The 115343-nt window shown below is 69.3% G+C and carries 91 protein-coding genes and 1 pseudogene (1 of these 92 only partly in view); 40 read left to right on the top strand and 52 right to left on the bottom strand.

Translation table 11 applies throughout. The features are described from left to right. From AC0IZJ_RS13160 to AC0IZJ_RS13080, 17 genes are all read right to left on the bottom strand, one after another. Positions 1 to 211, bottom strand: the 5' portion of a protein-coding gene (locus AC0IZJ_RS13160) for a collagen-like domain-containing protein (RefSeq protein WP_471850372.1). The gene continues 1676 nt to the left of window position 1, outside the view; 211 of the gene's 1887 nt are visible here — the first part of the coding sequence; its start codon is at positions 209 to 211; the stop codon falls past the left edge of the window. Further along, positions 208 to 1824, bottom strand: a complete 1617-nt coding sequence (locus tag AC0IZJ_RS13155; RefSeq protein WP_471850370.1) for a hypothetical protein — start codon at positions 1822 to 1824, stop codon at positions 208 to 210. Before AC0IZJ_RS13155 ends, AC0IZJ_RS13160 begins: the two co-directional genes overlap by 4 nt. 10 nt (positions 1825 to 1834) lie before the next feature. Continuing rightward, positions 1835 to 2335, bottom strand: a complete 501-nt coding sequence (locus AC0IZJ_RS13150; RefSeq protein WP_471850368.1) for a hypothetical protein — start codon at positions 2333 to 2335, stop codon at positions 1835 to 1837. 3 nt (positions 2336 to 2338) lie between these two features. Further along, positions 2339 to 3058 carry a PASTA domain-containing protein gene (locus AC0IZJ_RS13145; protein ID WP_471850366.1) on the bottom strand — a complete coding sequence of 240 codons (720 nt, stop codon included), beginning with the start codon at positions 3056 to 3058 and terminating at the stop codon, positions 2339 to 2341. Between the two features lie 26 nt (positions 3059 to 3084). Further along, a complete protein-coding gene (locus tag AC0IZJ_RS13140; RefSeq protein ID WP_471850364.1) occupies positions 3085 to 4620 on the bottom strand; it encodes a hypothetical protein in 1536 nt (511 codons plus the stop codon). Positions 4621 to 4693: 73 nt separating this feature from the next. After that, a complete protein-coding gene (locus tag AC0IZJ_RS13135; protein WP_471850362.1) occupies positions 4694 to 6517 on the bottom strand; it encodes a baseplate J/gp47 family protein in 1824 nt (607 codons plus the stop codon). Beyond that, on the bottom strand, positions 6514 to 6987 hold the full coding sequence (locus tag AC0IZJ_RS13130; protein WP_471850360.1) for a GPW/gp25 family protein: 474 nt from the start codon (positions 6985 to 6987) through the stop codon (positions 6514 to 6516). Before AC0IZJ_RS13130 ends, AC0IZJ_RS13135 begins: the two co-directional genes overlap by 4 nt. After that, positions 6984 to 7319 (bottom strand): hypothetical protein, encoded by a 336-nt coding sequence (locus AC0IZJ_RS13125; protein WP_471850359.1) that lies wholly within the window; start codon positions 7317 to 7319, stop codon positions 6984 to 6986. The genes AC0IZJ_RS13130 and AC0IZJ_RS13125 overlap by 4 nt, the downstream gene beginning before the upstream one ends. A 5-nt stretch (positions 7320 to 7324) precedes the next feature. Next, a complete protein-coding gene (locus tag AC0IZJ_RS13120; RefSeq protein ID WP_471850357.1) occupies positions 7325 to 7975 on the bottom strand; it encodes a hypothetical protein in 651 nt (216 codons plus the stop codon). Continuing rightward, a complete protein-coding gene (locus tag AC0IZJ_RS13115; RefSeq protein ID WP_471850355.1) occupies positions 7972 to 8928 on the bottom strand; it encodes a hypothetical protein in 957 nt (318 codons plus the stop codon). The genes AC0IZJ_RS13120 and AC0IZJ_RS13115 overlap by 4 nt, the downstream gene beginning before the upstream one ends. Then, complete coding sequence (locus AC0IZJ_RS13110) at positions 8925 to 9935, bottom strand: hypothetical protein (protein WP_471850354.1); 1011 nt, start codon at positions 9933 to 9935, stop codon at positions 8925 to 8927. Before AC0IZJ_RS13110 ends, AC0IZJ_RS13115 begins: the two co-directional genes overlap by 4 nt. A 1-nt stretch (position 9936) precedes the next feature. After that, complete coding sequence (locus tag AC0IZJ_RS13105; RefSeq protein WP_471850352.1) at positions 9937 to 10404, bottom strand: hypothetical protein; 468 nt, start codon at positions 10402 to 10404, stop codon at positions 9937 to 9939. Then, on the bottom strand, positions 10401 to 10904 hold the full coding sequence (locus tag AC0IZJ_RS13100; protein ID WP_471850351.1) for a phage tail tube protein: 504 nt from the start codon (positions 10902 to 10904) through the stop codon (positions 10401 to 10403). Before AC0IZJ_RS13100 ends, AC0IZJ_RS13105 begins: the two co-directional genes overlap by 4 nt. A 13-nt stretch (positions 10905 to 10917) precedes the next feature. Then, the gene (locus AC0IZJ_RS13095) at positions 10918 to 12318 is read right to left on the bottom strand and encodes a phage tail sheath C-terminal domain-containing protein (RefSeq protein WP_471850349.1); all 1401 of its coding nucleotides are present in this window, start codon (positions 12316 to 12318) and stop codon (positions 10918 to 10920) included. Beyond that, complete coding sequence (locus AC0IZJ_RS13090) at positions 12315 to 13166, bottom strand: hypothetical protein (RefSeq protein ID WP_471850347.1); 852 nt, start codon at positions 13164 to 13166, stop codon at positions 12315 to 12317. The genes AC0IZJ_RS13095 and AC0IZJ_RS13090 overlap by 4 nt, the downstream gene beginning before the upstream one ends. 24 nt (positions 13167 to 13190) lie before the next feature. Then, on the bottom strand, positions 13191 to 16421 hold the full coding sequence (locus tag AC0IZJ_RS13085) for a hypothetical protein (protein ID WP_471850345.1): 3231 nt from the start codon (positions 16419 to 16421) through the stop codon (positions 13191 to 13193). Positions 16422 to 16435: 14 nt separating this feature from the next. Beyond that, on the bottom strand, positions 16436 to 17044 hold the full coding sequence (locus AC0IZJ_RS13080) for a hypothetical protein (protein WP_471850343.1): 609 nt from the start codon (positions 17042 to 17044) through the stop codon (positions 16436 to 16438). Positions 17045 to 17258: 214 nt separating this feature from the next. Here AC0IZJ_RS13080 and AC0IZJ_RS13075 point away from each other — a divergent pair, with 214 nt between their 5' ends. Further along, positions 17259 to 17504 carry a hypothetical protein gene (locus AC0IZJ_RS13075; RefSeq protein ID WP_471850341.1) on the top strand — a complete coding sequence of 82 codons (246 nt, stop codon included), beginning with the start codon at positions 17259 to 17261 and terminating at the stop codon, positions 17502 to 17504. A gap of 56 nt (positions 17505 to 17560) precedes the next feature. Here the strand turns inward: AC0IZJ_RS13075 and AC0IZJ_RS13070 are convergent, their stop codons facing one another. After that, positions 17561 to 18433, bottom strand: a complete 873-nt coding sequence (locus AC0IZJ_RS13070) for a transglutaminase-like domain-containing protein (RefSeq protein WP_471850339.1) — start codon at positions 18431 to 18433, stop codon at positions 17561 to 17563. Beyond that, entirely contained in the window at positions 18430 to 19569 is a 1140-nt protein-coding gene (locus AC0IZJ_RS13065; protein WP_471850337.1) for a zinc-binding metallopeptidase family protein, read from the bottom strand. Before AC0IZJ_RS13065 ends, AC0IZJ_RS13070 begins: the two co-directional genes overlap by 4 nt. 322 nt (positions 19570 to 19891) lie before the next feature. Between AC0IZJ_RS13065 and AC0IZJ_RS13060 the strand changes: the two genes are divergently transcribed. The 13 genes from AC0IZJ_RS13060 (at position 19892) to AC0IZJ_RS13000 (ending at position 41841) form a co-directional block, all read left to right on the top strand. Continuing rightward, positions 19892 to 26494: a HAMP domain-containing protein gene (locus tag AC0IZJ_RS13060; protein WP_471850335.1), complete on the top strand. Its 6603-nt coding sequence runs from the start codon at positions 19892 to 19894 to the stop codon at positions 26492 to 26494. Further along, the gene (locus tag AC0IZJ_RS13055; RefSeq protein ID WP_471850333.1) at positions 26491 to 28944 is read left to right on the top strand and encodes a response regulator; all 2454 of its coding nucleotides are present in this window, start codon (positions 26491 to 26493) and stop codon (positions 28942 to 28944) included. Before AC0IZJ_RS13060 ends, AC0IZJ_RS13055 begins: the two co-directional genes overlap by 4 nt. 351 nt (positions 28945 to 29295) lie before the next feature. Continuing rightward, positions 29296 to 30444 (top strand): galactonate dehydratase, encoded by a 1149-nt coding sequence (dgoD, locus tag AC0IZJ_RS13050; protein ID WP_471850332.1) that lies wholly within the window; start codon positions 29296 to 29298, stop codon positions 30442 to 30444. Continuing rightward, positions 30444 to 31352, top strand: coding sequence for a 2-dehydro-3-deoxygalactonokinase (locus AC0IZJ_RS13045; protein WP_471850330.1), 909 nt, complete (start codon positions 30444 to 30446; stop codon positions 31350 to 31352). The genes dgoD and AC0IZJ_RS13045 overlap by 1 nt, the downstream gene beginning before the upstream one ends. A gap of 2 nt (positions 31353 to 31354) precedes the next feature. Beyond that, positions 31355 to 31972 carry a 2-dehydro-3-deoxy-6-phosphogalactonate aldolase gene (locus AC0IZJ_RS13040; RefSeq protein ID WP_471850328.1) on the top strand — a complete coding sequence of 206 codons (618 nt, stop codon included), beginning with the start codon at positions 31355 to 31357 and terminating at the stop codon, positions 31970 to 31972. Positions 31973 to 32001: 29 nt separating this feature from the next. Next, the gene (locus tag AC0IZJ_RS13035) at positions 32002 to 34404 is read left to right on the top strand and encodes a beta-galactosidase (RefSeq protein WP_471850326.1); all 2403 of its coding nucleotides are present in this window, start codon (positions 32002 to 32004) and stop codon (positions 34402 to 34404) included. A 77-nt stretch (positions 34405 to 34481) separates the two neighbouring features. Beyond that, entirely contained in the window at positions 34482 to 35378 is an 897-nt protein-coding gene (locus AC0IZJ_RS13030) for an SMP-30/gluconolactonase/LRE family protein (RefSeq protein ID WP_471850324.1), read from the top strand. Between the two features lie 15 nt (positions 35379 to 35393). After that, the gene (locus AC0IZJ_RS13025) at positions 35394 to 36380 is read left to right on the top strand and encodes an arabinose ABC transporter substrate-binding protein (RefSeq protein WP_471850322.1); all 987 of its coding nucleotides are present in this window, start codon (positions 35394 to 35396) and stop codon (positions 36378 to 36380) included. A gap of 76 nt (positions 36381 to 36456) precedes the next feature. Further along, on the top strand, positions 36457 to 37971 hold the full coding sequence (gene araG, locus AC0IZJ_RS13020; protein ID WP_471850607.1) for an L-arabinose ABC transporter ATP-binding protein AraG: 1515 nt from the start codon (positions 36457 to 36459) through the stop codon (positions 37969 to 37971). A gap of 2 nt (positions 37972 to 37973) precedes the next feature. Further along, entirely contained in the window at positions 37974 to 38966 is a 993-nt protein-coding gene (gene araH / locus AC0IZJ_RS13015) for an L-arabinose ABC transporter permease AraH (protein WP_471850320.1), read from the top strand. Then, positions 38959 to 40119, top strand: coding sequence for a glycoside hydrolase family 53 protein (locus tag AC0IZJ_RS13010; RefSeq protein WP_471850318.1), 1161 nt, complete (start codon positions 38959 to 38961; stop codon positions 40117 to 40119). The genes araH and AC0IZJ_RS13010 overlap by 8 nt, the downstream gene beginning before the upstream one ends. Beyond that, a complete protein-coding gene (locus tag AC0IZJ_RS13005) occupies positions 40116 to 40883 on the top strand; it encodes an SDR family oxidoreductase (protein WP_471850316.1) in 768 nt (255 codons plus the stop codon). Before AC0IZJ_RS13010 ends, AC0IZJ_RS13005 begins: the two co-directional genes overlap by 4 nt. Positions 40884 to 40896: 13 nt before the next feature. Further along, positions 40897 to 41841, top strand: coding sequence for a LysR family transcriptional regulator (locus AC0IZJ_RS13000; protein ID WP_471850314.1), 945 nt, complete (start codon positions 40897 to 40899; stop codon positions 41839 to 41841). Between the two features lie 214 nt (positions 41842 to 42055). Here the strand turns inward: AC0IZJ_RS13000 and AC0IZJ_RS12995 are convergent, their stop codons facing one another. From AC0IZJ_RS12995 to AC0IZJ_RS12960, 8 genes are all read right to left on the bottom strand, one after another. Further along, positions 42056 to 43999, bottom strand: a complete 1944-nt coding sequence (locus AC0IZJ_RS12995) for a sensor histidine kinase, YfiR-like protein-associated (RefSeq protein WP_471850312.1) — start codon at positions 43997 to 43999, stop codon at positions 42056 to 42058. 268 nt (positions 44000 to 44267) lie between these two features. After that, the gene (locus AC0IZJ_RS12990) at positions 44268 to 44831 is read right to left on the bottom strand and encodes a TOL_0243 family YfiR-like periplasmic protein (protein ID WP_471850310.1); all 564 of its coding nucleotides are present in this window, start codon (positions 44829 to 44831) and stop codon (positions 44268 to 44270) included. Continuing rightward, positions 44831 to 46768: a TOL_0244 family TonB-dependent receptor gene (locus tag AC0IZJ_RS12985; protein WP_471850307.1), complete on the bottom strand. Its 1938-nt coding sequence runs from the start codon at positions 46766 to 46768 to the stop codon at positions 44831 to 44833. The genes AC0IZJ_RS12990 and AC0IZJ_RS12985 overlap by 1 nt, the downstream gene beginning before the upstream one ends. A 75-nt stretch (positions 46769 to 46843) precedes the next feature. Continuing rightward, entirely contained in the window at positions 46844 to 47917 is a 1074-nt protein-coding gene (locus tag AC0IZJ_RS12980; RefSeq protein WP_471850305.1) for a MurR/RpiR family transcriptional regulator, read from the bottom strand. 78 nt (positions 47918 to 47995) lie between these two features. Further along, complete coding sequence (locus AC0IZJ_RS12975) at positions 47996 to 50035, bottom strand: glycoside hydrolase family 97 protein (protein ID WP_471850303.1); 2040 nt, start codon at positions 50033 to 50035, stop codon at positions 47996 to 47998. Then, entirely contained in the window at positions 50029 to 51543 is a 1515-nt protein-coding gene (locus AC0IZJ_RS12970; RefSeq protein WP_471850301.1) for a tryptophan halogenase family protein, read from the bottom strand. The genes AC0IZJ_RS12975 and AC0IZJ_RS12970 overlap by 7 nt, the downstream gene beginning before the upstream one ends. Positions 51544 to 51827: 284 nt before the next feature. Next, positions 51828 to 53195 carry an alpha-amylase family glycosyl hydrolase gene (locus AC0IZJ_RS12965; protein WP_471850299.1) on the bottom strand — a complete coding sequence of 456 codons (1368 nt, stop codon included), beginning with the start codon at positions 53193 to 53195 and terminating at the stop codon, positions 51828 to 51830. Between the two features lie 78 nt (positions 53196 to 53273). Then, positions 53274 to 56105: a TonB-dependent receptor gene (locus AC0IZJ_RS12960; RefSeq protein ID WP_471850297.1), complete on the bottom strand. Its 2832-nt coding sequence runs from the start codon at positions 56103 to 56105 to the stop codon at positions 53274 to 53276. Positions 56106 to 56408: 303 nt separating this feature from the next. Here AC0IZJ_RS12960 and AC0IZJ_RS12955 point away from each other — a divergent pair, with 303 nt between their 5' ends. Both AC0IZJ_RS12955 and AC0IZJ_RS12950 read left to right on the top strand, forming a co-directional pair. Continuing rightward, entirely contained in the window at positions 56409 to 57074 is a 666-nt protein-coding gene (locus AC0IZJ_RS12955) for a response regulator transcription factor (protein WP_471850295.1), read from the top strand. Next, entirely contained in the window at positions 57064 to 58425 is a 1362-nt protein-coding gene (locus AC0IZJ_RS12950; protein ID WP_471850293.1) for an ATP-binding protein, read from the top strand. Before AC0IZJ_RS12955 ends, AC0IZJ_RS12950 begins: the two co-directional genes overlap by 11 nt. Here the strand turns inward: AC0IZJ_RS12950 and AC0IZJ_RS12945 are convergent. Beyond that, positions 58406 to 59638 (bottom strand): MFS transporter, encoded by a 1233-nt coding sequence (locus AC0IZJ_RS12945; protein ID WP_471850292.1) that lies wholly within the window; start codon positions 59636 to 59638, stop codon positions 58406 to 58408. The two genes, AC0IZJ_RS12950 and AC0IZJ_RS12945, sit on opposite strands and share 20 nt — an antisense overlap. A gap of 158 nt (positions 59639 to 59796) precedes the next feature. Here AC0IZJ_RS12945 and AC0IZJ_RS12940 point away from each other — a divergent pair, with 158 nt between their 5' ends. Next, on the top strand, positions 59797 to 60261 hold the full coding sequence (locus AC0IZJ_RS12940) for a hypothetical protein (protein ID WP_471850290.1): 465 nt from the start codon (positions 59797 to 59799) through the stop codon (positions 60259 to 60261). A 57-nt stretch (positions 60262 to 60318) separates the two neighbouring features. Here AC0IZJ_RS12940 and AC0IZJ_RS12935 read toward each other — a convergent pair whose 3' ends face one another. Beyond that, a complete protein-coding gene (locus tag AC0IZJ_RS12935) occupies positions 60319 to 62262 on the bottom strand; it encodes an AsmA family protein (protein WP_471850288.1) in 1944 nt (647 codons plus the stop codon). Between the two features lie 205 nt (positions 62263 to 62467). Between AC0IZJ_RS12935 and AC0IZJ_RS12930 the strand changes: the two genes are divergently transcribed. The 5 genes from AC0IZJ_RS12930 to AC0IZJ_RS12910 all read left to right on the top strand — a co-directional run bounded on the left by AC0IZJ_RS12930 (position 62468) and on the right by AC0IZJ_RS12910 (position 66925). Then, on the top strand, positions 62468 to 62917 hold the full coding sequence (locus AC0IZJ_RS12930; RefSeq protein WP_471850286.1) for a BON domain-containing protein: 450 nt from the start codon (positions 62468 to 62470) through the stop codon (positions 62915 to 62917). A 132-nt stretch (positions 62918 to 63049) separates the two neighbouring features. After that, a complete protein-coding gene (locus AC0IZJ_RS12925) occupies positions 63050 to 64087 on the top strand; it encodes a branched-chain amino acid ABC transporter permease (RefSeq protein WP_471850284.1) in 1038 nt (345 codons plus the stop codon). Positions 64088 to 64089: 2 nt separating this feature from the next. Beyond that, entirely contained in the window at positions 64090 to 65865 is a 1776-nt protein-coding gene (locus AC0IZJ_RS12920; protein ID WP_471850282.1) for a branched-chain amino acid ABC transporter ATP-binding protein/permease, read from the top strand. Beyond that, complete coding sequence (locus tag AC0IZJ_RS12915) at positions 65862 to 66599, top strand: ABC transporter ATP-binding protein (RefSeq protein ID WP_471850280.1); 738 nt, start codon at positions 65862 to 65864, stop codon at positions 66597 to 66599. Before AC0IZJ_RS12920 ends, AC0IZJ_RS12915 begins: the two co-directional genes overlap by 4 nt. Further along, positions 66596 to 66925, top strand: a complete 330-nt coding sequence (locus AC0IZJ_RS12910) for a hypothetical protein (RefSeq protein WP_471850278.1) — start codon at positions 66596 to 66598, stop codon at positions 66923 to 66925. Before AC0IZJ_RS12915 ends, AC0IZJ_RS12910 begins: the two co-directional genes overlap by 4 nt. Positions 66926 to 66971: 46 nt before the next feature. On the opposite strand, the gene AC0IZJ_RS12905 is transcribed toward AC0IZJ_RS12910, so the two are convergent. After that, on the bottom strand, positions 66972 to 67724 hold the full coding sequence (locus tag AC0IZJ_RS12905; protein WP_471850276.1) for an SDR family NAD(P)-dependent oxidoreductase: 753 nt from the start codon (positions 67722 to 67724) through the stop codon (positions 66972 to 66974). Between the two features lie 120 nt (positions 67725 to 67844). Between AC0IZJ_RS12905 and AC0IZJ_RS12900 the strand changes: the two genes are divergently transcribed. Further along, complete coding sequence (locus AC0IZJ_RS12900; RefSeq protein ID WP_471850274.1) at positions 67845 to 68759, top strand: LysR family transcriptional regulator; 915 nt, start codon at positions 67845 to 67847, stop codon at positions 68757 to 68759. 24 nt (positions 68760 to 68783) lie between these two features. Here the strand turns inward: AC0IZJ_RS12900 and AC0IZJ_RS12895 are convergent, their stop codons facing one another. Further along, positions 68784 to 69386 (bottom strand): DUF938 domain-containing protein, encoded by a 603-nt coding sequence (locus AC0IZJ_RS12895; protein ID WP_471850272.1) that lies wholly within the window; start codon positions 69384 to 69386, stop codon positions 68784 to 68786. A 118-nt stretch (positions 69387 to 69504) separates the two neighbouring features. Here AC0IZJ_RS12895 and AC0IZJ_RS12890 point away from each other — a divergent pair, with 118 nt between their 5' ends. Together AC0IZJ_RS12890 and AC0IZJ_RS12885 are read left to right on the top strand one after the other, a co-directional pair. After that, positions 69505 to 70131 carry a glutathione S-transferase family protein gene (locus AC0IZJ_RS12890; RefSeq protein ID WP_471850270.1) on the top strand — a complete coding sequence of 209 codons (627 nt, stop codon included), beginning with the start codon at positions 69505 to 69507 and terminating at the stop codon, positions 70129 to 70131. Between the two features lie 11 nt (positions 70132 to 70142). Next, a complete protein-coding gene (locus tag AC0IZJ_RS12885) occupies positions 70143 to 71051 on the top strand; it encodes a pyridoxamine 5'-phosphate oxidase family protein (protein ID WP_471850268.1) in 909 nt (302 codons plus the stop codon). Here AC0IZJ_RS12885 and AC0IZJ_RS12880 read toward each other — a convergent pair. The 3 genes from AC0IZJ_RS12880 to AC0IZJ_RS12870 form a co-directional block, all read right to left on the bottom strand. After that, positions 71048 to 71950: a LysR family transcriptional regulator gene (locus AC0IZJ_RS12880; protein ID WP_471850266.1), complete on the bottom strand. Its 903-nt coding sequence runs from the start codon at positions 71948 to 71950 to the stop codon at positions 71048 to 71050. The genes AC0IZJ_RS12885 and AC0IZJ_RS12880 overlap by 4 nt on opposite strands. 68 nt (positions 71951 to 72018) lie before the next feature. Continuing rightward, positions 72019 to 72888, bottom strand: a complete 870-nt coding sequence (locus AC0IZJ_RS12875; RefSeq protein WP_471850264.1) for a pirin family protein — start codon at positions 72886 to 72888, stop codon at positions 72019 to 72021. 9 nt (positions 72889 to 72897) lie between these two features. After that, complete coding sequence (locus tag AC0IZJ_RS12870; protein ID WP_471850262.1) at positions 72898 to 73503, bottom strand: FMN-dependent NADH-azoreductase; 606 nt, start codon at positions 73501 to 73503, stop codon at positions 72898 to 72900. A gap of 111 nt (positions 73504 to 73614) precedes the next feature. Here AC0IZJ_RS12870 and AC0IZJ_RS12865 point away from each other — a divergent pair, with 111 nt between their 5' ends. Then, on the top strand, positions 73615 to 74532 hold the full coding sequence (locus AC0IZJ_RS12865) for a LysR family transcriptional regulator (RefSeq protein WP_471850260.1): 918 nt from the start codon (positions 73615 to 73617) through the stop codon (positions 74530 to 74532). 17 nt (positions 74533 to 74549) lie between these two features. Here the strand turns inward: AC0IZJ_RS12865 and AC0IZJ_RS12860 are convergent, their stop codons facing one another. Then, positions 74550 to 75263 (bottom strand): energy transducer TonB, encoded by a 714-nt coding sequence (locus AC0IZJ_RS12860; protein WP_471850258.1) that lies wholly within the window; start codon positions 75261 to 75263, stop codon positions 74550 to 74552. Positions 75264 to 75439: 176 nt separating this feature from the next. Further along, on the bottom strand, positions 75440 to 75844 hold the full coding sequence (locus AC0IZJ_RS12855) for a MerR family transcriptional regulator (RefSeq protein ID WP_471850256.1): 405 nt from the start codon (positions 75842 to 75844) through the stop codon (positions 75440 to 75442). Between the two features lie 40 nt (positions 75845 to 75884). Between AC0IZJ_RS12855 and AC0IZJ_RS12850 the strand changes: the two genes are divergently transcribed. Further along, complete coding sequence (locus AC0IZJ_RS12850) at positions 75885 to 76943, top strand: MBL fold metallo-hydrolase (RefSeq protein WP_471850254.1); 1059 nt, start codon at positions 75885 to 75887, stop codon at positions 76941 to 76943. A 473-nt stretch (positions 76944 to 77416) separates the two neighbouring features. On the opposite strand, the gene AC0IZJ_RS12845 is transcribed toward AC0IZJ_RS12850, so the two are convergent. The 7 genes from AC0IZJ_RS12845 to AC0IZJ_RS12815 are packed head-to-tail and all read right to left on the bottom strand — an operon-like array spanning position 77417 to position 85101. Then, positions 77417 to 78229, bottom strand: a complete 813-nt coding sequence (locus AC0IZJ_RS12845; protein WP_471850252.1) for a M48 family metallopeptidase — start codon at positions 78227 to 78229, stop codon at positions 77417 to 77419. Between the two features lie 5 nt (positions 78230 to 78234). Continuing rightward, positions 78235 to 79038: a lysophospholipid acyltransferase family protein gene (locus tag AC0IZJ_RS12840; protein WP_471850250.1), complete on the bottom strand. Its 804-nt coding sequence runs from the start codon at positions 79036 to 79038 to the stop codon at positions 78235 to 78237. Beyond that, complete coding sequence (gene gmhB, locus AC0IZJ_RS12835; protein ID WP_471850248.1) at positions 79038 to 79682, bottom strand: D-glycero-beta-D-manno-heptose 1,7-bisphosphate 7-phosphatase; 645 nt, start codon at positions 79680 to 79682, stop codon at positions 79038 to 79040. Before gmhB ends, AC0IZJ_RS12840 begins: the two co-directional genes overlap by 1 nt. A 4-nt stretch (positions 79683 to 79686) precedes the next feature. Further along, positions 79687 to 81819 (bottom strand): glycine--tRNA ligase subunit beta, encoded by a 2133-nt coding sequence (gene glyS, locus AC0IZJ_RS12830; protein WP_471850246.1) that lies wholly within the window; start codon positions 81817 to 81819, stop codon positions 79687 to 79689. Further along, a complete protein-coding gene (gene glyQ / locus AC0IZJ_RS12825) occupies positions 81819 to 82751 on the bottom strand; it encodes a glycine--tRNA ligase subunit alpha (RefSeq protein ID WP_471850244.1) in 933 nt (310 codons plus the stop codon). Before glyQ ends, glyS begins: the two co-directional genes overlap by 1 nt. Before the next feature lie 29 nt (positions 82752 to 82780). Then, positions 82781 to 84223, bottom strand: coding sequence for an apolipoprotein N-acyltransferase (lnt, locus tag AC0IZJ_RS12820; protein WP_471850242.1), 1443 nt, complete (start codon positions 84221 to 84223; stop codon positions 82781 to 82783). After that, positions 84220 to 85101: an HlyC/CorC family transporter gene (locus AC0IZJ_RS12815; RefSeq protein WP_471850240.1), complete on the bottom strand. Its 882-nt coding sequence runs from the start codon at positions 85099 to 85101 to the stop codon at positions 84220 to 84222. Before AC0IZJ_RS12815 ends, lnt begins: the two co-directional genes overlap by 4 nt. A gap of 115 nt (positions 85102 to 85216) precedes the next feature. Between AC0IZJ_RS12815 and AC0IZJ_RS12810 the strand changes: the two genes are divergently transcribed. The 5 genes from AC0IZJ_RS12810 to hslU all read left to right on the top strand — a co-directional run bounded on the left by AC0IZJ_RS12810 (position 85217) and on the right by hslU (position 90899). Continuing rightward, positions 85217 to 86272, top strand: a complete 1056-nt coding sequence (locus tag AC0IZJ_RS12810; RefSeq protein WP_471850238.1) for a CobW family GTP-binding protein — start codon at positions 85217 to 85219, stop codon at positions 86270 to 86272. Positions 86273 to 86428: 156 nt separating this feature from the next. Then, positions 86429 to 87067 (top strand): RNA polymerase-binding protein DksA, encoded by a 639-nt coding sequence (gene dksA / locus AC0IZJ_RS12805; RefSeq protein ID WP_471850236.1) that lies wholly within the window; start codon positions 86429 to 86431, stop codon positions 87065 to 87067. A 153-nt stretch (positions 87068 to 87220) separates the two neighbouring features. Next, positions 87221 to 88984, top strand: coding sequence for a hypothetical protein (locus tag AC0IZJ_RS12800; RefSeq protein WP_471850234.1), 1764 nt, complete (start codon positions 87221 to 87223; stop codon positions 88982 to 88984). A 38-nt stretch (positions 88985 to 89022) separates the two neighbouring features. Next, a complete protein-coding gene (gene hslV / locus AC0IZJ_RS12795) occupies positions 89023 to 89589 on the top strand; it encodes an ATP-dependent protease subunit HslV (protein ID WP_471850232.1) in 567 nt (188 codons plus the stop codon). Beyond that, on the top strand, positions 89586 to 90899 hold the full coding sequence (hslU, locus tag AC0IZJ_RS12790) for an ATP-dependent protease ATPase subunit HslU (protein WP_471850231.1): 1314 nt from the start codon (positions 89586 to 89588) through the stop codon (positions 90897 to 90899). The genes hslV and hslU overlap by 4 nt, the downstream gene beginning before the upstream one ends. A gap of 194 nt (positions 90900 to 91093) precedes the next feature. Here hslU and AC0IZJ_RS12785 read toward each other — a convergent pair whose 3' ends face one another. After that, positions 91094 to 91870: a type III pantothenate kinase gene (locus AC0IZJ_RS12785; protein ID WP_471850229.1), complete on the bottom strand. Its 777-nt coding sequence runs from the start codon at positions 91868 to 91870 to the stop codon at positions 91094 to 91096. A 119-nt stretch (positions 91871 to 91989) separates the two neighbouring features. On the opposite strand from AC0IZJ_RS12785, the gene AC0IZJ_RS12780 reads away from it, so the two are divergent. Beyond that, positions 91990 to 93540, top strand: a complete 1551-nt coding sequence (locus AC0IZJ_RS12780) for a methyl-accepting chemotaxis protein (RefSeq protein ID WP_471850228.1) — start codon at positions 91990 to 91992, stop codon at positions 93538 to 93540. Here the strand turns inward: AC0IZJ_RS12780 and cobA are convergent. The 5 genes and pseudogenes from cobA to AC0IZJ_RS12755 form a co-directional block, all read right to left on the bottom strand. Then, positions 93527 to 94273: a uroporphyrinogen-III C-methyltransferase gene (gene cobA, locus AC0IZJ_RS12775; protein ID WP_471850227.1), complete on the bottom strand. Its 747-nt coding sequence runs from the start codon at positions 94271 to 94273 to the stop codon at positions 93527 to 93529. The two genes, AC0IZJ_RS12780 and cobA, sit on opposite strands and share 14 nt — an antisense overlap. Then, complete coding sequence (locus tag AC0IZJ_RS12770; RefSeq protein WP_471850225.1) at positions 94270 to 97035, bottom strand: nitrate reductase; 2766 nt, start codon at positions 97033 to 97035, stop codon at positions 94270 to 94272. The genes cobA and AC0IZJ_RS12770 overlap by 4 nt, the downstream gene beginning before the upstream one ends. Positions 97036 to 97045: 10 nt before the next feature. Beyond that, positions 97046 to 97825 (bottom strand): type IV pili methyl-accepting chemotaxis transducer N-terminal domain-containing protein, encoded by a 780-nt coding sequence (locus AC0IZJ_RS12765; RefSeq protein WP_471850223.1) that lies wholly within the window; start codon positions 97823 to 97825, stop codon positions 97046 to 97048. A 25-nt stretch (positions 97826 to 97850) separates the two neighbouring features. Next, positions 97851 to 99116 (bottom strand): annotated as a pseudogene (locus tag AC0IZJ_RS12760) (NAD(P)/FAD-dependent oxidoreductase); the annotation flags it as partial. Then, positions 99113 to 99328: a hypothetical protein gene (locus tag AC0IZJ_RS12755; protein WP_471850221.1), complete on the bottom strand. Its 216-nt coding sequence runs from the start codon at positions 99326 to 99328 to the stop codon at positions 99113 to 99115. The gene AC0IZJ_RS12755 and the pseudogene AC0IZJ_RS12760, both read right to left, overlap by 4 nt. A gap of 202 nt (positions 99329 to 99530) precedes the next feature. Between AC0IZJ_RS12755 and AC0IZJ_RS12750 the strand changes: the two genes are divergently transcribed. Continuing rightward, positions 99531 to 101267 (top strand): bifunctional protein-serine/threonine kinase/phosphatase, encoded by a 1737-nt coding sequence (locus AC0IZJ_RS12750; protein ID WP_471850219.1) that lies wholly within the window; start codon positions 99531 to 99533, stop codon positions 101265 to 101267. 14 nt (positions 101268 to 101281) lie between these two features. On the opposite strand, the gene AC0IZJ_RS12745 is transcribed toward AC0IZJ_RS12750, so the two are convergent. Beyond that, entirely contained in the window at positions 101282 to 102535 is a 1254-nt protein-coding gene (locus tag AC0IZJ_RS12745) for an MFS transporter (protein WP_471850217.1), read from the bottom strand. A gap of 199 nt (positions 102536 to 102734) precedes the next feature. Here AC0IZJ_RS12745 and AC0IZJ_RS12740 point away from each other — a divergent pair, with 199 nt between their 5' ends. Then, complete coding sequence (locus AC0IZJ_RS12740) at positions 102735 to 103991, top strand: ANTAR domain-containing response regulator (protein ID WP_471850215.1); 1257 nt, start codon at positions 102735 to 102737, stop codon at positions 103989 to 103991. A gap of 12 nt (positions 103992 to 104003) precedes the next feature. On the opposite strand, the gene uvrA is transcribed toward AC0IZJ_RS12740, so the two are convergent. Next, positions 104004 to 109628: an excinuclease ABC subunit UvrA gene (gene uvrA / locus AC0IZJ_RS12735; protein ID WP_471850213.1), complete on the bottom strand. Its 5625-nt coding sequence runs from the start codon at positions 109626 to 109628 to the stop codon at positions 104004 to 104006. A gap of 229 nt (positions 109629 to 109857) precedes the next feature. Here uvrA and AC0IZJ_RS12730 point away from each other — a divergent pair, with 229 nt between their 5' ends. Next, a complete protein-coding gene (locus AC0IZJ_RS12730) occupies positions 109858 to 110367 on the top strand; it encodes a response regulator (RefSeq protein ID WP_471850211.1) in 510 nt (169 codons plus the stop codon). A 158-nt stretch (positions 110368 to 110525) separates the two neighbouring features. Here the strand turns inward: AC0IZJ_RS12730 and AC0IZJ_RS12725 are convergent, their stop codons facing one another. After that, positions 110526 to 111251, bottom strand: coding sequence for a response regulator (locus AC0IZJ_RS12725; protein WP_471850209.1), 726 nt, complete (start codon positions 111249 to 111251; stop codon positions 110526 to 110528). A gap of 131 nt (positions 111252 to 111382) precedes the next feature. Here AC0IZJ_RS12725 and AC0IZJ_RS12720 point away from each other — a divergent pair, with 131 nt between their 5' ends. From AC0IZJ_RS12720 to AC0IZJ_RS12705, 4 genes are all read left to right on the top strand, one after another. After that, entirely contained in the window at positions 111383 to 111592 is a 210-nt protein-coding gene (locus AC0IZJ_RS12720) for a hypothetical protein (RefSeq protein ID WP_471850207.1), read from the top strand. A gap of 93 nt (positions 111593 to 111685) precedes the next feature. Continuing rightward, complete coding sequence (locus tag AC0IZJ_RS12715; RefSeq protein WP_471850205.1) at positions 111686 to 112111, top strand: globin family protein; 426 nt, start codon at positions 111686 to 111688, stop codon at positions 112109 to 112111. A 211-nt stretch (positions 112112 to 112322) separates the two neighbouring features. Beyond that, a complete protein-coding gene (locus AC0IZJ_RS12710) occupies positions 112323 to 114326 on the top strand; it encodes a hybrid sensor histidine kinase/response regulator (protein WP_471850203.1) in 2004 nt (667 codons plus the stop codon). A 65-nt stretch (positions 114327 to 114391) separates the two neighbouring features. Further along, positions 114392 to 115342, top strand: a complete 951-nt coding sequence (locus AC0IZJ_RS12705; RefSeq protein ID WP_471850201.1) for a Bug family tripartite tricarboxylate transporter substrate binding protein — start codon at positions 114392 to 114394, stop codon at positions 115340 to 115342. Position 115343 lies beyond the last annotated feature (1 nt).

Below are 115343 nucleotides of genomic sequence, written 5' to 3'. Positions count from 1 at the left end.
GCCGAATGCCGGCAGCGGTGAAGGCGACGCCGGGCGACAGCGTGATGCCGCCATCGCCAGCGCTCAACTTCAGGCCCCAGGCGATGCGGCCCAGGCCCAGCGCCGTGCGCAGGTCCAGCACGGCCTGGGCGAGGCTTTGCTGAAGGTGTGTGAGGTGGGCCGGCACCACACGCATGCCGTCGCGGAACAAGGTGTGGGCATCGGTGGTCATGGCTTCTGGTAGTAGACGGTGGCAGCGTTGATGGTCACTTGCCCGGCGGTGTGCAGGCGCAGCCGCAGCTGCAGCGCGTTGCCGGCAATCTCGCCGCGCGCTGCGGTGGCGGCGAGGGTGGGCGTCAGCGTCACGGTGCCGGTGGAGGCCGACGGCGTGACGCCCGCCGCCACCTGGGGCGCGCCGCTGCCGGCCAGCAGCGGCACCACGGCCGGGCGCAGGTCGTCGCTGCGCGGCGTGCCCAGCAGGTGCAGCCGGCCGCAGGGCACCACGGCGTTGGCGCCACGGCGTGCCCGCACTGCCAGCGGCCGGAACGGCGGGCCGGGCAGGCTGCGGCGCAGGCGCACGCTGTCGGGGCCGGTGTCATCGATGGCCTGGGTCATGGGCCAGTCGCAGCTGCCGCGCGTGCAGGCCAACTCCACCCACCAGGTGGCCCCGGGCTTGGTCTTCACCGGCTTGGCGAGCGCGATCGCTACCCAGCGCAGGCCGCCGGCCGGGTCGGCCGCCACGTCGGCGGGCAGGAAACGCGCGCCCGGCACGGCTTGCGCGGGTTGTTCCAGGTCACCCTGGTAGAGCACGGCGGCGATCTCGGCGCCACCGAAGCCGGCCGGCAGCAGCAGCGGCAGCCGCACGCCGGTCACGTCGGCCAGCGGCGCGAGCCAGCCAGCAGGCAGGCGCGCGGCATAGCTGTGGCCGGGGTCCAGCACCAGGCGCGCATCGGTGTTCTCGGGGCCGTCGGGCACGGGCCAGGCGCGCCACGAGGGCAGCCGGCCGGACAACGTGAGGTCCACCTGGCGCACCAGCCAGGCGCCGGCATCGGCCGGCAGCGGCAACGCAGCGTCGAGTTCGGCTTCGGTGTCGGCGCCCAGTACCAGGCCCGAGGGCGGCAGGGCGACGACATGGGCGCGCACGAAGGCGATGGACAGCGCCAGCCCCATTTCGCACGGCGTCGCCGAGCGCAGCGTGACGACTGGATCGGGCCCCCGCGCCAGCGCGGCCTGCAACTCGGCCGCCAGCGGCACGCTGACGCTGTACTCGGCGGTGCCGCCGACGTCGGGTACGGTCAGGCGGGCGGGGCCGGGGCGCGACCAGACGGTGACGCCGTTCACCTCCAGCCGCAGGTCGGTCGGCAGGCCGGGCATCTCGATGGTCTTGTCGGCCAGGTCGGTGGCGTTGACATTGGCCGAGAAGGTCAGCTCCAGCCTTTCGGTCTGCACCTCGGCAAAGCTGACGAAGCCGGTGGTGCCGCCGGACGGGATGCCGTCGGCCATGTAGGTGAAGCCGTCGCCGGCCCATTTGCGCACGTCCAGCAGCGTCTTGCCCGGCGGCAGCCCCAGCGACGAAACGGTGCGCAGCGCGCCGAAGTCCAGCACCACGGTCTGGCCGCTCTGGCCCTGGCGCACCTGGGCCACGCGGCCGATCGTGATGCTGCTGGCTTCGCGAACGGTGATGGCCGCGCTGGCCGACGTGACCACCGCATCGGCCGGCAGCGTGGCCGTACGCTGGGTTTCCACGTCGCCCAGCTTGAACAGGGAGACGAGGACAAGCGGCACGGTCTCGTACACCACGCCGGTGCCCCAGCCCACCTCCATGCCGACGACGCCTGTGGCCATGGGGTCCGGCTCAGTCGGCTTCGGCGTTGAAGGTCTGAGCGGCGCCCAGCACGCTCATGACACCGTCGACGTCCTCGCCCACCTCAACGCCCTTGGCCGCCAGGCTGCGCGTGAACTGCGCCTGTTCCGCGTCGCTCAGCTTGCCGGCATCGGCGTACTTCTCCATCAGCGCGTTGACGGTGAGGTCGTCCTTGACGAGCTCGTCATAGATCGTGCCCAGCTGGCGGCCCTTGAACTGGGCCGTGGCGCCGACGACGACATCCGCCAGCAGGCTGCGGCCATTGCCGAAGACGACGTTGACGACCGCGCCGCGCACCGCCTGCGTGCCCGCCTTGGGGGTCTGCGACAGCACGCGTGGCGACTGGTAGATGGCCTCGATGGGACCGATCTTGGCCTCGTCGATCACCACCTCCTTGACGAGGGCGGACTTGCGCACCGCGAACGCGCTGGCCTTGCTGTCCCCGACGACCTTGACCGCCGAGAGGCCGAAGTTGGTATTGATGGTGGCCATGGTTCAGTTGTCCTTCTTGACGAGGGTGGTGCCGAGCTTGAGACCGACCTTGGCCAGCGCGGCGGCGGCTTCGGATTGCGTCAGGCCGGTGAGGTTGGGCACGGTGACGTTGGGCGTCTCCAGCTCCGCGCTGACGACCAGCCGCACCTGGGCGTTGCCGGCGGGCACGAGGGCGCCGGGCGGTGGCTGCTGCACCAGCACGACGGCGGTCTGGAAACGCGTCGGCGGGTTGGCCTTGGGCACCGTCTCTCCCGAGGTGTCGAGGATGTTGTCCAGCGTCAGCCCGGCCGCCGCCAGCGTGGACAGCGCCTGCAGCACGCTGCGCCCGAACAGGTCGGGCATGGTCTTCTGCGTGACCGTGAGCGCCACGCTGGCCGTGGTGGCTGCCGGCACGGAAACGTCGACGCTGACATCGGCGCAGCCGGCGGCGCTGATCTTCAGGCTCCAGGTGCCGTCGGTCAGGCCGGCGAGCTGGTGGGCGGTCTGGCCCGGGAAGGGCGCTATGGCCGCAATGGCGCGCCCGCCGCCTGCCGGCACTGCCACCACGCGCGCGTCGGGCCGTGGCTGGCCGGCGGCGGTGACGGTCACCGCCACGGCGTTGCCGCCGAGCGCGTTGACGGCGTCGTAGAGCGCATCGACGGCGACGATGATCGCGTTCCAGGCCTGCGCGGTGACCGGGCGACCGGGTTCGGCCTGAACGAGGGCCGGCTTGGGGATGCTCATGGTCGGTCCTGCCTTGTGTGGTGCATTCAGACGGTGACGGGCGCCGGCACCGCGACGCGGGTGCCGTGGATGATCAGACCCTCGGGCTCGGCGCTGGCGATGTCGCGCAGCACGCCTTCACCCAGGGTCCACAGGTCGTCGGCGTAATCCACGCCGAGGTAGATGCCGGCCGGCCGCAGGCGGTCCAGCGCCAGGCGTATGCGTTCGCGCAGCGGCGTCTCGCCGTCGACGTCCAGCACGGAGAAGCGGCGCGGCAGCCACAGCGTGCAGGTGTAGGGTTGGCGCTCGCGCCAGGCGAAGCCGACGTTGGCGGCGGGCTGGTCGGCGGCATCGGCGGCCAGAGAGCCGTCCCAGAAGCCGGCGGCGAACACGGGCTGCGTGTCCTGCCCTTCGCTGGCGAAGACGGCCTCGCGCACGAAGAAGCGCAGCCGCGTCGTGCCCACCCTCAGCGTGATCGGCGGCGTCAGGCCGCCGCCGTGCGGCAGCGGCGCGTCCAACGCCGTGGCCACGGGTTTGCAGACGCCGAAGCGGGCGGCGCGGTCGCCGAAGGCGTCTTCGGCCGCCGCGTCGGCGAAGACGAAATCGATGCCGGGCACGGAGGCCGCCTCATCCGCGAACACGCCGCCGTCGATGCTGAACGCCAGGTTGCTGACGTCCGTGCCGTCCAGCTCGACGATGCCCGATGAGCGCCAGCGCAACTCCTGCCCGTCGTCGATCCGGCCGGCGTAGACGACGGCGTGGCCCAGGCCCACGTCGACCACCATGGGCCAGATGCAGCGGTCCTCGCGCGCAACGACGATGGTGTCGCAGGGCACCGGCCCGAAGCCCAGCCGCTCCACCGTGAAGAGATCGCGGTGGCGACGCGGCACGGGCTCGATGTCGACGTCCTCCTCGGGGTTTTCTTCCAGCGCCAGCAGGTCGATGCGTGGCGTGGGCGCGCCGGCCGGGCGCAGGCGCTCGGTCGCGTCCAGCAGATGCCAGAAGTCGTCGCTGCTGCGGCGCAGCCGGCCCGGCTGCAGGCCCAGCAGCGCCGCCGCGCCGCGCAGCAGCGCGCCGCAGCTGCCGTTGCCTTCGCGATGCACGGCGATGAGGTCGATGACGACGCGGCGCTGCGCATCGACCAGCGCCGCGTTGAGGCCCAGCGCGGCTGTTGCCTCGGCCATGCGCGCGAGCACGGCGGCGTCGCTCTCGCCCGCCGCGGCCGGCCAGGCCTCGGGTGCCAGCGCCAGCAGGTCGGGCAGGCTGGCCAGCGCCGCGGCCTGGGTTGTCGTGTCGCCGCCCAGCGCGTCGGCCGCTGCCAGCGCCGCCGCCACGCGCAGGCGCACCGGCTCCAGCAGGTCGGCGCGCATGGCGTGCAGCGCGGCCAGCAGCAGCAGGTCGGTGCGCTCCTCGGCCTGCGGCAGGCGGTGCGCGCGGCGGATGCGGCCCAGGTCGGCCAGCATGCGGTCCAGGTGGCCGGCCAGGCCGTCCACGACATCGCCGAACAGCGTGCCGGGCGCGTCCAGCGCCAGGTGGCGTGGGAAGCGCGACAGGATGGTGGCGGCGCGCGTGGAGACGTTCATTGATGCACCCTTCGGCCTGCGGCCTGTCCCGCCCAGCGGGAGCGAGCTTGCTTGGGGCGGCCCGGCGCAGCGCTCATGCCGACACCGTCTGCTCGGTCACCGCCAGGCTGCGGATCCAGGGTTGCTGGCTGGCGTCCAGGTCCAGCGTCATGTCCTGGGCGATGGTTTTCAGCCCTTCGTCCATGAACTCGGCGCGGTAGGTGGCGGTGCCGACGTGGTAGTCCTCCTGGTCGGGCAGCATGCCCAGCAGCGCAGCGGGCGTGATGTCCACTGCGCTGGCCGCCAGCGCCGCGCCCAGGCGGGCCAGCAGGTCGCCGCGCACGCGGCCCAGTTCGGCGCCGGCGTCGCGCGCGGCGTACAGGCCGTGGCGCTCGACCTCCAGCGTGATGTCCAGCGCCACCAGCGCGCCGCGCATCGTCAGCTCGAAGCCCGCGACGGCCAAGCGCGCGCGGCGGGTGGCCGGCGTCATCAGATTGGTGCGGCCACGTCGGTCCCCGTCGGCCAGGCCGGTGGACCAGGGAAACAGCTCGAAGGAGATGTCCTGCACGCCGTCGACCGCCATCGCCGCTGCTACCAGGCGGTTGTAGACGACCACGCCGCCGATGCCCAGTTCGTCGATAGCCGCATCCAGCGCGGCCTGCACGGCCGCCGACAGCGCCTGCTTGGCAGCAGCGTCCAGGCTGGCCCCGGCCGGCGTGACGACCACCTTCATGCCGACGTCGAACCACACGTCTTCCGACACCGGCACCGGCGCGGGCGTGATCTCGGCCGGGTCCTGCCCCGCCCCCGGGCCTATGCCGATCTCGGCCTCCTCCGGCACGACGAGGTTGTGCACGACGCGAACGCCGGCAGGGCGCACGCGGTGGATGGCCTCCAGCGCCTCGCGGGCGTGGGCGGCGTCCAGGTCGGCGGCGATGGTGATGGTGATGGTGCCGGGCGCAGAGACGTGGTCCTCGGCCACCAGCACGTCCTGCGAGCGGATGCCGGCGATGGCCGTCAGCGCGCCGACGATGGCGCCGGGCGTGGCCGCGCCGCCGGTTTCCAGCGCGCGTGACATGCGGCGGCGCAGCGCCTCGTCGGTCTCGGCCGCGCCGGCAAAGCCCAGGTCCTGCGGGTTCACCGCCGCGGCGATGCCGAGGATGGGCCGGTGGATGACGGTCAGCGTGCCAGCGCGCGCCGCGCCGGTCGGGCCGTCAACCAGCGCCGTGACCGGCACCGAGACCGACAGCGCCCCGGCGCGCAGCGTGCGGTCGTCGCGCGTCTCGACCGTCACCGGCGGCACCTCGGCCGAGCTGATGCGTGTGCCGGCGGGGATGGCGATGTCTGCCGGCGCCGGCGTGCTGCGGCTGAACACCACGTCGCCGGTGGCGGCGCTGCGCATGCGCCGCGGCACGCCGACGAGGGCGCCGAGCTGGTCCAGGTCGCGCCCTTCGGCGGTGTCGATGAAGGCGGCCTCGTAGACCGATTCGAGCTGGCGCGACAGCACCGCGTATTCCCGCGCGAACGACTCGGCCAGCGTGCGCACCACCGAGCCGGGGTTACGGTCGGTCAGGCGCGGCGCCGGCACGGTGCCGGGGCGGCGCTCATAGCTGACCCAGAAGCGGCTGCCCAGGTCGGGCAGGGCGACGCCGGGCAGCGGCAGGCCGTCGGGCTGCAGGCGCCAGGCCAGCACGCCCTCGTCGCTGACGTCGAGGTCGGTGCCGGGCATGAAGCGGTGATAGTCGCCGTCCACCAGCCCGTGCAGGCGCACGCTGGCCGGCAGCGCGTCGGCGCCCAGGCCCAGCTTGAACGGCGCGCGTTCGGGCAGGTAGGCGAACTCCTCGCGCACTACGCCGCCGGTCAGCGAACTCAGCAGGTCGTCGACGAACACGCCATACGGCTCGGCCGCGAAGCTCATGCATTGGTCTCCAGGCTGAACGGCACCACCAGATTGCGCGGGTCGTCGTGGTCGATGAGGCGCACCGTGGCAGTGATGCGCACGGCGCTGCGGTTGCCGGGGTCGGGCAGCACCTGACAGTCCAGCACGCGGTCGATGCGCGGCTCGTGGCCCAGGCACTCCAGCACGTGCAGCTTGATGAGGTGGCGGGTGCGCTGGTTGTTGGGTTCGCCGATCAGCGTGTGGTGGCGCGAGCCGTACTCGGGGTGGCCTAGAGCGGCCAGCTCGCCCTGCTGGGTCTTCAGGCGGGTGATCAGCAGCTGGTCGGCGGCGGCCAGGTCAGAGACGACGGCCACGTCCTTCAGGCCGGGCTTGCGCTGCACGTCCAGGTCGCCCTCTTCCCACCAGCCCGAGGCACCGCCGAACACCAGCCCCAGGTCGCGGCCCAGGCGCTGCATCAGCACGTCGAGGTCGGCACGCGGCGGCTTCATGGCGCGTTCCCGTCGGTGATCCACGGTGCCGCCGGCGGGCCCAGGATGGTCAGGATGCCCGGGCCGGCCGGGATCTTGTCGCCCATGCGCACTAGGCCCTGCCCGGCGATGGTCACGCCGGTGCTGACGCCGCTGGGCGGGATGGGCAGCGGGTAGGGCACGCCGCTGACCGAATTGATCATCTGGCAGATGCTGCCGGCCGTGGCCAGAGGCATGCCGCCGGCCATCGCGGCCGTCTGCATGACGGCGACGATGACGCCCGTGTCCGGCGGCCCCGCCGCGCCGGGCGAGAGCATCACGTTGCAGCCGATGGAGACGGGGCTTCCAGGCATGGGTGTCACGCAGGATTGAAAGAAGTGGTGCCGGCGATGGAGACGCTGCCGCCCTTCAGCGTGGCCGAGGCGTCGCCCTGCACGGTGACGTTAGGGGCTTTTAGCGTCGCGCCGCTGCCGCCTTCCAGGCTCAGTGCCCCGGCCGCCTTCAGCGTCATGTCGCCGCCGGCTTCTATCGTGATCGCGCCGTCTGCGGCGATGCTGACCTTGCTGCTGCCCAGCGTGATCGTCAGCTCGCTGTCCTTGAGCGTCATCGTGTGGCCGCTGGGCAGTTCGATGTGCAGGCGGCGCAGGGCATCGTCGGCGTCGTCGGGCACCTTGTAGACCAGCTCGGCGGCCTTGGCGTCGGGCGGCGGCGTGGCGCTGTCGTGCAGCATGCCCAGCAGCACCGCCTGGTCCAGGTCGCCGTTGATGAAGCCCACCACCACCAGGCTGCCTTCGCGCGGCAGCGCCGACAGGCCTGGCCGGCCGGCGGACACGGGCACCTGCTGAAGCTCCAGCGCCGAGTTGTTGAGCCGCACATTGACGGACAGGTGGTGCTCGCCGCCACCGCCGTCGTTGCTGAACAGCTGCGTGACGACGCCCAGCTCCAGCCCGCGATGGGCGTCGAGCTGGTCGCGCACGATGGCGCGGATCGCGGGCACGATGCGGCTCATGCTGCACCCTCGAAATCAATCCAGGTCGCGAAGCCGTCGGCGTCCAGCACCTGGGTGACGGCGATGACGCGGGCGTCGATGTCGCCGTCGGGCAGGTCGGCCAGCGTGATGAGGTCGCCCGGGCGCAGCTTGGGCTGGCCCCAGCACAGCGCCTCGCCCTGCACGGTGCGGCGCGCGGCGGCGTCAGTCAGGGCCTGGCTGGCGCTGCGCACGCTGTTGCGGTCGCGCAGTGCGCCGCTGACAAAGGCCTCGCGCTCCGGCGTGTCGCCAGCGGGTGAGGCCAGTGGCAGATGCCATTGCTCCGCGCCGGCCTCGCTGGCCGCACCGGCAGGGCCTGTCGGTGGCACGGCCGGGCCGGCCTCGACGGCCGCAGCGCGCCAGGCGATGAGCTCGGCGCCGCGGCGCAGCGTGGCGCTGGCGGGGCCGGTCCTGGGCGGGCGCACGTCCAGCGCGCCGACGGGGGTGCTGGCCACGTCGCAGCCCGCCAGCTGGGCCAGCCGCACGAGATGGGCCCAGCGCGAGCGACGGTCGTCGGCATGGAAGACCGCCACATCGAGGTCGGCGCCCACGGTGCCGGCATCGACGCCGGCATCTCCCAGCATGTCGTTGACGATCTGCGTCGCGCCCTGGCCCACCCAGGCCTGAGCGGCGCGGCGCTGCGCCAGCTTCCACGACGGCGCGAAGCATTCGACCCAGGCACCCTGCGGGCGGCGTTCCACACGCACGGCGGTGCCGGTGAACACGTCCTCGGGTGCGCCGTCGAAGCCCAGCGCCAAGGCCACCTGGCCGCCGGGCGAGGGCACGTTGCGTGACAGCGCATGCAGCTCAAGCCAGCAGCGGTCGTGCGCCGGGCCCAGGCCCAGCGTGACCTCGGCGCGCAACAGCGCGGCCTCGGGCGCGGTCAGCGCTTGGCCGTCGAGGGTGATGCGCGCCGCGGGCGTGAAGCGGCTCATGACGCGTCGGGCTCCAGGCCTTGCCGCCGCACCTCGGCCAGCAGCACGCGTTCGAGCGTGCGCGTGAATTGCAGATCGCTGACCACGGCCTGCGGGCGGGGCAGGTCGGTGCCGAAGGCGGCGGGCAGGTCGGCAAACGACAGCGGCGTGCCAGGCGCCGACGGCATGGGGGCGAACTCGGCGGCCTGCGGCGGCATGAAGTCGGCGGGCGGTGGCGGCGCATCGCCGCCGGCGGACTGCGCGCCGGGCCAACGCTGCAGCAGTTCGGCCAGTGCCGAAGCGCGGCCGCGCGGTGCAGGCAGCGCGGTGGCGTCCGGGCGTGCGGCGTCGGCGTTCACCGGCGGTTCGGGCAGGGGCCGTCGCGCGATGGCTGCGCCAGCGGCAGGTTCCGCCAGTGCATGGCGCAGCGGCACCGGTACCGGCAAGGCTTGCCTTGCGGACTGTGGGGCCTCAGCCGATGCCGCCGACGGTGTCTTCGCGACCCGGGGGGCGGCCAGCGAGCGCAGCTGGGCGCTGTCCAGCAGCGGCGCGTCGGCCGCCGTCGCGAAGCGGGCGACCAGCGCCTGCACCGCCGCGGCTTCCAATGCCGGGACACCGCTGGCTTCACGCGCCTTTGGCAAGGCCGGCCAGGGCATGGGCACGCGCTCGACCAGGCCGGGCGCAGCCGGGCGCGGGCGCCAGCGCGGGGCATCGGTCAGCGTTGCCCCTTCAGTTGGCTGAGAGTGATGTGGTGGCAACCCCGCCGCAGCCGGCGGCTGCCGTGGCAGGCGCGCAGCGGTGCCGGGGCTTGCCGCAGGACGGCGTGAGCGCGGCGCCGCGCCATGCTCCGCCACGGCCTCGGCCGCCACCGCGTCGCGCTGCAGGGATGCGAACGGGTCGGGCGAGAACGCCGCCAGCTGCAGGTCGGGCGCCGCCAGCACGCCGTCCACCGGCGCGGCCAGCGGCGCCCAGCGCGCGCCGGCCAGGCGGTCCAGCAGCAGCTTCAGCGGGCGGGTGGCGTTCTTCATGTCAGCGCCGCTCGCGGGCGGCCATTTCCAGGTACAGCAGCACCTGGCCGACGCTGAGGTTGGCGCACTGCTCGGCGGTCCAGCCGAACTCGCGCGCCAGCGTGAAGCAGGCCTTGGCCAGCGGGGCCTGCACGGCCTGCTCCAGCTCGTCGGCACTGATGGCCAGGCCGCTGATGCGGTTGACCTCCAGCAGCAGGTGCTGCACCAGGCCGGCATGCAGACGGTTGGCTTGCTCGACGCTGATCGCCGGCTCCACCAGCGCCTGCTGCACCATCAACACGCCGGTGAGATGGCCGTCGTCCCTGGCGGCCTTGGCGATGCGCGCCAGCTCCGCCAGCCGCAGCGGGCGCAACACCACCTCGCCGGGCGGCGTATCGGCCGGCGCGGCCGGGTCCAGCACGCGCGCCGGCACGGCCACGCGGTGCGTGGCGCCGCCCGCTAGCAGCAGGTCTTCGGCGCTTAAGCTCATGCCGCCGCCGCGTCTTCAGCCGCGACCCACAGGCCCTTGAACGTGACCTCTTCCATGACGAAGTCGTCCTCGGGCATGGAGAAGCTCCAGCCGTCCAGCTTGACGCCGTGCACCGTGACGGTGGCGCTGTTGCCGGGGAAGGCGGCGTTCTCCATTCGCAGGCTGAGGTTGAACGTCGGGCTGACGAAGCCGCCGGCTGGGCGTGTGCCGGCGCCGCCTTCGCCCAGCATCAGCCGCAGCAGCGCGCCGTTGACGTGGGCGCGGCCTATCGTGCCGGTGATGTTGACGTTGCCGGAGCGCAGCTCCGTGGCGTAGCGCTGACCGATCTCGTGGAAGGGCCGGATCTCGCTGACCACGCGCACCGTCACGCCGGTGGCGCGGCCGATGGGTGTGAGCTGGTAGGTCTCGGCGATGCCCTTGGCGGCATCGCCCTCGGGGCCGGCTTCCACGGCCACGCTGATGGAGCCGTCCAGGCCGGTGAAGGTGTGGGTGTTGGGCATGTTGGTTCGCTCCTCACTGCAGGTTCATCGTGACGCGGATGAAGTCGATGCTGAACGTGGGCATCAGCGTCATCGTGACGGCGCAGATGCCGCGGATCTCCTGCGCGCGGGTGGCGGACACGTCCAGCTGGTAGCCGACGAGCATCTCGTCGACCACCATCTGGCTCAGGAAGCCGTCGAGCGTGGCCTTGAGCGCGGCGCGCACGCGGGCGTTGTTGAGGCGGCCGATGTAGGGGTCGCTGCCCAGGCGCACGCCGGCCTTGGCGTAGTCGACGATGCGGCGCACGCTGATCTGCGTGAACGCCGCGTTTTCGGTCGTGATGCCCTTGACCACCTGGAAGCCGAACTTCTGCCGCACCAGCAGCACGCGGGCCTGCAGCAGCTTCTTGTAGTTGGTGGTGTTGTAGGCGCCGAGCAGGCCGTCGATGGGCAGCGTCTTGTTGGTCAGGCTGATGTGCGGCGCCAGCGTGGCCAGCTTGCCGGCCACCACGGCGGCCAGGTAGCTGGGCGGCAGCTCCACGGCCTTGCCGTCGGCGGCGTCGGTGGCCTTCAGCCCGGGGGCGACGAGCACGATGCGGTCGTCGTTGAGCGTGGCGATGTCGGCCTCGACGTCCGCCAGCGCCGCGCTCTTGGCGCCCAGCACGGCGATGCGCTCGCGGCCCTCGTTCTCGGTCGCCTCCAGGTGGGCGCCGATGGCGCCCTTGGCCTGGTCGGCGCCGAAGCCGGCCACCAGCACGATGTTGACCGGCTGGTCGGCCAGCAGCGCCAGGCCGGCGGCCAGGTCGGCGGCGCTGACATTGGCGCCGTCGGTGCCGCCCGCCAGCGGTGTGCTTGCCGCCACCGATACCGGTGCAGCGGCGCCGTTGGACAGCGCGCCCACGGTGACCAGCGTGCTGGCGGCCAGTGCGGCATGCAGGTCGGCGGTGGTGGCGCCGCTGAATTCTTCCTTGGTGTTGGCGATGGCCAGCTTCAACACCCAGGGGTCGGCGGCGGCGGCCTGCGTCAGCGTGTAGCGGATGCCGTTGGCCCAGCTGCCGGCGTCCCTGGCGGTCATCGTGAAGCCGGCGGCGTCACCGGCGGTTCGGATGTCGGCCGTGGCCGTGACCGGCGTGCCGTTGGCGATGCGCACTGCATAGACGGAGCGCGCGCCGCCGGCGAAGGCCTGCTCCAGCGTGCGCACCAGCGACAAGGGGTTGCCGGCCAGCCGCGGCGCGGCCAGCGCGTCGTAGAGGCCGAAGGCGTCCAGCGCGTCGCTGTAGCCGCCCAGGGCGACGACCTCGCCCACCGGCCCGCGCGCGGCGGTGCCGACGATGCCGATGTTGCCGGTGGCGATGGAGCCGACACCGATCAGGCCTTCGGCCCTCACCTCGATGTAGGTGGATGGGAGGATCATCTCGGCGATGGCTTCGCTCATGTTGCTTCCTTGTCGAGGGTGAAGGTCTCGGGCTGCGCGCCTGCGTGCGGGGTCAGCGTCACCGCGATGCTTTGGATCGGCCCGCCGCCGGTGACGATGCGCGGGTCGGCGTACTCGAACTTGCAGCGCCAGCGGATGCTGCGCGTGAGCGTGTTGCCACCCGGCGCGCCGGGCACGGTGGGCGCCGCCATGGCGCCCCAGGCGCTGGGCTCCAGCTGCGACAGGCCGGCGATGCCGTGGCCTTCCATCGTGCTGGCCAGCAGGCGGCAGAGCGCATCCAGCGCGGCGGCGCCGACGGCGAACACGTCGGCTTGCAACGTGGCGAGCAGGCGCACGCTGTCGCTCTCCCACTGGCCGATGAAGTAGCTGGCCTGCAGCGTGCCGGTGGCGGCCAGCGCCGAGCCGAAGGTGGCTATTGCCGTCGTGCGGTCGACCTGCACCTCGCCCGCCCCGGGCACGCCGTCCACCAGCGTGAAGGTCACGTTGCCGCGGCGCAGCACCACCGCGGCGGGTGCGAGCGGGCCGATGTCGCCACCGTCCGGGTCCACCAGCGGGCCATGCGGCAGCTGCAGCGTGCGCCGGTCGGCGCTGAGCAGCTCGACCGTCTCGTCAGGGAACACCAGCACCGGATTGGTCAAGGAAATGCTGGTCTGCAGCTGCAGCGCGCCGGTGGTGAGGCCGAGCGGCTGTGCGCCCACGCCGGCACCCAGCGACTCGGCCTCGGCGACGCTCAGCACGATGGCCGGCAGGTCGGCCACGGCGCGCGGCATGGCGCTGCCGATGTTGACGGTGGGCAGCGCCGCGGTCAGGCGGGCGGCGACGGCGTCGATGAGGCGGTGCAGCAGCATGGTGGTCAGTCGTTCAGGCCGCTGTCATGCGGGCAAGGCCGATTGCAGGTCGCCGAACGCGTCTTCGGTGGACAGCAGGCCTTCGTCGAGCTGCTGCACCAGGCCGTGCAGGGCGTCGAGCACCGGCTTGAGCAGGTTGCGCACGTCGATGCTGGCCACCGCGCTGGCGAAGTCGTGGTGCACCGAGACGACGCCGGCAAACAGCACCGTGGGCCGCACCACGCTGCCGGGCGCGGCGAGCTCCGCCACGGCGGCCTTGAAGGCATTGATGGCGGTTCGTGCCGGCGCGAGCGGGTCGTAGCTGCCCAGGTGTTGCTGCAGCTCGTCGAAGGCCGTGAGCACATCGCCCAGCAATGCCTGCGGCGACAGCGACGCAACCTGGCCGCGCACCGCGGCGTGGATGGCCACGAGCTCGGCGACGACGGGCGCCAGGTCGATGCGCGCCAGGATGGCCTGCAGCGCGGCAATACCTTCCTTGAGTGGCGTCACGAGGCCGGTGACGACGAGGGCGTCGATCTTGGCCTTGAGCGCGTCCAGCACCGGCTGCAGCGCCGCCAGCACGCGCGACGGGCGCATCGCGGCCAGCAGCTCGGCGAACACGGCCCCCATGTCGCGGCCCACCGGGTCGACACCGAAGCGGCGCACCAGGCCGAGCAGCTGGTCCTTGATCGCGGCCAGCGGCAGCAGGCCGGCGCGCAGGCGGTCGCGCGCCAGGTCGGTGTGGCTGAAGCCCGAGCTGGCCAGCGGCAGCAGGGCCGCCGTGCCGGCGCGGGCCACAGCCAGCAGGCGGCCTGTGCCGGCGGACAGCGGGGCCAGGCGTTCGGCCGGGCTGGCGGCCAGCACGGAGGCAAAGCGCCGACGCAGCACATGGTCGGCCGGCAGCGCGTTGAGCGCGGCAACCAGCTGTGTGTGCATGGGCGTCAGCCGGCTGACCGTGCCGGTCACGTCGGTGGCCTGAAGGGCATCGGCAATGGCCTGCAGCTGCGTCCTGGCCTCGACCATGCGCGCCTTCACCTCGGCCGCCGCACCGCCGGCATCCAGCCAGCGCTGCACCGTGACCCAGCTGGCCGGCGACACCGGCACCACCTGCTGCACCAGCATCGCAACCAGCGAGCCGATGGCGCCGCCGCCGGGCACGTCGCGCAGGCCATTCAGCAGCAGCTGGTAGCCGGCCTCCAGGCGCGGCACCAGTTCGCCCAAGTCCACGCGGTCCAGCACGCCGCTGAGCTGGGCGTGGGCCTGGTCCAGCGTGTCGGCCCAGGTGGACAGGCCGAAGGCCTGGTCGATCTGCGTGCGCAGGGCGGTGATGCGGTCGGCCACAGGCTGCAGCACAGTGGCGGGGTTGGCCTGGTCGATCAGGGCCAGCACCTGCGCGAAGGCGTCCTCGACCGGGCCGAGCACGGCGGTGTGCAGGTCGATGGCGGCGATGCGCCGTTGCACGTCGGCGATGGCGTCCGTGGCGGGCTTGAGCAGCGCGTCCGGGTCCAGTGCCAGCAGGGGCTGGATCAGGTCTTCGTCGAAACGGCGCTCCAGGTCGGCCAGCGGCTGGGTCGGGTCGATGCTGGTCAGGAAGGCGACCAGCTGCTCGTGAAACACCGCCACCTGGCCGAGCACGTCAGTGTCGAACTCGTTGAGGATGGCGTCGAGCTGCGTGGTCAGCGGTTGCCGCACCTGGCTGGCGAAGTCGATGGCGCGCACGGTGGCGCAGACCTCGACCAGCTTGGCCTTCAGGTCGTCGGGCAGGATGTCCACCGGCACCAGGCGCAGCGCGTCGGCGGCCGTGCTCATCACGTCGCGCGAAGTGTCGAAGAAGGGCTCGAGGCGGATGCGATTGAGCTCACCGGCCACGGTCTCTATGCCGCCCTGCAGATCGCGGATCTTGCCGGGCAGGTCGAGGGCCTGCACCGCCGTGGCGAGGCTGTCGAAAGCATCCTTCAACGCGCCGGCTGCCGTGAGGATGGCATTCTTCGCGGTCGTGATGGCCTGCTGCGCCAGCTCCAGTGCGTCGCCGATGGCGCTCATCGCCGTGGCGAGCAGGGCGTCCAGTGCCGCCAGGGCATCGGCCAGTGGCTGTATCACCGCGCGCACCGCATCGGCCAGCGGGCGCAGATCGACCGCCAGCACGGCATCGCGCACCGTGTGCAGCGCGGTCGTGACGATGCCGACGCCGCTACCTATGCCGTCGGCCACGGTGTTCAGGCCGCTGGTCAGGCTGCCAATGGCATTGCGCACGGGCGCCGACAGGGCCGCGGCATCGATGGCGTTGATCGCCGTCACCAGTTGGCCGACCAGGGCCAGGGCCTGGTCGATCTGCGCATCCAGCCCGCCGCCGGCCGCACTGCCGGCGCCTGAAATGACCGGCGACAGCCGGCCCGCCAGGTCGGCGCATAAGGCCTGAAGCGGCTCAGGCCCGACCGATGCGAGCAGCGGCTCGAGCGCCGTGAGCTGCAGGGCGATGCGCTGCGGGTCCTCGTAGGCCAGCGTCACCTCGGCGGTGCCGACGGCGTCTTCCAGTTCACGCACGGCCAGCACCAGTTCGCGCGCATAGCCGGCCACGGCCTGCTGCACGGCCGCGTCGTCGGGCCGCAGGGCCACGTGCGCGAGCAGCGGGTTGCCGGCCCAGGCAGCCAGCTTGGTCAGGCGGCCTTCGCGCAGCGGCGCGAGCCTCTCCCACACCAAGGCGGGCGCCTGCTGGATGACGCGCGAGCGGCCCTCCACGGCCATCAGCCCGCCGGCCAGCGTGATGAAGCTGGTGATGCCGCCGCCCCAGGTGCCCAAAGCCGCGAGCGGGCTCTCGGGCAGCGCCGGCAGCAGGGCGCGGCCGAGCGCGACGACGCCTTGCACCGCGCTGTCCTGCGCGCCCTCGGAGACGCCGCCCAGCACGCGCTGCAGCTTGGCCAGGCCATCGTCGCTGCCGCCGGACACGCGGCTGGTGATGCGCTGCAGGATGGCGGCCGGGTCGGCCCCGGCCAACTGCTCGGCCTGGCTGGCCAGCTGCAGCAGCGGCGCGACCATGCCCGACGGGTCCAGCCCGCCGGCCACGCCGGTGAGCTGCCCGGCGATGCGGCCCCCCGCAGCCTGCAGCGGCCCGGCGTCCACGCCCAGCCGCGACGTGATGCCGGACAGGCCGCCCAGGTCGATGGCCGGCAGGCTGACGCCGACGTTGAAGTGACCACCGATCGCGCCCACCGCCGAGCCGGTGTCGGCGACACCGAGGCGGTCACGAAGACCTTCGACGAGGGCGCAGTCGCTCATGGCGTGCTCGCGTATCAGGCCGGCGGTGGCGGCGAGTTGAACAGCCCGGCCAACGCACCCATCGCCTCGGACAGGCCGGCAGTGGCGGCGCGCACGCCGTCTAACGCGGGCTGCACCGGTGCAACCGGGTCGCCCAGTGTCGGCACGTCGCCGAGCAGGTCGGGCAGGGCGAGGCCGTCCAGGCCCAGGTCGGCCAGCGCGTCGAGTTCCAGGCCGAGGTCGGCGCCCAGATCGTCCATCGGCGCCGGTGGCTCCGGCGGCTCGACGTACTCGCGCAGCACCAGGCGGTAGCGCACATGCTCGGCCCAGTCGTTGGACTCCAGCACTTCGCAGGCTTCGACGAGCACGCGGTCCAGCTTGGTGGCGGCGACGATGTCGGCAACAAAGGCCAGCGGTTCGCCGGCCAGATGCCGTTCACGCACGGCGGTGAGGAAGGTGTCTCGCAGATCGTCGCCCTGCAGGCTGCCGCGGATCTCGACGGCCAGGCTTTCGTGGCCCATGTCCTGCTGCAGGTCTCCGTCAAGGCCTGGCACGCCCATGCGTGCAAGGCGCCGGCGCTCCACCGCACGGATGGCGGTAATGCCCGTCACTTCCCAGTCGCCGATCATGGGTTTGACGATCATGGGGCGGCGAAGCAACGCGCAGCGAGGGTCATGCCGATGTCTCCTCTTCGGCTCTTGTGTGGGCCGCGTCTGACGATGCCAAGCGGCCCCGGGGCTCACAACCCCTACCTTGTCGGGCATCCGCAATGCGCATCGCGTTGACACCCGCCGGTGGCGCCTGAAGAATCAGTCGCCCGCTGACGGGCCTATTGACGGACCTATTGCCGGAGGACCGATGCCCAAGAACCACCGCCTGCGGCTCGCAATTGCCACGCTGTTGGCGTTGTGCAGCGCCGTGGCCTGCGTGGCGACGTTGATCGAGCCGCAGTGGTTCGAGCTGCTGTTCGATGAATCGCCCGACGGCGGGGACGGCTCGCTGGAGACCTGGGTCGCGTTGGCGCTGTCGGTGGCCGCATGCATCGCGTTCTCGCTGGTGGCGCGGCGCGAATGGCGCGCATTCGCCGCTGCGTCACAGCACTGAAGGGTCGGTGGCCCTAGCCAGACGTCTGCAGTGATCGCTGCGCGGTGGCGCGCGCGTCAGTCGAGGCTGCCGTCCGTGGAGAGCGCCATCGCGCAATGGTGGGGTAACACCAGGCCGTCGCTGCCGTCCGTGGTCGCGGTTGTGCGAATGAACGGCGCCCAGGAGTTGACGGTGCCGAAGATGGTGGCGAAGGCCACGTCGGCTGCGTCTCGGCCGGTGCCGAAGCGCACGAAGCCCATCGGGATCGCGGTGCCGGAGGGGTCGAAGATGTACCAGTGGCCGCCCAGGTAGACCTCCGCGTAAGCATGGAAGTCCGGTGGCCCCAGGACCGGATCGGCACCGTAGTCCGTGCCGGTCGCAAAGCGGGCGGGAATGTTGAGCGCGCGGCACAGCGCCACCATGAGGTGGGTGAAGTCGCGGCAGACGCCGACGCGTTCGATCAGCGTGTCGACCGCCGAGGTCGTGGAGTTGGAGGTGTTCGACGCGAACGACACGCGCTCCTGTATCCACCGCGCGATGGCCTGCACCCGCCCATGGCCGGCGGGGATGCCGCCGAACTCGGCGGTGGCGAGCTTGATGAGCCGGTCCGACTGGCAGTAGCGGCTGGGGTAGATGTAGCGCAGCACGTCCAGCGGCAGCTGGTGCACCGGCACCTCGTGCAGGTCTTCGGGCCGGTCCTGGCGGTGGGCCAGCTCGATCGTGCCTTCGTAGGTGATCTCCAACTCGCCCGGCTGCGCCTGCAGGCGCAGGTGGCGGTTGCCGGTGTTGGGGTCGGTCTGCAGCTCGGAGCTGATGTTCTGGCTCAGCGTCAGGTGCTCGGCTGAGACCCGCTGGCGCGGCGTGTAGGCGGGATGGATGTTGAGGATGAAATCCGCGCCCGGCGCGCTCACCTCGTACTTCAGCTGGACATGCAGTTCGATGCGGATCATGCGGCGAGGCTCTCAGCAGGTTCGGCGGGCTCGACCGCCAGCGGTTCAACGGGTCTGGGCAGGAAGTTCATCGGCATGTCGCCGCGCACGCCCGCCCGGATCACCTCATGGATGAAGGCGAGCTTGTCGAGCACCGCATCCGGCATCACGAAGGGGTAGCTGTCACGCCCGCCCAGGCTTCTGGACATGGCATTGATGAACTGGGAGACAGGCAGCCAGTGCCTGACGATCTTGGCCTGCAGCTGCGTTTCGTCGGCGGCGATGGCCTCGGCGCGCACCGCAGCGCCGCCCGGCACCGCATGGTCCAGCTGCAGGCCCCAGGAGGTGGCCGTTTCCAGGCCGTCCTGCAGGTGCATGTAGTGGGCCCAGCATTCGGCCCAGTCCTCCCAGGGGTGGGAGCTGGCGTAGGCGCTGACAAAGCGGCTCTGCCAATCGGCCAGCGGCGCGGCGTAGTGCCGCTCCAGCGCTTCGGCATAGTCGGCCCGTTCGTCGCCGAACAGCTCGCGGTACTTGTCGATCCAGGTGGTGTCGCGGATGAGTCGGTCCCAGTAGTAGTGGCCGATCTCGTGGCGAAAGTGGCCGAGCAGCGTGCGATAGGGCTCGTGCAACTGGGCGCGCGCCTGTTCGCGGTGCGCGTCGTCGGCCTCGGCGATGTTGAGCGTGATGAGGCCGTCGTCGTGGCCGGTCAGCACCTTCTCCTCCGGGTCGACCTGCTCCAGCAACTCGAAGGCCACGCCGTTGGGCGCGTCCTCCGCCTTGCTCGGGAAGGGCAGCCCCCATGAAGCCAGGCTGTAGACGAGTTGGCGCTTGGCGGCTTCGATGCGGTGCCAGTAGGCGCGGTTGTCGCCCTTGTCGAGCACCGGGTGCACCTGCGTCGTGCGGCAGGACAGGCAGCGGGGCTCCACGTCTTCCGCCCCGACCATCCAGTTGCAGAACAGCGGTGCCTCGTGGTTGGCGCAGCAGCGCAAGCCGGCGCTGCCATCGGAAAGCCGCAGCCATTGGCCTGCTTCGTCCACCTCGAAGGAACCCAGAGTCAATTCGGCAGGGATGAAGCCCAGGCGCGCCTGACAGGCGCCGCAGGAGTCGTTCTCGAAGAACACGCGCGCGGCGCAGCGTTCACAGCAAAAGGTTTTCATGGGCTATACGCAGGAAGAGGGCAGGCGGCGCGGGGCACCGTGGCAAGTCCATCCTAGTCAGATGCGATGGCCTCGCGTGTAGGCCATGTGAGCTTTCGCGATGAAGCGGTGTTGGCCGGCAGCTTCGCTGGGATCGATCGGACGTTTTTTCCGCTGCGCCGCTGTAGGACAACAGGCCGTTTTTTTTGGGATGGTGCCGCGTGGCGGCCTGCGGCACAGGCCGCTGCTAGAGTCCGTTGCCGATCGGTGGCCCCGCCCGTGAGGGTCAGTGCGGCAGCCGGTTCGGCGTCGGTTTTGAGTCACAAGCAATGGACGGGGCGACATGGGGACAACGATCGCGCAGCAGGCTCGCAAGACACGCGTTGTCGCGTCGAAATCGGCGGCCAAGGCCAGGCCTGAGGCCGGTGCGGCGTCGCATGAGTCGAGCGCTCACCGCTCGCGCCAGATCCTTGCGGCGCTTTCGGCGTTTCGCGACGGCGACTTCTCCGTGCGCCTGCCCAATGACTGGGACGATGTCGAGGGCCAGATCGCTGCGGCCTTCAACCAGATCACGGTCCAGGAGGCGCGCATCACGGCTGAGGTAGCTCGATTGTCGGCAACGGTGGGCAAGGAGGGGAGGCTCAAGCATCGCCTGACCTTGCCCGGCGCGCTGGGATCCTGGGCCACCAAGGTCGAATCCATCAACTCGCTGATCGACGACCTCGTGCGGCCTACCGCCGAGATCGCACGCACCATTGGCGCCGTCGCCAAGGGCGACCTGAGCCAGGCGATGGAGCTGGAGGTGGACGGCCGTGAACTCAAGGGCGAGTTCCTGCGCTCGGCGCGGCTGGTCAACACGATGATCGAGCAGTTGTCGGTGTTCACCAGTGAAGTGACCCGCGTTGCGCGCGAGGTGGGCACCGAGGGCAAGCTCGGCGGCCAGGCGCAGGTGAAGGGCGTGTCCGGCGTCTGGAAAGACCTGACCGACTCCGTCAACCAGATGGCCGGCAACCTGACAGCGCAGGTGCGCAACATCGCCGATGTGACCATCGCGGTGGCCAATGGCGACCTGTCCAAGAAGATCACCGTCGACGTGCGCGGCGAGATCCTTCAGTTGAAGGAAGCCACCAACACGATGGTGGACCAGCTGCGCTCGTTCGCTTCGGAAGTGACGCGCGTTGCGCGTGAGGTGGGTACCGACGGGCGCCTGGGCGGCCAGGCCGTCGTGCCCGGCGTGGCCGGCACCTGGAAGGACCTGACCGACTCGGTCAACGCGATGGCCACCAACCTGACGGCCCAGGTGCGCAACATCGCGACGGTGACCACCGCCGTGGCGCGCGGCGACCTCTCGCGCAAGATCACCGTGGACGTGAAGGGCGAGATCCTGGAGCTGAAGGAAACCATCAACACGATGGTGGACCAGCTCAACGGCTTCTCGTCTGAAGTGACTCGCGTGGCCCGCGAGGTCGGCACCGAGGGCAAGCTGGGCGGTCAGGCGGCCGTGCCCGGCGTGGCCGGCACCTGGAAGGACCTGACGGACAACGTCAACTCGATGGCGTCGAACCTGACCAACCAGGTGCGGAACATCGCCGACGTGGCGACGGCGGTGGCTAGCGGTGACTTGTCGAAAAAGATCACGGTGGAGGTCAAGGGAGAGATTCTTGCCCTGAAGAACACCATGAACACGATGGTCGACCAGCTCAACGGCTTTGCCGGCGAGGTCAGCCGTGTGGCGCGCGAGGTGGGCACGGACGGCAAGCTCGGCGGCCAGGCCCAGGTGCCCGGCGTGGCCGGCACCTGGAAAGACCTGACCGACAACGTCAACTTCATGGCCTCCAACCTGACCGGCCAGGTGCGCAACATCGCCGAGGTGACGACCGCCGTGGCCAATGGCGACCTGTCCAAGAAGATCACCGTCGACGTGCGCGGCGAGATCTCGGAATTGAAGAACACCATCAACACGATGGTCGACCAGCTGAGCGGCTTTGCGTCTGAAGTGACGCGCGTGGCCCGCGAGGTGGGCACGGACGGCAAGCTGGGCGGCCAGGCCGAAGGCCGCGGCGTCGCCGGTATCTGGAAGGACCTGACCGACTCCGTCAACGCGATGGCGACCAACCTGACGGGCCAGGTGCGCAACATTGCCGAGGTGACGACGGCCGTGGCCAACGGCGATCTGTCCAAGAAGATCACCGTGGACGTGCGCGGCGAAATTCTGGAGCTGAAGAACACGATCAACACGATGGTTGACCAGCTCAACGGCTTTGCCGGCGAGGTGAGCCGCGTGGCGCGCGAGGTGGGCACGGACGGCAAGCTCGGCGGCCAGGCCCAGGTGCCTGGTGTGGCCGGCACGTGGAAGGACCTGACCGACAACGTCAACTCGATGGCGTCCAACCTGACCGGCCAGGTGCGCAACATCGCCGATGTGGCCACGGCGGTGGCCAACGGCGACTTGTCCAAGAAGATCACGGTCGACGTGAAGGGCGAGATCCTGGAGCTGAAGAACACGCTCAACACAATGGTGGACCAGCTCAACGGCTTCGCATCCGAAGTGAGCCGCGTCGCCCGCGAGGTGGGCACCGAAGGCAAGCTGGGCGGCCAGGCAGCCGTGCCGGGCGTGGCCGGCGTGTGGAAGGACCTGACCGACAACGTCAACTTCATGGCCTCCAACCTGACCGGCCAGGTGCGCAACATCGCGGACGTGGCAACGGCCATCGCGCGGGGAGACCTCTCGTCCAAGATCACCGTGGAGGTGAAGGGCGAGATCCTGGCGCTGAAGAACACGCTGAACACGATGGTGGACCAGCTCAACGGCTTCGCGTCCGAAGTGACGCGGGTGGCGCGAGAGGTGGGTACCGACGGCAAGCTCGGCGGCCAGGCCGTCGTGCCGGGCGTGGCCGGCACGTGGAAGGACCTGACGGACAACGTCAACTCCATGGCGTCCAACCTGACCGGCCAGGTGCGCAACATCGCCGACGTGGCGACGGCCATCGCCCGCGGCGACCTCAGTCGCAAGATCACCGTGGACGTGCAGGGCGAGATCCTGGAGCTGAAGCAGACCATGAACACCATGGTCGAGCAGCTCGGCGCGTTCGCGTCGGAGGTGAGCCGGGTGGCCCGCGAGGTGGGCACCGAGGGCAAGCTCGGCGGCCAGGCCCAGGTGCCCGGTGTGGCCGGCACGTGGAAGGACCTGACCGACAACGTCAACTCGATGGCGAGCAACCTGACCAACCAGGTGCGCAACATCGCCGAGGTGACCATCGCGGTGGCCAACGGCGACCTGTCCAAGAAGATCACCGTGGACGTGCGCGGCGAGATTCTTCAGCTCAAGGAAACCATCAACACGATGGTGGAGCAACTGCGCTCCTTCGCGTCCGAGGTCACGCGCGTGGCCCGCGAGGTGGGTACCGAAGGCCGCCTGGGCGTGCAGGCCGTGGTGCCCGGCGTGGGCGGGACGTGGAAGGACCTGACCGACTCGGTCAACACCATGGGCGCCAACCTGACGGCCCAGGTGCGCAACATCGCCGAGGTGACGACGGCCGTGGCCCGCGGCGACCTGAACCGCAAGATCACGGTGGACGTGAAGGGCGAGATCCTGGAGCTGAAGGACACCATCAACACCATGGTCGACCAGCTCAACGCCTTTGCCGGCGAGGTCACGCGCGTGGCCCGCGAGGTGGGCACCGAGGGCAAGCTGGGCGGCCAGGCCAAGGTAGCGGGCGTGGGCGGCACCTGGAAGGACCTGACCGACAACGTCAACTTCATGGCCTCCAACCTGACCGAGCAGGTGCGCGGCATCGTCAAGGTCGTGACCGCCGTGGCCAACGGCAACCTGACGCAGCGCCTGACCGTGCAGGCCAAGGGCGAGGTGGCGGCGCTGGCCGACACCATCAACAACATGACCGACACGCTGGCCACCTTCGCCGAGCAGGTGACCAACGTGGCCCGTGAGGTGGGTGTGGACGGGCGCCTGGGTGGCCAGGCCCATGTGCCCGGCGCGGCCGGCACCTGGAAGGACCTGACCGGCAACGTCAACCTGCTGGCCGCCAACCTGACGACCCAGGTGCGCGCCATTGCCGAGGTGGCCACCGCCGTGACCCAGGGCGACCTGACGCGCGCGATCCAGGTGGACGCCAAGGGCGAGGTGTCAGAGCTCAAGGACAACATCAACACGATGATTTCCAATCTGCGCGAGACCACCGAGCGCAACCGCGAGCAGGACTGGCTGAAGACCAACCTCGCCAGGTTCACCGGCATGCTGCAGGGCCAGCGCGAGCTGCAGACCGTCAGCCAGATGCTGCTGACCGAGCTGGCGCCGTTGGTGCAGGCCCACCAGGGCACCATCTATCACCTGGCCGGCGCTCAAGGGCTTGAGCAGCCGCAGCTGCGCCTGCTGGCGAGCTATGCGCAGTCGGGCAGCGTCGAGCTGATGCCCGCCATCAAGCTGGGCGAAGGCCTGGTCGGCCAATGCGCGCTGGAGAAGCGCAGCGTGCTGCTGGCGGACATCGCCTCCGACTTCGTCGCCATCTCCTCCAGCCTCGGCCGCGCGGCGCGCGTCAGCGTCATCGTGCTGCCGGTGCTGTTCGAGGGCGAGACCAAGGCCGTCATCGAGCTGGCCACGCTGCAGTCCTTCAGCAGCGGCTCGTTGGCCTTCCTGGAGCTGCTGACGCAGAGCATCGGCGCGGTGTTCAACACCATCGAGGCGACGATGCGCACCGAGTCGCTGCTGTCGCAGTCACAGCAGCTGACGGTGGAGCTGCAGTCCCGCCAGAGCGAGCTGCAGGAGACCAATGAGCAGCTCGGCACCAAGGCGCGGCTGCTGGCCGAGCAGAACGCCGAGGTCGAGCGCAAGAACGCCGAGGTCGAGCAGGCCCGCCACGCGCTGGAAGACCAGGCGGCCGAGCTGGCGCTGACGTCCAAGTACAAGAGCGAGTTCCTGGCCAACATGAGCCATGAGCTGCGCACGCCGCTGAACTCCATCCTCATCCTGAGCCAGCAACTTGCGGTCAACAACGACGGCAACCTCAGCGCCAAGCAGACCGAGTTCGCGCGCAACATCAACTCGTCGGGCTCCGACCTGCTGCACCTCATCAACGACATCCTGGACCTGTCCAAGATCGAGTCGGGCACCGTCACCGTCGAGATCGAGGACATCCCGTTCGCGTCACTGCGCGACAGCATCGACCGCAACTTCAGCCAGGTCGCCGAGGCCAAGAACCTGCCGCTGCGCCTGCTGTTCGCGGACGACCTGCCGCGCAGCATGGAGAGCGACGCCAAGCGCCTGCAGCAGATCCTGAAGAACCTGCTTTCCAACGCCGTCAAGTTCACGGCGCACGGCCATGTGGAGCTGCGCGTCAGCATCGCGCGCGAGGGCTGGAGCGTCGACCACCCGCTGCTGTCGACGGCGCCCCAGGTGCTGGCCTTCGCGGTGGAGGACACCGGCATCGGCGTCGCGCCCGACAAGCAGCGCCTCATCTTCGAGGCCTTCCAGCAGGCCGACGCCGGCACCTCGCGCAAATACGGCGGCACGGGCCTGGGCCTGGCCATCAGCCGCGAACTGGCGACGCTGCTGGGCGGCGAAATCAAACTCGTCAGCCGCCATGGCGAGGGCAGCACCTTCACGCTGTTCCTGCCTTTGCAGTTCATGGGCGCCGACAGCGCCCGCGCGCCGCGCCCACAGGCCGCGCCCGACACCACGCTGCACATGCGCGCCACCGTGCCGCTGGTGCGCGAGACCCAGGTGCCCGACGACCGCGACAGCATCGTCGAAGGCGACTCGGTGCTGCTCATCATCGAGGACGACCCGCACTACGCCCGCATCGTGCTGGGCCTGGCCCGTGACCGCGGCTTCAAGGGCCTCGTCGCGCTCAAGGGCGGCGCGGGCCTAGAGCTGGCGCGGCGCTTCCGCCCGACGGCCATCTCGCTGGACATCTTCCTGCCTGACATGCTGGGCTGGACGGTGCTCAACCAGCTCAAGCTCGACCCGTCGACCCGCCACATTCCGGTGCAGATCTTCAGCGTCGCCGAGGAAGACCGCAACCACGGCCTTGCCCACGGTGCGTTTTCCTACCTCGTCAAGTCGTCCACCAGCGAGGGCATGGAGGCGGCGCTGGACCGCATCCGCGACTTCACCGTGCCGCGCACGCGCCGCCTGCTGGTGGTGGAAGACAACGAGATCGAGCGCAGCGCCATCATCGAGCTGCTGGGCCACCAGGACATCGAGCTCGTCGCCGTCGGCACCGGCGCCGAGGCGCTGCAGCTGCTGCAGGAGCAGCGCTTCGACTGCATGGTGCTGGACCTGCGCCTGCCCGACGTCAGCGGCTTCGGCCTGCTGCAGCAACTGCACGCCGACCCGGCACTGGCCACCGTGCCGGTGGTCGTCTTCACCGGCAAGGACCTGTCCGACGCGGAGCGCAAGCAGCTGCGCACGCTGGCCAAGAGCGTCGTGCTGAAGGACGTGCAGAGCCCGGAGCGGCTGCTGGACGAGACGGCGCTGTTCCTGCACCGCGTGGTGACCGAGCTGCCGCAGGACAAGCAGGACGTGCTGCAGAAGCTGCACGGCGCCGCCGAGATGCTGCGCGGCCGCCGCGTGCTCGTGGTGGACGACGATGCGCGCAACATCTTTGCGCTGACGACGCTGCTGGAGAATCAGGACATGCAGGTCATGACCGCCACCAGTGGCCGCGCCGCCATCGACATCGTGCAACAGACGCCCGACCTCGACCTCGTGCTGATGGACATCATGATGCCGGACATGGACGGCTACGAAACCATGCGCGAGATCCGCTCCAACCCCGAGTTCCGCAACCTGCCCATGCTCGCCCTGACCGCCAAGGCCATGAAAGGCGACCGCGAGAAGTGCCTGGAAGCCGGCGCCAGCGACTACATCTCCAAGCCGGTCAACACGGCGCAACTGCTGTCCCTGATGCGCGTTTGGCTGCACCGATGACCGAGGCGTCCGATCCATTCGCGCTGGCCGGGGCCGAGCTGCCGCCGACGAACATCCTCATCGTCGACGACGAGCCGGCCAACCTGCTCGTGCTGGAGAGCGTGCTCGACGACCCGGGCTACCGCATCGTGCGCGCCCAGTCGGCCGACCAGGCGCTGCGCGCGCTGATGGCCTACGAGTTCGCCGTCATGGTGCTGGACATCCAGCTGCCCGACATGAACGGCATCGAGCTGGCGCAGATGATCAAGGAGCGCAAGAAGACGGCACACCTGCCGATCATCTTCCTGACGGCCTATTTCGATGAGGACCAGCACCGCCTGCAGGGCTATGGCACCGGCGCGGTGGACTACCTCAGCAAGCCGGTGAACCCGGCCATCCTGCGCTCTAAGGTGGCGGTGTTCGCGGAGCTGCACCGCAAGACGCTGGAGGTCCAGCGCGCCAACATCGCGCTGCTGGCCGAGGTGGAAGAGCGCCGCCGCGCCGAGGAGCGCCTGCGCGAACTCAACGAGACGCTGGAGCGCCGCGTGCGCGAGCGCTCCGAGGCGCTGCTGCTGGCCGACCGCAAGCTTCAGGCCATGATGAGCAGCATCACCGACGGCCTGCTCCTCATCGAGCACGACGGCAGCATCGGCTACGCCAACGAGCAGGGCGCGTTGCTGCTGGGGCGGCATGCCGAAGAGCTGATCGGGCAGCGCTTCGAGGGCATCGTCGGCGACGGCTTCCTCGACACCGAGTTCGGCCGTGCCACGACCGGTCGCCAGGCCGTGTCTTTCGAGGCCCTCGTCGGCACAGGTACGGAGCGCTGGCTGCAGTTCCACTGCTATCCGTCTGAAGACGGCCTGTCGGTCTACTTCCACGACATCACCGACCGGCGCGAGCTGCAGGTGCGGCGCGACCAGCTGCTGGCCGCCGAGCAGGCCGCGCGCAGTGCCTCGGAGCACGCCGCCCATGCCAAGGAGCAGTTCATCGCCGCGGTCAGCCACGAGCTGCGCACGCCGCTGGCAGCCATCGTCGGCTGGGCGAATGTGCTGAGCCAGCCCGGCGTCGAGGCGAGCACGCTGCAGCGCGGCGTGCAGGCCATTGCGCGCAACGCGCAGGCGCAGTCCTTCCTGGTGTCGGACCTGCTGGAGATGAGCCGCATCATTGCCGGAAAGCTGCGCCTGGACATGCAGCGGGTCGACCTCAACGAGGTGGTCCATGGCGCCGCCGAAACCGCCCGGCCCACTGCGCAGTCGCGCCGGCACGCCATCGTGCTTCAGACGGCCACCGAGCCCGTCGAGGTGCTGGGCGACGCAAGTCGGCTGATGCAGATCGTCATGAACCTCGTCACCAATGCGATGAAGTTCACGCCGGCCGGCGGCACCATCACGCTCGCCACGACGGTGCAGGAGGCGACGGTCGAGGTCAGCGTCAGCGACACCGGCCAGGGCATCGCCCAGGAGTTCATGCCGCGTCTGTTCGACCGCTTCAGCCAGGCCGATGACAGCGCCGCGCGCATGCATGGCGGCCTGGGGCTGGGCCTGTCCATCGTCAAGAACCTGACCGAGCTGCATGGGGGCGAGGTGCTGGCGCGCAGCGAAGGCCCGGGCCAGGGCGCCGCCTTCGTCGTGCGCTTCCCACGGGCCAGCCGCTCGGCCCTGCCGCGCGACAACCACCCGGCCAGCCATGAACCGGTTGCAGACGACGACAGCGGCGCCGACGCTTCGGTCGTCGGGCTGCGCCTGTTGGTTGTGGACGACCATGCCGACGTGCTGGAGGCGCATGCGCGCCTGCTGTCGGAGCAGGGCGCGGTGGTCACGACGGCGCAGTCCGCGCAGGCGGCGCTGGCGCTGCTGGCCGTGCACCGCTTCGATGTGCTGCTCAGCGACCTCGGCATGCCGGAACTGGACGGCTACGGCCTGATCCGCCGCGTGCGCCAGGACCTCGGCCTGGACGCCGACACGCTGCCGGCCCTGGCCGTCACCGCCTTTGTGCGCACGGAGGACCGCGATGCCGCACTGGAGGCCGGCTACCAGCTCTGCGTGCAGAAGCCGGTGTCGCCCGTCGAATTCGTGCGCACGGTGGCGAAGCTTGGGCAGCGTGCGGACCGGCCGCTGCGCGCCCTGTTCGTGGAAGACAACGACGACCTGCGCGAGCAGATCACCTGGATGCTGGAGGAGGAGGGGCTCAAGGTGCGGGCCTTCGCAGGCGCCGAGGAGGCGCTGGCCTGCTATGTGCCCGAGGACGTCGACCTCGTCATCACCGACGTCAGCCTGTGCGGCATGTCGGGTGTGGAGTTCGCGCGAGCCATCCTGAGCCGCGCACCGGATGCCTGGGTGGTGTTTTCATCAGGCTACCCGATGGGCAACGACCTGAGCGATTTCGGCCCGCATGTGCGCGCCTTGCTCAAGCCGTTTGATTTTGACGATGTCCGTCGCCTGATCGACGAGATACGCCCGGGCGCCCCCTGAGGGCTTTGGGCGCAGAGGCGCCGGGACGCTCAGGCGCCGATGGCGTTGGCGGCAGCGCGGCGGCTCATGAAGTCGGCGAACTGGGCCACGACGGCGACGACCGAGAAGGCCAGAGTGATGATGATCAGTTCCATTTTTTTCCCTTTGTGACTGTTGAAACGGCTTCAGTATAAGGGTTTACACCTGATCGTCAAGGGTTAACCCTGTGAACTATGCCCCTCGTTGCGCACCGCCGTGGGCCGCCGCTGCGGGCTTCTATATCAACTAGGTATAGCCCAAGCGAAAGAAACGATATTTCAGAACTAGATGGCCCTCCTAAGCTCGTGAAGTTACTGAACGAGCCATGAGCCCATGCGAATCACGAAGCTGACGACCTACCGAGTGCCTCCGCGGTGGATGTTCCTGAAGATTGAGACCGACGAGGGCGTCGTCGGCTGGGGTGAACCGGTTATTGAAGGGCGTGCACGCACCGTCGAGGCGGCCGTTCACGAGCTGTCGGAGTACCTGATCGGCCAGGACCCCTCCCGCATCAACGACCTCTGGCAGGTCATGTACCGCGCCGGTTTCTACCGTGGCGGCCCCATTCTGATGAGCGCCATCGCCGGTATCGACCAGGCGCTGTGGGACATCAAGGGCAAGGTCATGGGCCAGCCGGTCTACGAGCTGCTGGGCGGCCTGGTGCGCGACAAGATGAAGGTCTATTCCTGGGTCGGCGGCGACCGCCCGGCCGACGTCATCCGCGACATCAAGCGGCTGCGCGAAGGCGGCTTCGACACCTTCAAGATGAATGGCACCGAGGAGCTGGCCATCGTCGACAGCGCCCGCAAGGTGGACGAGGCCGTGGCCCGCATCGCCGAGATCCGCGACGCCTTCGGCCATGACATCGAGTTCGGCATCGACTTCCACGGCCGCGTGGCCGGGCCGATGGCCAAGCCGCTGTTGCGCGCGCTGGAGCCCTATCGCCCGCTGTTCGTCGAGGAGCCGGTGCTGGCCGAGCAGGCCGAGCAGTACCCGCGCCTGGCCGAGTACACCAGCATCCCGCTGGCGGCCGGCGAGCGCATGTTCTCGCGCTTCGACTTCAAGCGCGTCTTCCAGGCCGGCGGCATCTCCATCGTGCAGCCCGACCTGTCGCATGCCGGTGGCATCACCGAGTGCTTCAAGATCGCCTCGATGGCCGAGGCCTACGACGTCGCCTTCGCGCCGCATTGCCCGCTGGGCCCGGTGGCGCTGGCGTCCTGCCTGGCGGTGGACTTCGTGTCCCACAACGCCGTGCTGCAGGAGCAAAGCATGGGCATCCATTACAACCAGGGTGCCGAGCTGCTGGACTTCGTGACGAACAAGGACGACTTCCGCATCGAGAACGGCTTTATCAACCCGCTGCGCAAGCCGGGCCTGGGCGTCGAGATCGACGAAGAGCGTGTCATCGAGGCCAGCAAGACCGCGTCCGACTGGCGCAACCCGGTCTGGCGCCACGCTGACGGCTCTGTGGCCGAGTGGTGATGGCTGAAGCCCGGCTCATCGCCCTGGACTGGGGCAGCACCCGCCTGCGCGCCTTCCTGCTTGGGGCCGACGGTGAAGTGCTGGAGACGCGCCAGTCCAACGACGGCGCGTCGACGCTGCACGGCGCCGACGTGTTCGCCCGCGCGCTCGCCGATCTGGTCGGCGACTGGCGGGCCGATCACCCCAAGCTCAAGCTGCTCGCCTGCGGCATGGTCGGCAGCCAGCACGGCTGGCGCGAGGCGGCCTATGTACGCTGCCCGGCGGACGCCGCTGCGCTGGCCGGTCAGGCGCTGGCCATCGACGACGCGTTGAGCATCATCCCTGGCCTCGTCGACGACGCCGCCCAGCCCGACGTCATGCGCGGCGAGGAGACGCAGATCGTCGGCGCGCTCGCGCTGCACCCCGAGCTGGCCGAAGAAACCTGCCTGGTGTTGCCGGGCACGCATTCCAAGTGGGCGCGCGTCAGCGGCGGCCGGGTCACGGGCTTCGCAACCCACATGACCGGCGAGCTGTTCGCGCTGCTGCGCCAGCACTCGGTGCTGAACCGCCTGATGCCGGCCGATGGCAGTTCGCCCGCGTCGCCCGAGGCCTTCCTGAAGGGCGTGGACGCGGCGCGGCAGGAGGGCGGCCTCGCCCACCAGCTGTTCGCCGTGCGCACGCTGGGCCTGTTCAAGCAGCTCGGCGCCGAGCAACTGCCCGACTACCTCTCCGGCCTTTTGATCGGCCACGAGATCGCCAGCGAGTTGCGTGCCGTTACGTCGGAGCGCATCGCTCTTGTCGGCGACCCGGCCCTGTGCGCGCGTTATGCGCAAGCGCTGACCCGCTTCGGTCATGCGACGCCGCTGCTGCTCGACAACACCGCGCCTGCCGGCCTGTGGCGGCTGGCGCAAACAATGAACCTCACCTGAACATGCTCGACGCAGCCCTGAAACACCTCCCCCTCGTCGCCATCCTGCGCGGGGTGAAGCCCGAGGAGGTCGAGGCGATTGCCGACGCGCTTTACGCCGAAGGCTTTCGCGTCATCGAGGTACCTCTGAACTCCCCCAACGCGCTCGACTCCATCGGCCGCCTCGCGCGCCGCATGCCGGCCGATTCCGTCGTCGGCGCCGGCACGGTGCTGAGCGTGCAGGCCGTGGCGGACGTACAGGCGGCCGGCGGCAAGGTCATCGTCATGCCGCATGCCGATGTGGAGGTCATCCGTGCGGCCAAGGCGCGCGGCCTGTTCTGCGTGCCGGGCGCGGCCACGCCGACCGAGGCCTTCGCAGCCGTCAATGCCGGCGCCGATGCGGTCAAGCTGTTCCCGGCCGAACTCATCACGCCGACGATCGTCAAGGCCATGCGCGCCGTGTTGCCGCGCGAGCTTCGCCTGCTGCCGGTGGGTGGCATCACGCCAGACAACATGACGCCTTACGTCAAGGCCGGCGCCGCCGGCTTCGGCCTCGGCTCTGCGCTGTACAGCCCGGGCCTGTCGGCGGCTGACGTCGCCCAGCGTGCCCGCGCCTTCGTGCAGGCCTGGCGCGCGCTCTGATTCCAAAAACAAGACAACCCGGAGACAGCATGAACCGCATCCGCTCGCTGACCGCGGCGCTGCTGGTGGGGGCGCTCGCCCCCACGGCAGGCGCTGACACCCTCAGGCTCGACGCCCGCGCCGCCGTCGCCGCGCCGCTGACCGGGCACCTGAAGCTTGGCACGGCAACCTCGCCCAAGGGTGAGACGCTGGCCGCCAACAACCAGTACCTGCTGAAGGACGGCAAGCCCTGGCTGCCGGTCATGGGCGAGTACCACTACAGCCGCGCGCCTGCCTCGCAATGGGACGCCCAGCTGCGCCTGATGAAGGCGGCCGGCATCGACATCGTCGCCAGCTACGTGTTCTGGAACCACCACCAGGAGCAGCCGGGCGCCTTCAACTGGAAGGGCAACCACGACCTGCGCCGCTTCGTGCAACTGGCCCAGGCGGCCGGCCTGAAGGTCGTCGTGCGCCTGGGCCCCTGGGCGCATGGCGAGGCGCGCTACGGCGGCATCCCGGACTGGGTGGTCGACAAGATGCCCGTGCGCAGCAACGACCCTGAGTACCTCGGCCATGTCGAGAAGCTCTACGCCGAGATCGGCGCGCAGATCAAGGGCCTGCTGTGGAAGGACGGCGGCCCCGTCGTCGGCGTGCAGCTGGAGAACGAATACAACATCCGCGGCGCGGGCCGGGGCGAGGAGCACATCAGCGCCCTGAAGGCGCTGGCGTTGAAGGCCGGCATGGATGTGCCGCTGTACACCGTCACCGGCTGGGACGGCACGGTCTATCCGTCCGGCGAGGTCACGCCCGTGTTCGGCGGCTACCCCGACGAGCCGTGGGCGACCAGCACGCAGGAGCTGCCGCCCAAGGAGACGCACGCCTTCCGCTTCAACACCCGTGTCAGCGGCGACCTCGGCGCGCAGACCAAGTCGCACGGCGCCGGCACGGCCGAGACCGACAAGGACAAGGTGCCCTTCCTCGGCGCGGAATACGGCCCGGGCCTGCCCGCCATGTACCGCCGCCGCACGCTGGTGTCGCCGGACGACATCGCCGCCATGCTGCCGGTGCAGATCGGCTCGGGCGTCAACCTGTTCGGCTACTACATGTTCCACGGCGGCCGCAACCCGGTCGGCATGGGCGGCACGGGCCTGGAGGAGAGCACGCTCAGCGGCGGCTACAACGACACGCCGCGCATCACGTATGACTTCCAGGCGCCGCTCGGCCCGGACGGCCAGCAGCGCCCGGTGCTCACCAAGCTGCGCCCCTTCCACTACTTCCTGCGCGACTACGGCGCCCAGCTGGCGACGATGACCGTGCGCCAGCCCGACCGCTCGCCCGCCAACCCGGCCGACCTGCAGACGCCGCGCTGGTCCGTGCGCAGCAATGGCGATGCCGGCTACCTGTTCTTCAACAACCATGTGCGCCAGTACCCGATGCCGACGCAGATGGCGATGCGCTTCGAAGTGCAACTGCCTGGCGGAACGGTGACGTTGCCCAGCCAGCCGGTCGACATCCCCAATGGCGCCTATTTCATCTGGCCCATCAACCTGGACCTCGACGGCGTGAAGCTGCGCCATGCGACGGCCCAGCCGGTCACGCGGGTCGACGCCGGCGCGCAGGGCATCGTCCACGTCTTCGTGACCACGTCCGGCATCCCGGCCGAGTTCGCCTTGCCTGAAGGCGTGAAGACGCTCAAGGCCGAGGCCAGTCTGCAGCGCATCGGCACCACGGATGGCGCCAACAAGGGCCGCGCTGTCAGCGTGCTGCTGCTGACCCCCGAGCAGGTCGAGCAGTTGAGCGTGCTGGAGATTGCCGGCCAGCGCCGCCTCATCTTCAGCGAGCAGCAGGCCTGGGTGGCCGACGGCAAGCTGCAGCTGCGCGGCGTCGGCCCGAAGGCGCTGCGAGCCGCCGTCTTCCCGGCCCTGCCCAAGCCGGGCGCGGCGGGCCTGCAAGTCAGGCAGGACGGCCTGCTGCAACGCCTGGAACTGGCGGGCGACCCCGCCCAGCCGACGCTGCACATCGCCGCCACCCGCAAGGCCGGCAATGCGCCCCGCATCCTGAAGGGCGGCCTGGCCAATGCCGCCGTGCAGCCCATCCCCGAGGCCTTCGCCACTGCGGCGACCTGGTCGCTGAAGCTGCCCGCCGAGCTGGCGCCTCAGGCCGAGGACGTGCTGCTGGAGCTGGACTTCGTCGGCGACATCGGCCGCGTCTTTGCCGGCACGAAGATGCTGGACGATTGGTACTACAACGGCCAGCGCTGGGAGATCGGCCTGCGCCAGTTCGCGCTCAAGCCAGGTGCCGAGCTGCAGCTCAGCGTGCTGCCGCTGCGCGCCGACGCGCCGATCTACATCGACGCCGCCCACCGCCCCGCCTTTGCTGCCGGCCATACCCAGGTGGCGGAACTGCGTGGTGCCCGGCTGCTGACCGTGCGGCGCGTCGCGATAGCGCCCTGAGGTATTCCCAATCCGGATAGTTAAGCCCGGACATTCGATTGGTAGGGAATGGAACAGCTCCGTAACCTGAGCGCCTGATGAAACTGACCGGTGACCTGGAACTGACCTTGCCGCATGGCGCCACCCTCGGCGAGGGTCTGCTGTGGCATGGCGGCCGCTGGTGGTGGACGGACATCGAGGCTGCCACCCTGTTCGCCTGGCGCCCGGGTGTGGGCGGTCCGCAGTTCTGCCGCCTGCCGGATCGCCTGGGCAGCTTCGCGCACTGCCGCTCCGGCCGCGTGCTGCTGGGTCTGGCCAAGCGCCTGGCCGTTGCGTCGCTGGGCGAGCAACTGGAGCTGAACCAGTTGCAGACGCTCGCTCCGGTCGACGCTGCCGAATCGCGCACCCGCATCAACGACGGCCGCACCGACCGCCGCGGCTTCTTCGTCTTCGGCACGATGAACGAAGCCCGGGAGAAGCGCGCAATCGCCAGCTTCTATCAGTTCTCTCTGCCCCATGGCCTGCGCCGGCTGGCCCTGCCGGCGGTGGCGATTGCCAACAGCATCTGCTTCAGCGTGGACGGCCGCACGATGTACTTCTGCGACACGCTGAGCCAGCGCATCCAGCAGTGCGACTACGACGCCGAGACCGCCCAGGTCGACAACGTCCGACAGTTCACGCAGATGGACCGCGCCGACGCCTGGCCCGACGGCTCGGTCATCGATACCGAAGGCTGCCTGTGGAATGCGCAGTGGGGCGCCGGCCGTGTGGCACGCTACGACCCCGAGGGCCAGCTGATGGGCGTCATGAATGCCCCGGCTGTCCACGCCACCTGCCCCGCCATCGGCGGCGAGGGCAGGGATCAGCTGATGCTCACCACCGCCCGCGCCGAACTCAGCCGCGACGCGCTGGCCGCGCAGCCGCTGTCCGGCAGCCTGTTCGGGCTGCACCTGCCCAAGGCGCTGGGCATTGAAGACACCTTGTTTGACGACTGACGGAGACACAACACCATGAAGATCCAACGACGCGCTCTCACGCTGGCCATGCTGGCCCCATTGGCCGCCCCTTTCGCGGTGCAGGCCGCCGACCCGGTCAAGATCGGCTTCCTCGTCAAGCAGGCCGAAGAACCCTGGTTCCAGGACGAATGGAAGTTCGCCGAACAGGCCGCCAAGGACAAGGGCTTCACGCTCGTCAAGATCGGCATTCCCAACGGCGAAAAGATGATGGCCGCCATCGACAACCTGGCCGCGCAGAAAGCGGTCGGCTTCGTCATCTGCGCGCCTGACGTCAAGCTCGGCGCGGCCGTGAACCGCGCGGCCAAGCGCCACAAGCTCAAGGTCATGTCCGTGGACGACCAACTCGTTGACGGCGCCGGCAAGCCCATCGCCGACATTCCGCACATGGGCATCTCCGGCTACGAGATCGGCAAGCAGGTCGGCCAGGCGCTGATCGCCGAGATCAAGGCGCGCGGCTGGAAGCTGGACGAAGTCGGCGCACTGCGCGTGGCCTTCGACCAGTTGCCCACGGCGCGCGACCGCACCATGGGCGCCATCGACGCACTGAAGGCCGGCGGCCTGCCCGCAGCCAACGTCGTCGACGCGCCGCAGGCCAAGACCGACACCGAGAGCGCCTTCAACGCCGCCAACATCGCCTTCACGAAGAACGCCAAGTTCAAGCGCTGGGTGGCCGTGGGCCTGAACGACGAAGCCGCACTCGGCGCCGTGCGCGCTGGCGAAGGCCGCGGCATCAAGCAGGACGCGATGCTGGCCATCGGCATCGGCGGCAGCCAGACAGCGCTCAACGAGTTCACCAAGCCCACGCCCACCGGCTTCTTCGGCACGGTGCTGATCAGCCCCAAGCGCCACGGCTACGAGACGGCCGTGTTCGTCTACGAGTGGGCCACAGCGGGCAAGGCGCCGCCGCCCGTCACTCTCACTGCCGGCACCCTCATGACCCGCCAAAACCAAGCCGAGCTCAGAAAGCAAATGGGTCTCTGAACATGAAGCCCCCACGTTCGTTCTACTCACTGCCCCCCGAGGGGGCGCATCAACGCCTTCGGGCGGCCGGGCGGCACTGATGGCTGTCTTGCAGTTCGACAACATCAGCAAGGTCTTCCCCGGCGTCAAGGCGCTGAACGGGGTGAGCTTCGAGGCGCATGCCGGTCAGGTCATGGGCCTGCTCGGCGAGAACGGCGCGGGCAAGAGCACGCTGCTGAAGATTCTCGGTGGCCAGTACAAGCCCGACGGCGGCCGGCTGCTGCTGGAAGGCCAGGAGCGGCACTTCACCTCGGCGGGTGACGCCATCGCCGCCGGCGTGGCCATCATTCACCAGGAGCTGCAGTACGTCGCCGAGCTGACGGTGGCCGAGAACGTGCTGCTGGGCCGCCTGCCGACGCGCCTTGGCTTCGTCGACCACAAGGCCGCCCGCCGGCTGGTGGCCGAGCAACTGGCCGCCATCGGTGTCGAGCTGGACCCGGCCGCGCGCCTGTCGGACCTGTCCATCGCCCAGCGCCAGATGGTGGAGATCTGCAAGGCCGTCATGCAGGACGCCAAGGTCATCGCCTTCGACGAGCCCACCAGCAGCCTGTCGCACCGCGAGACCGAGATCCTCTTCCGTCTCGTGAAGCGCCTGCGCGCCGAAGGCCGCACGCTGATCTACATCTCGCACCGGCTCGAGGAGCTGTACGAGCTGTGCGACGCCTGCACCATCTTCCGTGACGGCCGCAAGATCGTCACGCATGACGTGATGGCCGACGTGCCGCGCGAGCGCCTCATCGCCGACATGGTCGGCCGCGAGCTGCAGGACATCTACGACTACCGCAGCCGCCAGCACGGCCCCATGCGCCTGGAAGCGCGCGGCCTGCACAGCGCGCGCCTGCCGGAGCCGCTGAGCTTTGCGATGCGTGGCGGCGAGGTGCTGGGCTTCTTCGGCCTGGTGGGCGCCGGCCGCAGCGAGCTGATGCGCCTGCTCTACGGCGCCGATGCGCGGCGGGGCGGCGAGGTGCTGCTGGACGGCCAGAAAGTGTCCACCGCCGGCCCGTCCGCAGCGATTGCCGCCGGCATCGTGCTGTGCCCGGAGGACCGCAAGGAGCAGGGCATCCTGGCCCACTCGTCGGTGGCAGAGAACATCAACATCAGCTGCCGCCGCCACGGCCTGCTCGGCGGCATCTTCCTGCGCCACGGGCAGGAGGCCCAGCGCGCCGACGAGTTCATCAAGAAGCTGCGCATCAAGACCCCCAGCCGCGAGCAGGAGATCCGCCTGCTGTCGGGTGGCAACCAGCAGAAGGTCATCCTCGCGCGCTGGCTGGCCGAGCCCGGGCTGAAGGTGCTCATCCTCGACGAGCCGACGCGTGGCATCGACGTGGGTGCCAAGAACGAGATCTACAAGATCATCCACGACGTGGCCGCTTCGGGCTGCTGCGTCATCGTCATTTCCAGCGAGCTGCCCGAGGTGCTGGGCATCACCGACCGCCTCATCGTCATGCGCGACGGCCGCATCAGCGGCGAGCTGGACCGCGCCACAGCCAGCGAGACCGCCGCGCTCGCCCTGGCCCTTCCTGATGGAGCGCCTGCCGCGCCCCTGCATTGATCATGAACACGACCACCCAAACGACCGCCGCGTCGTCCAGCCCCGCCATGAACTCCACCGCCCGCGCCCTGCTCAAGGAACACAGCATGACGCTGGGCTATGCCCTGCTGTTCGTCGTGCTGGCCTTCACGGTGGAGAACTTCTTCTCCACGGCCAACATCACCGGCCTGCTGCTGTCGGTGGCGCAGATCGGCATGGTGGCCTGCACCATGATGTTCTGCCTGGCGTCACGGGATTTCGATCTGTCCGTCGGCTCGACCATCGCCTTCGCCGGCGTGCTGGGCGCCATGGTGCTGGAGAGCACCGGCAGCGTGCCGATTGCCGTTGGTGCCGGTCTGCTTGCTGGTGCGCTGATCGGCGCGGGCAACGGCGTACTGATCGCCTACCTGCGCGTCAACGCGCTGATCGCCACGCTGGCCACCATGCTGATGGTGCGCGGCCTGGCCTTCATCGCGTCCAAGGGCCAGGCAGTGGGCATCGCCGACGAAGGCTTCATCAGCTTCGGCGACACCGTCGTGTTCGGTCTGTCACTGCCGATCTGGACGACGACGATCTGCTTCATCGTCTTCGGCGTGCTGCTCAACCACACGGTGTTCGGCCGCAACTCGCTGGCCATCGGCGGCAACCCCGAGGCCGCACGCTTGGCCGGCGTCAAGGTCGAGCGCCTGCGCGTGTGGATCTTCCTGCTTCAGGGCGTCGTGGCGGCGCTGGCCGGCCTGATCCTGTCGGCCCGCATCACCAGCGGCCAGCCGAACGCGGCCACCGGCTTCGAACTCGACGTGATTTCCGCCTGCGTGCTGGGCGGCGTGTCGCTGTCCGGCGGCAAGGCGCGCATCTTCGGCGTCGTCATCGGCGTGCTCATCATGGGCACGGTCGAGAACGTCATGAACCTGTTGAACGTCGACGCGTTCTACCAGTACTTGGTGCGCGGCCTGATCCTGCTCGCCGCCGTGTTGCTCGACCAACTGAAGACCCGAGGCGAGCGCCGTGCTTGATCGGCGCACGCTGCTGGCGTCGTCGCTGGCAGCGGCTCTACCAGCCCAGGCCGCCGCGCCCTTCCTGGCCGGCGGCGACATCTCGGCACTGACCTGGATGGAGCGCGCCGGCGCCGTCTACAAGGATCGCGACGGCAGGCCCGGCGACTGCCTGACCATCTTGAAGCGTTACGGCCACAACATCGCCCGCATCCGCCTCTACGACAAGACGGGGCCGGGCACCGGCAACGACGGCTGGTACTGGCCGGAAGGCTCGATGGACCTGCCCGATGTGCTGGCGCTGGCGCGCCGAGCCAAGGCGCAGGGCATGCAGATCCAGTTCAGCTTTCACTACAGCGACTTCTGGACCAACTCCAAGACCCAGGATCCGCCCACCGCCTGGCGCACCGAACTGAACACGCTGCCCGACGAAACGGCCCGCTTCGAGCGCCTGCTCGCCCTCGTTGAGACCCGCACGCGGGAAGTGATGAAGGCGCTCGTGGCACAGGGCACGGCGCCCGAGTTCGTGTCGCTGGGCAACGAGATCGAGCACGGCATGCTCTACCCGTATGGCCGCACCAGCGACTGGTCGCGCCTGGGCGCGCTGCTGAAGGCCGGCCACGCCGCGGTGAAGGCCGTGAGCCCGGCGTCGCGCGTCGTGCTGCACCTGGACGACGGCGGCAACGAGGCCAAGTACGTCGACTGGTTCGACAACGCCCGCGCGCAGGGCATCAAATGGGACGTCATCGGCCCGTCCTACTACCCCTTCTGGACCCAGAAGAACGTCAGCCAGCTCGCCACGTTCTGCGAGGCCGTTGCCAAGCGCTACGACAGCGACATCCTCATCATGGAAGCCGGCTTCAATTTCTCGCCCACGCGCCACGACGGCTGGCCCGGCCAGCTGGAAAACAACGGACCCTACCCGGCCAGCATGAGCAGCCCTGAGGGCCAGCGCGACTTCATGGCCGAGCTGCTCGGTACGATGAAGGCCACGCCCCGCGTGCTGGGCGTTCTTTACTGGGATCCGATCATGATTGCCAACCCGAAAGTCGGCTGGGCGCTGAAGGAAGGCACCGGCCAGCCCGGGCCCAACGTCGTCTCCAACACCACGCTGTTCGACTTCAAGGGCGTGGCCCTGCCGGTGCAGGACATCTGGAAGAAGTTCACGCAATGAGCGCACGTCTGGAAGGCAAGGTAGCGCTGGTGACCGGCTCAAGCCAGGGCATCGGCAAGGCCATCGCCCGGCTCTTCGTCGCCGAGGGCGCCAAGGTCATCCTCAACGGCCTGACCGCCGACGCCGGCAGCGACGCGCTCATCCAGGAGCTGGGTGAAGACAACGCGATCTACATCGCCACCGACATCGCTGACGAGGCTGCCGTGCAGGCCATGGTCGCGCGTGGCGCCGAGCGCTTCGGCCCCATCAACGCGCTCATCAACAACGCCGGCATGAACGTCTTTGCCGAGCCGCTGGCGATGACCATGGCCGAGTGGCAGCGCTGCTTCGCCGTCGACCTGGAAGGCGCCCTGCACTGCAGCCGCGCCGTGCTGCCCGGCATGCTGGCCGGCGGCGGTGGCAGCATCGTCAACATCGCCTCGGTGCATGGCCATCGCATCATCCCCGGCACCTTTCCCTACCCCGTCGCCAAGCACGCGCTGATCGGCCTGAGCAAGGCGCTGGGCATCCAGTACGCGGCGCACAACGTGCGGGTCAACTCGATCTCGCCCGGCCTCATCCTGTCCGAACGCATCGTCGAATGGCTGGACAGCCTGACGCCGCAACAGCGCCAGCAGCAGATCGACCTGCTGCCACCCAAGCGCATCGGCGAGCCCATCGAAGTGGCCTACACCGCACTCTTCCTGGCCAGCGACGAGGCCCGCTTCATCAACGCGACCGACATCCTCATCGATGGCGGCCGCGCGCAGCTGTATCACGAGTAGCGACACTTCCGGCATGACTGACCCGCGCTCGGATCGCTTCGTCCGCTCCCACCTCAAGACCCGCCAGCTCGTGCTGCTGGTGGAGCTGGGGCGGCACGGGTCCATCCTGCATGCCGCCCAGGGCGCCAACCTGACGCAGCCGGCCGCCTCCAAGCTGCTGGCCGACCTGGAGCATGCCCTCGGCGTGAAGCTCTTCGAGCGCCTGCCGCGTGGCGTGGCGCCCACCTGGTATGGCGAGGTCATGATCCGCCGCGCCGGCGCCGCGCTGGCAGAGCTGGACGCTGGGCACCAGGAGGTCATGGAGCTGCTGTCGGGCCTGTCGGGCCGCGTTTCGGTCGGCTCCGTGCTGACGCCGTCGACCACGCTGCTGCCCGCGGCAATAGTCGCCCTCAAGGCTCGCCAGCCGCGCCTGCATGTGGCCATCACGGTGGACACCAGCCGGCCGATGATCCAGCACCTGCAGAGTGGCGAGCTGGATCTCGTCATCGGCCGCGTGCTGGACAGCGAGTCCGCCGCCCAGCTCAGCTTCGAGCCGCTGACCGACGAGCCCCACGTCCTCATCGTCCGCGCCGGCCATCCGCTGGCCGGGCGCAACGACCTCAGCCTGCAGGAGCTGGCCCGCCAGAGCTGGATCCTGCCGCCCGGCGGCAGCATCCTGCGCGACCGCCTCACCTCGCTCTTCCTGACCGCCGGACTGGACCAGCCGCAGCAGGCGGTGGAGACGCTGTCCCTGCCGGTCGTGACCAGCCTGCTGGTGCAGTCCGACATGGTCGTCGCCCTGCCCGAGGAACTGGTGCGGCCCTATCTGGATGCCGGCCTGCTGACCGTGCTGCCCATCGACCTCGGCCTGCGCATGGACGCCTACGGCATCGTCACCCGGCGCGGCCACCAGCTGTCGCCCGGCGCCGACCTGATGCTGACCTGCCTGCGCGAACAGGCAGCAAGGCGGGCTGCTTGACCCCTCGCCCGGTCTCGCCGCGCTGAACGCGGTCGAGCCCGGTCGGTCCCCCGAGGGGACGGCGATGCTTGCGGCATTGAGCCGCGCGCACATCGCCAGACGGGCCGGCTTGGCGAACTGAAGTCGGACACAAGGAGTCCCTGCGGACTGCTTGTGCCTACGGAAGGCCATGGGCCTCTGGCCCATGGCAGGCCCGGCGCTCGGACCAAACTGATCAACGCCTCGCTTTGGCGGCCTTCAGCGCGTCATCCAGCGCCGCCATCAGCTTCGCGGGTTCCAGCGGCTTGGTCAGGTAGCGGAAGTAGCCCGCCGCCAGGCTGGACGCGGCGGCGTCGGGCATGGCGTTGGCCGTCAGTGCGATGACCGGAATGTGAGCCGTGCGCGGGTCCATCCTCAGCAGCGACTGGGCCTCGCGGCCACTCATCGTCGGCATGTTGTTGTCCATCAGGATGACGTCGGGCCTTTCGGCAAAGGCCATCTCCAGCCCGGCGCGGCCATCGGTGGCGGACAGCAGGCGCAGGTCGTCACGGCCCCTCAGCAGCTCCTCGACGAGCTTGCGGCTGGCCGGGTTGTCTTCCACATAGAGCACGGTCACCGGCGGCTCGCCCTCGCGCGGGCCAGTCATGGGCGGCAGGGCGCCCCAGTCCGTCTCTGCATGGGGCAGGGCCGGCAACTCGCTGGTGCGCAGGTCCACCCAGAACACGCTGCCCTCGCCGGGCGTGCTGTGGGCACCGATCTGGCCGCCCATCAGCTCGACGAGGCGCTGCGTGACGACCAGGCCAATGCCCGTGCCCTGTTCGGGCCCCGCTTCCTGGCCCAGGCGATTGAAGGGCTGGAACAAGGCCTTGACCTGCTTAGGCTCCAGGCCGCGACCGGTGTCGCGCACTTCGATGTGCACCTGCTGCGGGTGGGGTGAGCTGCAGCTCACCTGCACCGTCCCGCCCGGCCGGTTGTACTTGATCGCATTGCTGACCAGGTTGAGCAGCACCTGCTTGAGCCGCATGCGGTCGGCCAGCGCCACGCAGCCGCCGCTGGGCGTGAACTGCGTGACGATGCCGCGCTGCGCGGCCATCGGCTCGATCATCTGGCGGCAGCCGGCCAGCACCTCGTCCAGCAGCACCGGCTCCAGCGACAGCTCGACATGCCCCGCCTCGATGCGCGCGAGGTTGAGGATCTCGTTGATCAGCGTCAGCAGATGCTTGCCGGCGCCGACGATGTGCTCGACGAACTCCCGCCGCCGCTCCGGCTTGGCCTCGCCCACCTCGCCGCCCAGCAACTGGCCGAAGCCGATGATGGCGTTCAGCGGCGTGCGCAGCTCATGGCTCATGCTGGACAGGAACTCCGACTTGGCCCGGTTGGCCTTCTCGGCGGCGGCCGTGGCCACGCGCAGCTCTTCGTTGGATGCCTCCAACTGCGCCGTGCGGTCGCGCACGCGCGCCTCCAGCTCCTCGTTCAGGCGCAGCACCTCCTGCGTGCGCCGCTCAATCTCGCCCAGCATGCCGTTGAAGGAGTCGGCCAGCGTGCCGACTTCATCCTGCGTCGCCTTGGGTGCGCGGCGCGAATAGTCCTGGCGCTCCATGACGTCCCGGGCCACATCGCTGATGGCCAGGATGGGCTGCACGACGGCGCGCTGCAGGCGCAGCGACAGCAACATCGCCACGCCCAGCGCCACCACCGCCACGGCGGCGGCGATGCCGAGATAGCTCAGCACGCGGTCGTAGAGGGCGTATTCGGCCCGCAGCAGCACGCTGCCGATCCGGCGCCCGTCCTGCGTGATGGGCTGCACGATGACGAGGTCGCCGCCGCTGCGGCGCACGCCCACCGCCTCGGCCCGCGCCGGCAACTCGTCGTTGCTGGTCGTCCCGGCATAGGACGCGAAGCGATCGCCGTCGGCGCCATAGAGCGCCGCCGCCTTGATCTTGGGCTGCAGGCGCAGCAGCGCGAGGTTCTCGCTGGCGACCTTGTGGTCGTCGAACTCCAGCGCCGGCGCCGTGGAGCGGCCCAGCAGTTCGGCCTGCGTCTGCAGGTCGCTCACCCAACCCTCGTGATAGGCGCGCAGGTCGTAGGCCACCATGGCGCCCAGCGCCACGAACAGCGCCACCAGCGTCGTCAACATCGTGACGGCGAGCATCCTGCGTTGCAAAGAAAGCCTGAACATCGAGGGGCCTGTGAACGCTATGGCAATGGGTCGCGAAGGCCCGCCGCAAGGGGCCAATCAAGGCGCAACGCGCCGCCCGCACTGATGTGCGGGCAAGCGGTGCAACGCGGAGTGGCCCCTTGCGGCGGGCCTTCCCGAAGGGTTGTGATCAAAAAAGCCGCGCGCCGCGTTGCAAATCCTCGCCGGGTGCCCAACCCGGCTCCGGTTTGTGCCTTGCTCGCAGCTTCTTTGATCACAACGCGATCCATTGCCATAGCGTTCACAGGCCCTACCTCCCCTCAACCCGACGCGCGACGCCCAGAAGGCGGGCGCTGATTTTTAGCCCGCTCTGCGTGGCCGGCGCTAACAGCACATCGAAGCGTACCTTGTCGTCGGCCACCACGAAGTTGATCATGCCGGCCGCGCTGCCGGGGTCAAGTTCGGTAACGGTCAGCACCGGCCGGCCGTGCACGGCGGCCATGACCTCGCCCGCCTGGGCCGACATGACGCGGGACACGAACACGACGTGCAGGCCCTCCGGCGCCTCGCCGCGCGCCAGCCGCTTCACCTCCACGGGATGGCCGGCCACGGAGGCGGCCACGGCGGTGCGGCGGAACTCCTCCATCACCGCAGCGCTGGCGAGCACGCCGATGCGAAACGGCTCGCCCGCCGCACCCAGGGCCTGGGCCGGCCAGTCGACGTAGTTGCCGAACTTGCAGACGAAGGCCGCCTTGACCTGGTATTCGGCGGTGCCTTCATCGTCTGCGGCGCGGGCCACGCCCGCAGCGGCCAGCGCGGCAAGCAGCAGGCTGCGCCGGCCGATCAGGGACGAAGACAGAGGCGGCGCCGCCATCAGAACCAGCGCATGCGCAGCTGCAGGCCGACGCTGCGGCCCACCTCCGTGCGCGTTTCGACCGGGCCGAATTCGCCATGGCCGCCGCCGAGCAGGTTGTGCGCGGTCAGCGCGACCTCCACGTCCGAGCTCAGCCGCCCGCCCAGGCGCAGGTCCATCGTCGTGTAGCCCGGCACGGCGGGCGTGCTGAGGGCGCCAACGTGGCGCAGCATGATGTCGAACTCGGCATCGCGCGGCAGGTTGAACGCGGCGCGCAGCCGCCACAGCTGCCGCGGCATGGCGCCGGTGGCGGCGGCCACCGAGTCGCCGGTGTCGCGGCTGCCGGGCTTGAGCGCCAGCTGGGGGCGCAGCAGCGTCAGCCCGCCCTGCAGGCGCAGGGTGGGGGTGACCTGCAGCATGCCCCAGGTCTCGATGCCGCTGACATGCCCGCGCATGCCGTTGCCGAAGAAGACCTGCGTGTCGCTCGGCGCCAGCTCCTGGGTGCGCAGGTGGTCGTAGCGGCCATGGAAGGCGGTGGCCGCCATGCGCAGCAGGGGCAGCGGTTGGCCCCGGTAGCCCAGCTCCAGCACCGTGGCCGTCTCGGCGCGAAAGCCCGCGTTGCCGTAGAGGATGAAGGGCGGCTGGGCCGGGATGTAGGCGTCGTTGTCCAGCCGCGACGGCGCCCGGACGGTGCGCGCCGCCGAGGCCCACCACAGGTGCGCGGGCGAGAGCTTCCAGGCCAGGCGCACGTTGGGCAGGAACTCGGCGCCCGTGTAGTCGTTGCGTTCGGCACGGGCGCCCAGCGTCAGTCGCAGAGCCTCGGTGAGCGCGATCTCGTCCTGCGCGAACAGGCTGGTCCAGGATTGGCTCAGTCGCTCGGGCAGGAAGGCGAACTCCGGCGCGCTGTGACCCACCTCGTCGCGCGAGCGGCGGTGGTTGGCGCCGATGACGACGGTGTGCGCCGGCGCCGGCCGCAGCGTGTATTGCACTTCGAGGTCGGCGATGAGCAGGCGCTCGTCGAAGGTGGGCGGCGTGACGCGGGTGGTGCGGTCCAGATAGCCCTGCACGCTGAGCGCGCCGCCGCCAACCGGCTTCTCCCAGCGCGCCAGCAGATTGGCGCCCGACAGGCGGATGGTGTCCAGCGCAAATTCCACGCCGATGACGTTGATGCTGCCCGGCAGCGGCTGCCCATGCCGGCCACGGTAGGCGTTGCCCTGCAGCGTGAAGCGGTCGCCGGCCCGGCCCCAGTCGGCGCGAAACCCGCCTTGCAGCAGGTGGCCGGCGTCGTCGACGGGGCGGCCATCGGCGGTCTCGGTGCGGCCCTGGCTGCTGTGCTTGAGGTACACGCGCATGTCGCCGCCGGCTGCGGCGAAGCCGTGGCGCAGCAGCGCGCTGCGCTCCTGGCCGCTGACAGAGGCCGACGCCAGCGTGCCGCGCGTGCCGGCCGCGCTCTTCGTGATGATGTTGATGACACCGTTGACCGCGTTCACGCCCCACAGCGTGCTGCCGGGGCCGCTGCTGACCTCGATGCGCTCGACGTCCTCGAGCGCCACGTCCTGCGCGTCCCAGAAAACGCCGGCGAACAGCGGCGTGTAGACCGAGCGGCCATCGATGAGCACGAGCAGCTTGTTGGCCGAGTCGGCGTTGAAGCCGCGCGCGCTGATGGCATAGCCGCCGCGATAGACCTCTGCCACATGCAGGTTGGGCGCCAGCCGCAGCACTTCGGGCAGGCGCGTGAAGCCGCTGCGGCGGATGTCGTCGGCCGTGATGACGTAGAGCGAGGCGGCGGCGTCGGCCAAGCGCTGCTCGCGCTTGGCGACCGACGTGATCGTCAGGCCGCCCAGCTCCTCAAGGCTGAGGCTGACGAGGGCGTCCTGCGCCCGCGCGGCGGCCGTCGCCAGCAGGGCCGACAGCGTGGCGACCGCCATGCGGCAATGCCAGCTCGGTGACAGACCCATGCAACTCTCCCGCACTGTCCGTGGACGCTCCACGATAGCGCAGCGCAGCAGGACGCAACGCGGTGCAGCGTTAGATCAGGCACGAAAAGCGGGGTTTGCTAACGCTTCTCTGCGCTGGCCGCTGCCGGCGGGCAACGCGGGTTGACCGGGCATCAGCGCCGGTGCCAGCTCCGCCAGCAGCAGCTGCAGCATCAGCATGGCCAGCAGCGTGGGGGCGGCGGGGGATTCGGCGCCGGTGACCAGTTGCAGCGCCGCAACGCCGGGCTGGTGGGCCTCGGTGATGAGGATGCCGGCGCCCGGCGTGGCGGTGCCCAGGGCCAGGCAGACGGCCACGCCGGGCGGCTCCCCGGCCTGCACCGGTCGCGCCGGCAGGCCCAGGCGCCACAGCGTGCCCAGGGCCAGGTCCAACAGCGGTGCGCGCGCGGTGTCGGCCAGCACGTCGATCCGGCGGGCGCTGGTGAGCAAGCGGGCGGCCGCGACGAGGCGATCGCGGTCGACGTGCAGGAGTGCGTTCAGGCTGCGCGTCAGCAGCGGGTGGCCGGTGGGCGCGTCGCTGCCCGTCGCCTGGTTCGCCAGGCTCTCGGCGAGCGCGCGCTTGAAGGTCTTCACGCCGTCGAAGCCCAGTGCGCGACAGAAGCGGATGACCTGGGGTTGACTGACGGCGGCTGCCTCGGCCAGCCGCGCCGTGGCCATGTCCAGCGCAGCACCGGGGTTGGCCAGCACCATGTCCGCCACGCGGCGCTCGCTGCGCGTGAGGCGGTCGCAGGCGGCGCGGATCTGCGCGCAGACGGCGCCGGTCGCGGGGGTGTGCAGGGCCAGGTCGAGCGCGCGGGCGGCGCCGGCCCAGCCGGAGGTGTCTTCCGGCGCCAGGCGGAGGGCGCGCGCCCAGGGCAGCGTGCACAGCGTGGCCAGGCCCAGGCGCTGGCGCAGCGCATCGCCCGCCAGCTCCGTGTCGCTCATCAGCACGGCATGGTGCGCCGGGCGGTGAAGCCCGCCGAGGGCGTCGGCCAGCGCGGGTGCGAGCTGTGCACTGTCGACCGCAGGCTCGTCGCGCAGATGGGCGCGGCGTCCATCGGCGTGCAGCAGCAGGGTGCGCAGCCGCCCCTCCTGCCAGCAGGCCAGCAGCCGGGGCCAGGGGGCCGTGTCCATGCTCACTTGAAGAGCGCGAGCGGGGCGCGGCTGTCCGCAGCCTGGGCGGGCGGGGTGGTGGAGGCAGTGGTCATGTCGTCAGGGCAGGGGCGTGAAGCGGATGGCCTGCCCGCCACCCGGGGCGAGGTTCAGCGGCAGCGTGTCGGTGGACTGCACGGTCTTCTGTTCAGTGACGAGGTCGAAGCGGCCCTTGTCATCGCGGTAGTCGGCCCGGTCGCCGTCGCGGTAGATCTCGGCGCGGTAGCGGCGGCCGGGCGTCAGGAAGGTCAGCGGCAGTGTCAGCTGGCGCGCATCGCCATTGGTGATGGCACCGACGTACCAGTCCTCGCTGCGCCTGTCCTTGCGGGCGATGGTCACCACCTTGCCCAGTTCGCCGTGGATGACCTTGGTGGTCTCCCAGTCGGTCGGCACGTCCTTGATGAACTGGAAGGCCTTGGGCCAGCGCTCGTAGTGCTCGATCAGGTCGGGAACCATGTGCACCGGCGAGTACAGCACCACGTACAGCGCCAGCTGCTTGGCCTGTGTCGAGTTCAGCTTGCGGTCACCGGCGCCGTTCAGGCTCAGCACGCCGGGCGTGTAGTCCATCGGCCCGCTGAGCATGCGCGTGAAGACGAGGTCGACCTCGTGGCCGACCGGGTTGACGGGGTCACCCCAGGCATTGAACTCCTGCCCGCGCGCGCCTTCTCGTGAGACCCAGTTGGGGTAGGTGCGGCGCAGGCCGGTGTCCTTGACCGGCTCGTGCGTGTCAATGGCAATCCTGTGCTTGGCGGCTTCCTGCACGGCGCGCAGGAAGTGGCGCACGCCTTCCTGCGATTCGGTGAAGCCGAAGTGGGTGCCGTTGCCATTCGCGTTGGCGAACTGCGCGGTGCCGATGTCGGTCACGTAGCCGGACTTGACGATGTCCACGCCGTGCTTTGCATAGAGCGCATAGGCCGCGTCCATCTGCTGCTCGTAGCGCGCAACGTTGCCGCCGGTCTCGTGGTGGCCCACAAGGCGCACGCCCTTGGCCTTGGCGTAGGCGGTGACGGCTTCGAGGTCGAAGTCGGGCATGGACCTGGTGTGGTCCATGGCCGACTGGCTGCCCACCCAGTTGCCATCCCAGCCGATGTTCCAGCCTTCCACCAGCACGCCGCGAAAGCCATTGGCCGCGGCGAAGTCGATGTGCCGCTTGGTGTTGGCCGTCGTCGCGCCGTGCCTGGCGCCGCTAGCCCAGCTGGACTGGTTAAGGTGCATCTCCCACCACACACCGACGAACTTGCCCGGCTGCACCCAGCTCACGTCGCCGAGTTTGTTGGGCTCGTTGAGGTTGAGTTCGAGGTTGGACTCGTAGAGCGCACCGGCCGAGTCCGCCACGCGCAGCGTGCGCCAGGGCGTGGCGAAGGCGCCCTGCTTGAAGACCGTGGCGCCCTGCGTGCTGGGCGCGAGCTGCGCGCGCAGCTTCTGGCCGCTGACCTTGCGCACCCACATGGTGGCGTAGTCCACCAGCGCGGCTTCATGCAGCGCCAGGTGCACGCCGCTTCTGGTGCGCATCGTCAGCGGCGTGTTGGCCAGGCCCACTTCGGCCAGTGGCGTGCGCTGCGTGACGACCTCCAGCACCAGTGCCTCGCCGGCCGGCGTCCACCAGGCCGTGGCGGGCTCGGCGATGTCGAACTCGGTCAGCTCGTCGCTGATGCGGGTGACGGGCAGCTGCGCCTGCTGCGGCAGCTCGTAGCGGAAGCCGACCCCGTCGTCGAAGACGCGAAAGCGCAGCCCCATGGCGCGGCCGCCCTGGCCCGATTGCGACAGCTCCACCATCAGCTCGCGGTAGTGGCTGCGCACGCGGCGGCTCTCGCCCCAGGGCTGCTCCCAGGTCTCGTCGTGCTCGGTGGTCTTCTGGCCGACCAGCTTGAAGCCGCCGTCGAGTTGATGGGCGTTGGTCAGCAGCAGGCCTAGGCGAGAGGCATTGATGAGCGGCTTGCCCGCACGGTCCACGCGGTAGGCGATGCGGCCTTCGCCGGTGAGCTGCAGCGTGACGACGAGCTGCTTGTTGGGCGAGGTGACGGTGGCCAGCGTTTCGTCGGCGTGGGCGGTGGTGCAGAGGACGAAGGAAAGGAGCGCGAAGAGTCGGCGAGTCAGCATGTCTGGAGTTCCTGGGATGCGCAGTTAGCCAAGATGAACGCGGCATGTGTCGGCATCTGCGCGACGCAGCGCTGGATGACGGCCTGGGTGTCGCCAAGATAGTCGCTGATCTCGGCCTCCGACAGCGCCTCGGCCAGCGGGTGATGGCCGCTCGGCGCGATGCCCTGGCCGTGCAGCACCTGCAGCCAGCCGACCTCGGAGAACAGCTCATCGCCGTGGCGCACGATGCGGCCGCTGGCGCGCCAGAGATCCAGCTTGTCCTGCAGTGTTTGCGGCACGGTCATCGTGCGGACGTGGTCCCAGAAGGCGCTGTCGCTGCGCGTGGTGGCGTGATAGTGCAGGATCAGGAAATCGCGGATGCGCTCGGTCTCGAAGTCACTCTGGCGGTTGAACTCGGCGATGTCGGCGGGGTTGAAGCCTTGATCCGGGAAGAACTGTATGAGCCGCGCGATGGCCGACTGCACGAGGTGGATGGACGTGGACTCCAGCGGCTCCATGAAGCCCGACGACAGGCCGATGGCGACGACGTTGCGGTTCCACGTCTTGCGCCGCCGGCCGCTCTCGAAGCGCAGCACGCGCGGCTCGGCGAGCGCCTCGCCGTCGAGATTGCGCATCAGCAGCGCGGCGGCCTCGTCATCGCTCATGGCCTGGCTTGAATACACATGACCGTTGCCGGTGCGGTGCTGCAGGCCGATGCGCCATTGCCAGCCGGCCGGTCGCGCGGTGGCGCGGGTGAAGGGTGGCAGCTCATCGGCCAGCGCACTGGGCACGACGACCGCGCGGTCGCAGGGCAGCCAGTGGTTCCAGTGCTCGTAGCCAGTCTTCAGCGTCTGCTCGATGAGCAGGCCGCGAAAGCCCGAGCAGTCGATGAAGAGGTCGCCTTCGATCTGCACACCGCTGGCCAGGCGCACTGCGCTGACGTGGCCGTTCTCGTGCAGCTGCGCGTCCAGCACGCGGCCTTCGGTGCGTTGCACACCGAGCTTCTCGGCGTAGCGGCGCAGATAGCGCGCGTAGAGGCCGGCGTCGATATGGAAGGAATGGACGATCTCGGCCAGCGGTGAGTGGCCGAGGCTGGCGTCCGCTCGCATGAAGCGGTGGCCGCGCGCGGCGGCGGCGTTGATGGAGTAGGCCCACAAGTCTTCTGCCCGACCGGCCTGATGCATGCGCAGCCAGTAGTGGTGAAAGGGCAGGATGCTGGAGCGGTGGCCGATCTGGCCGAAGGCATGCAGGTAGCGGTCGCCAATCGCGCCCCAGTCGCAAAACTCGATGCCGAGCTTGAACGTGGCTTGCGTCTCGCGCATGAACTCGTTCTCGTCGATGCCGAGCAGCTGGTTGAAGTTGCGAATCATCGGGATGGTTGACTCGCCGACGCCGACGGTGCCGATCTCCTCGGACTCGACGAGCTTGATCGTCAGGCGGCCGTTCGTGACCTTGGCGAGCGCGGCGGCCGTCATCCAGCCGGCAGTGCCGCCGCCGACGATGACGACGGTGTTCAGGTTCTGCTGCATGTCATTTCCTCATCGCGTGGTTGGGCCGCGGGCTGCGGGCGGGGGCGTCCACTTCGTGTCCCCCGGGCGCTGCGCGCCCTCCTCCTTTACCTGCGTGGCCGCCCCCGCCCACACCCCGCGGCAGGCCACAGTTCGTCGTCGCCACGAAGCAGGGTGGTGGGGTGCCCTCGAGGCGCAAGTAAAGGAGGAGACCGCGCAGCGGGCGGGGGACATGGAGCCTCGGGGGTGCCCCGCCGCCCTGCGCTCTGCGCGTCAGCCCGTGCATTTGAGTTCCCAGTTGCCGCTCAACGCACGAAGACGCGCCAGCCCCAAGCCGGAAGGCTCAGCGTGCCGCCGTCCTCCAGCTTCACCTCGGCGCCGCCGTTGAAGTCGGCATAGCGGCCGGCATGGCGCGCGCCGGTCAGCTTCACATCCACCGCTTTGGCGGAGAAGTTGAAGACCGCGACGACCTTGTCCCGGCCATTGCCGCGCACGAAGCTGAAAACCTGCTTGGGCGCGTTGTTGGCGATGGGTTCCATGACAGCGCCGTCCGCGCCGTTCCACAGCGCCTTGTTGCGCTTCTTCAGGTCGATGAGGCGGCGATAGAGATCGGCCTCGGGGGCGTCCTTCCACGCAATCGGGTCACGCTCGAAGAAGGCCAGGCGTTTGCGGTTGCCGGCCTCCTGGCCGTTGTAGATCAGCGGCATGCCTTCGCTGATGAAGCTCAGCACCGTCACTGCCTCCGCCGCGCCGCCGAAGATCTCGTGCTCGGTGCCCTCCCAGGCGTTCTTGTCGTGGTTGGTGGCGTAGAGAAGGCGGTAGGCCTCGCGTGGGTAGAACTTGCGGTTCCAGGCGTAGTAGGGGTAGAGCGACGTCGCGTCGGCGCGGCCCTCGGCAATCAGCTTCAGCGCGTCCCACCACGACCAGGCATAGGTCGCATCGAAGGCCTTGGCGTGCAGGTCTCGGCTCTCCCATTCGGCGAGCAGGAAGACGGGCTTGATGGCACGCAGTTCCTTCGCGGCCTGTTCCCAGAAGTCCAGCGGGCTCAGGCCGGCGGCGTCCACGCGGTAGCCGTCAATGCCGGCTTCGCGCACCCAATACACCAGCGCCTGCGTCATGTAGCGGCGCAGTGCGGGCTTGCTGTAGTCGAGGTCGATGATGTCGTCCCAGTCGTACCAGGGCGTGGGGCGGAAGTGGCCCTGCTCGTCGCGGTCGTACCAGTCGGGGTGGCTCTTCACCAGCACGTTGTCCCAGGCGGTGTGGTTGCCGACCCAGTCGAGGATGACCTTCAGCCCGAGGCCGTGGGCCGTGTCGACGAAGCGCTTCAGGTCGGCCAACGTGCCGAACTCGGGGTTCACGGCGAGGTAGTCGCTCACCGCATACGGGCTGCCGAGGGCGCCCTTGCGGTGTTTCTCGCCGATGGGGTGGATGGGCATCAGCCACAGGATGCCGACGCCCAGTTCCTTCAGGCGCGGCAGTTGGGCTTCGGCCGCGCGCAGCGTGCCTTCGAGCGTGAACTGGCGCGTGTTGATCTGGTAGAGCGTCGCGTTGCGCGCCCAGGCCGGGTGCTGAACGTGGACGTAGGGCTTGGGCTGGTAGGCAGGCTCGGCCGCGAAGGCAGAGGTGCAGATCAGCAGCGCGGCGGCAAGCGCGCGGAGGAAGGAGGGAATCACGGCGATCGAATCTTGTCGGCAACTATTCGGGAGAGGCCGCGCCCGGCCGGCGAACCGGTGGGCGCGGTTCGGGCTGCATCAGTATTTGTAGTTCAGGCCGAGTCGGTACGTCTTCCCGTACACCACCTTGTTGGTGATGATGTTGCGATCGGTCGTGTACTCCTGGAAGGGCGCGTTGTTCAGGTTGTGCCCCTGCAGCAGCATCGACAGGCCCTTGAGCCAGCCGCTCTGGAACTCATAGCCCACCTGCGCGCCGACGATGGTCTCGCCCTTGATGAAGGTGAACTGCGAGTCGCTGCGGTAGTCGAGGATCTGGCCGATGAAGTCCGAGCGCTTGTGCGCCGCCCAGGCGAGCTGGAAGCCGGCCTTCTCGTAGTACAGGCGCAGCGTCGAGACCTTCTTGGACAGGCCCGGCAGGCCGATCTCGGTCACGGCACCGACGAAGACCGGCGAGTTCTGCGGCGACACGAAGCCCGCCGTCGGCAGGCGCACCGAGCTGGCGGTGTGCGAATGGCTCATCTGCGCGCCGAAGCCGTCCAGCCAGCTCGACAGCATGCTGCCGGGGAGGTTGACGGTCAGTTCGAAGCCCTTCAGGTTGCCGCCCTGGCCGTTGATGGGCTGGGTCAGCGGGCCGACGCTCGAACCGGCGGACGGGCCGGTCGTCGGCAGCGGTGTGGACGCGTCGATGTAGGGCGCGAAGTCGATGGCGCGCGGCACGTTCAGCACATAGTTGTCCAGCTTCTTGTAGAAGCCAGCCAGGCTGACGTAGCCGTACTTGTCGAAGTACTTCTCGTACGAAATGTCCAGCGCCTTGGCCGCATAGGGCTTGAGCTGCGGGTTGCCGGCAAAGCCGCTCAGCGAGGGCCGCAGGTCGCTGGCGGCGGGCTGCTGCACGTCCAGGCTGGCGCGCATGTTGTCGAGGTTGGCGCGTGCGATCTGCTTGCCCAGGCCCAGGCGCAGCATCTGCTGGTTGCCCAGTTCGAAGGTCAGGTTCAGCGCCGGCAGCACATGGTTGTAGGTCGCCCCGTCGCTGCGCACGGTGTAGGGGCAGGTCGCCTCGGTGATGCCCGTGCAGCTGGCCAGATTGACCTGGTTGCCGGTGGCGGTCTGGTCGGTGCGCACAAGCTGCAGGCCGAGGTTGCCGCTGTAGGGGATGCCCATCAGCTCGCCGGCCAAGTCGGCCATGGCATAAGCGGTGGCCACCTTCTCGCTGACGGTCCAGTTGCGCGCCAGCACGTTGCGGTCCACCCAGCGGGCCATCTCGTAGATGCTGCCCAGCGAGCCGGTCGGGTCCCAGGAGGCGACCTCGATGCCTGAGGCGCCGGCGACGGCCGTGCCTTCGCCGGGGATCTTGGCACCGGCATAGCCGTCGACGCCGCCCTTGATGGCCAGGCGACCCTCCAGGCCGGTGCGGGCCTTGTCGCGCTTGGACAGGTTCAGGCCGAAACGGCTGCCGGAGATGGGGCCCCATTCCACGTCATGGTGGGCCGTCAGGCGCACGCTGCTCAGCGTGTCCTCGATCTGCGGCAGGGCCGCATAGCCGGCCTGCGGCGTGGCCGGGCCACCGCCCCAGCCGTTCACGTCGGTCAGCAGGATGCTGTTGCGGTCCGTGAAGCTGATGCTGGGCGTGTACTTCACATCGCCGAAGTTGCTGCCGTCGAAGCCCGTGTAGCTCATCGACGCCAGCTGTGCCGGTGCCGTGTTGCCCACCTGGCCGGCCGTCGTCTCGAAGTTGCTGATGTTCTTCACGCCGCGCGAGCGCGACGCGTCGGCCTCCCAGCGCCAGTCGCCGGTGCGCAGTTCGGCGTTCCAGCCCAGGGACAGTAGGCGGTCCTTGTTGGAGAACATGTGGTTGCGCACCACGCCCTTGTAGTTGCTGAAGGTGCCGCTGGTGGCGATGCCGTTGCTGATGGTCGCGTTGCTGAGCACGCCGTTGGGGTCGTACATGCCGGCGCCGAAGGCGACGGCGCCCTCCAGGCCGGTCTGCTTGGTCTTCTCGGTGCCGGCACCGTAGAAGACGTCGGCCGTCGTCTTGAACTCGCTGTTGGGCTTGTACTGCAGCGTCAGCGTGGCGCCGTCGCGGGTGCTCTGGCGGCGCTGGGTCTCGTACTTGAAACCATTGGGCACCGTCACCTGCTGGCCGTTGTAGTCGACCTGGCCAGTGCCGCCGCCCCAGCTGTCAAAGCGCAGTTCGCCGCCGTTGTCCTCGCGCAGCGAACTCAGCGCCACCGCCACGCCGAGCGTGCGGTTGGCGAACTGGTCCACATAGACCAGGCTGGTGCGGTGGCCCGAGCCGACCTCCACGCCGGAGCCCACGCCGATGCGCTCCTTGCGTGCGTTCACCGCCAGCGTGCGCTTGCCATGGTCCAGCGGCCGGATGGTGCGCATGTCGATGGTCGACGCCAGGCCCTGGCCGACGAGGCCGGCGTCGGGCGTCTTGTAGATGACGACGCTGCTCAGCAGCTCGGCTGGGAAGAGGTCGAACTCGGGGCTGCGCGCATCGCTGGTGGAGGCCTGTTCGCGCCCGTTCAGCAGCGAGCCGTTGAACGACGGCGCCATGCCGCGCACGCTGACGCCGGCGGCCTTGCCATTGACCTTGCTGCGCTGCACCGCCACGCCGCTGACGCGCCCGAGCGACTCGGCCACCGTCACGTCGGGCAGCTTGCCGATGTCCTCCGCCGAGATCGCCTCGACGATGGAGGATGAATTGCGCTTGGTGGCGATGGCGTCCTCGACGCCCTTGCGGATGCCGGTGACGACGACCGTTTCCAGCGACTGGGGCGCGGCCTCTTGCGCATGCACCGCCTGGGCGCCGAGCAGCAGGAGGGCGCAGGCACGGGCCACGGGAAGAGTTTGAAGCGCCAGTGCGCGCGGCTGGCGCGGCGCTCGTGCGGCGGTTGAATGGGCCATGTGATCTTGCCTCTCGAATGTTTGTAGTGATCGGTCCGGGGTTCTTCCCACGGCACCGGCTTGCAAGCCCGGTTGGGTGGTGAACGGCCGCGATGCTCTGGGCTGCGGGCAGGCCGCGCAATCCGGAGCGTGAGCCACTGAAGCTGGCCTATAGACAAGAATCGAGCGACGCTGAAGAAATCCTGAAGAATGGCGTTTGGCCTTTATCCATCGGCACTCTGAGCGATCAGGTCGCTGACAAGGCTGTCAATCCACGTGTTTGCGAGGGGCCGTGATGCGAGCGCCGCCCCTAGACTTCCAGCCGTGAAGATCTATCTGATTGAGGACGACCTGAACATCGGCCAGGCCTTGCTGACCGTATTCAAGGACGAGGGCCACGAGGTCGTCTGGGTGCGTCTGGCCGTGGATGCCGTCGAGCGCCTGCAGGCAGAGGATTTCGATGCCGTGCTGCTCGACCTCGGCCTGCCCGACGGCGACGGCAACGAGCTGCTCAGGCGCCTGCGCGCGGCGGGCCTCACGGTGCCGGTGCTCATCATCACGGCGCGCGACGGCCTGCAGGACCGCCTCAAGGGCTTCGACAACGGCGCCGACGACTACCTCATCAAGCCCTTCGAGATCCCCGAGCTGCTGGTGCGCCTGCGCGCCATCCTGCGTCGCAGCGGCGCCCACGGCGAGGCCGAGGCACTGTGGAACTTCGGCAACCTGGCGCTGGAAGAAAAGCGGATGCGCGTGACGCTCGACGGCGCGGCCATCACCCTGTCCAAGACCGAGTACGCGCTGCTGCTGACGTTGATGAAGCAGAGCGACCGCGTGCTGACGCGCGCGGAGCTGGAAAAGCGCGTGCTGCCCTTCAGCGACGGCGCGACGCTGGACGTGCACATCTCCAACCTGCGCAAGAAGATCGGCGACGGCCATATCCGCACCGTGCGTGGCGTGGGCTACATGATGCAGAGCGACCGTGCGGGCTGAGCAGTCGCTGTTCCGCCGCATGCTGCTGGGCTTCGGCGCCGTCATCCTGCTGGTGGCGCTGGCGGGCTTCCTTTACGTTGCGCTGGAGGCCCGCTTCACGCAGCGCTCGCGCACGGCCACCGAGAACGGCGCGCATGCCCGCGAGCTGCTGATGCACCTGGCCGAGATCGCCGGCAAGCCTGAGCGCGTGCGCCAGGCCGCGCAGGCGCTGGAAGAGGTGCGCGCCGAGATGTTCCGTCAGCTGGATTACCACTCGCATGTGCGGGTGCGCGTGTGGCAGCGCGGGGCGCTGCTCTACAACTCCCTACCCGAGCTGCCTGATGCGCTGCCTCAGCCGGGCACTGATCACGAGGGCAACGCCTGGGTGCAGGCCATCGAGCGCGACGCGTCCACGGGCCTGGTCGTTGAGCGCAGCCACGAGGTGGACGACCGCTGGATGCTGAGCTTCTCGGGCGTCAGCTTCCTGCTGCGTTCCACCATCTTCAGCCTGCCGCTGCTGCTGTTGCCGGCCTGGTTCATCGTCGGCCTGGGCCTCAGGCCGCTGCGCGACTTCGCCGCCGTCATCGAGAGCCGCTCGGACCAGGACCTGACGCCGCTGCCGGTCTCCACCTACCGCGAGCTGTCGCCGCTGGTCACGTCCATCAATCACCTGATGGCGCGGCTGCGGCGGCGCATCGAGCATGAGCATGAGTTCCTGTCCGACGCCGCGCACGAGCTGAAGACGCCGCTGGCCGCCATCCAGATCAACGCCCATCTGCTGCAGACACGCGGCGACGACGCCCGCCACGCCGAGGCCAGCGCCCGCCTGCGCGACGGCGTGGCCCGCGCCAATCACCTCGTGCGGCAGCTGCTGACGCTGGAGCGCGCGCGCTCCGACGCGGGCGGCGACGAGGCCCTGCCGCTGCTGTCGCTGGAAACCCTGGTGCGCGACCGCCTGGCCGCCGCCGCGCCGCTGGCCGTGCAACGCGGCATCGAGATCGACTTCCATGCCGAGTCCCCGTGCGAGCGGCCGCTGCACCAGGAGACGATCTGGGCGCTCGTCGACAACCTGATCAGCAACGCGATCAAGTATTCGCCGGAGAACGGCCGCATCGCCGTGATGCTCAAGCCAGGTGACCAGGACAGCGAGCGTGGTTGCGCCTTGAGCTTCAGCGACCAGGGCCCGGGCATCGCCGAGGACATGCGCCAGCGCGTGTTCGAGCGCTTCTACCGCATCCCTGGCCAGGCCCAGAGCGGCAGCGGTCTCGGCCTGGCCATCGCCGAGCGGGCGGCGGCGCGCAACGCTGCCAGCATTCGCCTGGAAGCCGGGCCCGCCGGCCGCGGCCTGCTGGTCACCGTGGCGTTTGCGTAGTTTTCTGCAGCTGCCATAGCAGCACGCAGACGATCAGCGTCGTGCCGATCAGCACATTGCCCACCCAGGGAAAGTGCTGCAGCCGGCCGTCTGCGCCGATGACGACGATGTGGCCCGAGACCAGCGCCGCCAAGCCCCCGGCGAGCTGCTGAAGCGCCGCATTGATCGCCGTGAAGGCGCCGCGCTGTTCGGGTGCGGGGATGCCGGTGACGATCACCTGCCAGGGCACCATGCGCGAGAAGATGCCGGCGAACAGAACGACGTTGACGACCACCAGCGTTGCCAGCGACGACGGCCCGAGGCGCGTGTAGATGGCGACCATGACGATGGTGATGGCGCTGCCGGCGAAGAACACAGGCAGCGGGCCGAAACGGTCGACGAGCCGGCCCACCATTGGCGCGACGAACATCGTGCTGATGCCGGTGACGAGGTAGACGACGGGCAGGTGCTCCAGGTCGATGCCGACGTTGTTGACCGAGAAGGCACTTGCGAACGGCATGATCATGAAACCGCCGGTCGTCAGCAAGGCCGTGATGACAAACGCATGCACGTGGCGGCGCACGGCCACGGTGTGCCACAGGTGGCCGAAGGCGCTGCGGTCGTTCTTGAATTTCAGGTGCGCGTCCACCGGCTTCATGAACCACGCGATCAGCAGGCCACCGACGGCGCCGAAGCCCACCAGTGCCATGAAGGGCGCATGCCAGTCCCAATGCGTGGCGAGGTACAGGCCGAAGGGCAGGCCCAGCACCTGGCTGGCCGCGAAGCCGCCCTGCAGCAGGCCCATGACGCGACCGCGCTGCGCGGGATCGAACAGGTCCGCCGCGATGGCCATGACGATGGAGCCGATGACGCCGCCGAACAGGCCGGTCACGATGCGCGCCGCCAGCAGCGACTCGAAGCTCGTCGCCAGGCCGCACCACAGCGTGCCGAGCAGGAAGCCGCTGTAGAAGAACAGCAGCAGCTTTTTGCGGTCGAAGCGGTCGGCGAAGCCCGCCGTCAACACGCCGGCCGCGCCCGCGCTGAAGGCGTAGGCGGAAACGACAAGGCCGAACTGCTGCGCCGTCATCGACATCGCCGGCATGATCATGGCGCCCAGCGGCGACATGATCATGAAGTCCAGGATGACGGCGAACTGCAGCAGCGTCAGCAGCCCGGTGGCGAAGCGCTGGTAGGGCGTGAAGGCGGCGGCGGTGGCGGGTTTGGCGTCAGGCATTGCGCCAGTGTCTGCGCGCTCTCGCACGAGCGTGGCAGCAGGGCGTAAAGCGACGTAAAGCACTGGGATGCCGTCCTACGACGCGTCGCGCCGGCAACTCACAGGTGCGCGCGCGAGGGGCGGTCACAGTGGCCTATCACCCCATCGAAAGAAGCACCATGCCTGAAACGGATTGCCCACCCCGGCCGGCCGTTGATCCGTCGGTGACCGCCGAGATCCTGATCTGCGTCATCGGCACTGCGGAGGCGCTGCGGCGCCACCAGGGCGACCTGGCGGTGCTGGCACGCAGCGACATCAGCCAGATGAGCTGGTGCCTGGACGACGACTTCGGCGAGCCCCCTGCGGCGGCCGACTGGGCCGACGGCCTCATCGTGCTGAACTCCGACGTCTGGGCCGCGCCCACGGGCTGCGCGCGCCTGCAGGCGCTGCTGAAGATGGCCTGGCGCTGCGGCCGCACGCTCGCACTGTGCGGCGACGCGGTCAATTCCCTCAGCGCTCTCGGTTTCCCCGCCGATGTGCCGGCCGAAGCCGAAGGGTTGTTCCTCTGCCCGGACGGGCCCTGCCGCGCGACGCTCAGCGAATTCATCGACGCCGTGCACGATCAGCCGCACAAGCGTCGTTAGCCCTCGGCCGCCGCCCGCTGAGCCGCCCTCGAGGCGGCTCTTCCTTTGCCAAGGGAATCAACCGCGCTGGTCGCCCTTGGCCACCGGCTTGGCGGCGGGCTTGCCCACCGGCTGCCCAGCAGGCGCAGTGCGCGGCGCCAGGCTGCAATCCACCGCCGGCATGTCTTCTCCGGGGTCGATGAAGGCCAGCAGTGCGGCCGGCGGAGCCAGCGAACCCAGGGCAAGAGCCGCCAGCGCCCGCCCGCCCAGGCGCTTGCCTTCCAGCGCCACGCGCGGGTCGGCCAGCGTGCCCTGCACGCGCAGCGGCGCGCGCAGCGTCAGCGGCGAGAAGTCCTTGGGGCTGGCCACGAGGCGCAGGTCCAGCGTTTCGTCGGCCAGGCTGACACGTCCGTCCAGGTCGATGCGGCTGTCCTTGTTGTCCATGATGGCGGTGCGCGGCCTGAGCACGCCGGCGGCGAAGCGGCCGTCCACGCGGGCGCAGTTCAGCGCCAGGTTCTGGTCGCCCTTCAGCAGCAGACCCAAGCCCTGGGCGATGTCCAGGCCCATCGCCTCGGTCAACAGATGGGAGACGCTGCCGTTCTCGAGCCGCACATGCACCGGGCCGTTCAGGCTGCCCAGCAGCGCCGCCATGCTGTGGCCGCGGCCCTGCACGTCGACCTGGGCCTTGAGCCGGCCGGTCACCGGGGCGGCGGTCAGCAGCTTCACGTTGGGCTTCAGCCAGCGTTCGATGGCCATGTCGTTCACGTCCAGGCTGGCCTGCCACTGCGGCGGCACTTGCCGGGTGTCCAGCTTGGCCGAGCCGGTGAGCTTGCCGCCGGCCACGCCAGCGTTCAGCTGGCTGAGGTTCAGCACGCCGCCTTCCAGCAGGAGGTTGCCATTGACGGGTGCGAGCGGTTCGAGCTTGGCGGTGCCGAGGTCGAGCGAGTTCAGCGCCACGGCCACCTTCGCGTCCATCATGTGCAGGGCGGGCAGGTCCAGCGGCCGGTCGGGCAACACGCGGCCGGGGCGGCTGGGCGTGTCATCGGCGCCGACGGCCGGGCCCAGGTCGGCCAGGCGCAGCGGGCCGCCGCGCAGCGTGCCGGTCAGTACCGGGCGGCGCGGCCGGGTGTCGAAGGCGAAGTCGCCGCCCAGGCGGCTCTGGCCGATGCGTGCGCGCACGCCGCCAAGCTGCCACACGCCCGAGGCGTGCTGCAGCCGGCCGGCCAGGTCAAAGGGCGGCGTGCTGGGCAGCGTGATGCCGAAAGGCCTGCCGGCGGCGGCCAGCGAGTTGCCGCGCACCTGCAGCTGGCCGTCCAGCGAGCGCGCATCCAGCAGCGACGCGGCGGTGCCGTCGAACACCAGGCGTTCGCTGCCCTGGCTCAAGGCCACGCGCAGCTTCACCGGCGGCGTGCCGGCGTCCGGCGCCGACAGCAGGGCCAGGCCGGCGCTGGCCTCGGCATTCAGCATCAGTTGCTGGCCGCGCAGCTTGCCCTTGACCTCTGCCTTCCAGCGGCCATCGGCCGCGGTCGCGAAGCGGGCGTCGCCTTCCATCTGCAACGGGGCGTCGTCAATCTGGGCGCTGCCATTCAGGATGACCAGCTGTTCGATCTGTGGAAGGGCCGCGGGCTTCTCGGGATCGGCATCGGGCTGCACCGGCCAGGCGGTGCGACCGGCTGCGTCGCGCTGCCAGGTGAGCGACAGCGATTGCGCCTGCACGAGGCGCAGCCGCAGCGGCTCGCCGCGGCGCCAGGCCCAGACGTCGCCCCAGCGCCAGGCCAGCACCACGTCGTGCGCGTCCGCCAGCGTGTCACCCGCAGTGCTGACGACGCGCAGTTGCGGCGCTTGCAGCTGCGGCCGCCAGAGCAGGTGCACACGCGTGTCCGGGTCCACCTTCAAGCCGTAGGGCACGCGCTGCGCCAGCCGTGGCGCCAGGCCCGGCCAGCCGGCCTGGTCGAGCGCCACCACGGCGACCACGCCGGCCACTGCGAGCACGCCGGCAATGACGAAACCTTTCTTTTTCATGTCTTGATGGTCCACAGCCGTTTCGACCGTGCGAGTGGGACGGTGGCCTCGGTGGCTGTAGGACTAGTCCAGCGAAACGCTGCTGTCGGCCTGATCCCACAGGCGATCGGCACCTGGACTGAAGTTCAACCACCCGGCCGGCGTTCAAAGTGATGTTGCCGGCCCTCACGGCCTGATCCCCCAACAGCCCCGAAAGGACGACCCCATGACTCAACGCACCCACACCCGCATGCCCCTGCTCGCTGCCCTGGCGATGGCCGCCGCGCTGACCGCCTGTGGCAAGAACAACGACGACGAACGCACGGCCGGCCAGCGCCTGGACGGCGCGATCTCCGAAGCCAAGCAGTCCGCCCAGGAAACGAAACAGGACGCCAAGCAGGCCATGAACGATGCCGAGAATTCGGCTGCGCGCGCCGCCGACAGGACCAGCGAGGTCACGGGCGACGTCGCCATCACCGCCAAGGTCAATGCGGCGCTGGTGGCCGACGACAAGCTCAAGGCGACGCAGATCAATGTCGACACCCAGGCTGGCCAAGTCACGCTGACGGGCCAGGCGCCCGACGCGCAGTCGCGTGAGCGTGCCACCACGCTGGCCTCCGCAGTCGACGGCGTGAAGAATGTCAATAACCAGCTCGTGGTCGGCAAGAACAGCTGACCTCGGCATTGCCAGCCAGCAAGGGCGCCTACAGGGCGCCCTTTCTACGTGTTGATGCCTGGGTGATTTCCCGACCGTTCGGTCGGAATATCGCCGATACCATGGCGGCGTCCTTCCTTCCGTGCTGCCACCATGGATTTCACGATTGCCGCCATCCTCGGCCTGGACGGCCTGACCAACGGGGCCATCTACGCCCTCGTCGCACTGGCGCTGGTGCTCGTCTTTTCGGTCACCCGCGTCATCTTCATTCCGCAGGGCGAGTTCGTCGCGTTTGGCGCGCTGACGCTGGCGTCGTTGCAGACGGGCAAGGTGCCGGGCACCGTCTGGCTGCTGCTGATGATGGCTGTGGCCGTCGCGGTGCTGGACCTGGCGCAGGGCCTGCGTGAGCGCTGGCCGCCGTTGCGCATCATGCGCAGGCTGGTGTCGACGCTGATCTTTCCCTGCATCGTCGCCGTGGTGGCGCCGCAGTTCGTGCAGCGGCAGCACACGCTGATCGTGCAGGTGTTCGCCACGCTGGCCATCGTCACCTGCATGGGCCCGCTGCTGTACCGGCTGGCCTACCGCGCGCTGTCGGGTGCCAGCGTGCTGACGCTGCTCATCGTCTCGGTCGGCGTGCATTTCGCATTGACGGGGCTGGGCCTGGTCTTCTTCGGTGCCGAGGGCTACCGCACGCCAGCCTTCTGGGAGGCGCGCTTCGACGTCGGCCCGCTGAGCTTCACGGGCCAGACGCTGATCATCTTCGGCGCGTCCATCGTGCTGCTGCTGGCGATGTTCCTGTTCTTCGAGCGCACGCTGACGGGCAAGGCGCTGAAGGCGACGTCGGTCAACCGCACCGGCGCGCGGCTGATGGGCATCTCCGGCGACGCGGCGGGCGCCATGAGCTTCACGATGGCGGCCTTCATCGGCGCGCTGTCGGGCCTGCTGATCTCGCCGTCGACGACCATCTATTACGACACCGGTTTCCTGATCGGCCTGAAGGGCTTCGTCGCCGCCGTGTTCGCCGGGCTGGCGAGCTTCCCGATGGCACTGGCCGGCGCCGTCGGCGTCGGGCTCATCGAGAGCTTCGGCTCCTTCTGGGCCAGCGCCTTCAAGGAGGTCATCGTGTTCACGGTGATCCTGCCCATCCTCCTCTGGCGGTCGTTCGTCGACCCGCACCACGAGGAGCATTGAGCATGACCCGCACCCACCTGACGGTGGCCGCCGCCGTCCTGCTGCTAGCGCTGCCCTTCGCGCCGGTGCCCGACTTCTGGATTACGCAGCTCAACTACATCGGCCTGTTCTCTCTCGTCGTGCTGGGCCTGGTGCTGTTGACGGGCGTGGGCGGGCTCACGTCCTTCGGTCAGGCGGCGTTCGCCGGCGTTGGCGCGTACGCCACGGCCTACCTGTCGACGACGCTGGGCTTGTCGCCGTGGCTGGGCCTGCTCGCGGGCCTCGCCATCACGCTGGTGCTGGCCCTGGCCATCGGCGCGATGACGCTGCGCATGTCGGGCCATTACCTGCCACTGGCCACCATCTGCTGGTGCCTGGCGCTCTACTACCTCGTCGGCAACCTGGACGCTCTGGGCAAGTACGACGGCCTGCTCGGGCTGCCGGCCATCACCTTGGGCGACTTCAGCTTCCAGAGCGAACGCCGCATCTATCTGCTGATCTGGCTGGCCGCGCTGCTGGCGGCTTGGGGGCTCACGCGGCTGCTGGACTCTCGGCCGGGCCGAATCATGCGCGCGCTGAACGCCAACCGCGGCGGCGGCGCCACCATGCCCGAGGCGATGGGCGCGTCGACCTTTCGCTACAAGCTGGTCATGTTCGTCATCGCCGCGCTGCTGGCCTCGGTGTCGGGCTGGCTGTATGCGCACATGCAGCGCAGCGTGAACCCGTCTCCGTTCGGCATCAAGTTCGGCATCGAGTACCTCTTCATGGCCGTGTTGGGCGGCATCGGCACGGTGGGCGGCGCCTTCACCGGCGCGGCCCTCGTCAAGCTCGCGGAGGACCAGCTCAAGGTCTGGCTGCCCGTCGTGTTCGGCGGCTCGGGCAACTACGAAATCATCGTCTTCGGTGTCGTGCTGGTGCTGGTGCTGCGCTTTGCGCCGGATGGACTGTGGCCGCTGATCTCGCGCTGGCTGCGGGCACCGCGCCAGCGGGCGGTGGACGAGGGCGCGCCTGCGCTCAGCGCGCGCAAGCACCCCGAGCCCGGCGCGCCGCTGCTGGACGTGCGCGCCGTCCGCAAGCAGTTCGGCGGACTGGTGGCCGTCAACGACATCAGCTTCGCCATCCGCGCCGGTGACATCGTCGGCCTCATCGGCCCCAACGGCGCGGGCAAGAGCACGACCTTCAACCTCGTCTCCGGCGTGCTGCCGCTGACTTCCGGGGAGGTCGAACTGCTGGGCCAGCGAGTGGACGGCCGCAGCAGCCGCGAGATCGCCCGCGCCGGCCTGTCGCGCACCTTCCAGCACGTCAAATTGGTGCCCGACATGACAGTGCTGGAGAACGTGGCGTTAGGCACCTATCTGCGCACGGAGACCGGCACGGTTCGCGCCATGCTCGGCCTGAACGCGGCCGAGGAACGCCAGGCCCGCGCCGAGGCCATGCGCCAGTTGCGCCGCATCGGCCTGGAGACGCAGGCGCATGAACTGGCGGGCAACCTGGCGCTCGGGCCGCAGCGCCTCGTCGAGATCGCCCGCGCGCTGGCCAGCGACCCGTCGCTGTTGCTGCTGGACGAGCCCGCCGCCGGCCTGCGCCACAAGGAGAAGGAAGCGCTCGCCGAGGTGCTGCGGCAGCTGAAGGCGGAGGGCCTGTCGCTGCTGCTGGTGGAGCACGACATGGACTTCGTCATGAAGCTCACCGACCGCATCGTCGTCATGGAGTTCGGCCGCTGGCTGATGGAGGGCACGCCGGCCGAGGTGCAGGCCAGCCCGGCCGTGCGCGCCGCTTACCTGGGAGCGGACGAATGAGCGCGCTTCTCGAAGTCGCTGACCTGCACGCGGGCTATGGCCGCGCCGAGGTGCTGCATGGCCTGAGCTTCACGGCCGCCGATAAAAGCGTCGTCACCGTCATCGGCCCCAACGGCGCCGGCAAGTCCACGCTGCTCGGCGCGCTGATGGGCCTGATCCCGTCGCGCAGTTCGGTGCTGCGCTTTGCCGGCGAAGACATCGCCCGCCTGACGCTCGAAGAACGCGTCATGGCCGGCCTGGCGCTGGTGCCCGAGAAGCGCGAGCTGTTCGGCACGATGACGGTGGAGGACAACCTGCTGCTCGGCGGCTGGCGGCCCAGGAAGCTCGGCGACAAGCGCTGGCGCGACGGGCTGGAGAGCGTCTACACGCGCTTCCCGCGGCTGAAGGAACGCCGCGTGCAGCAGGCCGGCACCTTGTCGGGCGGCGAACGCCAGATGCTGGCCCTCGGCCGCGCGCTGATGGGCCAGCCGAAGCTGCTGATGTTGGATGAGCCCAGCCTCGGACTGGCGCCGCTGATCGTGCGCGAGATCTTCGCCATCGTCGACGACCTCCGCGCCAGTGGCGTCGGCATCCTGCTCGTCGAACAGAACGCCCGCGCCGCGCTGCGCGTGGCGGACCACGGCTACGTGCTGGAGACGGGGGAGTTCGGGTTGAGCGGGCCAGCGGATCAGCTGGCGGCGGATCCCAGGGTCATTGAGACGTATCTGGGAGCTGGTCAAAGGGCAGCGACGTGAACCACGACGACCTCTTTCCGATCCTTGTCGTCTTCCCCGTCCTGGTCGGAATGGTTCTGGTCTGGTTCGTCCTGATCTATTCGCTCTTTCGCCGGTTGGCAAAGTTTCATGCGCGCAAGTACGAGGCCATGGGAAGACCAACGCTATTTCTGCGAAACAACATCGCTACGACTTGGGCGACCTTGAAGTTCCTTGTCCGTCGCGAACACAGCACGCTTGGCGATCAATCACTTTCAAAGCTCGCCGACTTCATGCTTGTGTTCTTTGTTGTCTATCTGCTTCTGTTCACAGGTCTGGCGACACAGTTCGCCGTTTTGGCCAGTTAGCCCGGTATGTGGGGATGCCAAGCTCACCCCAACATACCGACGTGGCTTACCCGGCTGAATGCCCCCCATCAATCGCCACCGTCTCCCCCGTCATGAACCGCGAGCGGTTGCTGGCCAGGAAGACGATGGCCTGGGCGATCTCGTCGGGTGCGGCGGCGCGCTTGCCGACCATGCCCGCGAGCATCTGCGCCTTGGCGCTCGCGTCATGGCCGGTGAGGCGGTTCAGCATCGGCGTGTCCACCGGGCCCGGTGCCACGCCGTTGACGCGCACGCCGTGGGCCGCGCCCTCCAGTGCGGCGGTGCGCGTGAGGCCGTCCACCGCGTGCTTGCTGGCTGCATAGACGCCGAAACCGGCGAAGCCGACTCGGCCGAGCACCGATGACACATTGACGATGCTGCCGCCGCCCTGCGCCTGCATCACGCGCAACTCGTGCTTCAGTGAGTTCACGACGCCGCGCACATTGGTGTCGAAGACGGCGACGTAGTTCTCATCGGTCGTCTCGCTGATCGGGCCGTAGTCGCCTTCGATGCCGGCGTTGTTGACGGCCACGTCCAGCCGGCCGAAGCGCTCGACCGTTTGCTCGACGAGGGAGCGCACTTCGGCCTCATGGCGCACGTCGGCGCGGATGAAGTCCGCCGCCGGGGCACCGGCCGCGCGCAGTTCGGCGGCGAGCGCCTGGCCTTCCGTCTCCCGGCGGCCGCTGACGACGATGCTGGCGCCTTCCTTGGCAAACGCGAAGGCGGTGGCGCGGCCGATGCCGGTGAGGGCGCCGGTGATGAGGACGATGGGTGAAGTCATGGGAAATCTCCGCAGAGTGGTTGAGTGACTTCACTGTGATTGCCGCTCGACGGAAGCGGTAGCTGGCCCGATTGCCTAAGATTTATTCCAAACAGGAATCAAAGGTGAGGCTGGAAGACGATGGACCGATTGCAGGCGATGCGAACCCTGGTGCGGGTGGTGGAACTGGGCAGCTTTTCGGCGGCGGCGCGCGAGCTGGCCAGCACCCAGAGCGCCGTCAGCAAGCAGGTGGCGGCGCTGGAGAAGGCGCTCGGCGCGCAGCTGCTGGCGCGCAGCACGCGGGCGTTGAAGCTGACGGAGGCGGGCGAGCGCTATGTCGAGCAGGCGCGGCGGCTGGTGGCCGAGATTGCCGAGGCCGAGAGCGAGTTGCGCGCCGGCGAGCACCGCCTGCAAGGGTGGCTGCGCGTCGCGGCTTCCGCCACCTTCGGCCGCATGAAGCTGATGCCGCTCGTGCAGAGCTTCCTGGCGGCCCACCCGGGCGTCAAGGTCGACCTGCGGCTGGATGACGGCTACATCGATCTGGTCGAGCAGGGCATCGACATCGCCGTTCGCATCGGTGAGCTGCCGGATTCAAGCCTGGTGGCGCGGCGCATCGGCACCGTGCGCCGAGCCGTCGTGGCCCGGCGCGGTTATTTCGAGCAGCACGGCGTGGCACCGCCTCGCCAGCCGGCCGACCTGCAGCAGCATGACTGCGTCATCTTCAGCGAGCTGCGCGCCGGCCCTGTGTGGAGCTTCGAGGCCGGCCCTGGGGCCGATGCGCCGCTGGGCAGCCCGGCGAGCGTGCGTGTGGCGGGCAGCCTGCGAACCAACAGCGGCGAGGCCGTGCGCGAGGCCGTGCTCGCCGGCATGGGGCTGGCCTATGCGCCGGGATGGCTGTTCGAGCCCGAGGTGGCGCGTGGTGATGTGCTGGTTGCGATGCCGCACTGGCTTGGGCGGCCCCTGCCGATGCAGCTCGTCAGCCCGCCACAGCGACGGTTGTCGGGCAAGGTCAAGGTCTTCGGCGATCACCTCGCCGCAGGGCTGGCTGAAGGTTGAGAGCCCGCGCGCAGGCCAGCCTGGCTAGCGGCGCGCCCAGGCCAGCAGCAGGTTGTTGGCCGGCGTCACGACGCGCTCGCGCAGCATCAGGCCCACGGCAGCAGCCTCCTCGGCGACATCGGCCAGCCGGCGGATGCCCCAGCCCGGGTTGCGCGCGCGCAGGTCGGCGTCGAAGGCGAGGTTGCTCGGGGCCGTCGGCTCGCCATCGACGAAATAAGGGCCGTAGGTGATGAGCAACCCGTGCGGCGCCAGATGCCGCGCGGCGCCCTGCATCAGGCCGGCCGTGCATTGCCACGGTGCGATGTGGATCATGTTGGCGCAGTAGATCGCGTCGACCTGCGCCGGCGCGCCGGGCCAGGTGGCGTCGAGCACGTCCAGCGTGATGGGCGGGCGCACGCGCGCCAGGCCCTCGCACCACGCGGCAATCGATGGCAATGACGCCGCATCGAAATCGCTCGGCTGCCACTGCCAGCCCGGCAGCGCCGTGCTGAAGAAGGCGGCATGCTGGCCGCTGCCGCTGGCGATCTCCAGCATCACGCCTGCTGGCGGCAGCAGGCGCTGCAAGGCGGCCAGGATGGGCGGGCCGTTGCGTTCGGCGGCGGGGCTGTGGCGGCGGGCGTCGGGCATGGCGGGAATTGTGCTGCGCACTCCCGTCAGCCGCAGAAAGAATGACTTGCGGCGCGCGCCGTTTCGCCGCGGCGCGGGGCTGGGCACAGTGGGCTCCGTTGTCTTCAAGGAGCCCCGCATGACCCTCAAGCTGTACCGCCACCCCCTGTCTGGCCACGCCCACCGCGCCGAACTCGCGCTGTCCCTGTTGGGCCTGCAGCATGAGCTCGTCGACGTGGACCTGGCGGCCCGCGCGCACAAGGCGCCCGAATTCGTCGCCCGCCATCCTTTCGGCCAGTTGCCGCTGCTGGAAGACGACGGCCACTTCGTCTGGGACAGCACGGCCATCCTGGTCTACCTGGCGACCCAGTACGACGCCACCGGCCGCTGGCTGCCGCAGGACGCCGCCGGCCGCGCGGCCGTGCAGGCCTGGCTGTCCGTCGCTTCAGGCCCGATCGCCTTCGGCCCGGCCGCGGCCCGCCTCGTCACGGTGTTCGGCGCGCGCTTTGATGCCGACGAGGTGATCGCCCGCGCGCATGCCTTGTTCAAGGTCATGGAGGCCGAGCTGACAGGCCGGCCCTTCCTCGTCGGTGGCCACGCCACGCTGGCCGACGTGGCCGCGTACAGCTACATCGTCAACGCGCCGGAGGGCAATGTCGACCTGGCGCCCTATCCCGCCTTGGGCGCGTGGCTGCCGCGCATCGAGGCGCTGCCGGGCTTCGTGCCCTTCCAATCCACAGCGGCCGGCCTGCGGGCAGTGGCCTGAGGAGTTCGACCATGGAGCGACCCTTCCATGCCGGCGAGATCGCCGTGCAGGCCCGCCTGGGCGTGGCCGAGCGCATGCAGGAGATCGGCCGCCACGTCGTGCGCGATCACATGCCCGAGCAGCACCAGCGCTTCTACGAGCAGTTGCCGTTCATGCTGGCCGGCAGCGTCGACCCCGCCGGCCGGCCCTGGGCCACGGTGCTGGTGGGCCGGCCGGGCTTCGTGCAGGCGCCGGATGCCTGGCATCTGACCTTCGACGTGACGCCCATCCCGGGCGACCCCGCAGCTGCCGGCCTGACGGCGGGTGCACCGCTGGGCCTGCTGGGCATCGAGCTGCACACGCGGCGGCGCAACCGCGTCAACGGCGAGTTGCTGATCGCCGGGGCTGAGGGCCTGCGACTGCGCGTGCAGCAGGCGGTGGGCAACTGCCCGCAGTACATCCAGGGCCGCGAGTTCGACTGGGTGCGCGGCGCCGCCGATACCCGGCCGCTTGCCATCGAGCGCGTGCAGCAGCTAAACGGCGACGCGGCGGCGATGATCGCCACGGCCGACACCTTGTTCGTCGCTTCGCATGCCGATGTGGCCGGGGCCGATGTCTCGCATCGCGGCGGCCCTGCGGGCTTCGTCGTGCAAGAGGACGAGCGGACGCTGCTGGTGCCCGACTACTCGGGCAACCGCATGTTCATGACGCTGGGCAACCTGCAGCTGGACGGGCGCGCGGGCCTGCTCTTCATCGACTTCGAGCGGGGTGACCTGCTGACGCTGACCGGCCGGGCCGAGATCGTCTGGGACGGGCCGGAGCTGGCCACACTCGACGACGCCGAGCGCGCCTGGCGCTTCCATCTCGACGAGGGATTCTGGCTGCGCGACGCCTTGCCGCTGCGGTGGCGATTCCGCGACTGGGCGCCGCAGAATCGTTAGCTGCGCAACGCCGGATTGGCGCGCAGCGCAGCCACCGCCAGGTCGACAAAGGCACGCACCTTCTGCGTCATGTGCCGGCCTTCGTGGTGCACGATCTGGACGGGCAGCGGCGACGTCTCGAAGCCTTCCAGCAGCGGCAGCAGTGCGCCGCTGGCCAGCGCGTCGGCCACCTGGTAGCTCAACAGCCGCGCAATGCCCACGCCCGCCAGCGCGGCGGACCGCGCCGAGTCGTTGGTGGTCGTGCGCAGCCGCGGCCGGATGCGCTGCACGAGCGGCCGGCCGCCTTCGGCAAAGCGCCATTCGGGGTAGGGCGCAACCTGGGTGGGCTGGATCAGCACATGGCCGGCCAGGTCCTCGGGGCGCTGCGGCCGGCCGTGCGCGGCGAGATAGCCTGGCGCGGCGACCAGCATGCGCCGTACGCGGCCGACGGCGATGGCCTTGAGCGCCGAGTCCGGCAGCTCGCCGATGCGCACGGCCACGTCCAGGCCCTCATCGACGAGGTTGACGATGCGGTCGACGAACACGCATTGCGCATCGACGTCCGGGTAGCGCTGGAGGTAATCCGCCACGATGGGCGTCACGTGCAGGTTGCCGAACAACACCGGCGCGGTGACGCTGAGCAGGCCCTTGATCTGGCTGCGGCTGTCGCTCGTGGCGTTCTCCGCCTCGCTCACGTCGGCCAGGATGCGCCGGCAGTCCTCCGCATAGCGGGCCCCGGCCTCGGTCACGCGCACCTTGCGCGTCGTGCGGGTGAGCAGGGCGACACCCAGGCGCGTCTCCAGCTCGGCGACGGCGCGCGTCACGACGGGCGCGGAGAGGTCCAGCCGGCGCGCCGCGCTCGCAAAGCCGCCGCTGTCGACAACGGCGACGAAAACCTCCATGGCCTGCAGGCGGTCCATGCGGGTGTCAGCGCGAGGGCATGGCAGGGTGGCTCATGCCGGGCATTTTGGGCCCGGCACGGGCGCGTTCAGGCGAGCCGGCCTGCCTGGAAGTCCCGCACCGCCTGCACGAGCTCCGCCTGGGTGTTCATGACGAAGGGGCCGTGCTGCGCGATGGGCTCGCCCAGCGGCCTGCCCGCGATCAGCAGCGCGCGCGTGGGCTTGTCGCCGGCGTGCAGACGCACCCCGTCGCTGCCGGGCGTATTGGCCAGGATGGCCATGCGGCCTTCGGGTTGCTGGCAGCCGGTCGGGTATCTCAAGGCGCCTTCGTAGACGTAGACGAAGGCGTTGAACTCGGGCGGCAGTAGTTGCTCGAAGCGCGCATCGGGCGCGAAGTGCAGGTCCAGGTAGAGCGGCTCGGTGGTGTCGCGCTGCACGGCCCCGGTCACGTCGTGGCTCACACCCGCAATGACACGCGCCTTGACGCCGTCACGTTCGAATTCGGGCACCTCTTGGCTGGCCACGTCGCGGTACCAGGGCGCGCGCAGCTTGTCCTTGGCAGGCAGGTTCAGCCACAGCTGGAAGCCGGCCATGCGGCCTTCGGTCTGCTCGGGCGTCTCGCTGTGGATGACGCCTCGGCCGGCGGTCATCCACTGCACGCCGCCGTCGCTGATCAGGCCTTCGTTGCCGGCCGAATCGCGATGGCGCATGCGGCCGGCGAGCATGTAGGTGATGGTCTCGAAGCCGCGGTGCGGATGGGCCGGGAAGCCGGCGATGTAGTCGTCCGGGTTGTCCGTGCCGAAGGCGTCCAGCATCAGGAAAGGATCCAGCCGGCGCTGCAGGTTGTTCGTCAGCACGCGGTTGAGCTTGACGCCGGCACCGTCACTGGTCGGCTGACCGGCGACAAGGCGCTCGACCTCGCGCGGTTGGTTCAACAGGGATGTGGCGACGGTGCTCATGGCGTTCTTTCAGGCTGCGAGGAGTTGGGTGATTTGCGAACGGGCTTGAGCCAGGCCTTGCTCGGCCGCGAAGGCCATGCCTTCCGCGTAGACGAACTCGATGTCGGTCATGCCCAGGAAGGCCAGCACGTTGCGCAGATAGGGCGTCATCACGTCACTGGGCTGGTCACGGTGGATGCCGCCGCGGCTGGTGACGACGAACACCTTTTTGCCAGTCAGCAAGCCGACGGGGCCCTTCTCGGTGTACTTGAAGGTGACACCGGCGCGGGCCACCGCATCGATCCAGTTCTTGAACTGGGCGGTGACGTTGAAGTTGTACATGGGCACGCCAATGACGACCGTGTCGGCGGCCTGCAGCTCGGCGATCAGCGCGTCGTCCAGCGCGACGCGGGCGGCCTGCTCGGGGCTGCGCTTGTCGGCGGGCGTGAACAGGGCGCCCAGTGCGGCTTCGTCCAGCACGGGCTGGGGCGTCAGCGTCAGGTCGCGCACGGTGACGGTGGCTTGGGGCGTGGTGGCGCGCAGGCCGGCGGTCAGTTCGTTGGCCAGGCGGGTGGACACCGAGCCCTCGTTGTCGGTGGCACGGCGGGCGCTGGCGTTGATTTGCAGGATGTTCATTCGGTGCTCCTGGAGGGGCGGTTGCGATGGAATGAACTCTAGGATTCGACAATCGAGTCCGGAAGGCGGAGATTTGCATAAGATTGTTCCGCCAATGGATCAATAGAGCCAATGATGGAGTCCGACGCCGACGACCTTCTGCTGTTTGCCCGCGTCATGGAGGCGGGCAGCTTCAGCCGCGCCGCCGAGCGCGTGCACTGGCCCAAGAGCACGGTGTCCCGGCGCATCGCAGCGCTGGAGGCCCGCCTGGGCGAGAAGCTGCTGCTGCGCACGACGCGAAAGCTGTCGCTGACCGACTTTGGCGCCGGCGTCCTGGAGCATGCCCGCGCCGTGGCGGCCGAGGTGGACGGCGCGCTGGCCCTGGCCCTGCACCGCCAGCAAAAGCCCAGCGGCCGGCTGCGCGTCAGCATGCCGGCGGACTTTGCCGAGCGCGTGGCCGCCGGCATGCTGGCCGAGTTCGCGCTCGCCTACCCCGAGGTGCAGCTGGAGCTGGACCTGACGCCACGGCGTGTCGATCTTGTCGGCGAGGGATTCGACCTCGCCATCCGCATGGGCCAGATGGACGAGGACAGCCAGCTCACCGCCCGCAAGCTGGCCACGACGCACTGGGGGCTGTACGCCTCGCCCGGCTATCTGGCGCGCGTCGGCGAGCCGCTGATGCCGCAGGCGCTGGACAACATGCACGGCCTGATGCTGCTGACCCGCACCGGCGAGCCCGTGCCCTGGTGGCTGCAACGCGCGGGCAGCGAGCCGGTGCTCGCCCGGCCTGCCCAGCGCACGCTGGCCAATTCGCCCAGCCTGCTGGCCCAATTGGCGCTCAGCGGCGTGGGCATTGCCGGCGTGGACCGGCTGCTGGTGCGCCACTCGGTGGAGCTGGGGGCGCTGCAGCGCCTGCTGCCGGACTGGCAGCTGCCCGGCTCCAGCTGCTGGGCCGTGTTCCCGGAGCGCCGGCTGATGCCGCTGCGCACGCGGGTGTTCCTGGAGGCGATGTCAGCGCTGCTGGACGCCTGCCCGGCGCCGGGCGCCTGAAGAAGCTGCGAGCGGAATTACTCGTCCACGTTGTTGAACGCGAACTCGATGGCCACCTCGCGCGGGGCCGGGATGGGCTCGAAACGCCATTGCTTGACGGCGTCGACCGCCGCGATGCCCAGCCGGTTGTGGCTGGCCGCCAGGGCCTCGGCTTTGCTGATGGAGCCATCGCGCGCCACGGTGAACTTCACGCGGGCAAACCCGTCGCGGAAGGTCTGCTGCTGCAGCTGGCGCGGGATGGCCGGGTTGACGCGCGAAAGCAGCTTGAGCGGCACCTCGGCTTCCTCGGCCGGCGGGGGCGGCGGCTCAACGGCGCGCGCGGCGGTGGCCATGGGCGCTGCTGGCGCCGGTGTGGGCGAAGCCATGGCCAGCAGCACGGCGGGCGCGCGTTCCGGTTCGGGGTCGGGGAGCGCCGCCGCCGTGGTGAGCGGGGCTGGCGCTGCGGTCTGAGCCAGGGCAGGCGCCGGCCTGGGTGCGGCGGCAACGGGCGCGGGGGCCGGGGCGGGCGTGGGCTTGCGCACTGCGGGGGCAGGTGCTGCGGCCTGCACAGGCGCTGGTGCAGGGGCTGGCGCCTGGCGGCTGGCGCCCTTGTCGCCGTTGAGCTTGATCCAGTGGAAGACGGCGTCGGCGGCCTTCTGTGCGCGCTCCAGGCTCTTGTCGGCCTTGGGTGCTTCCGTCTGCGCCATGGCCATCTGGCCGAGCAACAGCAGGGTGGCCGCGATGGCGGTCATCTTGGGCGTTAGGGGGGTACGCAGTCCAGGAGGCATTGCAGGTCCACGAAGACGGGTGAAGAAAGGCCGGCCACGTTCCGGCGCCCGCACTCTAGTCAACCGCGGGCAGGGCAGAAGCCGGGTTTGTCCCCCGAAATGTGCAATTTGGAGCGTTTCTCGGCAAAGCTCGGCGGCGCTCAAGCCTTGCCGAGCAGGCTGCGGCAGCGCTTCTCGTGCTGGCGGATCTCGGCGAGCGTCACCTCGATGTCGTGGCGCTGCTGCTCCAGCTGTTCACGGTGCCGCGCCAGGATGACCAGGAAGGCCTGCAGCTGCGGCGCTGCGCTGGCCTGGCTGTCGTACATGTCGACGAGCTGCTTGATCTCCTGAAGCGCCAGGCCCAGGCGCTTGCCACGCAGCGTGAGCTTGAGGCGAGTGCGGTCGCGCGGCGCGTAGACACGGTTGCGTCCCTTGCGGCCGGGCTCCAGCAGGCCGGCTTCCTCGTAGAAGCGGATGGCGCGCGGCGTGATGTCGAACTCGGCCGCCAGCTCGGTGATCGTGAAGGTGGTTTCGGTCGCGGCGGCGACAGGTTTGCGGGAGGGCATGGCTAAACTGGATTGACGTTAACGTCAGTCTAGAACGGTCATGGGTAATCCACGCGAATCCGAATTGCACTATCCGCTGGGCGAAACCCTGCCCGGCCCAGGCGAAGCGCTGGACCTGGCGCCCGGCCTGCGCTGGGTGCGCATGGGCCTGCCGTTCGCGCTGGACCACATCAACCTGTGGTTGCTGCGCGACCGCATCGATGGCCGCGAGGGCTGGACCATCGTCGACTGCGGCATCAGCAGCGACGAGACGCGGGCGAACTGGGAGACCGTCTTCGCCGAGCGTCTGGACGGCCTTCCGGTGCTGCGCGTCATCGCCACGCACTTCCATCCGGACCATCTCGGCCTGGCGCATTGGCTGACCGAGAAGTGGCGCTGCCGTTTGTGGATGAGCGCCACCGACTACAACCTGGCCCGCCTCGCCAGCGGCTCCACCGTCGGCATGGGTGGCGCCGCAGCGGCCACCTTCTTCGGCAGCCATGGTCTGAGCGATGAAGAGTCGCTGGCCAAGATCCGCGACCGCGCCGATTACTACCCGAAGATGGTGCCCGTCGTGCCGTCCAGCTACCGGCGGTTGATGGATGGCGCCGAGGTCGAGATCGGCGGGCGCGTCTGGCGCTGCATCGCCGGCTACGGCCACGCCCCGGAGCACATCAGCCTGTTCTGCGCAGAAGCCAAGCTGCTGATCTCTGGCGACATGGTGCTGCCGCGCATCTCGACCAATGTGTCCGTCGTCGATGTCGAGCCCGAGGCCGACCCGCTGACGCTCTATCTCAACTCACTGACGCGCTATCTCGACCTGCCGGCCGACACACTGGTGCTGCCCTCGCACGGCAAGCCCTTCACCGGCCTGCATGCGCGCATCGACCAGCTGCGCGAACACCACGACGAGCGCCTGGCCGAGGTCGTTGCCGCCTGCCGCGCCGCGCCGACGCATGCGGCCGGGCTGCTGGGCGTGCTGTTCAAGCGCAAGCTGGACCTGCACCAGACCACCTTTGCGATGGGCGAGGCCATTGCGCACCTGCACGCGCTGTGGCTGAAGGGGGAACTCAGGCGCGAGCTGGGCGATGACGGCGTCTACCGCTTCGTGCCGACTTGAACGAGCCCCTTGCCCATTGTCGCCTCGCTGAACGCAGTCGGGCCTGGTCGGTCTTGCAGACCGCGCTGCGGCAGTGCCGCAGCTCTTCGGCAGGCACATCCCGCCCACTGGGCGCGATGTGTCCGGCCTCAGCCCCCGAGGGGACGGCGATGCGTGCGGCATTGAGCCGCCCGCACATCGCCAGGCGGGCCGGCTTGGGAGCGGCCCGGCGCTCGGCCCGCAAATTTCATGCGTCGCGGGTGGTGGTGCGCAGCAGCACCAAAAGAAAAGCCGCCGCAGGATGCCTGCGGCGGCTTGTCGGCCTTCTTGGTACCTCTCTCCCTCACTCCGCCGGATCTAGCCGGCTTCCGGTACCTGTGGTGACAGCGTTCGACACGAAGTGTTGCTGAACGTGTCTGCGTCAGGGGGATGGCCGCCGGGGAATATTCACAACCGCGGCCCGGCCGAGCTGTTTTTTGCGCCGAGCGTGGGGATCACTGCACGACGATCGATTCCTCGCGCAACGCCTCTCGCGAGCGCTCGAAATCCGGCAGCACCGAGCGCACCGTGTCCCAGAAGGCCGGGCTGTGGTTCATCTCGCGCAGATGGGCCAGCTCATGGGCCACGACATAGTCAATGATGGCCGGCGCAAAGTGGATGAGGCGCCAGTTCAGGCGAATGCTGCCGTCCGCACTCGCGCTGCCCCAGCGGGTCTGGGCGGACGAGAGGCGCAGCGACTTCATCGCCACGCCCAGCCGCTCGGCAAACAGCCGGCAGCGGGGCAGGAAGTCTTCCTTGGCGCGCGCCTGAAGCCAGGACTGGCTCAGGTCGCGGATCTGCTCCGGCGCCGCATCGTGCGCCAGCGGCAGGCGCAACTCGCGCGTGGTGGCGTCCCACACGACTTCGCGTTCACCCGGCGCGACCACCAGCGTCAGCGGCTGGCCCAGGTAGGGCAGGCGGCCGCCGTGGATCCAGTCGATGCGCGCGGCCTGCATGCGCTGCTGGCGCTCGCGCTGCTCGACGATCTTGCGCAGGATCCAGTCACCCTTGTGATGCAGGGCGCGCTCGATCTCGGCGATGGGCACCCAGCGCGGCGCACTGACGCGCAGGCCCTGCGGCCCGACGACGAAGCCGATGCTGCGCCGCCGCGCGCGCTTGAGTTCATAGCCCACGCGGTGCTGGCCCAGCCACAGCTCGCGCTTGGACTTGGCCGCGCCAGGGTCGGCGGGCGAAACGTCGGCCTCGGCATCGAACAACGCCAGCTGGCTGTCCTGCAGGAGCGGTGAGGCCGGGCGCTTGGGCGGCATGGCGGTCAGCGCTGGCTCGCGGCCGGGTCGCCGGCGACGCCAGCGGGCGGAGGGTTGCCGGCGTAGGCCTCCGGGTCGAGGCGGCGCATCTCGCCCTCTATCCAGTCCTTGACCTCCGCCATCAGCTCGCCGGGTGCACGGCCCACCGACGGCATCTGCTTGCCGATGGAAACGTCCACGACGCCGGGCCGCAGCAGGAAGCTCTTGCGGGGCCAGCAGCGCGCCGCCGTGGCGGCGATGGGCACGACGGGCAGGCCGGCCTCGATGGCCAGGCGCGTGCCGCCGGTCTTGTAGTCGCCCACCTCGCCGCGCGCGATGCGCGTGCCTTCCGGGAACATGATGACCCAGTTGCCCTGGCCGCCCAGGCGCTTGCCCTGCTTGAGCACCTTGTTCCAGGCCTCGGTGCGGCGGCCGCGGTCGATGTGGATCATGTCCATGCGCGCCATCGCCCAGCCGAAGAAGGGCACGTAGAGCAGTTCGCGCTTGAAGACGTAGGCCAGCGGATGGCTGAACAGCGCCGGGTAGGCAAACGTCTCCCAGGTGCTCTGGTGCTTGGACAGCAGCACGACCCCGGCGCGGCGGTCCGAAGCGGGCGGCAGGTTCTCCATGCCGTGAATGCGCCAGCGGATGCCGCAGATGAAGCGGGCGCTCCAGATGGCGAGCTTGAGCCAGCCGGCGCAGGCCCAGTAGATCGGGTCGCCGCGCCGGAAGATCGACAGGATGACGACGGCCGTCGCCCAGGGGATGACCGTGACGATGAGGACGAGGACGAAGATCAGCGAGCGGATGGCGCTCAGCAGCGTGGACATCACAGAAGGTCTCCGGCCTGGGTATCGGGTGAGAAGGCCTTGCCGCGCTGCTCGGCGACGCGGCGGCGTTCCTCCTGGATGAGGGTCTCGGCGAAGCTCTTCAGGTCGTCGTGCACGCGGGCGTTGGGCACCTGCACGAGCAGGTTGGCGAGTTCGTCGGTGCTGAGATGGCCAAAGGGGCCGGTCAGCACCAGGTGAGGGATGCAGCCGGCGTTCTGCGCCGTCAACAGGTCGGTCAGCGCCGCGCCGACCATGTGCACGTCGGGCAGATCGACGTCGAAGCGCTCGCCGATCTGCTGGATGAGCCCGGGCAGCGGCTTGCGGCAGTCGCAGCCCTCCTCGGGCGTGTGGGGGCAGAAGAAGGCGGCGTCCAGGCGCCCGCCCTTCTCGGCGAGCAGCTGGTTCAGCCGCAGGTGCACGGCGTTCAGCGAGGCCATGTCCAGCAGTCCGCGGCCGATGCCGGCCTGGTTGGTGGCGAGCACCGTGTGCCAGCCGGCATGGTTCAGCCGCGCGACGGCCTCCAGTGCGCCGGGCAGCGGGTCCAGTTCCTCGGGCGCCTTGACGTGGTCGTCGCGGTAACGGTTGATCGTGCCGTCGCGGCCGAGGATGACCAGCTTCATGCCATGGGCGTGGTCGGAGCGCATCGGTTCAGGTTGCGAGGCGCGACAGGTCGGCCACGCGGTTCATCGCCGCATGCAGGCGACCCAGCAGCGCCAGGCGGTTGGCGCGCAGCGCGGCGTCTTCGGCGTTCACCATCACGTCATCGAAGAAGGCATCGACCGGCGCCTTCAGCGCGGCCAGGGCCTTCAGCGAGCCGGTGTAGTCATGCTGCTCGAACAGGAGGTCAGCGGCGGGCTGGACTTCGGCAATCGCGGCGGCCAGCGCTTGCTCGGCGGTTTCCTTCAGCAGGTCCGGGTTGATGGCCGTGGGCAGATCGCCCTCGACCTTCTTCAGGATGTTGCCAACGCGCTTGTTGGCGGCGGCCAGCGGCGCGGCTTCGTCCAGCGCGGCGAAGGCGCGCACGGCTTCGAGGCGCTTCGGCACGTCGCCCAGGCGCGTGGGGTTCAACGCCAGCACGGCGTCGACTTCCTGCGCGCTGTAGCCCTGGTCACGCAGGTTCACCGCCAGGCGGTCGGCGAAGAACGTCAGCAGGGCATCGCGGGGATTCGTGACCAGCTCGCCGAAGGGCGGCACGGCCGCGTCGATCAGCGCCGGCAGGTCGAGCGGCAGATTCTTCTCGACCAGGATGCGGATGACGCCCAGCGCATGGCGGCGCAGCGCGAACGGGTCCTTGTCGCCGGTGGGCAACTGGCCGATGCCGAACAGGCCCACCAGCGTCTCCAGCTTGTCGGCCAGCGCCACCACCGTGCCGGTGTGGTTGCGCGGCAGCGCGTCGCCGGCGAAGCGGGGCTTGTAGTGGTCCTCAATGGCGATGGCGACACCGTCGCGCAGGCCCTCGTGGCGAGCGTAGTAGCCGCCCATGATCCCTTGCAGCTCGGGGAACTCGCCCACCATGTCGGTCAGCAGGTCGCACTTGGCGAGGCTGGCTGCCTGCTTGACCTTGCTGTCCAGCACCTTGAACTCGTCGTCGGCCTCGACCGTGTAGGGCAGCGTCGCCATGCTCAGCTGGTTGACGATGGCGTGGCCAATCGCGCGCACGCGATCGGCGCGCTCACCCTGGCTGCCCAGCTTGCCGTGATAGACGACCTTGGCCAGGCCTGGCAGGCGGTCTTCGAGCTTCTTCTTGCGGTCCTGGTCGAAGAAGAACTTGGCATCGGCCAGGCGCGGGCGCACGACGCGCTCGTTGCCCTGCACGACGGCGCTGGCGTCGGCCGGCGCGATGTTGCTGACGACGAGGAAGTGGCGGGTCAGCTTGCCGTGCCAATCCAGCAGCGGGAAGTACTTCTGGTTGGCCTTCATCGTCAGGATGAGGCACTCCTGAGGTACGGCGAGGAACTCGGCTTCGAAGGCGCAGGTCAGCACGTTGGGGCGCTCGACGAGGGCGGTGACTTCGTCCAGCAGCGCGTCGTCATCGATGGGGGTCAGGCTCAGTGCATCGGCCGCGCCCTTGAGCTGGCGCGAGATCTCGGCGCGGCGCTCGGCGAAGCTGGCGATGACGGCGCCCTGGTCACGCAACTGAGCGGTATAGCTGTCGGCGGAGGCGATGGACAGATCGGGCGTGGCGGCCTCAAAGCGATGGCCCTTGGTCACGCGGCCAGAAGTCAAGCCGAGGGCCTGGACCGGAACGACGTCAGCGCCGTGGAGCGCGATCAGGCCATGCGCCGGGCGCACGAATTTCACGTCGCTCCAGCCGTCGGCGAGCTGATAGCTCATGACCTTGGGTATGGGCAGCTTGGCGAGCGTCTCGTCGAGCGCCTTCTGCAGGCCTTGGGCGAGTGTGGCGCCAGCGACCATGCTGTCCCAGAACAGCGCCTCGGCCTTGCCGTCGGGCAGGCGTTTCAGCTGAGGAACGACTTCAGGGCCGGCGCCAATGGACGTGAGCTTCTTCAGCAGCGCGGGCGTGGCCTGACCGTCGGCGGTGAGCGCGACGGCGACGGGCATCAGCTTCTGCTGCACGGCCTTGTCGGCAGCCTTGGCAGCGACGTTGGCGATATGCACGCCGAGCCGGCGCGGCGAAGCGAAGGACGTGACGGCCGCGTCAGGCGCGGCGAGGCCGTGCGCCTTGAGGCTGTCGGCCAGCACCGTGGCGAACGACTCGCCCAGCTTCCTCAGCGCCTTGGGCGGCAGCTCTTCGACAAACAGTTCAACGAGCAGATTCATCAAGCGGCCGCCTTCTTGCTGTTCTTCAGTTCGATCTGCGCGACGACTTCATCCGCCCAGGCCTTCGGCGCCATCGGGAATCCGAGACGCGCGCGGCTGTCCAGATAGCTCTGCGCCACGGCGCGCGCGAGGTTGCGGATGCGGCCGATGTAGGCGGCCCGCTCGGTCACGCTGATCGCGCCGCGCGCGTCCAGCAGGTTGAAGCTGTGGCCGGCCTTCAGCAGCTGCTCGTAGGCGGGCAGGGCGAGCTTCTCGGCCATCAGCTCCTGGCTCTTCTTCTCATGTGCGGCAAAGGCACCGAGCAGGAAGTCCACGTCGCTGTGCTCGAAGTTGTACGTGCTCTGCTCGACCTCGTTCTGGTGGAACACATCGCCGTAGGTCAGGCCGTCCGTGTAGACCAGGTCGTAGACCGATTCCTTGCCCTGCAGGTACATCGCCAGGCGTTCCAGCCCGTAGGTGATCTCACCGGTGATGGGCTTGCAGTCAATGCCGCCGACCTGCTGGAAATAGGTGAACTGCGTCACCTCCATGCCGTTCAGCCAGACCTCCCAGCCCAGGCCCCAGCAGCCGAGAGTCGGGTTCTCCCAATCGTCCTCGACGAAGCGCACGTCGTTCTTCTTCAGGTCGAAACCTAACGCTTCCAATGAGCCGAGGTAGAGCTCCAGGATGTTGGCCGGCGCGGGCTTGAGCACGACCTGGTACTGGTAGTAGTGCTGCAGGCGGTTGGGGTTCTCGCCGTAGCGGCCGTCCTTGGGGCGGCGGCTGGGTTGCACGTAGCCGGCCTTCCAGGGCTCGGGGCCGAGGGCGCGCAGGAAGGTGGCAGTGTGGCTGGTGCCGGCGCCGACTTCCATGTCGTAAGGCTGTAGCAGCGCGCAGCCTTGTTGGGACCAATAGTCCTGAAGCTTCAGGATGATTTGCTGGAAGGTCAGCATGGGGAGGGGGGAGAGGGGGGTGGTCGATTCTATGAGGCCGCCTTCTTGAGGCCCATCAGGGTCAACAGCGCAAAACCCCAGAGCGGCCACAGGCCCAACGCGGCGAGCCAGCGGGCATACGGCGTGGTGCCGGCACGGCCGTCGACGCTGGCTTCCAGCACGCCGCGTTCGAGCGGTGGCATGCGGGCGGTGACGTGGCCGCGGTGATCGAGGACGGCGGTGGCGCCGGTGTTCGTCGAACGCACGACGGGCCGCTGGAATTCGAGCGCGCGCATCTGCGAGAACTGCAGGTGCTGGTCCTGGATCATGACGGTGCCGAACCAGGCCAGGTTGCTGACATTGACGAAGACGGTTGCGGCGTCAGGGCCGACGGCGCTCTGCACGACGTCCTCGCCGAACAGATCCTCGTAGCAGATCAGCGGCCGCAGGCGCTGGCCGGCCACGGCCCAGGGGCGCTGATGATCGCCGCGCGCCTGGTCGTCCAGCGGGATGTTCATTGCACGCACGAACCAGCCCAGGCCCGGCGGGATGAATTCGCCGAAGGGCAACAGGTGGCGCTTGCCGTATCGGTAGTTGCTGCCGAGGGCGACGACGGAGTTCACCCAGCCTTCGTCGGCGTTGCCGAGGAATGCGCCCAGCAGCGCGGGCCGCTCCGGGCGAGACAGGCGGGTGAGCGTGGCCGGGTCCAGCTCCACCAACGGCAGCGGCACGACGGATTCGGGCGTGATGACGACCTGGCCTTTGGCCGATTCGATGAGCCTGGCCAGCGCTTCGAGGTTGGCGGCAAAGCGGGCGGGGTCGAACTTCTGGTCCTGTGGGATGCTGGGTTGCACGAGGGACACGGCGATGGGGCCGGTCGACGTGGTGAAGTCCTGCGGCAGCAGCAGCCCTGCGAGCGGCAGCAGCAGGGCCGGTGCGGCGAAGCGCCAGTCGCGTTCCTTCAGCAGTGCGAGCCCCGACGCAGCCAGCGCTGCCAGCGCCGTGATGCCGTAGATGCCAATCCACGGCGCCCAGCCGGCGAGCGGGCCGACCGTGTGGGCATAGCCCGACGCAATCCACGGGAAGCCGCTGAGCCACGTGGCCCGGGCCAGCTCGGCCAGCAGCCAGGCCGGCACCAGGGCCAGCAGCCGCCAGCGCCCGGGGGTGATCCAGCGCGCCGTCAGGCCCAGGGCAATGGCGTAGTAGCCGCTCAGAAAGGCCGCCAGCAGCCCCACGGCCAGCGCCGCGGCCAGCCACGGGATGCCGCCGAACTGGTGCATGCTGATATGCAGCCACCACAGGCCCGAGGCCAGCCAGCTGAAGCCGAACAGCGCGCCGCAAACCGCAGCCACGCGCGGTGTGGCGTGGGCGACGACCCCGAAAAGCAACGCGAGGGCGGCGATCTGCGCCCACCAGGCTTCGGTGGGCGCGAAGGAGGCGGTCTGCAGCAGCCCGGCGGCCAGCGCGGCCGCAGCGGCAACGCCCGTTCTCACGCCTCGGACTCGCCTTCAGGGACGCGCGTGACCTTGAACCAGCGCACGGCACCGCCGCGGGTCAGCATGACGGCGAAATTCAGGCCGCCCACCCGCACGGATTCGCCACGGCGCGGCACCCGGCCATGCTCGTGGGCGATCAGGCCGCCGATGGTGTCGAAGTCGTCGTCGGGCAGGGCCAGGCCGAAGCTGCCGTTGACCGCCGCGATGGTCGCGTCGCCGGCCACGCGCTGGCTGCCGTCGGCCAGCGTGTACAGGCCCGACTCGCCGTCCTTGTCGTCGAACTCGTCCTCGATCTCGCCGACGATTTCTTCCAGCACGTCCTCGATGGTGATGAGGCCGGCCGTGTTGCCGAACTCATCGATGACGATGGCCAGGTGATTGCGGTTGGAACGGAAGTCCCGCAGCAGCTCGTTCAGGCCCTTGCTCTCGGGTACGAACACCGTCGGGCGCAGCAGCGCGCGCAGGTTCAGCTCGGGGGCTCGCTGCATCTTCAGCAGGTCCTTGGCGAGCAGGATGCCGATGATGTTGTCGCGCGTGTCCTCGTAGACGGGGAAGCGCGAGTGACCGGTATCGATGACGATGCCGAGCAGCTCGTCGTAGGGCGCATCGATGTCCAGCAGGTCCATGCGTGGCGTGGCCACCATGGCGTCGCCGGCCGACAGCTCGGCCATGCGCAGCACGCCTTCCAGCATCTGGCGCGACTCGGGCTCGATCAGCTCGCGCTGCTCGGCGTCGGCCAGGGTTTCGATCAGTTCGGACTTGGAGTCGGGGCCGGGGTGCAGAAACTCCAGCATGCGCTCCAGCAGGCCGCGGGCCTCGGGCGGGTGTTTGGCGGCCCCGCGAACTGGGGGCCGGCCTGAATGCGGTTCGCTCAAGGGGAACTGTCAGGATATTGCGGAAGGGACAGAATAGCCGATTGGTTTGACAGCGCCTTGCCTTGCGGCGCTTCGTCCCTATATCTGCTGCCTTCTTTGGAAAACGGTTCCCGCCATGTCTTCTTCCGCCAACGGCCTCATCCCCGCCACCATCCTGACCGGCTTTTTGGGCGCCGGGAAAACCACGCTGCTCAAGCGCATCCTGACCGAGGCCCACGGCCAGAAGATCGCCGTCATCGAAAACGAGTTCGGCGAAGAGAACATCGACACCGACATCCTGGTGTCGGACACCAACGAGCAGATCATCCAGATGAACAACGGCTGCGTCTGCTGCACCATCCGCGAGGATCTGCGCACGACGCTCTCCGACCTGGCCGCCAAGCGCCGCAAGGGTGAACTGAGTTTCGACCGGGTCGTCATCGAAACCACCGGCCTGGCCGACCCCGGCCCCGTCGCCCAGACCTTCTTCATGGACGACGAGATCGCCGAGGCCTACCTGCTGGACTCGGTGCTGACGCTGGTGGACGCCAAGCATGCCGAAGAGCAGCTGAACAGCCGCCAGGAAGCGCGCATGCAGGTCGGGTTCGCCGACCAGCTCTTCATCAGCAAGAGTGACCTGGTGGAGCCGGCTGCCGTGGAGGCGCTGATTCACCGCATCAAGCACATGAACCCGCGAGCGCCCATCCAGACCGCGCATTTCGGCGAGGTGCCGCTCAGCAAGATCTTCGACCTGCGCGGCTTCAACCTGAACGCCAAGCTGGAGATCGACCCCGACTTCCTGACCGCGGACGCGCACCACCACGACCACGACCACGATCATCACGATCATGAGCACGGTGAGCATTGCGACCATCCCCACCATCACGCCCACGACGATGATGTGAAGAGTTTCGTGTTCCGTTCCGACAAGCCCTTCAACCCGGCCAAGCTGGAGGACTTCCTCGGCGCCATCGTGCAGGTCTACGGCCCCAAGATGCTGAGATACAAGGGTGTCCTACACATGAAAGGCACGGAGAAGAAGGTCATTTTCCAAGGCGTGCACCAGATGATGGGATCCGATCTCGGCCCGCGGTGGATGCCGGGAGAGAAAAAGCAGAGCAAGATGGTGTTCATCGGCATCGACCTGCCGAAGGACGTGTTGATGCAAGGTCTGGAAGGTTGTCTGGCGTGATGTTGATGGCCCGCGAAGGCGTTGTTTCGGGCCTACGCGGGCACTTCGATCCTCATGGCTACAATCCGCCGCGCTCAAAGTTGGGCAGCAGGCTGGAAAGCAGTGGGATCAAGGTCTGACACCGCGCCGATGCAAGCCCTGAGCGAGGAGAAGACTGTGAGCAAGACCCCGGCCCCGAAGACCGCATCCAAGGGTGCGAAGAAGAGTGACATTGGCGCCGACGTTGCAACGATGGAGTTGCCCGCGCCGGCCAATCGCTTTGCCGACCGCTTCGCGCCGCCGAAGCCGCCAGCGCGTGGTGCCAACCATGAGGTTGATGCGGCGCCGCGCGTGGCCGCCAAGGGCGACCCCAAGCTCGTCAATGCCTGGAAGAGCAAGCCGGGCGCTGAACTGAGCGACGCCGAAGTCCTGGCCATGCCGGACGCCGAGTACATGAACGCCAAGCAGATCGAGTTCTTCCGCGCCAAGCTGGAAGGCCTCAAGGCGGAGGTGCTGTCCAACGCAGGCGAGACGACCGAGCACCTGCGTGAAGACACCACCATCGTGCCCGACCCGGCCGACCGCGCGACCATCGAGGAAGAGCATGCGCTGGAACTGCGCACGCGCGACCGCGAACGCAAGCTGCTGAAGAAGATCGTCCAGTCCATCATCCGGCTGGACAGTGGCGACTACGGCTACTGCGACGAGACCGGCGAGCCCATCGGCCTGGGCCGGTTGATCGCCCGCCCGACGGCGACGCTGTCGCTCGAGGCGCAGCAGCGCCGCGAGTTGAAGCAGAAGATGTTCGGGGACTGACATGAAGCCCCGCGTCCAAGGAGTACCTTGGCCGGTCCCCCGAGGGGACGGCGATGCTTGCAGCGTTGAGCTGCAAGTACATCGCCTTAGCGGGCCGGCTTGGGAGCGGCCCGGCGCTCGGCCCGAAACACGCTAACTCCTTCGCGCCCATACATGTCCGAATCCAAGCCCGCAGACCCCAAGGAAGGCGACAGTTTCTTCCGCAAGGTTGCGCGCTTTGTCGCCAATCCGACGACGGACTGGGCCGAGATCAATTCGCGCCAGGATGACCCCGAGGGCGACCTCGCCAAGGCCGAGTTGCGCGCCATGGTGGAGCGCAAGCGCCGCAACGATTTCGTGCGCAAGCGCGAACTCGACATGCTGCGCCGCATCCGCCGCGAAGGGCTGACGCCGGAGCAACTGGCTGCGCTGGCCGCGTCGCAGTCCAAGCTCGGCGACGATGAGCGCATCAGCGAGCCCAGCTCCAAGATCGACCTTGGCGTGAAGGCCAAGATCGACGAGATCGAGCAGCAGATGGTGGGCGAGAGCTTTGCGACAACGCAGGCCGTGCCCAAACAGCAGCCGGGTTTCTTCGAGACCAGCACGCGCCCCGTCGCCTTTGCCTCCACCAGCTCCGCGCAGACGCCCATGGATTCGTCCGGCGGCCGCGTCAGCGAGTTCTCGACCCCCAAGGAAGTGCAGCGCCTGTCGGCACCGACGCCGCCCGCCGCCGTCACCATGGGCGCGGCCATTCCGCCACTGTCCGACTCGCCGGCCAGCCGGCTGCCCGACCTGCCGCCGCTGGACATGTCGCTGTCCTTCACGCTGGCCGAATCCGGTGCGGTCGTCGAGGTGCAGGAGGTCGTGCATGACCCCGAATTGGACGAAGCCGTCATCGCCTTTGCCAATGCGGACTACGAGCACAGCGAGCGTTCGCTGACCGAACTCGTTCGCCCGGGCGGCAGCCGCAACCTGCACGGCGAGACCTGGCTGGTGCTGTTTGACCACTACCGCGCCACGGGCGCCCAGGGCAAGTTCGAGGTGCTGGCCGTCGAGTACGCCCAGCAGTTCGGGCTGTCAGCGCCGCAGTGGTTCTCCATGCCCAGGCTGGTGGCCGAATCTGCGCGCCAGGCCAACCGCTCGCCCATGGCCAAGGCCGGCCAGATCAGCTGGACGGCACCGTCCACGCTGAGGGCCGAGGACGTGTCGGTGCTGCAGAAGCGCTCTGAAACTCTGCCCATGCCCTGGGTGTTCGACTGGGGCGCGCTGGATGAGATCGAGATCGAAGCGGCCATCCAGCTGCGCCAGGTGCTGCGCCAATGGGCCCAGCAGCAGGTTGACCAGCGCTGGGTCGGCGGCGACCACTTCCTCACCCAGCTCAAGGAGCTTGCCCCCGTCGGCGAGCGCGACACCGACCCCGCACTGTGGATGCTGCGCCTCGAAGCGCTGCGGCTGGCCAACCGGCCGGACCAGTTCGACGAGGCCGCCATCGACTACTGCGTGACCTATGAGGTCTCGCCGCCCTCCTGGGAGCGCGCCAAGTGCCGCGTGCGCATCGGCAGCGAAGGCACGTCGACCAACAGCCCGGCCAACAGCACGATGCAGAGCGAGGCGCAATCGAGCTTCCTCGACACCGGCCTGCTCGACCCCGCGAGCGCGACGGTTCAGGTGGAGCTCAAGGGCCAGCTCAGCGGCGACATTTCCGACACGCTCCGTTCCATGGGTGGCGAGGTCGGCGAGGCCAGCCTCATCAACATCTCGTGCACCAAGCTGATCCGCCTGGACTTCATGGCCGCTGGCGACCTGCTGAACTGGGTGCTGCAGCGCCGCAGCGAGAACCGCATGGTGGTCTTCAACGACGCCCACCGCCTCGTCGCACTGTTCTTTGGCGCGATGGGCATCAACGAGCATGCGAAGGTGAAGGTCAGAATCAACTGATCTTGCACTGCGGCTCCTAGGCCTTATCTGGAGCCTCTATGTCCTCTGATTCCTCCTCTGCCGTCTACCACGGCACAACCATCATCTCGGTGCGCCGCCAGACGCCCGCCGGCTGGCAGGTCGCCATCGGCGGCGACGGCCAGGTGACGCTGGGCAACACCATCGTCAAGGCCAGCGCCCGCAAGGTGCGCAAGCTCTACCGAGACCAGGTGCTGGCCGGTTTCGCCGGTGCCACGGCCGACGCCTTCACACTGTTCGAGCGCTTCGAGGCCAAGCTCGAGAAGCACCAGGGCCATCTCGTGCGCGCCGCCGTCGAACTGACGCGCGACTGGCGCACCGACCGCGTGCTGCGCCGCCTGGAAGCCATGCTGGCCGTGGCCGACCGCACCGCCTCGCTCATCATCACCGGCAACGGCGACGTGCTGGAGCCCGAGCAGGGCATCGTTGCCATCGGCTCGGGCGGCGCCTATGCGCAGGCTGCCGCCAAGGCGTTGCTGGCGCACACCGAACTGGGTGCGGCGGACATCGTCAAGAGGTCGCTGGAGATCGCCGGCGAGATCTGCATCTACACCAACCAGAACCACACGCTGGAGGTTCTGGAATGAGCAGCATGACCCCTCAGGAAATCGTCTCCGAGCTGGACCGCCACATCGTCGGCCAGCAGGCCGCCAAGCGCGCCGTCGCCATTGCGATGCGCAACCGCTGGCGCCGCCAGCAGGTCGACGAGAAGCTGCGCGGCGAGATCACGCCCAAGAACATCCTGATGATCGGCCCAACCGGCGTCGGCAAGACCGAGATCGCGCGTCGCCTGGCCAAGCTGGCCGGTGCGCCCTTCATCAAGGTGGAGGCGACCAAGTTCACCGAGGTGGGCTATGTCGGCAAGGATGTCGACTCCATCATCCGCGACCTCGTCGAAGTGGCCGTCAAGCAGGAGCGCGAAGTCGGCATGCGGCGCTGCCAGGCCCGCGCCGAGGACGCAGCCGAAGATCGCATCCTCGACGTGCTGCTGCCCGGCGTGGAGGCCGACAACGCCACGCGGCAGACCATGCGCAAGCGCCTGCGCGAGGGCCAGCTCGACGACAAGGACATCGAACTCGACCTCGCTGCACCCAAGGCCAGCCTGGAGGTGCTGACGCCGTTCGGCAACCAGCCCGGCATGGAGGACATGGCCGAGCAGCTCAAGGGCATGTTCAGCCAGTTCGGCGGCAACCAGAAGAAGACGCGCAAGCTCAAGATCGCCGAGGCGATGAAGCTGCTGGTCGACGAAGAGGCCGCCAAGCTCGTCAACGAGGACGAGACCCGCGCGACGGCGCTGCACAACGCGCAGGAGATGGGCATCGTCTTCATCGACGAGATCGACAAGGTGGCCTCGCGCAACGAGCATGGCGGCGCCGAGGTGTCGCGCCAGGGCGTGCAGCGCGACCTGCTGCCGCTGGTCGAAGGCACCACGGTGACGACCAAGTACGGCCTCGTGAAGACCGACCACATTCTCTTCATTGCCAGCGGCGCCTTCCACCTCGCGAAGCCCAGCGACCTGATTCCCGAGCTGCAGGGCCGCCTGCCGATCCGCGTCGAGCTGGACTCGCTGTCGGTGGCCGACTTCGAGGCCATCCTGACGAGCACGCATGCCAGCCTCGTCAAGCAGTACCAGGCCTTGCTCGCGACCGAAGGCGTCACGCTGGACCTGCAGCCCGACGCCATCCGCCGCCTGGCGGAGATCGCCTTCGAGGTCAACGAGCGCACCGAGAACATCGGCGCGCGCCGCCTGGCCACGGTGATGGAGCGCCTGCTCGACGAGATCAGCTTCGATGCGCCCAACCGTTCGGGACAGACGCTGGTGGTGGACGGCGCGGCCGTGGACGCCAAGCTGGCCGCGCTGGCGGCCAACGAGGACCTGAGCCGCTTCATTCTTTAGCCGCTCAATGCGGCGAGGTTGCAGCGCTGCCCGTCAGCGCAGCAACTGCATCACATGACGCTCGGCCTGGCTGAGGCCGCACTGGCGGTTGACTTTGCACTCGTGCGCAGCGGAGGGCGAGCGCGTGTGGGAGGTGGCGCTGGCCGACCGCCTGCTGCGGCTCGAGTTGCAGCGAGGCAGCCTTGCTGCGCTGCTCAACGTCGGCTAGGGGCCTGAGCCGCGGCCATCGCCAGCAACCCATCAAAGATCAACCCCTCGATGAGCTCATGCGGCGCATCCAGCGCCGGCGCGACCTTCCAGCCGGCGCCGCCGGTCATCAGCAACAGGGGTGTACGGCCTTCGCGCAGCGTGAGAAGCCGATACATGTGCTCGATCGCCCCGGTGATGGCGAAGGTGCCGCCGGTCGTCAGCGCGTCGCTGGTGTTGGTGGGGAAGTCGCGCACCTCGCCGGTGGGCACGCGCAGGCCGGCGGTGCCGCCTTCCAGGGCGCGCAGCATGATGCCGTGACCGGGCAGGATGAGGCCGCCGAGGAACTGGCCGTCGGCGGAGAGGGCGTCCACCGTCACGGCGGTACCGACCATGACGGTCAGCACCGGGCCGTCAAAACGGCGCTCCAGTGCATGCGCATGCGCGCCGATGACAGCCACCCAGCGGTCGGCACCCAGGCGGGTGGGGTGGTCATAGCCGTTGCGGACGCCGGCCGCCTCGGTGGAGGGCACGACCCAGCGCGGTGCCAGGTCCCAGTGCTCCATCTGCTCCTCGACGCGGCGGCGCACGGCGTCACCGGCGACATTGCTGCCTAGCACGTGCGTAGGTGGGGCCAGGGCTTGCCAGTCTTCATCGGCCAGGCGGTCGATGTTCTCCAGGAACACGGCACCCTGCTGCAGTGGTGCGCTCCCGGGCGCGGCGCCTTCCGGATAGGTGGCCCATTTGAGCCGGGTGTTGCCGATGTCGATGGCCAGAAAGCTCATGGTGGGCCGTGCCGTGAACGATGCCGCGAGCCTACCAGCAGGTTTTCGCGCCCCACCGGGGGTTTCTGCTTCAATCAAAGGTCGCCCCCGCTCCACCCTCATCCGCCCGGAGAACTCCCATGCTGCGTCGTCTACGCATTCAGGCCCGGCTCTGGCTGGCCTTCGGCATCATCCTGGTCATGACGGCGCTGCTGGTGGCCGTCGGCGGCTTCGGCCTGAACGTGTCCCAGAAGGCCATCCAGGGCATCACCCAGAAGCTCATCCCGGCTTCCAACATCACGGTGGCCGCGCGCAGCCGCCTGCTGGAGAGCAAGACGGCGACTTCCACGTTGGTCGCCTCCATCTTCAACAAGGAAGGCATGGCCCGCGCCCGCAAGGAGTGGGACACCGCCCAGACGGGCCTGGACAAGGCCATGGACGACTTCGGCAGGATCTCCACCGAGGAGAAGGGCAAGGTGGCCCTCGTCAAGTTCCGCGCGCTGATGGTCGACTACCGCAAGACCATCGGCCCGGTGGCAGACAAGCTAGGTGCCGACGGGTATGCCGATGCGCAGTCCGCACTCGAAGACATCAAGGCTGCAGACGCGTTCTACGACCCGGCGCTGGCGATGCTCAACAACATCGAGAGTGACCTGAAGACGCGCGGCGACGACGTCTTCGTCAAGGTCGACAACCTCGTCAGCGGCCTGTTCGTGGGCCTGCTGACGGCCTTCATCGTCTGCATCGTCATCGGCGGTGTGCTGGCCGTGCTGATCTCGCGTTCCATCATCGGCCCGCTGGTCGCGGCCAAACGCTTTGCCGAACGCATGGCTGATGGTGACCTGTCGCGCGCACCCGAGGCGCGTGGCAACGACGAATCCGCCGAGATGATGCAGGCGCTGGCCGCGATGCAGAAGTCGCTGTCCGAGATCGTGGGCCAGGTGCGCGAGTCGGCCGAAAGCATCCAGTTCGCGTCGGCCGAGGTGGCCACCGGCAACATGGACCTGTCGCAGCGCACCGAGCAGACGGCCTCCAATCTGCAGCAGGCCTCCAGCGCCATGACCGAGCTGACCGGCACCGTCGGCCAGAGCGCCGACTCGGCGATGACGGCCAAGCAGCTTGCCGGTGCAGCCGCCACGACGGCCGGGCGGGGCGGCGAGGTGGTGTCGCGTGTGGTCAGCACCATGGGCGAGATCAACACCGCCAGCAAGAAGATCGCCGACATCATCGGCACCATCGACGGCATCGCTTTCCAGACCAACATCCTGGCGTTGAACGCGGCCGTGGAAGCGGCGCGGGCCGGGGAACAGGGCCGCGGCTTCGCCGTCGTGGCCGGTGAGGTGCGCTTGCTGGCCCAGCGCTCGGCCGAAGCGGCGCGCGAGATCAAGGGCTTGATCGGCGCCAGCGTCGAGCGCGTCGAGGCCGGCACCCAGCTCGTCAACGACGCCGGCACGACGATGACCGACATCGTCGGCTCGGTGCAGCGCGTGACCGACATCATTGGCGAGATCAGCGCCGCGGCCATCGAGCAGAGCCAGGGCATTGCCCAGGTCAACGGCACCGTCACCGAGCTGGACCAGATGACGCAGCAGAACGCCGCGCTGGTGGAGGAATCCGCCGCGGCCGCTCAGTCGCTGAAGGAGCAGGCGGTGCGGCTGGCCGGGCTGGTCAGTTCATTCAAGCTGAGCTGACGAGCCTTTCGATGTCGACAGCCGCCGCGTGCGCGGCGACTTCCCCGATCACCAGCAGCGCCGGGCTCTTCAAACCTTCGCGGGCGATGCAGTCGGGCAGGCCGGCCAGCGTCGTCACGGCGTGGCGCTGCTCGGCCGTGTGGGCGGCGCTGACGATGGCCGCGGGCAGGTGGGGCTTGAGGCCGGCAGCCAGCAGCCTGGCGGTGATGTCGGCCGCACGGGCCACGCCCATGTAGATGACCAGCGTGAGGCCGGTGCGGGCCAGCGCGGCCCAGTCCGGCTCGGCGCGGCCTTCGCCCGGGTGGCCGGTGACGAGGATGACGCCGGGCGAGGCGCGTCGGTCCGTCACCGGGATGCCAACGGCGGCCGGGCCGGCGATGCCGCTGGTCAGGCCTGACACCACTTCGACCGCGAGGCCGGCCGCACGCAGCGCGTCGACCTCTTCGCCGCCGCGGCCGAAGACGAAGGGGTCGCCGCCCTTGAGGCGCACGACGCGGTGGCCGGCGCGGGCCTCGCGGATCATCAGTGCGTGGATGAAGTGCTGGTCCGTGCTGATGCAGCCGCCGCGCTTGCCGACGCGCAGCAGGCGGCCCTTCACCAAGGCCAGCACGCGCGGGTCGATGAGGTCGTCGGCGAGTACGACATCGGCAGCTTCGATGCGATTCAACGCGCGGACGGTCAGCAGCTCGGGGTCACCCGGGCCGGCACCAACAAGCGAGATCACATGGTTCATGCAGGGACCTCCTCAGGCGTGGTGGCCACCAGCCGCCGCAGCGTTGGCAGGCAAGAGCCGCATTGCGTGCCGCAGCGCTTCTCGCCCTGCAGCTGCGCCAGGCGTTCGGCTGGCGTGCCGCTGCAGCGGGTGAGGGTGATGCGGATGACGTCCTCGCGCACGTCGAAGCAGTTGCAGATCTGTGGGCTGGGCGCCGCGCCCGGGTTGCTTGGCGGAGCGCCCGGCGCGAGCAGCCAGCGGCCCACCGTGGCGGCGGCCGTGCGCTCGCGCCACAGGTCGACGAGCCAGGCGCCTTCATCGTGCTGTCCCACGCGCAGCAGCGCCTGCAGCGGCGCGGTCTGCATGTCATCGGCATCGAGCCTGAGCAGGCGCAGCCGGCCGCGCCGGGCGTCGGCATAGCGCAGCACGGCGGGGCCGCTCAGGCCCAGCACGGCGGCGAGTTCCTCGACCAGCGCGGGCGACGGCGTCTCGGCGCAGGCAGCCTCGAAGGCCCAGCCGATCTGGGCGCCGTGATTTGATCTCGCCGGCTCGGGCAGGCAGTGCGCATAACCGAAGCGTGGCATCAGCGCACGCAGCTGTTCGCGCAGGCGCTGGCCGTCCTCGGCGGCCACCCAGGCGCAGGCACTGAGGCGCCAGGGCAGGTGGGCCGGCTCGATGGCGACGGCGCTGAACTTCAGCTCGGGCTGCTTGGAGTCAGGGCAGAAGGCGCCCTGCGTGACCGCATTGACGCCCAGCTGCGCACCGATGAACTCGTCGCCCCAGTGCATGGCGATGTCGGCGCCGGCCGGGGCCACGTTCTCGTCGAGCTTGAGCGGCAGCACCACCTCGCCGCGGCTGGACCGCACATGGACCAGCGCGCCCTCGGCCAACTGGTGGCTGGCGGCGTCGCCGGGGTTGATGCGCACCAGCGGCCGGCCCTCGTGGGCGAACAGGCGCGGCACGCTGCCGGTGCGGCTCATGCCGTGCCACTGGTCGCGCATGCGGCCGGTGGTCAGCGCGAAGGGGCGGGCGGGCGTGGCCGCCTCGGCAGTGGCTTGATAAGGCTTGGTGATGAAGCGGGCGCGGCCGTCGGCGGTGGCGAAGCGACCGTCGGTGTACAGGCGCGCCGTCGGGCCGGTGACGAAGGGCCATTGCTGCGGGCCGTCGCTGTCCAGCGTCGCCCAGCTGAGGCCGGTGATGTCGAGATCGCGGCCGCGCGTGGCGTCGCGGTGTTCGAGCCAGAGGTCTTCTGCGGTCGTTGCGGCAATGCGCTGCGGGCGCTCCAGGCCTGCGTCGATCAGCGCAGCGATGTCGCGGGCGATGCGCCAGTCGGCGCGCGATTCGGCCGCCGCCGGCACGGCCGCGCGCACGCGGCTGATGCGGCGCTCGCTGTTGGTGACGGTGCCTTCCTTCTCGCCCCAGGTGGCGGCGGGCAGCAGGTAGTCGGCGTAGCGGGCCGTGGCCGTGTGGGCAAAGGCTTCCTGCAGGATGACCAGCTCGCAGCGCTCCAGCGCCAGGCGCACGGTGGCCTGGTCGGGCATGGACTGGGCGGGGTTGGTGCAGGCAATCCACAGCGCCTTGATCTCGCCGCGTGCGGCGGCCTCGAACATCTCCACCGCCGTGTGGCCGCGCTTGCCGGGCAGGCCAGGCACGCCCCAGAGCGATTCGATCTGCGCCCAGTCCTCGGCCTTGCCCGGGTCGCGGTGGCCCGGCAGCAGCGTCGCCATGCCGCCGCTCTCGCGCCCGCCCATGGCATTGGGTTGGCCGGTCAGCGAGAAGGGGCCGGCGCCGGGCTTGCCGATTTGGCCGGTCGCCAGATGCAGGTTGATCAGCGCCGTGTTCTTGGCCGTGCCGCTGCTGCTCTGGTTCAGGCCCTGGCAGTACAGGCTGAGCGACGACGGCGAGGTGGCGAACCATTCGGCGGCCTGCCAGATGTCGGCCTCGGTCACCCCGCAGACCTCGGCCGCGCGGGCGGGCGTCCAGTCGGCCACCAGGGCCTTCAAGGCGTCGAAGCCTTCGGTGGCTTCGGCGATGAAGTCGTTCGCCGTCCAGCCGCGCGCGATGACGGCATGCAGCAGGCCGTGGCACAGGGCCACGTCGGTGCCGGGGCGAATCTGCAGATGCAGGTCGGCCAGCTCGGCGGTCTCGGTGCGGCGCGGGTCGATGACGATGAGCTTGTGGCCCGCTGGGCTCTCCAACTTGGCGGTGCGCGCCACTTCCAGGCGGCGGAACAGGATGGGGTGGGCCCAGGCCGGGTTGGCGCCGCTGACCAGGATGCAGTCGGCCAGTTCGATGTCTTCGTAGCTGCAGGGCGGTGCGTCGGCGCCCAGCGACTGCTTGTAGCCGACCACGGCCGAGCTCATGCACAGCCGCGAGTTGGAGTCGATGTGGGGCGTGCCGATGACGGCGCGGGCCAGCTTGTTGAAGGCGTGGTAATCCTCGGTCAGCAACTGGCCGGAGATGTAGACGCCAATCGACTCAGGGCCGTGCGCGGCGCGGATGGCCAGCAGCTTGTCGGCGATCTCGCGGTTGGCTTCGCTCCAGCTGATGACCTCGGGCAGCGCGCCGCGCGCGGCACGGCGCTGCGGCTCGCGCAGGCGCTGGTGCTGGATGACGACCGGCGTGGCCGTCAGGTGCAGGTTGGTGCCCTTGGTGCACAGGCGGCCGAAGTTGGCCGGGTGGTCGGGGTCGCCGCGCACGCCAGTGATCTGCGCGCCGTCGTGCTCGATGACGACGCCACAGCCGACGCCGCAGTAAGGGCAGGTGGACTTTGTCTCGTTCATGTACTTGTGCTCAGGCCTGCGCCAGCTGGCGGGCGAACTGGCCGGTGACTGTCTCCATGACGGCCAACAGGTTCTCGCTGGCGACGAAGACGTCGGTGGCGGCCTTCGGGCCCTGGCTCTGGCCAGCCAGGGCGGACTGCAGGAAGACCCACTGGCTCTGCGCCAACTCGAGGTTGCCGCGGATCGCCGGGGTGGCCTCGGGCGCACCAGTCAAGACCTGCATGGCCGCGACGAAATCGGCGCGGGCCTGTGCACTCTCGCGTCGCACGAGGTCGGGCCGCGCGCCCTGCTGGTCCGCGAGGAAAAACAGTGCCAACCGCTGCGACAACATGCGCTGCCGGCCAGACAGGTTGACGAGACGAGCGGTCGCGGCGGTGGAGCGCTCCTGCAACTGGCCTGTGGCGATCTGGGCGAGGCTGAGCAGCTCCCCTGAGGCCTTGATCAGGTCATCGACACGCTCGGGGCTGGGCGTGCTCTTCAGCAGCGCACGATAGTCGCCGAAGCGGTGCTGCATGGCGCGATAGCTGCCGGCGATCTCCGGGGTGGGGGCATAGCTCAGCAGCTCGCCCAACTGGCGCTCGAAGCGCGCCTCGCTGGCCTGCAGCACGGCACGAGCGCGCATGGCCAGCTCCGGCCGCAGCTGGCTGAGCCAGGCCTTGCCCATGCGCTGGCTCAGCATGCGCTGGGCGCCGGCCTTGTCAATGGCATCGCCAAGTTCGGCGATGCGGGCGTGGGCGCAGGGCAGGGTGCCGGCCAGGGCCAGGCCGAGGAGGGCGGAGCGCCGATTCATGGACATGTCGGGATCAGGCAGCAACTTCGTTGGCGCCTTCATTCGCGTACTGCTCGCCGAACATCAGGCGGTCGCGGATGCCGCTGATGTCGCTGCGTTCGCGCACCAGCTTGAAGTACCAGCTGCCGTCCACCGTGTCGCCGTAGAGGCAGGCGCCGACGAGCTGGTCGTTCTGGATCACCAGCTTCTTGTAGACGCCGGTGAAAGGGTCGCTGAGCACGATTTCCTCGGTGCCCGCGCCGCCGGCGAAGTTGCCGGCCGAAAACAGGTCGATGCCCGTCACCTTGAGCTTGGTGCTGACCTGCGAGCCCAGGTAGCGGCCGATGCCGAACTGGGCCAGGTGGGTGGCGCAGACCTTGCCCTGCTCGAACAACGGCGCCACCAGGCCGTAGGCGATGCCGCGATGCGCGGCGCATTCGCCCACCGAGTAGACGCGCGGGTCGGTCACCGTCTGCATGGTGTCGGTGACGACGATGCCGCGGCTGCAGTGCAGGCCGGCCTTCTCGGCCAGCGTGGTGTTGGGGCGCACGCCGGCCGCCATGACGACGAGGTCTGCGGGCACATCGACAACTTGCCCGTCCGCGGTCTTCAGTTGGATCGCGCGGACGCGGCCAGCGTCGTTGCCCAGCAGCTGCTGCGTCTGCGCGCCGAGCATGAAGTTCAGGCCGCGCTCCACCAGGGAATCGCGCAGCAGGCCGCCGGCCATGGTGTCGAGCTGGCGCTCCATCAGCGTGTCCACGAGGTGGACCACCGTGACCTGCATGCCGCGCAACATCAGCCCGTTGGCGGCTTCCAGGCCGAGCAGTCCGCCGCCGATGACGACGGCATGCCTGTATTGCGTGGCCGCGTCGATCATCGCGTGGGTGTCGGCAATGTCGCGGTAGGCGATGACGCCTTCCAGCTCCTTGCCCGGCACCGGCAGCACGAAGGGGTTGGAGCCGGTGGCGATGAGCAGGCGGTCGTACTCAGCCGTCGTGCCATCGGCGGCGGTGACGCGGCGGCGTACGCGGTCGATCTCGGTGACCGCAAGCCCCAAGTGCAGCGTGATGCCGTGGTCGGCATACCAGCTCATCGGATTCAGGATGATCTCGTCGATGGTCTGCTCGCCGGCCAGCACGGGGCTGAGCAGGATGCGGTTGTAGTTCGGGTGGGGCTCGGCGCCGAAGACGGTGATGTCGTAGAGGTCCGGCGCGATCTTGAGCAGCTCTTCCAGCGTGCGCACGCCGGCCATGCCGTTGCCCACCATCACGAGCTTTAACCTGGGTTCGGCAGTCGACCGCTGGCTACTCATCGAAGGCCTCGGCGCGTCAACATGTCAGCCATGCCATGACGTTCACCACTTCGATCAACAGCGCGGCACGGCCGCTGGGCGGGCGCTTCGAGCCGCAGGCGGCGTTGCTTCTCCTTGTGGGCAAGTGCCCACGGCGTCGTCGCGCCTTGCCTGCGACTCGCCTCGCCCACCCCTCGGTCGCGCGCCACTGCCGAACCCAGGTTCTTCTTCATGCCGTACCCCTACTGCAAAGCTGGTCTGCCCTTTGCTTTGCAAGGCATGTGCCAGCGATGAAGCTGGCCTCCAGACCTGCCGCAGCGTTCAAAACGCCCAGCGGCGCCCCACGCCGAAGCGTTCGCTATCCCGGTGCGGGTGCACTCACCTCAAAAACTGCACCATCCGCGGGCGACGCTCCGCAGTGGTCCACTCACGCGCATGCGCTTCGAACTCGATACCGGCCTGTCCAGCCTGCAGGGCAAGCGCCCGCGCAATGAAGACTTCGCGGGCGTGCAGGCGCCCGCTGCGCACGAGGCCGAACGCGGCTGGGTGGCGGCGTTGGCGGATGGCGTCAGCGGCGGTGGCGAAGGATTGATGGCGGCGCAGACCTCTGTCATGAGCCTGCTGCGTGACTTCCATGCCGTTCCCGCCGAATGGGATTGCAGCGTTGCGCTGGACCGCCTGCTGGGCCACCAGAACGCCTGGCTCGCGTCGCACAACCGCCGGCCCGGCGCCGACGGCCAGCCGCGCGAGGCGCTGACGACACTGACCGCCGTGGCGCTGCGCGGCCGCCGCTACGCACTGGCCCATGTCGGCGACAGCCGCGCCTGGCTGCTGCGCGACGGCGAATGCCTGCTGTTGACGCAGGACCATCGCATGGAGCGCCGCGATTTCGCCGGGCTGACGCGCGCTCTGGGCCTGGACGACGCACTGCGCCTGGACCACAGCGCCGGCGAGTTGAAGGTGGGTGACCGCCTGCTGCTGACCAGTGATGGCATCCATGGCAGTTTGCGTGGCCGCCAGATCGCCGACCTGCTGCGCACCACGCCCGGTGCCCAGGCCCTGGCCGACGCGCTGACCTCAGCGGCCCTGGCCGCCGGCAGCCACGACAACGCCACCGCCCTGGTCCTGGACGTGAAGGACCTCGCCGACCCCGGCTTGGCCGACCTCGCCGCCCTGGGCCGCACCCTGCCCAGCCCCGGCCCGCTGGGTGTGGGCGCCGTGCTGGACGGCTACCAGGTCACGGCGCTGGTGGCCGACAACGGCGTGCACCGCCTGCTGCAGGCGCGCGAGCTGGCCTCAGGCCGCCTGGTGGCGCTGAAGATGCTGCGGCCCGGCCGCGCCGACGACCCCGAGGAGCGGGCCATGCTGGCCCATGAGATCTGGCTGGGCCTGCGCCTGGCGGAGGCGCCTCGGCACCGCAGGCGCGGCGGCGAGAGCGGTTTCGTGCGCGTGCACCCGCCGGCCGACGGCGCGACGCATTTCTATGCCGTGTTCGACTGGCACAGCGGCCTGACGCTGGAGCAACTGCTCGCCAAGGGCCCGCTGGACGTCGGCCAGGCCGTGGCGCTGGGCGGTGCCGTTGCGCGCTCCCTGAGCTTGCTGCATGCGGCCGGTGTCGTGCACCGCGACATCAAGCCCGCCAACCTGCATCTGGGCGATGACGGCCAATGGCGCGTGCTCGATCTTGGCGTGGCCCTGAGCCCGCGCGCGTCGGCCGCGGCCCGAGAGCTGCACGCAGGCACGCCAAGCTACATCAACCCCGAGCAGTGGCAGGACCCGCCGGCCCCGCCGGATGCCGGTTCGGACCTGTTCGCGCTGGGCGTGACGCTCTACCAGGCGCTGACCGGCCGCCTGCCCTATGGCGAGATCGAGCCCTTCCAGCTCGCCCGCTACAAGCGCGAGCCGGCCAGCGTCAGCCGCCTGCAGCCCAGCGTGCCCATGCCGCTGGATCGCCTCGTCATGCGCGCCGTGGCGCGCGAGGCCAGGCAGCGTTTCGAGACGGCCGACGAGTTGCTGCTCGCGCTGGAAAGGCTGGCGGCGCGTGACCAGCCCGCTTCGGCCCGGCCGCCCAAGGCACCGCGCGAGGCGGTCAGCGGCTGGCAGATCGCCCTGGGGGTGTCGGTGCTGCTGAATCTGCTGCTGATGGCCTGGTTGGTGTTCCTGCCCCGCTGAAGCGGGGCATCCGCTCAGACGCGCTGGTAGTTCACCGGCGCGGCGGTGTTGGCGGCGGCGCTGCGGGCGCGGCCACCCTTCTCGGCCCAGGTACGCGTCCAGCGGATCTGCATGACGCGCATGACGCCCAGCATCAGCACCGACAGCACGGCGAACACGACGAAGCCCCACAGATAGGTGCCGGCATGCTGCTTGGACAGGCCCATCAGGTTGGGCACCAGGCCGCCGCCCAGCGCGCCGATCTCGCCGATCATCGAACCGGCCACGGCCGTGGCCGCCGGCCAGCGCAGCGGCACGAGCTGGAACAGCGCACCGTTGCCGGCACCGAGCGCCGCGAAGCAGACGATGAGCAGCAGCGTCGTCAGCACCAGCGAGCCGCCGGCCATGCCCACGCCGACCAGCGTGATGGCGACGACGACAAGCACGAGCGTCAGCACGTTGACGCCGCCCCAGCGGTCCGACAGGGCACCGCCGATGACGCGCACCGCCGCGCCCATGAAGGCGGCCAGCATCGTCAACTGGCCTGCCTGCACCTTGGAGACGCTGAACTGGTCGTAGTAGTAGGTGGGCAGGAAGGTGATGAGGCCGATGAAGCCGCCGAAGGTCACGCCGTAGATCAGGCTGAAGGCCCAGCCGTCCTTCTCGAACAGACAAGCGACGTGCTGGCGCATGGAGGCGTGGGCGTCGACGTCGGGCGGCTCCTTGGCGAAGAAAATCATGACCACCATGGGCAGCAGGATGGCGGCAGCGGCGATGGCGTAGACCGTCTGCCAGCCGTAGGCCTGGGCCAGCGGCGGCGCGATGAGCACCGACACCGCCGTGCCCACATTGCCGGCGCCCACCAGGCCCATGGCCAGGCCCTTGTACTTGGGCGGATACCAGCCGGAGCCGAGCGACAGCGCCACGCCGAAGCTGGCGCCCGCGATGCCCAGCAGCACGCCCATGGCCAGCAGGTCGTCGTAGCTCTTCACCATGAAGTAGCCGTAGAGCATGGCGACGGCGATCATGCCCATCTCCACCAGCGTCGCGTTCTTGCGGCCGATGTACTGCGACAGCAGGCCCAGCGGGAAACGCATCAGCGCGCCGGCCATGATGGGAATCGACAGCATCAGCCCCTTCTGGGCCGGCGTCAGGTTGTAGGCCTCGCTGATGAAGGGGGCCAGAGCGCCGTTGAGCACCCAGATGCAGCAGGAAAACGCGAAATAGAAAAAGGCGGCAAACAGCGTGGGCGTGTGGCCGGCGCGCTTGAAGTTTTGCAGGGCGGACATCGTGGGCACTCTATCGGTCTGGCGGCCGAACGCCCACGCCAACCCACCGGTCGCGTGCCTGGGCGGCAAGGACGTCACAGCGGGAGGGCGCTCGCACCATTGCGAGCATCGTGCCCCGATACTCGCAAACCTCATGCCCACTCAACGGCGAGCTGCTGGCCTGTTTCTTGCGCCGTTTTGGGGCGTGAGTTCAGAAGCCATGCCAGACACCATCGCCCTCTCTCCCACACCCGCCCCGCCGCTCGTGCTCTGCTGCCCCCAGCAGCCCCCTAAGGCCGCCGCGCTGCTGGCGCTGGGCTGGCAGCTGCGCACCGTTTCAGAGCTTGCGCCGCTCGGCGATGAGGCGGCGCTCGGCCTGCTCTGGTGCCCGGATCGCACCGGATTGGCGCAGCTCCTGCACTCCGAGCGAGCTTTCGGCCTGCCGGTGGTGCTGCTGTCCCCCTCGCCCGATGCCGCCGAACGCCAGGTCTTGCTGGCCCGTGGCGTGCTGCAGTGGCTGCCCATGGACACCGACGCCGCGCAGCTGGGCCAGGCCCTGCTGTGGGCGCAGGGCCTCTCCGCCCAGCTGCTGGCGCGCGACAGTGCCGCCCAGGCAAAGCTCGACGAACGCAAGTGGACGGAGCGCGCCAAGGGCCTGCTGATGCAGGCACGCGGCATCGACGAGGCCGCCGCCTTCGCGCTGCTGCGCAACACCGCCATGCAGACCCAGGCCAAGCTGCCCGAGGTGGCGCGCGGCGTGGTGCACACGTCGGAACTGGCCGAGGCCCTGGAGCGTGCCGGCGCGCAGCGCATGTTGAGCCAGCGCCTGGTCAAGCTGCAGGCCTTGCGGCAGTGGCCGCGGCTGGCGCCGCCTGAGCGCCGCGAGTGCCAGGCCTTGCTGGACGCCTCGGCCGAGCGCGTGGCCGCCAACCTGGCGCGGCTGTCCGAACTGCTGCGCACCGACCTGGCTGACGAACTGGCGGCCGTGGCGAGCGCCTGGGCGCAGCTCGATGCCGCCTTGAGCACCCGCCAGCCCGACCTCGCGCGCAGCGACCGCGCCGCCCAGCGCCTGCTGGACAGCAGCGAAACGCTGGTGGCGCGCCTGTCCGAACGTGCGGGCCAGCGCCCGGTCGGCCTGCTGGCCCAGGTCACGCGGCTGCGCTTGCTGAGCCAGCGCCTGGCCAAGGAAGGTTTGCTGGCTCAGGTCATCGCGGGGCACGACACGAGCGGTCTGGCCGCGGGACTGGACGAGTTCATCAAGGCCTACGAACAAGTGCGCGCCGCGCCCCTGGCCGGCCCGGCGCTGCAGCCGGCGTTTGCTGCGGTCGACGAGGCCTGGCTGGTGCTGCTGCGCGGCCTGCGCGTGGAGCAGGGCGATGCGGTGCAGCGCATGCATCAGGGCAGCGAGCGGCTGCTGCAGGCGCTGGAGGCCTTGATTCGCGCCTTGCAGGGGTCCTTGCAATTGATCCTGGGTTGAAAAACGCTTTCTTCAACCCACCCGCGCCAACACAGGCTTGAGCGCCACCCCGGTATGGCTGCCGCTCGCCACCACGTCCTCCGGCGTGCCTTCGATGACGACGCGGCCACCCGCGTCGCCACCTTCCGGCCCCAGGTCGAGCACCCAGTCCGCTTCGGCAATCACATCGAGGTCATGCTCGATGACGACCACCGAGTGCCCGCCCGCGACGAGCCGATGCAGCACGCGGATCAGCTTCTCCACATCCGCCATGTGCAGGCCCACGGTCGGCTCGTCCAGCACGTAGAGCGTGTGCGGCGCCTTCTGCCCGCGCCGCGCCACGTCGTCGCGCACCTTGACCAGTTCGGACACCAGCTTGATGCGCTGCGCCTCGCCGCCCGACAGCGTCGGTGAGGGCTGCCCCAGCGTCAGGTAGCCCAGCCCCACGTCCTTCAGCAACTGCAGCGGATGCGCAATCGACGGCATCGCCGCGAAGAACTCGACGGCTTCGTCGACCTCCATCGCCAGCACGTCGCCGATGCTCTTGCCCCGCCAGCTGACGCCCAGCGTCTCGGGGTTGAAACGCTGGCCATGGCACTGGTCGCAAGGCACCTTCACATCGGGCAGGAAGCTCATCTCGATGGTCTTCATGCCCTGGCCTTCGCAACCGGGGCAGCGGCCGGCGCCGGTGTTGAAGCTGAAGCGCGCCGGCGCATAGCCGCGGGCCTTGGACTCCAGCGTCTCGGCGAAGAGCTTGCGGATGGCGTCCCAGAAGCCGATATACGTCGCCGGGCAGGAGCGCGGCGTCTTGCCGATGGGGGTCTGGTCGACCTCCAGCACGCGGTCGACCTGCGCGTGGCCTTCGATGCCGTCGCAGCCGGTCCACTGGGCCGGTGCCTTGCGCAGCGGCACGGCGACGGCCATGCCGGCCAGCAGCACGTCGCGCGCCAGCGTCGACTTGCCCGAGCCGGACACGCCCGTCACGGCCACCAGGCGGTGCAGCGGCACATCCACCGTCACGCCCTTGAGGTTGTGCAAGGCGGCGTTCAAGACGGTCAGCTTGGGCGCGTCGGCCTCGATGGGCCGGCGGGCCTGCAATGGATGGATGAGCGGATGGGCCAGCATGCGGCCGGTGACTGAATCGGGCTCAAGCGCCAGCTGCGCCGCCGTGCCCTGCGCCACCACGCGGCCGCCGCGTTTGCCGGCGCCGGGGCCGATGTCGATGATGTGGTCGGCGCGGCGGATGGTGTCCTCGTCATGCTCGACAACGACCAGCGTGTTGCCCTTGTCGCCCAGCGTCGCCAGCGCCTTCAGCAGGATCTGGTTGTCGCGCGGGTGCAGGCCGATGGTCGGCTCGTCCAGCACATAGCAGACGCCCTGCAGGTTGCTGCCCAACTGCGCAGCCAGGCGGATGCGCTGGGCTTCCCCGCCGGACAGCGTGGGCGCCGCGCGGTCCAGCGTCAGATAGCCCAGGCCGACCTCCTGCAGGAACTCCAGACGACCAAGGATTTCGCTGACGACGTCGCGGGCGATGTCGGCGTCGCGGCCGTGCAGATGCAGGCCCTTCACCCAGCTGTGCGCCTCGCCGACGCTCCACGCGGCGACGTCGCCGATGCCCTTGTGCTCGAACTCGACCGAGCGCGCCGTCGCGTTCAGCCGCGTGCCGTGGCACTCCGGGCAGGCGGCATCGGTCAGGCCTTCAACCTCGGCTTCCTCGGATGGGAAGCTCTGCTCGCGGCCGCGGTTGTCGTCGCTCTGCACGCTGTCGTCGAGCTCCTTGCGCTGCTCGCGCGTCAGCGCCAGGCCGGTGCCGACGCAGCTGGTGCACCAGCCGTGCTTGGAGTTGTAGGAGAAGAGCCGCGGGTCCAGTTCGGGGTAGCTGGTGCCGCAGACCGGGCAGGCGCGCTTGGTCGAGAACACCTTGACGGTGCCGACGCCGGCGCCGGTCGCGCCCGCCTCCAGGCTGAGGCCGTCCAGCGGTGCCAGCAGGTGCAGCACGCCCTTGCCGATGTCCAGCGCCTTGGCCAGCAGTTCGCGCAATTCGGCCTCGTGTTCGGGCGCTATGACAAGGTCGCCGACCGGCAGCTCCAGCGTGTGTTCCTTGAAGCGGTCGATGCGCGGCCAGGGGGATGTCGGCAGGAACTCGCCGTCCACGCGCAGATGCGTGTGACCGCGGCCCTTGGCCCATTTGGCGAGGTCGGTGTAGACGCCCTTGCGGGCCACCACCAGCGGTGCGAGCAAGCCGACATGCTGGCCGCGGTAGTCACGCATCAGCTGCGCGGCGATGGACTCGACGCTTTGCGGCCGTACCGGCGCGCCGTCCTTGGTGCAATGCTGCACGCCCAGCTTCACATAGAGCAGGCGCAAGAAGTGCCAGACCTCGGTGGTCGTCGCGACCGTGCTCTTGCGGCCGCCGCGCGACAGCCGCTGCTCGATGGCGACGGTGGGCGGGATGCCCCATACCGCGTCGACCTCGGGCCGGCCGGCCGGCTGCACGATGGAGCGGGCGTAGGCGTTCAGCGATTCGAGGTAGCGGCGCTGGCCTTCATTGAAGAGGATGTCGAAAGCGAGCGTGGACTTGCCCGAACCCGACACGCCGGTGACGACGTTGAACTTGCCGCGCGGGATGTCGACGCTCAAGCCCTTGAGGTTGTGCTCGCGGGCGTTGACGATCTTGATCGCCTCGTCGGCCTGGCGACGTGCCTTGACGATGGATTGCAGCGGCCTGCCTTCCTCCACGGCCATCGCGGGCCGGTCCATGTGCAGCGCGTAGTCGCGCAGGGCCGCCGCGGTGTGCGAGCTGGCGTGCTTGGTGATCTCCTCCGGCGTGCCGACGCAGACGACCTCGCCCCCGGACTCGCCGCCTTCCGGGCCCAGATCGATGAGCCAGTCGGCCGCGCGGATGACGTCGAGGTTGTGTTCGATGACGATCAGCGAATGGCCGGCGCCGAGCAGCTTGCGCAGCGCGCGCATCAGCTTGGCGATGTCGTCGAAGTGCAGGCCCGTCGTCGGCTCGTCGAACAGGAAGAGCGTGCCCTTCTTGGCGACGCCGAAGCGCGGCGACGCCGCCGCCTCGGCCAGGAAGCCGGCCAGCTTGAGGCGCTGCGCCTCGCCGCCCGACAGCGTCGGCACCGGCTGGCCGAGGCGCACGTATTCCAGGCCTACATCGACGATGGGTTGCAGCTTGGCGATGACGGCGCGGTGTTCGCTGAACAGGTGCACCGCCTCGGCGACGGTCAGCTCCAGCACATCGGCCACGCTCAAGTCACGGTCCTTCAGCGTGAGCTTGGCGTCCAGCATCTCGGCGCGGAAGCGCTTGCCGTCGCAGTCCGGGCAGCGCAGGTAGACGTCGCTGAGGAACTGCATTTCCACATGCTCGAAGCCCGAGCCGCCGCAGGTCGGGCAGCGGCCGTCGCCGGCGTTGAAGCTGAACATGCCGGCCGTGTAGCTGCGCTCGCGGGCGATAGGCGCGTCGGCGAACAGCTTGCGGATCTCGTCGAAGGCGCCGACATAGCTGGCCGGGTTGGAGCGCGCCGTCTTGCCGATGGGTGACTGGTCGACGAACACGGCATCGGCCAGGAAGTCCCCGCCCAGCAGCCGGTCATGCGCACCGGGCGTCTCGGTCGCCTTGCCGAACTGGCGGGCCAGCGCGGGGTAGAGCACGTCCTGCATCAGCGTGCTCTTGCCCGAGCCGCTCACGCCGGTGACGACGACCAGGCGCTGCAGCGGGAAGGCGACGGACACGTCACGCAGGTTGTGCTCGCGCACGCCTTCGAGGATGAGCTTGGGCGTGGACTCGTCCACCAGGCGCTTCAGGCCCATGCCGACATGCTTGCGCGCACCCAGGTAGGCGCCGGTCAGCGTGTCGGCCGCGCGGATGTCCTCCGGCGTGCCATCGAAGACGATCTGCCCGCCGCGCTCGCCGGGGCCGGGGCCCATGTCGATGAGGCGGTCGGCGGCCAGCATGACGGCCGGGTCATGCTCGACGACGACCAGCGTGTTGCCCGCATCGCGAAGCCGCTTCATGGCCTGCACGATGCGGCCCATGTCGCGCGGATGCAGGCCGATGCTGGGCTCGTCCAGCACGAACAGCGTGTTGACGAGCGAGGTGCCCAGCGCCGTGGTCAGGTTGATGCGCTGCACCTCGCCGCCGGAGAGTGTGCGGCTCTGCCGGTCCAGCGTCAGGTAGCCCAGGCCCACGTCGCAGAGGTAACGGCTGCGGTGGCGGATCTCGTCGAGCAGCAGTTTCAGCGCTTCGTCCAGCATGGTGCTGGGCAGTTGCAGGCCGTCGACGAAGTCGCGCAGGCGCTGGATGGGCAGCTGCATCAGGTCGTGCAGGGCAAGGCCCGGCATCGCTTCGAGCTGCTCGCGAGTCCAGTCCACACCGACCGGCAGAAAGCGTTGCGCCGCCGGCAACGCCGCGTCCGCCAAGGCCTTGCTGCCGACGCGCCACAGCAGCGCCTCGGTCTTCAGCCGTGCGCCGCGGCAGCTGGGGCATTCGGTGTAGCTGCGGTACTTGGACAAGAGCACGCGGATGTGCATCTTGTAGGCCTTGCTCTCCAGGTACTCGAAGAAGCGCTTGACCCCATACCACTGCTTGTTCCAGTTGCCGTTCCAGTTCGGCGTGCCATTGATGACCCATGCGTGCTGGGCGGGGCTCAAGTCCTTCCACGGCGTGTCACGCGGGATGCCGGCCTCGCCGGCGTACTTCAGCAGGTCGTCCTGGCTGTCCTTCCACGCCGGCGTCTGCAAGGTCTTGATCGCGCCATTGCGCAGCGTCTTGCGGTCATCCGGGATGACCAGGCCGAGGTCGACGCCGATGACACGGCCGAAACCCCTGCAGGCCTCGCAGGCACCAAAGGCCGAGTTGAAGGAGAACAGCGCCGGCTGCGGGTCGGCGTAGCGGATGTCGCTTTCGGGACAGTGCAGGCCGGTGGAAAAGCGCCACAACGTGGCGCCTTCGTCTCCGACGTAGACGCTGAGCCGACCTGAACCCCGTTTCAGCGACAGCTCAATGGCCTCCATGGCACGCTGCTTGTCCGCGCCCAGAATGCGGAAGCGGTCGGCAACCACGTCCAACAGCTTCTTGCCATCCGACTCGCGCTCGGCCTGCACCCGCGTGAAGCCGCTCGCCGACAACCACTGCTCTACCTGCTCGGCACTCGTGTTGGCGGGCAGTTCGACGGGGAAGGTCAGCACCATCCTGGGGTCGCTGGCACTCTCGGCGCGCGCCATCAGCTCCGCATAAATGCTTTGCGCCGTGTCATGCCTGACCGGCGCGGCAGTCTTGCGGTCAAAAAGCTCGGCCGCCCGGGCAAAAAGCAGCTTCAGGTGGTCGTTCAGCTCCGTCATGGTGCCGACGGTGGAGCGGCTGGTGCGCACCGGGTTGGTCTGGTCGATGGCGATGGCAGGCGGCACGCCGTCCACCTTGTCGACGGCAGGCCGGTCCATGCGGTCCAGGAACTGGCGCGCATAGGCGGAGAAGGTCTCCACGTAGCGCCGCTGCCCTTCGGCGTAGAGGGTGTCAAACACCAGGCTGGACTTGCCCGAGCCGCTGGGGCCTGTCACGACGGTCAGCTCTGCGGTGCGCAGATCCAGGTCGAGGTTCTTGAGGTTGTGCTGGCGAGCGCCTCGGATGCGGATCAGACCGTCGGTCATTGCGGGGGGTCAAAACTGCGAAGGCCAGCAGTGTAGGGACGGGGGTGGTCGAGAACTGTCAGCACTTGCAGGGCTGGCTGGGGCGACCAACGGTCGATTCAGCCTACGCGAGCGGCCAAGGCTCACCGCAATCGTGGGGCCTTGCGGTTGCATACCGGCGCTGCCTGAGGCAACAATGGCCCCACCCCTTACCGGGGGACATAAAAACAAATGCAATCGAGGACAAGGGATGGATTACTCAAGGCTGCTCGCTGAAGTGCACACACATCCGCTCTGGCTGAGCGCCGCCACCGGCGGTGCCGGGGCCGGTATGCCACAGCCAGGCGCCGCCGAGGCCGAGCCGGCGCGCCACCAGCCCCATGTGCTGCTGGTGGAAGACAACCACATCAACCAGGTCGTCGCGCTGGAGTTCCTCGCGCTGATGGGGGTCGAGGCCCGCCTCGCCAAGAACGGCATCGAAGCCCTCGCCGCCTGCGAGCAGGCCGCACCCGACCTCGTGCTGATGGATATCCAGATGCCCGGCATGGACGGGCTGGAATGCGCCCGTCGCATCCGCGCCCTGCAGCGCGAGGCCAAGCTGCCCAACTTTCCCATCCTTGCGCTGACCGCCCATGCCCTGGACGCCGACGTGGCCGCCAGCATGGAAGCCGGCATGGACGAGCACCTGACCAAGCCGCTCGACTTCGTCGCCCTGCGCACAAGGCTGCAGCGGTGGCTCAAATTACCCGAACAGAACTGAATTCGGGTTTTCGTATTGGCGGGCCGAGCGCCGGGCCGCTCCCAAGCCGGCCCGCGTAAGGCGATGTGCATGCCGGTCAATCCGGCATGGCTCGCCGTCCCCTCGGGGGACCGACCAGGCCCGTGCGCGTGCAGCGGCGCGGGCCTGGGCGAGGGGCTTCAGGGAACGTACACGTAACCGACGTTCCGCACCGTCTTGATGACCTCCGGCTTGTCCGGGTTGCGCTCCACCTTGCGGCGCAGGCGCATGACGCGCAGGTCGATGCTGCGGTCGAAGACGTCCCAGCCGCGGTTGTGCGCCTGTTCCATGATCTGGTCGCGGTTCAGCGGTCGGTTGGGGTGGCGGGCAAACAACGCCAGCAGGTCGAACTCGGCGGCGGTGATGTCGATCTCGCCGCCGTCCGCGCCAAAAAGCTTGCGCCGCGCCAGGTCCAGCTCACAGGGGCCGAAGGGCATGCGCTCGGCCTCGACCTCGGCGGCCGGCGCAACCGGCGCGGCGGTGACCTGCAGGCGACGCAGCACGGCCCTGACGCGCGCCAGCAGTTCGCGCAGCTCGAAGGGCTTGGCGATGTAGTCGTCCGCGCCCACCTCCAGGCCGACGATGCGGTCGATGGCCTCGCCGGCCGTCGTCAGCATCAGCACGGCCAGGCGCGGATGGGCCTCGCGCAGCGCGCGCGCCAGTGAGAGGCCGTTCTCGCCGGGCATGTTGATGTCCAGCACGGCCACGTCGGGCACCCGCTCTGCCACACGGGCGCGGGCGGCGGCGGCGTCCTCGGCCTGCATGACCTCGAAGCCGTTGCGGGTGAAGTATTCGGCCAGCAGGGCGCGCAGTTCGGGCTCGTCGTCGACGAGCAGGACGGTGGCAGGGGCGGAGGTGTCGGGCATGGCGGTGAATGATAGGCAGGCCCTGACGGCCCCGGCCGATGTTGAAACAAACGCAACACAAGGCCGCCCATGCTGAAGCCGCACTGAAACGCGCGCCGCCGACAGTCCTGTCACCGAACAGGAGCAACGCGATGAACTTCCGCAGCGACAACCACCACACCGACTGGCCCGAGACGATGGCCATGATTTTCCGCAGCGAGGCCTTTGCCGAAGACCTCGATGACAGCTACGAAGCACCGCCCGCGCCCGCCGCCGCGTGGCACCCGCTGGAACGCCTCGTCGCCGCGCTGCCGCTGCTGTGCATCTTCGCCCCCGTCGCCGACGCCTATCTGCGCGGCTGACCTTCAACCGTTCCCACGCTCGTGTTGCTCGCTGCCCCCGAGGGGTGCGTCAGCTTCATCGGGTGGCCTCACACCACTGACCAGGACCTCCCCATGACCCCGCATCAAATTCAGCTCATCCGCAGCAGCTTCGAGCCGCTCAAGCCCCTGGCCGCCACGGTGGCCGAGGCCTTCTACACCCAGCTCTTCGCCCGTGACCCGGCCCTGCGCGCCCTCTTCCGCGGTGGCGACATGCACGAGCAGGGCGAGCGCCTCATGCAGATGCTGAGCGCGGCCATCGATCTGCTGGACCGCCCGGGCGCCCTGATGCCCGTGCTGCTCCGCCTGGGCCAGCGCCACAACGGCTACGGTGTCGTCACCGAGCACTACGACAGCGTCGGTGCCGCGCTGCTTGACACGCTGGCCGCCGGCCTGGGCGACGGTTTCACGGCCGAAGTGCGCGAGGCCTGGACGACGATGTACGGCATCGTCGCCCGCACGATGCAGGAAGGCGCGGTGTCCGCCGTACTGGCTGCCTGACCTGAGGCCCCTCGCCCAGTCTTGCCCTGCTGCACGTGGGCAAGCCTGGTCGGTCCCCCTGGGGGACGGCGATGCTTGCGGCATTGAGCCGCAAGCACATCGCCTGCGGGCCGGCTTGGGGCGGCCCGGCGCTCGGCCCGCAGGGCGCGCAGGCCGTGCGTCCTTATCATCGGCCGCGCTCCACCGAGAGCAGCAGGGGACAACAGGCCGCATGACCGATGACATCCAATTCCACCCCACGCCCGATGCTGGCGTGGGCGAGCTCAGTGCGGTGCTGCAGGCGACGCTGCCGCTGCTGTCCCAATTGCTGGAGGCCGTGCCGGCGCGCGTCGTCGTCATCGACGTGGACGAGCGCCTCGTCTGGGCCAACCAGGAGTTCTTCCGCTTCACCGGCCTGCACCCCAAGCAGGTCCTGACCCAGCGCATCAGCCGCATCATTGGCGAGGCGGCCTACGTCAGCTACAGGGCCGTGCGCCCACGCCTGGCCAGCGGCCAGACCGTCGCCTGGGAGGGCTGGACCGAGCTGGCCGGCATGGGCAGGCGCTATATGCGCGAACACCTGGTGCCGGTCGACCTGCGCGACGGCGTGCCGCAGGCCACCGTCGTCATGAGCCTGGACCTGACCGAGCTCAAGCGTCGCGACGCCGAGCTGTCGGCCAAGGTGGCCGAGCTGGAGACCACGGAGGCGCTCAAGTCCTCCATCTTCGACAACGCCATGGCAGCGCTGGTGTCGACGGACGAGACCGGCCACATCGTCGAGTTCAACCCGGCCGCAATGGCCATGTTCGGCATTGCGCGAGAGCAGGCCCTGGGTCGCTCGGTGGCCGACGTGATGATCCCGCCGCGCCTGCGCGATGCACACAACGCCGGCATGTCCCGCGTCACGGCCGGCGGTGAGCAGCGCCTGATGGGGCGGCGCATCGAGATGGCGGCCCTGCGCGCCGACGGCAGCGAGTTCCCCATCGAGATGCTGCTGTGGCGCACGGCGGTGGGCAGCCAGACCTTCTACACCGCGTCGCTGTTCGACCTGTCGGAACGCGAGGCCGCGCAGAGCCAGATCGAACGCCAGCGGGAGGCGCTGCGCCAGAGCGAAAAGCTCACCGCCATGGGCAGCCTGCTGGCCGGCGTGGCGCATGAGCTGAACAACCCGCTGTCCATCGTCATGGGTCGCGCCTCGCTGCTGGCCGAGAAGCTGAGCGACAACCCGCTGGCCGCCGACGCCCAGCGCATCCACGAGGCCGCCGAGCGCTGCGGCCGCATCGTGCGCACCTTCCTGAACATGGCGCGCAGCCGCCCGGCCAACCGCAGCGAGGTGGCGCTGAACGACCTGGCCACCGCGGCCATCGACATGCTGGGCTATGTGCTGCGCAGCCACGGCATCGCCGTCACGCTGGACCTGCTGCCGGGGCTGCCGCCGGTCAAGGCCGATGCCGACCAGATCGGCCAGATCGTGCTCAACCTCATCGTCAACGCGCAGCAGGCGCTGGGCGCGCGCGACCACGGCCGGCGCCTGACCGTCTCGACCGGCGTGGCGCCCATGACCGACGGCGACCGCCGCCGCACGCCGCGCGTCTGGATGCGCGTGCGCGACAACGGGCCGGGCATAGCGCCGGAGCTGCGCGAGCGCGTCTTCGAGCCCTTCTTCACGACCAAAAGCGAAGGCGTGGGCACCGGCCTGGGCCTGGCCGTGTCGCGCTCCATCGCGCGCGACCATGGCGGCGAGCTGACCGTGCAGGACGACGACGATGGCGTTGGCGGCGGTGCCTGCTTCTGCCTGCAGATGCCCGTCAGCGGCGAGCCCGAGACCAGCGAGACCGAGCCCGTGCCGCTCGCTGCGGCCGACGAGATCAGCGCCCGCCTGCTCGTCGTCGACGATGAGCCGGAGATCGCCGAGCTGATCGGCGAGATGCTGGCAGGCGCCGGCTACGAGGTCATGACGGCCGAGTCCGGCGCCGTCGCGCTGGCCATGCTGGCCGAGGCGCGCTTCGACGCCATCGTCAGCGACCTGCACATGCCCGAGCTGGACGGCGCCGGCCTGTGGCGCGAGGTGAAGCGCACGCAGCCGGCACTGGCACGGCGCATGCTGTTCGTCACCGGCGACACGCTGTCGCCCACGGCGCGGCAGTTCCTGGACGAGGCGCGCTGCGACCGCTTGAACAAGCCGTTTGCAAAGGCCGAATTGCTGGCCCGCGTGGCGGACCTGCTGCGCGGCTGACGTGCCGGTGACGCGAGGTTGGCGCGACCATAATCGCCGCCACAAAAGCATCAGGAGACAAGCCGATGAAGCGCCGCACTTTGCTGCCGGTGATGTTCAGCCCCTGGCTGGTGGAGGCGCAGGCGCCCAAGCCCCAGACCTGGATCGTGCCCTTTCCCGCCGGCGGCGGCACCGACGCCTTCGCGCGGCCGCTGACCGCCGTGCTCACCCGTCAGTTGGGCCGTCAGGTGCTCATCGACAACAAGGGCGGCGCGGGCGGCACGGTTGGCGCGGGGGTTGCGGCCAAGCTGGCGCCGGACGGCAACAACTTCTTCATGGGCGCGGTGCACCACGCCATTGCGCCGTCCATGTACCCGAGGCTGGACTACAAGCTCGAGGACGACTTCATCCCCGTCGCCCTGCTGGCCAGCGTGCCGCAGGTCATCGTCGTCCACCCCGGCCAGGTGCCGGTGAGCGACCTCAAGGGGCTACTGGCCACCGTACGGGCCAAGCCAGGCAAGCTGAACTACGGCTCGGCCGGCAACGGCACCTCCCACCATCTGGCCGGCGAGCTGTTCAAGCTGCAGACCAAGACCTTCATCACCCACATCCCCTACCGCGGCGCCGGCCCGGCCCTGCAGGACCTGATCGCCGGCCAGGTGGACATGATGTTCGACGGCCTCGGTTCGTCTGCCACGCACATCAAGAGCGGGCGCATCAAGGCGCTGGCCGTGGCCGGCACCAAGCGCGCCGTCGGCTTCCCGGACATTCCCACCGCGGCTGAAGCCGGCGTGCCGGGCTACGAGGTGTCGACCTGGTACGGCCTGTGGGCGCCCAAGGGCACGCCCAAGGAAGCCATCGCGGCCATGCAGGCCGAGCTGCGCAAGGCCTTCGCCAGCGACGACATCCGCAACATCTGGCACGGCCTGGGCGCCGAGACACCCAATCTGTATGGCGACGCTTTCGGGCAGTTCGTCAGCGCTGAAACCAAGCGCTGGGCCGCCGTCGTCAAGGCCTCTGGCGCAAAGATGGACTGAT

The organism is Roseateles sp. AC306 (assembly GCF_979253795.1).
This window is presented reverse-complemented; position numbering and strand designations above follow the sequence as displayed.

Coding starts and splice junctions, on each gene's coding strand:
- AC0IZJ_RS12850 (WP_471850254.1), top strand. CDS start 75,885: ATGGGTAATCCACGCGAATCCGAATTGCACTATCCGCTGGGCGAAACC.
- AC0IZJ_RS12865 (WP_471850260.1), top strand. CDS start 73,615: ATGATGGAGTCCGACGCCGACGACCTTCTGCTGTTTGCCCGCGTCATG.
- uvrA (WP_471850213.1), bottom strand. CDS start 109,628: ATGACCGACGGTCTGATCCGCATCCGAGGCGCTCGCCAGCACAACCTC.
- AC0IZJ_RS12870 (WP_471850262.1), bottom strand. CDS start 73,503: ATGAACATCCTGCAAATCAACGCCAGCGCCCGCCGTGCCACCGACAAC.
- AC0IZJ_RS13005 (WP_471850316.1), top strand. CDS start 40,116: ATGAGCGCACGTCTGGAAGGCAAGGTAGCGCTGGTGACCGGCTCAAGC.
- AC0IZJ_RS12925 (WP_471850284.1), top strand. CDS start 63,050: ATGGATTTCACGATTGCCGCCATCCTCGGCCTGGACGGCCTGACCAAC.
- araH (WP_471850320.1), top strand. CDS start 37,974: ATGAACACGACCACCCAAACGACCGCCGCGTCGTCCAGCCCCGCCATG.
- AC0IZJ_RS12980 (WP_471850305.1), bottom strand. CDS start 47,917: ATGGACACGGCCCCCTGGCCCCGGCTGCTGGCCTGCTGGCAGGAGGGG.
- AC0IZJ_RS13060 (WP_471850335.1), top strand. CDS start 19,892: ATGGGGACAACGATCGCGCAGCAGGCTCGCAAGACACGCGTTGTCGCG.
- AC0IZJ_RS13135 (WP_471850362.1), bottom strand. CDS start 6,517: ATGAGCTTCGCGGCCGAGCCGTATGGCGTGTTCGTCGACGACCTGCTG.
- AC0IZJ_RS12960 (WP_471850297.1), bottom strand. CDS start 56,105: ATGGCCCATTCAACCGCCGCACGAGCGCCGCGCCAGCCGCGCGCACTG.
- AC0IZJ_RS12785 (WP_471850229.1), bottom strand. CDS start 91,870: ATGAGCTTTCTGGCCATCGACATCGGCAACACCCGGCTCAAATGGGCC.
- AC0IZJ_RS12985 (WP_471850307.1), bottom strand. CDS start 46,768: ATGGGTCTGTCACCGAGCTGGCATTGCCGCATGGCGGTCGCCACGCTG.
- AC0IZJ_RS13085 (WP_471850345.1), bottom strand. CDS start 16,421: ATGAGCGACTGCGCCCTCGTCGAAGGTCTTCGTGACCGCCTCGGTGTC.
- AC0IZJ_RS13105 (WP_471850352.1), bottom strand. CDS start 10,404: ATGAGCTTAAGCGCCGAAGACCTGCTGCTAGCGGGCGGCGCCACGCAC.
- AC0IZJ_RS12895 (WP_471850272.1), bottom strand. CDS start 69,386: ATGCCCGACGCCCGCCGCCACAGCCCCGCCGCCGAACGCAACGGCCCG.
- AC0IZJ_RS12880 (WP_471850266.1), bottom strand. CDS start 71,950: ATGGACCGCCTGCAGGCCATGGAGGTTTTCGTCGCCGTTGTCGACAGC.
- AC0IZJ_RS12885 (WP_471850268.1), top strand. CDS start 70,143: ATGGAGCGACCCTTCCATGCCGGCGAGATCGCCGTGCAGGCCCGCCTG.
- AC0IZJ_RS12995 (WP_471850312.1), bottom strand. CDS start 43,999: ATGTTCAGGCTTTCTTTGCAACGCAGGATGCTCGCCGTCACGATGTTG.
- dgoD (WP_471850332.1), top strand. CDS start 29,296: ATGCGAATCACGAAGCTGACGACCTACCGAGTGCCTCCGCGGTGGATG.
- AC0IZJ_RS12970 (WP_471850301.1), bottom strand. CDS start 51,543: ATGCAGCAGAACCTGAACACCGTCGTCATCGTCGGCGGCGGCACTGCC.
- AC0IZJ_RS13000 (WP_471850314.1), top strand. CDS start 40,897: ATGACTGACCCGCGCTCGGATCGCTTCGTCCGCTCCCACCTCAAGACC.
- AC0IZJ_RS13025 (WP_471850322.1), top strand. CDS start 35,394: ATGAAGATCCAACGACGCGCTCTCACGCTGGCCATGCTGGCCCCATTG.
- AC0IZJ_RS12780 (WP_471850228.1), top strand. CDS start 91,990: ATGCTGCGTCGTCTACGCATTCAGGCCCGGCTCTGGCTGGCCTTCGGC.
- AC0IZJ_RS13095 (WP_471850349.1), bottom strand. CDS start 12,318: ATGAGCGAAGCCATCGCCGAGATGATCCTCCCATCCACCTACATCGAG.
- AC0IZJ_RS12945 (WP_471850292.1), bottom strand. CDS start 59,638: ATGCCTGACGCCAAACCCGCCACCGCCGCCGCCTTCACGCCCTACCAG.
- AC0IZJ_RS13065 (WP_471850337.1), bottom strand. CDS start 19,569: ATGAAAACCTTTTGCTGTGAACGCTGCGCCGCGCGCGTGTTCTTCGAG.
- AC0IZJ_RS12755 (WP_471850221.1), bottom strand. CDS start 99,328: ATGAAGAAGAACCTGGGTTCGGCAGTGGCGCGCGACCGAGGGGTGGGC.
- AC0IZJ_RS13055 (WP_471850333.1), top strand. CDS start 26,491: ATGACCGAGGCGTCCGATCCATTCGCGCTGGCCGGGGCCGAGCTGCCG.
- AC0IZJ_RS12725 (WP_471850209.1), bottom strand. CDS start 111,251: ATGCCCGACACCTCCGCCCCTGCCACCGTCCTGCTCGTCGACGACGAG.
- AC0IZJ_RS12715 (WP_471850205.1), top strand. CDS start 111,686: ATGACCCCGCATCAAATTCAGCTCATCCGCAGCAGCTTCGAGCCGCTC.
- AC0IZJ_RS13090 (WP_471850347.1), bottom strand. CDS start 13,166: ATGCTGCTGCACCGCCTCATCGACGCCGTCGCCGCCCGCCTGACCGCG.
- glyS (WP_471850246.1), bottom strand. CDS start 81,819: ATGAATCTGCTCGTTGAACTGTTTGTCGAAGAGCTGCCGCCCAAGGCG.
- AC0IZJ_RS12730 (WP_471850211.1), top strand. CDS start 109,858: ATGGATTACTCAAGGCTGCTCGCTGAAGTGCACACACATCCGCTCTGG.
- AC0IZJ_RS12905 (WP_471850276.1), bottom strand. CDS start 67,724: ATGACTTCACCCATCGTCCTCATCACCGGCGCCCTCACCGGCATCGGC.
- AC0IZJ_RS13100 (WP_471850351.1), bottom strand. CDS start 10,904: ATGCCCAACACCCACACCTTCACCGGCCTGGACGGCTCCATCAGCGTG.
- cobA (WP_471850227.1), bottom strand. CDS start 94,273: ATGAACCATGTGATCTCGCTTGTTGGTGCCGGCCCGGGTGACCCCGAG.
- AC0IZJ_RS12710 (WP_471850203.1), top strand. CDS start 112,323: ATGACCGATGACATCCAATTCCACCCCACGCCCGATGCTGGCGTGGGC.
- glyQ (WP_471850244.1), bottom strand. CDS start 82,751: ATGCTGACCTTCCAGCAAATCATCCTGAAGCTTCAGGACTATTGGTCC.
- AC0IZJ_RS12750 (WP_471850219.1), top strand. CDS start 99,531: ATGCGCTTCGAACTCGATACCGGCCTGTCCAGCCTGCAGGGCAAGCGC.
- AC0IZJ_RS13030 (WP_471850324.1), top strand. CDS start 34,482: ATGAAACTGACCGGTGACCTGGAACTGACCTTGCCGCATGGCGCCACC.
- AC0IZJ_RS12930 (WP_471850286.1), top strand. CDS start 62,468: ATGACTCAACGCACCCACACCCGCATGCCCCTGCTCGCTGCCCTGGCG.
- AC0IZJ_RS12915 (WP_471850280.1), top strand. CDS start 65,862: ATGAGCGCGCTTCTCGAAGTCGCTGACCTGCACGCGGGCTATGGCCGC.
- AC0IZJ_RS12990 (WP_471850310.1), bottom strand. CDS start 44,831: ATGGCGGCGCCGCCTCTGTCTTCGTCCCTGATCGGCCGGCGCAGCCTG.
- AC0IZJ_RS13155 (WP_471850370.1), bottom strand. CDS start 1,824: ATGGCCACAGGCGTCGTCGGCATGGAGGTGGGCTGGGGCACCGGCGTG.
- AC0IZJ_RS12740 (WP_471850215.1), top strand. CDS start 102,735: ATGCCAGACACCATCGCCCTCTCTCCCACACCCGCCCCGCCGCTCGTG.
- hslV (WP_471850232.1), top strand. CDS start 89,023: ATGTCCTCTGATTCCTCCTCTGCCGTCTACCACGGCACAACCATCATC.
- AC0IZJ_RS12705 (WP_471850201.1), top strand. CDS start 114,392: ATGAAGCGCCGCACTTTGCTGCCGGTGATGTTCAGCCCCTGGCTGGTG.
- AC0IZJ_RS12855 (WP_471850256.1), bottom strand. CDS start 75,844: ATGCCCTCCCGCAAACCTGTCGCCGCCGCGACCGAAACCACCTTCACG.
- AC0IZJ_RS12975 (WP_471850303.1), bottom strand. CDS start 50,035: ATGCTGACTCGCCGACTCTTCGCGCTCCTTTCCTTCGTCCTCTGCACC.
- AC0IZJ_RS12800 (WP_471850234.1), top strand. CDS start 87,221: ATGTCCGAATCCAAGCCCGCAGACCCCAAGGAAGGCGACAGTTTCTTC.
- AC0IZJ_RS13045 (WP_471850330.1), top strand. CDS start 30,444: ATGGCTGAAGCCCGGCTCATCGCCCTGGACTGGGGCAGCACCCGCCTG.
- AC0IZJ_RS12920 (WP_471850282.1), top strand. CDS start 64,090: ATGACCCGCACCCACCTGACGGTGGCCGCCGCCGTCCTGCTGCTAGCG.
- AC0IZJ_RS12890 (WP_471850270.1), top strand. CDS start 69,505: ATGACCCTCAAGCTGTACCGCCACCCCCTGTCTGGCCACGCCCACCGC.
- AC0IZJ_RS12860 (WP_471850258.1), bottom strand. CDS start 75,263: ATGACCGCCATCGCGGCCACCCTGCTGTTGCTCGGCCAGATGGCCATG.
- AC0IZJ_RS13120 (WP_471850357.1), bottom strand. CDS start 7,975: ATGAGCCGCATCGTGCCCGCGATCCGCGCCATCGTGCGCGACCAGCTC.
- AC0IZJ_RS12845 (WP_471850252.1), bottom strand. CDS start 78,229: ATGCCGCCCAAGCGCCCGGCCTCACCGCTCCTGCAGGACAGCCAGCTG.
- AC0IZJ_RS12720 (WP_471850207.1), top strand. CDS start 111,383: ATGAACTTCCGCAGCGACAACCACCACACCGACTGGCCCGAGACGATG.
- AC0IZJ_RS13070 (WP_471850339.1), bottom strand. CDS start 18,433: ATGATCCGCATCGAACTGCATGTCCAGCTGAAGTACGAGGTGAGCGCG.
- AC0IZJ_RS13150 (WP_471850368.1), bottom strand. CDS start 2,335: ATGGCCACCATCAATACCAACTTCGGCCTCTCGGCGGTCAAGGTCGTC.
- gmhB (WP_471850248.1), bottom strand. CDS start 79,682: ATGCGCTCCGACCACGCCCATGGCATGAAGCTGGTCATCCTCGGCCGC.
- AC0IZJ_RS13110 (WP_471850354.1), bottom strand. CDS start 9,935: ATGAAGAACGCCACCCGCCCGCTGAAGCTGCTGCTGGACCGCCTGGCC.
- AC0IZJ_RS13140 (WP_471850364.1), bottom strand. CDS start 4,620: ATGAACGTCTCCACGCGCGCCGCCACCATCCTGTCGCGCTTCCCACGC.
- AC0IZJ_RS12745 (WP_471850217.1), bottom strand. CDS start 102,535: ATGTCCGCCCTGCAAAACTTCAAGCGCGCCGGCCACACGCCCACGCTG.
- AC0IZJ_RS12875 (WP_471850264.1), bottom strand. CDS start 72,888: ATGAGCACCGTCGCCACATCCCTGTTGAACCAACCGCGCGAGGTCGAG.
- AC0IZJ_RS13075 (WP_471850341.1), top strand. CDS start 17,259: ATGCCCAAGAACCACCGCCTGCGGCTCGCAATTGCCACGCTGTTGGCG.
- AC0IZJ_RS13115 (WP_471850355.1), bottom strand. CDS start 8,928: ATGAGCCGCTTCACGCCCGCGGCGCGCATCACCCTCGACGGCCAAGCG.
- hslU (WP_471850231.1), top strand. CDS start 89,586: ATGAGCAGCATGACCCCTCAGGAAATCGTCTCCGAGCTGGACCGCCAC.
- AC0IZJ_RS13040 (WP_471850328.1), top strand. CDS start 31,355: ATGCTCGACGCAGCCCTGAAACACCTCCCCCTCGTCGCCATCCTGCGC.
- AC0IZJ_RS12900 (WP_471850274.1), top strand. CDS start 67,845: ATGGACCGATTGCAGGCGATGCGAACCCTGGTGCGGGTGGTGGAACTG.
- AC0IZJ_RS12810 (WP_471850238.1), top strand. CDS start 85,217: ATGTCTTCTTCCGCCAACGGCCTCATCCCCGCCACCATCCTGACCGGC.
- AC0IZJ_RS13125 (WP_471850359.1), bottom strand. CDS start 7,319: ATGCCTGGAAGCCCCGTCTCCATCGGCTGCAACGTGATGCTCTCGCCC.
- AC0IZJ_RS13035 (WP_471850326.1), top strand. CDS start 32,002: ATGAACCGCATCCGCTCGCTGACCGCGGCGCTGCTGGTGGGGGCGCTC.
- AC0IZJ_RS13130 (WP_471850360.1), bottom strand. CDS start 6,987: ATGAAGCCGCCGCGTGCCGACCTCGACGTGCTGATGCAGCGCCTGGGC.
- AC0IZJ_RS12940 (WP_471850290.1), top strand. CDS start 59,797: ATGCCTGAAACGGATTGCCCACCCCGGCCGGCCGTTGATCCGTCGGTG.
- AC0IZJ_RS13080 (WP_471850343.1), bottom strand. CDS start 17,044: ATGATCGTCAAACCCATGATCGGCGACTGGGAAGTGACGGGCATTACC.
- AC0IZJ_RS13145 (WP_471850366.1), bottom strand. CDS start 3,058: ATGAGCATCCCCAAGCCGGCCCTCGTTCAGGCCGAACCCGGTCGCCCG.
- AC0IZJ_RS12765 (WP_471850223.1), bottom strand. CDS start 97,825: ATGAATCGGCGCTCCGCCCTCCTCGGCCTGGCCCTGGCCGGCACCCTG.
- AC0IZJ_RS12770 (WP_471850225.1), bottom strand. CDS start 97,035: ATGAACGAGACAAAGTCCACCTGCCCTTACTGCGGCGTCGGCTGTGGC.
- AC0IZJ_RS12935 (WP_471850288.1), bottom strand. CDS start 62,262: ATGAAAAAGAAAGGTTTCGTCATTGCCGGCGTGCTCGCAGTGGCCGGC.
- AC0IZJ_RS12840 (WP_471850250.1), bottom strand. CDS start 79,038: ATGTCCACGCTGCTGAGCGCCATCCGCTCGCTGATCTTCGTCCTCGTC.